This is a genomic window from Paenibacillus sp. sgz302191 (assembly GCF_057749925.1).
The window spans coordinates 1-104,499 of sequence record NZ_JBYLHY010000030.1; the positions used below are offsets into that span (position 1 = coordinate 1).

At 53.5% G+C, this 104,499-nt stretch carries 110 protein-coding genes; 16 read left to right on the forward strand and 94 right to left on the reverse strand.

Going from position 1 to position 104,499, the window contains the following annotated elements:
• Positions 1-215: 215 nt before the first annotated feature.
• The 11 genes from rnc to AC3G2T_RS30835 all read right to left on the reverse strand — a co-directional run bounded on the left by rnc (position 216) and on the right by AC3G2T_RS30835 (position 9,056).
• Positions 216-917, reverse strand: coding sequence for a ribonuclease III (gene rnc, locus AC3G2T_RS30785; RefSeq protein ID WP_488437900.1), 702 nt, complete (start codon positions 915-917; stop codon positions 216-218).
• Between the two features lie 61 nt (positions 918-978).
• Positions 979-2,214, reverse strand: coding sequence for a beta-ketoacyl-ACP synthase II (gene fabF / locus AC3G2T_RS30790; protein WP_474686633.1), 1,236 nt, complete (start codon positions 2,212-2,214; stop codon positions 979-981).
• Positions 2,215-2,304: 90 nt separating this feature from the next.
• Positions 2,305-2,538 carry an acyl carrier protein gene (acpP, locus tag AC3G2T_RS30795; RefSeq protein ID WP_235121879.1) on the reverse strand — a complete coding sequence of 78 codons (234 nt, stop codon included), beginning with the start codon at positions 2,536-2,538 and terminating at the stop codon, positions 2,305-2,307.
• An 84-nt stretch (positions 2,539-2,622) separates the two neighbouring features.
• Positions 2,623-3,363 carry a 3-oxoacyl-[acyl-carrier-protein] reductase gene (fabG, locus tag AC3G2T_RS30800; protein ID WP_474686632.1) on the reverse strand — a complete coding sequence of 247 codons (741 nt, stop codon included), beginning with the start codon at positions 3,361-3,363 and terminating at the stop codon, positions 2,623-2,625.
• A 48-nt stretch (positions 3,364-3,411) separates the two neighbouring features.
• Positions 3,412-4,350: an ACP S-malonyltransferase gene (fabD, locus tag AC3G2T_RS30805; protein WP_488437901.1), complete on the reverse strand. Its 939-nt coding sequence runs from the start codon at positions 4,348-4,350 to the stop codon at positions 3,412-3,414.
• 49 nt (positions 4,351-4,399) lie between these two features.
• Positions 4,400-5,386 carry a beta-ketoacyl-ACP synthase III gene (locus tag AC3G2T_RS30810; protein WP_474686630.1) on the reverse strand — a complete coding sequence of 329 codons (987 nt, stop codon included), beginning with the start codon at positions 5,384-5,386 and terminating at the stop codon, positions 4,400-4,402.
• 10 nt (positions 5,387-5,396) lie between these two features.
• Positions 5,397-6,386 carry a phosphate acyltransferase PlsX gene (plsX, locus tag AC3G2T_RS30815; protein ID WP_474686629.1) on the reverse strand — a complete coding sequence of 330 codons (990 nt, stop codon included), beginning with the start codon at positions 6,384-6,386 and terminating at the stop codon, positions 5,397-5,399.
• On the reverse strand, positions 6,370-7,017 hold the full coding sequence (fapR, locus tag AC3G2T_RS30820; RefSeq protein ID WP_474686628.1) for a transcription factor FapR: 648 nt from the start codon (positions 7,015-7,017) through the stop codon (positions 6,370-6,372). Before fapR ends, plsX begins: the two co-directional genes overlap by 17 nt.
• Positions 7,018-7,129: 112 nt before the next feature.
• Entirely contained in the window at positions 7,130-7,303 is a 174-nt protein-coding gene (gene rpmF / locus AC3G2T_RS30825; RefSeq protein WP_235121874.1) for a 50S ribosomal protein L32, read from the reverse strand.
• Between the two features lie 31 nt (positions 7,304-7,334).
• Positions 7,335-7,841, reverse strand: coding sequence for a YceD family protein (locus AC3G2T_RS30830; RefSeq protein ID WP_474686627.1), 507 nt, complete (start codon positions 7,839-7,841; stop codon positions 7,335-7,337).
• A gap of 90 nt (positions 7,842-7,931) precedes the next feature.
• Positions 7,932-9,056 carry a SepM family pheromone-processing serine protease gene (locus AC3G2T_RS30835; RefSeq protein ID WP_474686626.1) on the reverse strand — a complete coding sequence of 375 codons (1,125 nt, stop codon included), beginning with the start codon at positions 9,054-9,056 and terminating at the stop codon, positions 7,932-7,934.
• Positions 9,057-9,181: 125 nt separating this feature from the next.
• On the opposite strand from AC3G2T_RS30835, the gene AC3G2T_RS30840 reads away from it, so the two are divergent.
• A complete protein-coding gene (locus AC3G2T_RS30840; RefSeq protein WP_474686625.1) occupies positions 9,182-10,474 on the forward strand; it encodes a nucleoside recognition domain-containing protein in 1,293 nt (430 codons plus the stop codon).
• 17 nt (positions 10,475-10,491) lie between these two features.
• On the opposite strand, the gene coaD is transcribed toward AC3G2T_RS30840, so the two are convergent.
• The 4 genes from coaD to AC3G2T_RS30860 all read right to left on the reverse strand — a co-directional run bounded on the left by coaD (position 10,492) and on the right by AC3G2T_RS30860 (position 13,026).
• Positions 10,492-10,995, reverse strand: coding sequence for a pantetheine-phosphate adenylyltransferase (gene coaD / locus AC3G2T_RS30845; protein WP_474686624.1), 504 nt, complete (start codon positions 10,993-10,995; stop codon positions 10,492-10,494).
• 24 nt (positions 10,996-11,019) lie between these two features.
• A complete protein-coding gene (rsmD, locus tag AC3G2T_RS30850; RefSeq protein WP_474686623.1) occupies positions 11,020-11,574 on the reverse strand; it encodes a 16S rRNA (guanine(966)-N(2))-methyltransferase RsmD in 555 nt (184 codons plus the stop codon).
• Between the two features lie 362 nt (positions 11,575-11,936).
• On the reverse strand, positions 11,937-12,038 hold the full coding sequence (locus AC3G2T_RS30855) for a YjcZ family sporulation protein (protein ID WP_488437902.1): 102 nt from the start codon (positions 12,036-12,038) through the stop codon (positions 11,937-11,939).
• A 238-nt stretch (positions 12,039-12,276) separates the two neighbouring features.
• Positions 12,277-13,026 carry a DUF1906 domain-containing protein gene (locus AC3G2T_RS30860; RefSeq protein ID WP_474686621.1) on the reverse strand — a complete coding sequence of 250 codons (750 nt, stop codon included), beginning with the start codon at positions 13,024-13,026 and terminating at the stop codon, positions 12,277-12,279.
• A 237-nt stretch (positions 13,027-13,263) separates the two neighbouring features.
• On the opposite strand from AC3G2T_RS30860, the gene AC3G2T_RS30865 reads away from it, so the two are divergent.
• Positions 13,264-13,437, forward strand: coding sequence for a hypothetical protein (locus AC3G2T_RS30865; RefSeq protein WP_474686620.1), 174 nt, complete (start codon positions 13,264-13,266; stop codon positions 13,435-13,437).
• A gap of 48 nt (positions 13,438-13,485) precedes the next feature.
• On the opposite strand, the gene AC3G2T_RS30870 is transcribed toward AC3G2T_RS30865, so the two are convergent.
• The 8 genes from AC3G2T_RS30870 to AC3G2T_RS30905 all read right to left on the reverse strand — a co-directional run bounded on the left by AC3G2T_RS30870 (position 13,486) and on the right by AC3G2T_RS30905 (position 20,865).
• Complete coding sequence (locus AC3G2T_RS30870) at positions 13,486-14,583, reverse strand: GerAB/ArcD/ProY family transporter (RefSeq protein ID WP_488437903.1); 1,098 nt, start codon at positions 14,581-14,583, stop codon at positions 13,486-13,488.
• A gap of 32 nt (positions 14,584-14,615) precedes the next feature.
• On the reverse strand, positions 14,616-15,785 hold the full coding sequence (locus tag AC3G2T_RS30875) for a Ger(x)C family spore germination protein (protein WP_474686618.1): 1,170 nt from the start codon (positions 15,783-15,785) through the stop codon (positions 14,616-14,618).
• Positions 15,782-17,320 (reverse strand): spore germination protein, encoded by a 1,539-nt coding sequence (locus AC3G2T_RS30880; RefSeq protein ID WP_474686617.1) that lies wholly within the window; start codon positions 17,318-17,320, stop codon positions 15,782-15,784. Before AC3G2T_RS30880 ends, AC3G2T_RS30875 begins: the two co-directional genes overlap by 4 nt.
• 292 nt (positions 17,321-17,612) lie before the next feature.
• A complete protein-coding gene (locus AC3G2T_RS30885; protein WP_488437904.1) occupies positions 17,613-19,319 on the reverse strand; it encodes a GMC family oxidoreductase N-terminal domain-containing protein in 1,707 nt (568 codons plus the stop codon).
• Positions 19,312-19,962 (reverse strand): gluconate 2-dehydrogenase subunit 3 family protein, encoded by a 651-nt coding sequence (locus AC3G2T_RS30890; protein WP_474686615.1) that lies wholly within the window; start codon positions 19,960-19,962, stop codon positions 19,312-19,314. The genes AC3G2T_RS30885 and AC3G2T_RS30890 overlap by 8 nt, the downstream gene beginning before the upstream one ends.
• A 119-nt stretch (positions 19,963-20,081) precedes the next feature.
• A complete protein-coding gene (locus AC3G2T_RS30895; protein WP_474686614.1) occupies positions 20,082-20,366 on the reverse strand; it encodes a hypothetical protein in 285 nt (94 codons plus the stop codon).
• Positions 20,363-20,731 (reverse strand): PfkB family carbohydrate kinase, encoded by a 369-nt coding sequence (locus tag AC3G2T_RS30900; protein WP_488437905.1) that lies wholly within the window; start codon positions 20,729-20,731, stop codon positions 20,363-20,365. Before AC3G2T_RS30900 ends, AC3G2T_RS30895 begins: the two co-directional genes overlap by 4 nt.
• Positions 20,728-20,865: a hypothetical protein gene (locus AC3G2T_RS30905; RefSeq protein ID WP_488437906.1), complete on the reverse strand. Its 138-nt coding sequence runs from the start codon at positions 20,863-20,865 to the stop codon at positions 20,728-20,730. The genes AC3G2T_RS30900 and AC3G2T_RS30905 overlap by 4 nt, the downstream gene beginning before the upstream one ends.
• A 434-nt stretch (positions 20,866-21,299) precedes the next feature.
• On the opposite strand from AC3G2T_RS30905, the gene AC3G2T_RS30910 reads away from it, so the two are divergent.
• On the forward strand, positions 21,300-21,797 hold the full coding sequence (locus AC3G2T_RS30910; protein WP_488437907.1) for a GNAT family N-acetyltransferase: 498 nt from the start codon (positions 21,300-21,302) through the stop codon (positions 21,795-21,797).
• Between the two features lie 2 nt (positions 21,798-21,799).
• On the opposite strand, the gene AC3G2T_RS30915 is transcribed toward AC3G2T_RS30910, so the two are convergent.
• Entirely contained in the window at positions 21,800-22,837 is a 1,038-nt protein-coding gene (locus AC3G2T_RS30915; RefSeq protein WP_488437908.1) for a WD40/YVTN/BNR-like repeat-containing protein, read from the reverse strand.
• Positions 22,838-23,033: 196 nt separating this feature from the next.
• Here AC3G2T_RS30915 and AC3G2T_RS30920 point away from each other — a divergent pair, with 196 nt between their 5' ends.
• Positions 23,034-24,104 (forward strand): polysaccharide deacetylase family protein, encoded by a 1,071-nt coding sequence (locus AC3G2T_RS30920; protein ID WP_488437909.1) that lies wholly within the window; start codon positions 23,034-23,036, stop codon positions 24,102-24,104.
• A gap of 43 nt (positions 24,105-24,147) precedes the next feature.
• Here AC3G2T_RS30920 and abc-f read toward each other — a convergent pair whose 3' ends face one another.
• From abc-f to AC3G2T_RS30990, 14 genes are all read right to left on the reverse strand, one after another.
• A complete protein-coding gene (abc-f, locus tag AC3G2T_RS30925) occupies positions 24,148-25,992 on the reverse strand; it encodes a ribosomal protection-like ABC-F family protein (RefSeq protein ID WP_488437910.1) in 1,845 nt (614 codons plus the stop codon).
• Positions 25,993-26,302: 310 nt separating this feature from the next.
• A complete protein-coding gene (locus AC3G2T_RS30930; RefSeq protein ID WP_474686607.1) occupies positions 26,303-26,761 on the reverse strand; it encodes a Fur family transcriptional regulator in 459 nt (152 codons plus the stop codon).
• 28 nt (positions 26,762-26,789) lie between these two features.
• Complete coding sequence (locus tag AC3G2T_RS30935) at positions 26,790-26,990, reverse strand: hypothetical protein (RefSeq protein ID WP_474686606.1); 201 nt, start codon at positions 26,988-26,990, stop codon at positions 26,790-26,792.
• Positions 26,991-28,083: 1,093 nt separating this feature from the next.
• Positions 28,084-29,079: a CobW family GTP-binding protein gene (locus tag AC3G2T_RS30940; RefSeq protein ID WP_488437911.1), complete on the reverse strand. Its 996-nt coding sequence runs from the start codon at positions 29,077-29,079 to the stop codon at positions 28,084-28,086.
• A gap of 31 nt (positions 29,080-29,110) precedes the next feature.
• A complete protein-coding gene (locus AC3G2T_RS30945; RefSeq protein ID WP_488437912.1) occupies positions 29,111-29,665 on the reverse strand; it encodes a hypothetical protein in 555 nt (184 codons plus the stop codon).
• A gap of 5 nt (positions 29,666-29,670) precedes the next feature.
• Positions 29,671-30,834, reverse strand: coding sequence for a metallophosphoesterase (locus AC3G2T_RS30950; RefSeq protein ID WP_474686603.1), 1,164 nt, complete (start codon positions 30,832-30,834; stop codon positions 29,671-29,673).
• 102 nt (positions 30,835-30,936) lie between these two features.
• Entirely contained in the window at positions 30,937-31,617 is a 681-nt protein-coding gene (locus tag AC3G2T_RS30955) for an SOS response-associated peptidase (protein WP_474686602.1), read from the reverse strand.
• Positions 31,618-31,829: 212 nt separating this feature from the next.
• Positions 31,830-32,096: a DUF1294 domain-containing protein gene (locus AC3G2T_RS30960; protein ID WP_474686601.1), complete on the reverse strand. Its 267-nt coding sequence runs from the start codon at positions 32,094-32,096 to the stop codon at positions 31,830-31,832.
• 86 nt (positions 32,097-32,182) lie between these two features.
• Positions 32,183-32,995 carry a hypothetical protein gene (locus AC3G2T_RS30965; RefSeq protein WP_474686600.1) on the reverse strand — a complete coding sequence of 271 codons (813 nt, stop codon included), beginning with the start codon at positions 32,993-32,995 and terminating at the stop codon, positions 32,183-32,185.
• Between the two features lie 330 nt (positions 32,996-33,325).
• Complete coding sequence (locus tag AC3G2T_RS30970; RefSeq protein ID WP_488437913.1) at positions 33,326-33,472, reverse strand: hypothetical protein; 147 nt, start codon at positions 33,470-33,472, stop codon at positions 33,326-33,328.
• Positions 33,473-33,615: 143 nt separating this feature from the next.
• On the reverse strand, positions 33,616-35,661 hold the full coding sequence (gene recG / locus AC3G2T_RS30975) for an ATP-dependent DNA helicase RecG (RefSeq protein ID WP_488437914.1): 2,046 nt from the start codon (positions 35,659-35,661) through the stop codon (positions 33,616-33,618).
• Positions 35,662-35,664: 3 nt separating this feature from the next.
• Positions 35,665-36,525, reverse strand: coding sequence for a DegV family protein (locus AC3G2T_RS30980; protein WP_488437915.1), 861 nt, complete (start codon positions 36,523-36,525; stop codon positions 35,665-35,667).
• Between the two features lie 25 nt (positions 36,526-36,550).
• Positions 36,551-38,293: a DAK2 domain-containing protein gene (locus AC3G2T_RS30985; protein WP_488437916.1), complete on the reverse strand. Its 1,743-nt coding sequence runs from the start codon at positions 38,291-38,293 to the stop codon at positions 36,551-36,553.
• 28 nt (positions 38,294-38,321) lie between these two features.
• A complete protein-coding gene (locus AC3G2T_RS30990; protein WP_474686595.1) occupies positions 38,322-38,681 on the reverse strand; it encodes an Asp23/Gls24 family envelope stress response protein in 360 nt (119 codons plus the stop codon).
• 294 nt (positions 38,682-38,975) lie between these two features.
• Here AC3G2T_RS30990 and rpmB point away from each other — a divergent pair, with 294 nt between their 5' ends.
• Positions 38,976-39,164 (forward strand): 50S ribosomal protein L28, encoded by a 189-nt coding sequence (gene rpmB / locus AC3G2T_RS30995; RefSeq protein WP_474686594.1) that lies wholly within the window; start codon positions 38,976-38,978, stop codon positions 39,162-39,164.
• A gap of 72 nt (positions 39,165-39,236) precedes the next feature.
• Here rpmB and spoVM read toward each other — a convergent pair whose 3' ends face one another.
• The 19 genes from spoVM to AC3G2T_RS31090 all read right to left on the reverse strand — a co-directional run bounded on the left by spoVM (position 39,237) and on the right by AC3G2T_RS31090 (position 60,513).
• On the reverse strand, positions 39,237-39,317 hold the full coding sequence (gene spoVM / locus AC3G2T_RS31000) for a stage V sporulation protein SpoVM (protein ID WP_474686636.1): 81 nt from the start codon (positions 39,315-39,317) through the stop codon (positions 39,237-39,239).
• 193 nt (positions 39,318-39,510) lie between these two features.
• A complete protein-coding gene (locus tag AC3G2T_RS31005; protein ID WP_474686593.1) occupies positions 39,511-39,756 on the reverse strand; it encodes a hypothetical protein in 246 nt (81 codons plus the stop codon).
• Between the two features lie 17 nt (positions 39,757-39,773).
• Positions 39,774-40,424: a ribulose-phosphate 3-epimerase gene (gene rpe / locus AC3G2T_RS31010; protein WP_488437917.1), complete on the reverse strand. Its 651-nt coding sequence runs from the start codon at positions 40,422-40,424 to the stop codon at positions 39,774-39,776.
• 4 nt (positions 40,425-40,428) lie between these two features.
• Entirely contained in the window at positions 40,429-41,355 is a 927-nt protein-coding gene (rsgA, locus tag AC3G2T_RS31015; protein ID WP_474686591.1) for a ribosome small subunit-dependent GTPase A, read from the reverse strand.
• Positions 41,355-43,472: a Stk1 family PASTA domain-containing Ser/Thr kinase gene (pknB, locus tag AC3G2T_RS31020; RefSeq protein ID WP_488437918.1), complete on the reverse strand. Its 2,118-nt coding sequence runs from the start codon at positions 43,470-43,472 to the stop codon at positions 41,355-41,357. Before pknB ends, rsgA begins: the two co-directional genes overlap by 1 nt.
• Before the next feature lie 3 nt (positions 43,473-43,475).
• Complete coding sequence (locus AC3G2T_RS31025; protein WP_474686590.1) at positions 43,476-44,234, reverse strand: Stp1/IreP family PP2C-type Ser/Thr phosphatase; 759 nt, start codon at positions 44,232-44,234, stop codon at positions 43,476-43,478.
• Positions 44,235-44,249: 15 nt separating this feature from the next.
• Positions 44,250-45,293 (reverse strand): dual-specificity RNA methyltransferase RlmN, encoded by a 1,044-nt coding sequence (gene rlmN, locus AC3G2T_RS31030; RefSeq protein WP_488437919.1) that lies wholly within the window; start codon positions 45,291-45,293, stop codon positions 44,250-44,252.
• 88 nt (positions 45,294-45,381) lie between these two features.
• Entirely contained in the window at positions 45,382-46,989 is a 1,608-nt protein-coding gene (gene rsmB, locus AC3G2T_RS31035) for a 16S rRNA (cytosine(967)-C(5))-methyltransferase RsmB (RefSeq protein ID WP_488437920.1), read from the reverse strand.
• Positions 46,931-47,905: a methionyl-tRNA formyltransferase gene (gene fmt / locus AC3G2T_RS31040; protein WP_488437921.1), complete on the reverse strand. Its 975-nt coding sequence runs from the start codon at positions 47,903-47,905 to the stop codon at positions 46,931-46,933. Before fmt ends, rsmB begins: the two co-directional genes overlap by 59 nt.
• Complete coding sequence (gene def, locus AC3G2T_RS31045) at positions 47,902-48,384, reverse strand: peptide deformylase (RefSeq protein ID WP_474686586.1); 483 nt, start codon at positions 48,382-48,384, stop codon at positions 47,902-47,904. The genes fmt and def overlap by 4 nt, the downstream gene beginning before the upstream one ends.
• Before the next feature lie 33 nt (positions 48,385-48,417).
• The gene (priA, locus tag AC3G2T_RS31050) at positions 48,418-50,937 is read right to left on the reverse strand and encodes a primosomal protein N' (protein ID WP_488437922.1); all 2,520 of its coding nucleotides are present in this window, start codon (positions 50,935-50,937) and stop codon (positions 48,418-48,420) included.
• 12 nt (positions 50,938-50,949) lie between these two features.
• Positions 50,950-52,167, reverse strand: coding sequence for a bifunctional phosphopantothenoylcysteine decarboxylase/phosphopantothenate--cysteine ligase CoaBC (gene coaBC, locus AC3G2T_RS31055; RefSeq protein ID WP_488437957.1), 1,218 nt, complete (start codon positions 52,165-52,167; stop codon positions 50,950-50,952).
• A gap of 64 nt (positions 52,168-52,231) precedes the next feature.
• Positions 52,232-52,447 (reverse strand): DNA-directed RNA polymerase subunit omega, encoded by a 216-nt coding sequence (gene rpoZ / locus AC3G2T_RS31060; RefSeq protein WP_474686584.1) that lies wholly within the window; start codon positions 52,445-52,447, stop codon positions 52,232-52,234.
• A 3-nt stretch (positions 52,448-52,450) separates the two neighbouring features.
• Positions 52,451-53,089 (reverse strand): guanylate kinase, encoded by a 639-nt coding sequence (gene gmk, locus AC3G2T_RS31065; protein ID WP_488437923.1) that lies wholly within the window; start codon positions 53,087-53,089, stop codon positions 52,451-52,453.
• Positions 53,079-53,339: an extracellular matrix/biofilm regulator RemA gene (gene remA / locus AC3G2T_RS31070; RefSeq protein WP_009672664.1), complete on the reverse strand. Its 261-nt coding sequence runs from the start codon at positions 53,337-53,339 to the stop codon at positions 53,079-53,081. Before remA ends, gmk begins: the two co-directional genes overlap by 11 nt.
• A 32-nt stretch (positions 53,340-53,371) precedes the next feature.
• On the reverse strand, positions 53,372-54,256 hold the full coding sequence (locus AC3G2T_RS31075; RefSeq protein ID WP_488437924.1) for a YicC/YloC family endoribonuclease: 885 nt from the start codon (positions 54,254-54,256) through the stop codon (positions 53,372-53,374).
• A gap of 29 nt (positions 54,257-54,285) precedes the next feature.
• Positions 54,286-56,154, reverse strand: coding sequence for a bifunctional homocysteine S-methyltransferase/methylenetetrahydrofolate reductase (locus AC3G2T_RS31080; RefSeq protein ID WP_488437925.1), 1,869 nt, complete (start codon positions 56,152-56,154; stop codon positions 54,286-54,288).
• A gap of 19 nt (positions 56,155-56,173) precedes the next feature.
• Positions 56,174-57,022, reverse strand: coding sequence for a diaminopimelate epimerase (gene dapF / locus AC3G2T_RS31085; protein ID WP_474684978.1), 849 nt, complete (start codon positions 57,020-57,022; stop codon positions 56,174-56,176).
• 701 nt (positions 57,023-57,723) lie between these two features.
• On the reverse strand, positions 57,724-60,513 hold the full coding sequence (locus AC3G2T_RS31090) for a calcium-translocating P-type ATPase, SERCA-type (RefSeq protein ID WP_488437926.1): 2,790 nt from the start codon (positions 60,511-60,513) through the stop codon (positions 57,724-57,726).
• A 248-nt stretch (positions 60,514-60,761) separates the two neighbouring features.
• On the opposite strand from AC3G2T_RS31090, the gene AC3G2T_RS31095 reads away from it, so the two are divergent.
• Positions 60,762-62,510 (forward strand): Rqc2 family fibronectin-binding protein, encoded by a 1,749-nt coding sequence (locus tag AC3G2T_RS31095; RefSeq protein WP_488437927.1) that lies wholly within the window; start codon positions 60,762-60,764, stop codon positions 62,508-62,510.
• Positions 62,511-63,031: 521 nt separating this feature from the next.
• The gene (locus AC3G2T_RS31100; RefSeq protein ID WP_488437928.1) at positions 63,032-63,190 is read left to right on the forward strand and encodes a hypothetical protein; all 159 of its coding nucleotides are present in this window, start codon (positions 63,032-63,034) and stop codon (positions 63,188-63,190) included.
• Between the two features lie 184 nt (positions 63,191-63,374).
• On the opposite strand, the gene AC3G2T_RS31105 is transcribed toward AC3G2T_RS31100, so the two are convergent.
• The 7 genes from AC3G2T_RS31105 to AC3G2T_RS31135 form a co-directional block, all read right to left on the reverse strand.
• Positions 63,375-63,596, reverse strand: a complete 222-nt coding sequence (locus AC3G2T_RS31105) for a hypothetical protein (protein ID WP_488437929.1) — start codon at positions 63,594-63,596, stop codon at positions 63,375-63,377.
• A 219-nt stretch (positions 63,597-63,815) separates the two neighbouring features.
• Positions 63,816-65,117 carry a UDP-glucose dehydrogenase family protein gene (locus AC3G2T_RS31110; protein WP_488437930.1) on the reverse strand — a complete coding sequence of 434 codons (1,302 nt, stop codon included), beginning with the start codon at positions 65,115-65,117 and terminating at the stop codon, positions 63,816-63,818.
• Between the two features lie 33 nt (positions 65,118-65,150).
• A complete protein-coding gene (gene galU / locus AC3G2T_RS31115) occupies positions 65,151-66,032 on the reverse strand; it encodes a UTP--glucose-1-phosphate uridylyltransferase GalU (RefSeq protein WP_488437931.1) in 882 nt (293 codons plus the stop codon).
• Positions 66,029-66,886 carry a PHP domain-containing protein gene (locus tag AC3G2T_RS31120; RefSeq protein ID WP_488437932.1) on the reverse strand — a complete coding sequence of 286 codons (858 nt, stop codon included), beginning with the start codon at positions 66,884-66,886 and terminating at the stop codon, positions 66,029-66,031. Before AC3G2T_RS31120 ends, galU begins: the two co-directional genes overlap by 4 nt.
• Positions 66,887-66,962: 76 nt before the next feature.
• Positions 66,963-67,874: a selenium metabolism-associated LysR family transcriptional regulator gene (locus AC3G2T_RS31125; RefSeq protein ID WP_488437933.1), complete on the reverse strand. Its 912-nt coding sequence runs from the start codon at positions 67,872-67,874 to the stop codon at positions 66,963-66,965.
• A 122-nt stretch (positions 67,875-67,996) separates the two neighbouring features.
• A complete protein-coding gene (locus AC3G2T_RS31130) occupies positions 67,997-68,434 on the reverse strand; it encodes a hypothetical protein (protein ID WP_474684970.1) in 438 nt (145 codons plus the stop codon).
• A gap of 210 nt (positions 68,435-68,644) precedes the next feature.
• Positions 68,645-68,908, reverse strand: coding sequence for a YlbG family protein (locus AC3G2T_RS31135; protein WP_474684969.1), 264 nt, complete (start codon positions 68,906-68,908; stop codon positions 68,645-68,647).
• Positions 68,909-68,957: 49 nt separating this feature from the next.
• Between AC3G2T_RS31135 and AC3G2T_RS31140 the strand changes: the two genes are divergently transcribed.
• Positions 68,958-69,962 (forward strand): asparaginase, encoded by a 1,005-nt coding sequence (locus AC3G2T_RS31140; RefSeq protein ID WP_488437934.1) that lies wholly within the window; start codon positions 68,958-68,960, stop codon positions 69,960-69,962.
• On the opposite strand, the gene AC3G2T_RS31145 is transcribed toward AC3G2T_RS31140, so the two are convergent.
• The 9 genes from AC3G2T_RS31145 to rfbH form a co-directional block, all read right to left on the reverse strand.
• Positions 69,959-70,405 carry a YlbF/YmcA family competence regulator gene (locus AC3G2T_RS31145; protein WP_474684967.1) on the reverse strand — a complete coding sequence of 149 codons (447 nt, stop codon included), beginning with the start codon at positions 70,403-70,405 and terminating at the stop codon, positions 69,959-69,961. The genes AC3G2T_RS31140 and AC3G2T_RS31145 overlap by 4 nt on opposite strands.
• A gap of 66 nt (positions 70,406-70,471) precedes the next feature.
• A complete protein-coding gene (locus AC3G2T_RS31150) occupies positions 70,472-72,490 on the reverse strand; it encodes a helicase-associated domain-containing protein (protein ID WP_488437935.1) in 2,019 nt (672 codons plus the stop codon).
• Complete coding sequence (locus tag AC3G2T_RS31155; protein ID WP_474684965.1) at positions 72,468-74,222, reverse strand: DNA repair helicase XPB; 1,755 nt, start codon at positions 74,220-74,222, stop codon at positions 72,468-72,470. Before AC3G2T_RS31155 ends, AC3G2T_RS31150 begins: the two co-directional genes overlap by 23 nt.
• 459 nt (positions 74,223-74,681) lie before the next feature.
• A complete protein-coding gene (locus AC3G2T_RS31160; protein WP_488437936.1) occupies positions 74,682-75,941 on the reverse strand; it encodes a glycosyltransferase family 2 protein in 1,260 nt (419 codons plus the stop codon).
• Between the two features lie 18 nt (positions 75,942-75,959).
• Positions 75,960-77,066 (reverse strand): glycosyltransferase family 2 protein, encoded by a 1,107-nt coding sequence (locus tag AC3G2T_RS31165; protein ID WP_488437937.1) that lies wholly within the window; start codon positions 77,064-77,066, stop codon positions 75,960-75,962.
• A gap of 48 nt (positions 77,067-77,114) precedes the next feature.
• The gene (locus AC3G2T_RS31170; RefSeq protein WP_488437938.1) at positions 77,115-78,878 is read right to left on the reverse strand and encodes a thiamine pyrophosphate-binding protein; all 1,764 of its coding nucleotides are present in this window, start codon (positions 78,876-78,878) and stop codon (positions 77,115-77,117) included.
• Between the two features lie 3 nt (positions 78,879-78,881).
• Positions 78,882-80,000, reverse strand: a complete 1,119-nt coding sequence (gene rfbG, locus AC3G2T_RS31175) for a CDP-glucose 4,6-dehydratase (protein ID WP_488437939.1) — start codon at positions 79,998-80,000, stop codon at positions 78,882-78,884.
• Between the two features lie 13 nt (positions 80,001-80,013).
• Entirely contained in the window at positions 80,014-80,784 is a 771-nt protein-coding gene (rfbF, locus tag AC3G2T_RS31180) for a glucose-1-phosphate cytidylyltransferase (RefSeq protein WP_488437958.1), read from the reverse strand.
• Positions 80,781-82,106 carry a lipopolysaccharide biosynthesis protein RfbH gene (rfbH, locus tag AC3G2T_RS31185; RefSeq protein WP_488437940.1) on the reverse strand — a complete coding sequence of 442 codons (1,326 nt, stop codon included), beginning with the start codon at positions 82,104-82,106 and terminating at the stop codon, positions 80,781-80,783. Before rfbH ends, rfbF begins: the two co-directional genes overlap by 4 nt.
• A 133-nt stretch (positions 82,107-82,239) precedes the next feature.
• On the opposite strand from rfbH, the gene AC3G2T_RS31190 reads away from it, so the two are divergent.
• The gene (locus AC3G2T_RS31190) at positions 82,240-83,712 is read left to right on the forward strand and encodes a glycosyltransferase (RefSeq protein ID WP_488437941.1); all 1,473 of its coding nucleotides are present in this window, start codon (positions 82,240-82,242) and stop codon (positions 83,710-83,712) included.
• Between the two features lie 200 nt (positions 83,713-83,912).
• Entirely contained in the window at positions 83,913-84,437 is a 525-nt protein-coding gene (locus AC3G2T_RS31195; RefSeq protein WP_474684958.1) for a thermonuclease family protein, read from the forward strand.
• Positions 84,438-84,467: 30 nt separating this feature from the next.
• Here AC3G2T_RS31195 and AC3G2T_RS31200 read toward each other — a convergent pair whose 3' ends face one another.
• Complete coding sequence (locus AC3G2T_RS31200; RefSeq protein ID WP_474684957.1) at positions 84,468-84,656, reverse strand: hypothetical protein; 189 nt, start codon at positions 84,654-84,656, stop codon at positions 84,468-84,470.
• A gap of 117 nt (positions 84,657-84,773) precedes the next feature.
• Here AC3G2T_RS31200 and AC3G2T_RS31205 point away from each other — a divergent pair, with 117 nt between their 5' ends.
• Positions 84,774-85,685: a LysR family transcriptional regulator gene (locus tag AC3G2T_RS31205; RefSeq protein ID WP_488437942.1), complete on the forward strand. Its 912-nt coding sequence runs from the start codon at positions 84,774-84,776 to the stop codon at positions 85,683-85,685.
• Here the strand turns inward: AC3G2T_RS31205 and AC3G2T_RS31210 are convergent.
• The 4 genes from AC3G2T_RS31210 to AC3G2T_RS31225 all read right to left on the reverse strand — a co-directional run bounded on the left by AC3G2T_RS31210 (position 85,645) and on the right by AC3G2T_RS31225 (position 89,783).
• A complete protein-coding gene (locus AC3G2T_RS31210; RefSeq protein WP_488437943.1) occupies positions 85,645-86,718 on the reverse strand; it encodes a Gfo/Idh/MocA family protein in 1,074 nt (357 codons plus the stop codon). The two genes, AC3G2T_RS31205 and AC3G2T_RS31210, sit on opposite strands and share 41 nt — an antisense overlap.
• Before the next feature lie 33 nt (positions 86,719-86,751).
• A complete protein-coding gene (locus AC3G2T_RS31215) occupies positions 86,752-87,900 on the reverse strand; it encodes a Gfo/Idh/MocA family protein (protein ID WP_474684954.1) in 1,149 nt (382 codons plus the stop codon).
• Positions 87,901-88,083: 183 nt separating this feature from the next.
• The gene (locus tag AC3G2T_RS31220; RefSeq protein ID WP_474684953.1) at positions 88,084-88,521 is read right to left on the reverse strand and encodes a CBS domain-containing protein; all 438 of its coding nucleotides are present in this window, start codon (positions 88,519-88,521) and stop codon (positions 88,084-88,086) included.
• 92 nt (positions 88,522-88,613) lie between these two features.
• Positions 88,614-89,783 carry a M20 family metallopeptidase gene (locus AC3G2T_RS31225; protein ID WP_488437944.1) on the reverse strand — a complete coding sequence of 390 codons (1,170 nt, stop codon included), beginning with the start codon at positions 89,781-89,783 and terminating at the stop codon, positions 88,614-88,616.
• Positions 89,784-89,996: 213 nt separating this feature from the next.
• Here AC3G2T_RS31225 and AC3G2T_RS31230 point away from each other — a divergent pair, with 213 nt between their 5' ends.
• The gene (locus AC3G2T_RS31230; RefSeq protein ID WP_474684951.1) at positions 89,997-90,344 is read left to right on the forward strand and encodes a YugN family protein; all 348 of its coding nucleotides are present in this window, start codon (positions 89,997-89,999) and stop codon (positions 90,342-90,344) included.
• Positions 90,345-90,357: 13 nt separating this feature from the next.
• Complete coding sequence (gene ftsW / locus AC3G2T_RS31235) at positions 90,358-91,515, forward strand: putative lipid II flippase FtsW (protein WP_474684950.1); 1,158 nt, start codon at positions 90,358-90,360, stop codon at positions 91,513-91,515.
• Positions 91,516-91,547: 32 nt separating this feature from the next.
• Here ftsW and AC3G2T_RS31240 read toward each other — a convergent pair whose 3' ends face one another.
• Positions 91,548-91,931 carry an Asp23/Gls24 family envelope stress response protein gene (locus AC3G2T_RS31240; protein ID WP_474684949.1) on the reverse strand — a complete coding sequence of 128 codons (384 nt, stop codon included), beginning with the start codon at positions 91,929-91,931 and terminating at the stop codon, positions 91,548-91,550.
• Positions 91,932-92,098: 167 nt separating this feature from the next.
• Here AC3G2T_RS31240 and cax point away from each other — a divergent pair, with 167 nt between their 5' ends.
• Positions 92,099-93,145 (forward strand): calcium/proton exchanger, encoded by a 1,047-nt coding sequence (gene cax, locus AC3G2T_RS31245; RefSeq protein ID WP_474684948.1) that lies wholly within the window; start codon positions 92,099-92,101, stop codon positions 93,143-93,145.
• 26 nt (positions 93,146-93,171) lie between these two features.
• Here cax and AC3G2T_RS31250 read toward each other — a convergent pair whose 3' ends face one another.
• The 4 genes from AC3G2T_RS31250 to AC3G2T_RS31265 form a co-directional block, all read right to left on the reverse strand.
• Positions 93,172-93,459 carry an Fpa/YlaN family protein gene (locus tag AC3G2T_RS31250; RefSeq protein WP_474684947.1) on the reverse strand — a complete coding sequence of 96 codons (288 nt, stop codon included), beginning with the start codon at positions 93,457-93,459 and terminating at the stop codon, positions 93,172-93,174.
• 121 nt (positions 93,460-93,580) lie between these two features.
• On the reverse strand, positions 93,581-93,829 hold the full coding sequence (locus AC3G2T_RS31255; protein ID WP_474684946.1) for an HPr family phosphocarrier protein: 249 nt from the start codon (positions 93,827-93,829) through the stop codon (positions 93,581-93,583).
• A gap of 110 nt (positions 93,830-93,939) precedes the next feature.
• A complete protein-coding gene (locus AC3G2T_RS31260) occupies positions 93,940-94,623 on the reverse strand; it encodes a TVP38/TMEM64 family protein (RefSeq protein WP_474684945.1) in 684 nt (227 codons plus the stop codon).
• Between the two features lie 223 nt (positions 94,624-94,846).
• Positions 94,847-96,832 (reverse strand): sensor domain-containing diguanylate cyclase, encoded by a 1,986-nt coding sequence (locus tag AC3G2T_RS31265; RefSeq protein WP_474684944.1) that lies wholly within the window; start codon positions 96,830-96,832, stop codon positions 94,847-94,849.
• A gap of 365 nt (positions 96,833-97,197) precedes the next feature.
• On the opposite strand from AC3G2T_RS31265, the gene rpsD reads away from it, so the two are divergent.
• Positions 97,198-97,797: a 30S ribosomal protein S4 gene (rpsD, locus tag AC3G2T_RS31270; RefSeq protein ID WP_474684943.1), complete on the forward strand. Its 600-nt coding sequence runs from the start codon at positions 97,198-97,200 to the stop codon at positions 97,795-97,797.
• Positions 97,798-98,186: 389 nt separating this feature from the next.
• The gene (locus AC3G2T_RS31275; protein ID WP_488437945.1) at positions 98,187-98,555 is read left to right on the forward strand and encodes an SAM domain-containing protein; all 369 of its coding nucleotides are present in this window, start codon (positions 98,187-98,189) and stop codon (positions 98,553-98,555) included.
• Between the two features lie 470 nt (positions 98,556-99,025).
• Here the strand turns inward: AC3G2T_RS31275 and AC3G2T_RS31280 are convergent, their stop codons facing one another.
• From AC3G2T_RS31280 to AC3G2T_RS31330, 11 genes are all read right to left on the reverse strand, one after another.
• Positions 99,026-99,667 (reverse strand): glycoside hydrolase family 73 protein, encoded by a 642-nt coding sequence (locus tag AC3G2T_RS31280; RefSeq protein WP_488437946.1) that lies wholly within the window; start codon positions 99,665-99,667, stop codon positions 99,026-99,028.
• Positions 99,664-100,122, reverse strand: a complete 459-nt coding sequence (locus AC3G2T_RS31285; RefSeq protein WP_488437947.1) for a phage holin family protein — start codon at positions 100,120-100,122, stop codon at positions 99,664-99,666. Before AC3G2T_RS31285 ends, AC3G2T_RS31280 begins: the two co-directional genes overlap by 4 nt.
• Positions 100,119-100,397, reverse strand: a complete 279-nt coding sequence (locus AC3G2T_RS31290; protein ID WP_488437948.1) for a hypothetical protein — start codon at positions 100,395-100,397, stop codon at positions 100,119-100,121. The genes AC3G2T_RS31285 and AC3G2T_RS31290 overlap by 4 nt, the downstream gene beginning before the upstream one ends.
• A 1-nt stretch (position 100,398) precedes the next feature.
• Positions 100,399-100,608: a hypothetical protein gene (locus AC3G2T_RS31295; RefSeq protein ID WP_488437949.1), complete on the reverse strand. Its 210-nt coding sequence runs from the start codon at positions 100,606-100,608 to the stop codon at positions 100,399-100,401.
• Positions 100,605-101,834 carry a hypothetical protein gene (locus AC3G2T_RS31300; RefSeq protein ID WP_488437950.1) on the reverse strand — a complete coding sequence of 410 codons (1,230 nt, stop codon included), beginning with the start codon at positions 101,832-101,834 and terminating at the stop codon, positions 100,605-100,607. The genes AC3G2T_RS31295 and AC3G2T_RS31300 overlap by 4 nt, the downstream gene beginning before the upstream one ends.
• Complete coding sequence (locus AC3G2T_RS31305; protein ID WP_488437951.1) at positions 101,827-102,120, reverse strand: hypothetical protein; 294 nt, start codon at positions 102,118-102,120, stop codon at positions 101,827-101,829. Before AC3G2T_RS31305 ends, AC3G2T_RS31300 begins: the two co-directional genes overlap by 8 nt.
• 35 nt (positions 102,121-102,155) lie before the next feature.
• Positions 102,156-102,431 (reverse strand): hypothetical protein, encoded by a 276-nt coding sequence (locus AC3G2T_RS31310; RefSeq protein ID WP_488437952.1) that lies wholly within the window; start codon positions 102,429-102,431, stop codon positions 102,156-102,158.
• A gap of 15 nt (positions 102,432-102,446) precedes the next feature.
• Positions 102,447-103,235: a hypothetical protein gene (locus AC3G2T_RS31315; protein WP_488437953.1), complete on the reverse strand. Its 789-nt coding sequence runs from the start codon at positions 103,233-103,235 to the stop codon at positions 102,447-102,449.
• 2 nt (positions 103,236-103,237) lie between these two features.
• Positions 103,238-103,795 carry a hypothetical protein gene (locus AC3G2T_RS31320; protein ID WP_488437954.1) on the reverse strand — a complete coding sequence of 186 codons (558 nt, stop codon included), beginning with the start codon at positions 103,793-103,795 and terminating at the stop codon, positions 103,238-103,240.
• A gap of 4 nt (positions 103,796-103,799) precedes the next feature.
• On the reverse strand, positions 103,800-104,084 hold the full coding sequence (locus AC3G2T_RS31325; protein WP_488437955.1) for a ketopantoate hydroxymethyltransferase: 285 nt from the start codon (positions 104,082-104,084) through the stop codon (positions 103,800-103,802).
• Positions 104,081-104,499: putative phage tail protein (locus AC3G2T_RS31330; protein WP_488437956.1), on the reverse strand; the 419-nt coding region annotated here is incomplete at its 5' end. The genes AC3G2T_RS31330 and AC3G2T_RS31325, both read right to left, overlap by 4 nt.

The window sequence follows — 104,499 nt, forward strand, 5'->3', positions numbered from 1 at the left end:
AGCTTCAGCGCAACATCGTCCCCATAGTGAAGGATCGCTCTTTCAAACGGAACAAACAGACAAAAGCTAACAAATTCACGAAGACCAAGCGGCGGGGGCTATAACCGCTTAACCTGACAACATTGGGGGTCTCCCCCCGATCACCCCAAAAAGTTCTTTTTCATAAATAAAAGGCAGCCGCAGCCGCCTCTTTTTCCTTGATCATTCGATTATCGTTACCGCTCAACCGCTACGTTCAGCTTGGACAGCGCACCGGAAGCGGCTTGCTGTTCGGCCTCTTTCTTGGAACGGCCGGCTCCCGTGCCGAGCAGTTCCTCGTCCATATACACCTCTGCGATGAATTCCCGCTCGTGCGCTGGTCCGCGCTCATCTACGATCCGGTATTCCAGAGAGCCCAGGTTATGGTGCTGGGTATGCTCTTGAAGCTGCGTTTTGTAGTCGATGACCAGCAATTTGCCGACATTCGATATTTTGGCAAAAACGTGCTTCTTGAGGAAGTTTTTCACGCTGTCAAGCCCTTGATCCAGGTACAAAGCCCCGATGAAAGACTCGAACACGTCGGCGAGCAGCGCCGGGCGGGATCGGCCGCCGGTCAGCTCCTCCCCTTTGCCCAGCAGGACGAAGGCGCCGAAGTCGAGATTCTCGGCAAACGTGACGAGCGAAGGCTCGCATACGATCGAAGCCCGCAGCTTCGTCAACTCGCCTTCCGAACGTCCCGGATATGTATCGTATAAAAATTCCGAAACAGTTAGTTCCAGAACGGCATCTCCCAAAAACTCCAGGCGCTCGTTATCCTTATGTCCGGCGATCCGGTGCTCGTTGACGTACGAAGAATGCGTGAAAGCCTGCCTCAGCAGCTCCGGCCTCCGAAACGTGATGCCGATTCGATTTTGCAGTTCTTTAACATCCCGGTTCATTGCTTTGTTCACCGCCCAGAGAGAATGATATGTGCATTATCTTTCTTCGCAGGAAGGCAATTTATGCTTCAAACCTTTTCAGAATGATCGTCGCATTGTGTCCCCCGAAGCCAAACGAATTCGACATCGCGATGTCCACTTTCGTTGTCCGGGCTACGTTCGGCACATAGTCAAGGTCGCATTCCGGGTCTTGATTGTCGATATTGATCGTCGGCGCAATCGTGTTATTCGCGATCGTCAAGCCGCATATAACGGCTTCTACGCCGCCCGCTGCCCCAAGCAGATGGCCTGTCATCGATTTGGTCGAGCTGACGGCCACTTTGTATGCGTGCTCGCCGAGCGCTTTTTTAATTGCGGTCGTTTCGGATTTGTCGCCTACCGGCGTCGAAGTTCCGTGCGCATTGATGTAGGAGATCGCTTCCGGCGCGATGCCCGCATCTTTGATCGCTTTGGCCATGCAGCGGGCGGCTCCGTCCGGATCCGGATCGGTCATATGGTAAGCGTCCCCGCTCATGCCGTATCCGATCACTTCCGCATAGATGCGCGCTCCGCGCTTTTGCGCGTGCTCCAGCGATTCGATGATAAGAACGCCTGCGCCTTCGCCCATCACGAACCCGTCACGATCCGTATCGAACGGACGGCTCGCCTTTTGCGGCTCCTCGTTGCGTGTCGACATGGCGCGCAGCGCGCAGAAACCGGCTACGCCGATCGGCGTAATGGTCGCTTCGGCGCCGCCGCAGATCATCACGTCCGCGTCGCCGCGCTGAATCATTTTAAAGGAGTCGCCGATCGAGTGCGTGCCCGTTGCACAAGCCGTAACGGCCGTGCTGTTCGGTCCTTTGGCGCCGGTGATCATCGAGATTTGGCCGGAGGCCATATTCGCGATCATCATCGGAATAAAGAACGGGCTGACGCGTTTCGGACCTTTTTCAAGCAAAGTGCGGTGCTGCTCTTCCCAAGTGTTCAAACCGCCGATTCCCGAGCCTACGGAGACTCCCACGCGTTCGGGGTCGGTATCTTCTTTCACGTTCAGGTTAGCGTCTTTAAGCGCGTTGATCGAACCCGCAACGGCAAACTGCACGAAACGGTCCATGCGGCGGGCTTCTTTGCGATCCACATACTGCTCGATATCAAAGTCTTTGACCTCGGCAGCGATGCGGGTAGAGTATTCGCTTACATCGAAATTTTCGATCATGCTCACTCCGGACTTGCCCGACGTCAAATTCGCCCAAAACGTTTCCAAATCTTGACCAAGGGCCGTAACTACGCCCATACCAGTAATAACGACTCTGTTCATTGCACTACCACCTCTATATAAGAAAGCATTGTTTGTTAGTGAAGATGGAGAGAAGTCCCGTCTTGCTAAGAAAACGGGACTTGTAAGATTTTACGTATGAGATTTTATGTAATTCACAACTTCTCCTACAGTAGTAATCTTCTCGGCATCTTCGTCGGAAATTTCCAAATCGAATTCATCTTCTAGTTCCATTACCAATTCTACTACATCGAGAGAATCAGCACCTAAATCTTCTTTGAAAGATGCTTCGAGGGTGACTTCAGCCTCATCTACCCCTAGACGATCGACTACAATTCGTTTCACACGATCCAATACGTCGGACATCCGGTTCACCTCCTCCTTGGTATTATACGAGAAACTTGGACAGATTGCCAGTAGGCAATTTTGCAGTTCCCGTGGGGGCCTGTTTTACATGTACATGCCGCCGTCCACATGCAGGGTTTGGCCCGTCATGTAGGAAGCGTCGTCGGAAGCCAGGAAGCGCACGGCTTTGGCGATTTCTTCCGGCTGCCCCAGACGCGCCAGCGGGATTTGCGCGAGCATGCTCTCGCGCAGCTCGGCGGACAGCTTGTCGGTCATATCGGTCTCGATAAAGCCCGGCGCCACCGCGTTGACGGTAATGCCGCGGGAGGAAAGCTCTCTCGCCGTCGCTTTGGTGAGGCCGATGACTCCCGCTTTGGCCGCCACATAGTTAGCTTGCCCCGGATTGCCGAGCACGCCAACTACGGAAGATATATTGATGATCCGACCGGAACGCTGCTTCATCATCGGGCGCGTCACTGCCTTGATGCAGTTGAAGACGCCTTTGAGATTGGTAGCGATAACCTGATCGAATTCTTCTTCCTTCATTCTCATGATTAAATTGTCTCTCGTTATCCCGGCATTATTCACCAGGATGTCGATTTTGCCAAAAGCCTCCAGCGTTTGCTTGATCAAATCCTCGGCTTCCTGGCTGCCGCTCACATCGGCGCGAAGCTTGACGGCTTTGCGCCCCATCGCTTCGATCAAGGCAACGACTTCCTGCGCCGCCTGCTCGCTGCCGGCATAATTGACGGCCACATCTGCGCCCGATTCGGCCAAATGCAGAGCGATCGCACGGCCGATCCCTCTTGAAGCGCCCGTAACAAGCGCAACTTTACCCGTTAGCATATGTAATGCTGACCTCCTTCGTTCTGACGCATGAACTTGACTTTCCGCTTACACGTGAACTTCCTGCACATATTTCTCCAGCGCTTCCAGGCTGCCGATCGATACGGCTTTCACGCTGCGGTCCACCTTCTTGATCAGTCCGGCGAGCACTGTCCCCGAGCCGAGCTCAATGAACGTATCGACGCCTTGGCCGATCAGATATTGGACCGTATCCTCCCATAGAACCGGGGAGTATACCTGCTCTGCGAGCAGCCCGCGGATTTCATCGGGCTGCACGACCGGCCGCGCCGTGACGTTGGCCACGACAGGCACGGCCGCTTTGCTCATCGGCACGCGCGCGAGCACCTCGGCGAGGCGCTCGGACGCCGGCTTCATGAGCGAAGAGTGGAAGGGCCCGCTCACCTCGAGCGGTATGACGCGCTTCGCACCAGCTTCCTTGCCGCGCTCCGCGACCGCGGCGACGCCTTCCCTGCTGCCCGAGACGACGATCTGTCCCGGGCAGTTCACATTGGCGAGCTCCACGACGGAGCCGCCGCCGCTGATGGCCGTGCACAGCTCCGCCAGCGCTTCGCGCTCGGCTCCCAGCACGGCCGCCATTGCGCCCAGGCCGCCGGGGACGGCCTGCTCCATGAACTCGCCGCGGGCCCGCACGGTGCGGACCGCGTCTTCGAAAGCGAGCACGCCTGCGGCGACGAGCGCGCTGTATTCGCCGAGACTATGTCCTGCGACATAGTCGGGGTTCACGCCCGCAGCCTTGAACGCTTCCAGACAAGCGATGCTTGTTGTCAGCAGCGCAGGCTGCGTGTGGTACGTGATCTTCAGTTCCTGCTCCGGCCCTTGAAAAATCAGGTCCGATAGCTTGAAGCCAAGCGCTTCGTCCGCCCGGTCAAAATATGTCTTCGCGGCCGCATGGTTCTGATACAAATCGCTGCCCATGCCCACGGCTTGAGAGCCTTGTCCCGGAAAAACAAACGCTATTTTACCCATATAAAAAGGTTCCTCGCTCTCAATCAATATCGGCCCAATGCCAAACCTTCTACCAGACCAGCGCGGATGCGCCCCAGGTCAAACCTCCGCCGAAGCCGACGAGGATCAGGCGGTCTCCTTCTTTTGCTCTGCCCTGCTCCGCGGCTTCCGCGAGCGCCACCGGAATGGAGGCTGCCGACATATTGCCGTATTTGTCCAGGTTGATCATACATTTGTCTTCGCTGAGTTCAAGCTTGCTCAGCGAAGACTGGATGATGCGCATGTTCGCCTGATGCGGCACGAGCAGATCGATGTCGCTCTTGTCCCATCCGGCTTTGCGCAGCGCCTCGTCGGCGGCGTTGCCCATAATCCGCACGGCAAATTTAAACACTTCCGCGCCGGCCATATAAATGTAATGCAGACGCTCGTCCAGCGACTCCTTGGAAGCCGGGCGCCGCGATCCGCCTCCGGCGATTTTCAGAAGCTCGCCTCCGGAACCGTCGGCTCCCAATTCGAACGATTTGAAGCCTCTTCCCTCCGGCACTTCGCCGATCACGACCGCCCCGGCTCCGTCGCCGAACAAGATGCACGTATTGCGGTCCGTATAATCCGTAATTCTCGACAGGCAGTCCGCTCCGATGATGAGCGCATATTTGTACGCGCCTGTGGCGATGAAATTGGACGCATTCGCCAATCCGTATATAAAGCCCGAACATGCGGCGGACAGATCGAATGCCGCCGCTTTTTTAGCGCGGAGCCGTTCCTGCAGCACGCAGGCGGTCGAAGGAAACGCCATGTCCGGCGTAATCGTCGCCACGATAATTAAATCGAGCTGGTCGGGGGTAATGCCCGCATTGTTCAGGGCGATGAGCGAAGCCTCGTACGCCAGATCGGACGTAGCTTGTGCGGCATCGGCGATTCTTCTCTCGCGGATTCCCGTTCTGGTGACAATCCATTCATCGTTCGTTTCGACCATCGTCTCCAGCTCTTGATTCGTCAATATCCGATCCGGCACATATTTCCCCGCGCCGAGCACTCCAACCGGTATTAAATTCATGTCGTTCCTCTCACTTCCCGTGACTGATTTCCGTTGATATGGCCCCTACCAGATCGTTTTGCAGCGCCACTCTCGCCTGGCGGACCGCATTTTTGATCGCATTGGCGTCGGACGAGCCGTGGCATTTGAGCACCAAGCCCTGGATGCCGAGCAGCGGGCCGGCGCCGTGCTCTTTATAATCGAATTGCTTTCTGAATTTCATAATGCCGGGTTTTAAAATAGCCGCCGCCAGCTTGGAATACCACGTCCGCGTAAATTCCGTCCTCAGCACCGAGAAAAATACCGATGCGGCGCCTTCCAGCGACTTCAGCATAATATTGCCGGCGAAGCCGTCGCAGACCAGCACGTCGCATTCGGCCCTGAGCACGTCGCGCGACTCCACGTTGCCGACAAAATGAATCGGGGCCTGCTCCAGCAGCGGATAGGCCGCTTTCGTCAACTCGTTGCCTTTCATCGCTTCCGTGCCGACATTGAGCAGCCCGACCCGCGGTTTCGCAATGCCATGGACCTTGTTGCGGTAAATGCTGCCCATGATGGCGTATTGGGACAAATGCTCGGCCGTAGCGTCCATATTGGCGCCGAGATCGAGTGCCAGCAGGCCTTTGCCGTTAATGGTCGGAATCATCGGGGCAAGCGCCGGGCGCTCGATTCCGGCAATTCTGCCGATGATGAGCAGCCCTGTCGTCATGAGCGCCCCTGTATTGCCTGCGGATATCATCGCATCCGCTTCTTTTTCCCGGACCATCCGTCCGGCTACGACCATGGAGGAATCCTTTTTCCGCCGCACCGCCTTTACGGGCTCGTCGTCCGCTTCGATGATTTCCTCCGCGTGCCTGATCGTTACGTTGGCCGGCTTCTCTTGCAAAAACGCTTCTATGGCTGCGGTATTGCCGACCAGAATGATTTCTGCGTCACTCCATTCTTTTGCCGCTTCCAGCGCACCTTCCACTACGTCCTTGGGGGCATTGTCGCCGCCCATGGCGTCAATCGCTATCCGCATGCAGCTTGTCCTCCTCTTGAGATGCTTGATTGTTAGGCTGTTCTTTTTTCGAATGAAAGATGACAAAATTGCCCTGAAATACGGCCTCTTCCCCTACGTAGGAAATGACTTCGACCCGGGCCTTCCCTCTGGAAACCGATCTGACATACGCTTTCGCGATACATTTCTCTCCAAGTTTAACCGGACGGAGAAACCGGATGTCCGCCGATGCGGTCAGCGCGATCGGATCGTTGATGACGGCAACCGCAAGCGAGTTGGCTTGGGAAAAAATGTGATGCCCCCTGGCAATTTTCGTTCTGGAAAAAATGTGTTCCTCTTTAATTTCAAATATCGAGATACCGCTTTGATCCAGCTGAATATCGATAACTTCGCCAATGACTTCGTCCAGAGATAGCGAACGCACCTGATCGTACGTCTTTACGGCCATGTGCTTCATCCGTTCCCGCAGTTCGGGAATGCCCAGCTCCAACCGGTCCAATCGGACGGTCTGAATGCTGACCTGAAATTTGCGCATCAGCTCTTCGTCGGTCATAAAAGGGTTCGCTTCGATCTCTTGCAGCAGCTGTTGCTGCCTTTGCCGTTTAGGAAGGCGTTCGATGACGAGCACCACCTTATCATTTGAGAGTTGCATTATAGCTCATCTTATTACCAGATACTAAATTGTAGTATATTAAATTTAAGAACAAAAAGAAAGCAAAAAAAAATAGCACCTCACACGAAGATGAAGTACTATATTGGCTTGCTTATGCTTTTACGATCTCTCTTCCTTTGTAAGAACCACAAGTTTTGCAAACGCGGTGCGCCAGCTTGAGCTCTCCGCATTGGTCGCATTTTACCATTCCTGGAACTTCCAATTTAAAGTGAGTACGGCGCTTATCGCGACGAGTTTTGGACGTTCTTCTTTGAGGTACTGCCATATTCCCACCTCCTTAAGAGAATTTCATTCCGCTATTCTTTGTTGAAAAAGTCCGCGAGACCTGCAAGCCTTGGATCTGTTGTGTCCTGCTTGCAGCCGCAATCGTGCAGATTGCGGTTCCCTCCGCACACGGGGCAGAGACCTTTACACGCTTCGTCACAAAGTGGTATGTAAGGTAAACCGACCACTACATTTTCGACCACGTAAGGCTCCAAATCGATTTTATCTTCAGTTACCAGATGAATATCCTCGTTATCGTCGGCGTCTTCATCCAGCTTCTGCGTGAAAACTTCCCGGAAAGGAAGCTCGATTGTTTGCTTGACGTGCGATAAGCATCGTGAACAGCTTAACTCCAAATCCATCGTTAACGTACCGTTAACTTTAGCCGCCCCTCCTTCATGCACTGCATGAAGATCGACATGCACGGGACTGTAGCGAAGGATATCTTGCCGGCCTTGAAAAGCCGCGGCCAGATTCATATCTTCCGTTAAATGAACCGGTTGTCCTTTGAGAGCAAGATCTTTCAAGTAAATCTGCATGATTATCACCCCAAACAAACAAAGATTATTATATCCAGTATATTCGTCATTTGTCAACCAATCGGCGCACAATTTCTTTGCGGGCCGATGTTATTTGGCCGGCAAGTCGTTCAAAAACTTCAAGGCATCGTCCATCGTGGCAATTTCGACTACCTTCATTTTGGAATGAATTTGTTTGGCTCTTTCCACCGCATCGGTATAGTTTTGAATCTTGGTGCCGTCCTTAAAGGTCACGTCTTTCGGCGCGAAAAAATATTCCGCCCCCTGCTTGTCGGCAGCAATAATTTTGTGCTGAATGCCGCCGATCGGCCCCACAGTGCCGTCGGCATCGATCGTCCCCGTCCCGGCGATGCGGTGGCCCTTGGTAATGTCGCCTTGGACAAGCTGGTTATAAATTTCGAGCGAGAACATCAGACCGGCGGAGGGACCGCCGATTTCCCCGGCTTTAATCGTAACCTGCTGCTGTGCGTTGTCCGCTTTTACGGACTGCATATCGGCCGGCACTACGCCGATGCCGGCCCGCTGCTCTTGGCCTGACCCTTCCTGCTTGGGCAGCAGTCCGAGCGCGAGCGTCTGCTTCTGTTCGACCTGGTTTCTTTTAAATGTGATGTCGATTGTCTCGCCGGCTTTTTTTCCCTTCAGCGTGTCCAGTAAATCCTGAGCCGCCTTGATGTCCGTATCGCCTGCTTTCAGCAGCACATCGCCCGCTTTCAGCACTTTTTCACCGGACAAGCCGGGAAGCGTCTGAAGCACCATCACGCCTTCGTGGCTGATATGATAAGGGACGCCCGCTTTCATGTAAGCCGCTTGCATGGCGCTGGCCTGCGAGGTCAGCATGACGTATTCCTGCCGCTGCGTGTATTCCTGCTCGGACTCCCCATTGCGGTAAACGCTCGATTTGGGCTGAATCTCTTCATAACGATTGAGCAATGCGACCACATAATTCACTACGTTGGCGTCCGCGACCCGCACGGTCGTCAGCATGAGCGTCCCTTTCTCGGGATCCGCGCCCTTTGCGACGGTCACCATCGGTCTGATATTCTCAGCCGTTCCGGGCATAAAAATAAAATACGGCAGCGAAACGAAGAAAAGAAGATAAATAATCACAACACCCACCAGAATGGAAACCAGGTAACGTCTGATTCCCCCGCTTCCCGGGTGACGGTAAGAATTGTTAGACCATGTACGGATGCCGTTTTCTTCCTTGTCGTCCATACTGCTTTCCCTCCGTTTGATGATGTCGTTCAGGCCTTCCGTTGCGGACGGCATTCGCAATGCTTGGTCTAAAGCTGCCGCTTGGCGCGTACACATGTAGCATATTTAAAGGACGAGGTGATTCCATGCAGCGTTTGAACAGACGAACCGGCAGCAGGCTTACCACGGCGCTGCTCGGAGCCTTGGCTGCGGTCGTCGTCATATCGATCATTTTATTCCCGGATCAGGCTTTTCAATCCTCGCTCGCCGGGCTTTCCATTTGGTGGAAGCTGGTATTTCCGGCGCTTATGCCCTTTTTTATTATGACGGAACTGCTGATCGGGTTCGGCGTCATTCAAGGAATCGGCACCTTGCTCACCCCGCTGATGCGGCTGCTCTTTCGCCTTCCCGGAGTGAGCGGCTGGGCGCTGGCATCGGGTCTCATAGTAGGTTTTCCTGCCGGTGCCAAAATTACCGCAGCGCTGCGAGAAAAAAATTTGCTTTCCCGTTCCGAAGCGGAGCGTCTGAACGCCTTGTCCCACCTCTGCAGCCCGCTTTTTCTAATAACGGTCGTCGGCGTCGGCTTCCTTCACAGCGCCAGACTAGGGTTCCTTCTCGCTGTCATCCATTACTTGTCGGCAATCCTTGCAGGGCTGCTGTGGCGAAACCGCGGCGGACACAAGCAGACGCAGGAGAGCCCGCCCCTCTCCGAAGAGCACAAGCAGCCCTCGATGCATAACGGGGCTTCCATCTGGAAACGTTCGGCGCAGAGCATGCGCGAAGCCTATTTGCACGATGGGCGCGCCTTCGGCAAGCTGCTCGGCGATTCGGTCACTTCCTCCGTCCAGGCGCTCATGCTGATCGGCGGGTACATGATGATTTTCTCCGTATTGATCAACGTCATCACCATTACGCACCTAATAGAAGGCGTGCGCTTCGTTATTGGCGCCGCCGCGGCTATCGCCAAGCTCGATACGGATATTGCTCCGCAATGGATCAAAGCCTTGTTTGAAATTCATCTTGGCGCTTACGCCTTCAGCCAGACGCAACCGCTAGCGCTCCCGTGGCAAATGGCCTTGCTCAGCGCGTTTTTGGGCTGGGGAGGATTGTCGGCCCATGCGCAGGCAGCCGGATTTCATCAGAAAACCGACGTGCGCTACTTCCCCTTTTTCCTGGCCCGCTCCTTGCACGGCACACTTGCGTTCGTACTGACGTTTGCGCTGTGGAAGCCGCTTCAGCCGCTGCTGGAACAAGCCGAGCCCAGCTTTCTATGGCTGAATGCAGCCCCGGCCGCCAGCTTTGCAAGCCCTTTCCCTTTCGCAGGCGAACGGATATGGGCGCTGTGGGCAGCGGTGTCCGCGCAGCTGATTGTCCTGCTGGGGGCGATGTTGCTGCTTTCGCTGTCCATCCGCACATGGCAAAACATGAATTCCCGCTGACATACGGCGGGTTTCGTTCATATCGCCGGAAATTTAATCTTCAACGCTTCTTCCACCTCCGGCGGAACCAAATCTCCGACCGGACCGTTGAATCTGGCGATCTCTTTGACGATACTGGAGCTTAAATACGAATATTTCGGCTTGGACGTCATGAAAAACGTTTCGACATCTTCATTTAATTTGTGGTTGGTCGAAGCCATTTGCAGCTCGTATTCAAAATCGGATACCGCTCTGAGCCCTCTGACGATGAGGTTCACATCTTTTTGTTTCATATAATTGATCAAAAGATCGCGGAAGCCGTCCACTTCCACATTCGGCAAATCTCTCGTTACCGTTTTGATAAGGTCCATCCGTTCTTCGATCGGAAACAGCGGATTTTTGGACGTGTTATTCAGCACCGCTACGATCAGTTTGTCGAACACTTTCGCCGCTCTATGTATAATATCAAGATGACCGTAAGTAACGGGATCGAAACTGCCCGGATACACCGCTACCGTAATGCCGTGTTCTTGCCTCTTCATGATGCTCATCTCTCCTTCATTTGTCTACGAGGTCCGGCTGTATATCGTCACAGCCGTATCGCCGTATTCCGCCCGGCGCTGCTGCTCCATGCCGCCTATCGTCTCGGCCAGCACATCCTCCGCATCATGTTCGACCACGATAGCCGCCTGCGATGCCAGCAGCCCCTGATCTTCCATCGCCGTGATCAGTTCGGCAATCGCCTTCATTTTGTAAGGCGGATCGAGAAAAACCAATTCAAACTGCCGTTCTCTTTTCGCCAGCGCCTTCAGCGCGCGGACCGCATCGTTGCGGAATACTTCCGCCTGCTCCTTCAGTCCGGCCGCCTGCAAATTGTGAAGCACCGTATCGACGCTTTTTTTCTCCACATCAATAAAAACCGCTCTGCTCATGCCGCGGCTTAAAGCTTCGATTCCCAAACCTCCCGTACCTGCAAACAGATCGAGCACCTGCCCGCCGTCAAAGTAAGGCCCGATCATGCTGAAGATCGCTTCCTTCACCTTGTCCGTCGTGGGCCTCGTGCTCATACCCGGTACGGCCTTTAGCGCCCTGCCTTTGGCGCTGCCTGAAATGACTCTCATGCTCTCGTAGTTCCCCTTCTTGCCGGTTCATTTATGTTGCTATCGTACCACAACCTTCGGGCGGAAACAAAAAATTTGTCTGCATCATGTATAAATTTTCTTGAAAACGGTCATCCTTGAATTATCGACATCTGAGAATGTCGTAGACAACCGCGGAGAAGACTTACGTTTCCCCATAAGCTCTTCGTCCGGTTTCTCCTCTCCCATGAGGCGGTCATGCAAATGACCGCCGTTTATATTTTTCCGGATACGAAAAAACGCCTCCTCCACTTGCAAGAAGTGGGTTCGGAGGCGTTTTTCGATATCGGCTCGCCGCCGATACCTGGTGTTGAGGAGCTTAAACTGCTACGCTGCCGAAAACCTTACCAACAAAATGCTGTAGTAATAATAACCAACAGGATGAAGAGCACCAAAATTTCTACCGCTCTGTTTCTACGAATTCCATCTCCAACTGCAACTGCCATATTCAAGCACTCCTTTCATGATAAATTCTTGTATTACACTGTTATTCTATGTAAATCGCGTTTTTTTGCTTGGACAAGAGCGTGAATTGTCATATAAAAAAATACCCGCCTTTTGGCGGGAAAAAACATATATTTAAAGGGGGGTCTGAGACTAAATATACGCTCTGAATCTTAAAATAAGCTGAATCTATTTTTAACATTTTATAAATATTCGGCAGTTTCAATAGAAATGCCCGCGTCATTCCTGCGGCAGCCCGGACGCGATTCGAAGCTGATTGGCCAGCCAATGCAGGTAATCTTTTTGCTGCTGGTCGCTCGTTGCATGCCAAGCCGGAGAAATCCAGGTATTAATGACAGTCTGAGCTACGCCGGCATCCAGCGAAGCCGTTTGTTGAATAGCCATGCCTACTTTCCACCCCCCTGCATTTCCGTTGGATTCGTTCAAATCGACTGCAACTCCGTTGACGGTAACGTCATTTTGATATTGATAAATGCTGATTGAATCGAACTTCTGGCTGTAGCTCCATGCATAAGTTTGCATAAGCTTCGCTGTGACTCCGCGATCGCTCATCGCTTTAACGACCGAGTAAGAGCCGTATACCCCCAGTTCATAGCCGGTAATTCGCGCATCTGCCGCCCTCATATACGCCTCGATAGCGTCGAAGTCGGTGGAAGGAGCATCGTAATCGACCGCAAAATAGATCGTTGACCCGGTCGGCTGCTTGGCTTCCTGCGCGTACTGCAAGGCGAGCTTTCCATCCTCGGTGCCTGCCGCCGCTCCTTCGCGGGCCCGATTCCCGTAACGCTCGAAAAAAGAAACGATATAAAGGCCCGCATTCGTAATTTGCTGCGCCTCTTCCGGAGACAGCCGTTTCCATGAACCGGATTCCGCCAAATAACGGCCTGCGAACGTATAGCCCTGGCCGGCAAACATCGGAGCCGTAGTCGAAGTCAAAGGCGTTGCACAATCAAATCCTTTTCCCATCATTTTCACCTCCCCTTCATTCACATTATTCAGCGTTGGACAAACCCGAAGCGGACGGTTGCCCGGCAAGCGCAAAGCCGCCTATTCGCCGAAAACGCCCCATGAAATGGAAAATACCCATTCCCTAACGCTTCTCATTGTGATATTATGGGTCACAGAACATACGTTTGCCAAAATCCGGAGTTCTATCATGAAGGCGTTCGCCTGTTAAGCAGTCAGTCAGAAAAGGAAGGCGATCATTTGCGGGATCATAACATTTTCGAACAATTAAGAAACAAATATGCAGACGAAGACCGGGCTAAACTTCTGATGCTGCAATTGCGGACCATTATGGAGCAAAAGAAGAAAAGAAAATGGTACCATAAATTTACAACCCAAGCAAAAACCAGACCGAAGAGCTGGCACGATGACTAGGAGGCTTTAAATGCGGCCATGCAAAAAAGCCCCGCCACTTGATTCCAGCTATTGCGGCTTTGCGGCGTTTCTCTGCTTGATCGTTCCGACGATCAGCAGAAGCAGAGGCAGACCGAGCATATTGACGGGCAGCACGAACGGAACCCAATAATTGTTCAAATAATTGCCGGTCGCTTCGGAAATATTTTGGGGAAATAACGAAAAGATCATGACAACCGGGGCAATAAACCAAATCATCATCTTCCAATTTTTCACCTGTAAAAATTGTGCCGTTCCGTAGCTGGTTACAAACATATAAATGGACAATTTAATGAATACGCTCGCTATCCAAATGATCACTGCTATCGCGTCCAAATTTTCTATAAATCCAAAAATAGATATTTTTTTGGTCATTTCGAAAAAAGGATACCACATTTTGGATGTGAGATTGACGCCTACCGTCATAATGACCATGATCATCGATAACAGCGTACAGAGCCATGCTACTACCACACCCCAAATGACGTAGGGCGCTCCCTTGTGCGGAGAAAAGAGAAACGTTGAGAGCATAACGAATTCAACCGCATGTCCAAGATAAGATGCAGGCGGCAGCGCCCCCTTGAAGATGGCCATAAGCCCGCTGTCTGCATAAAACGGCCTCAGATTCTTGAAATAAATGTTGGGAATGCTTGTAGCGAGAACCAGCAATACCATGATAATAATCAGGGGACCTAAAATTTCACTGCAGCGTCCGATCCCGTCGATCCCCCCGGAATAGGTCACATACACGGTAAGCAGGATCATAATGATAACAATGATTATTGTCGGCGTTTCATGAAAGAGCAAAATCCGCAGCAGATCGCTGAATTGGCGCAGGACGATGGGAATGATGGTATACCACTGGACAAGATAAATAACGATGACGATCTTGCCGATCCATTTTCCCATAGTCGTTTGACTGAATTGTACGAAGGTCTGATCCGGATGAAGACGCACAAGCTTGGTTGTAATTACTGCAGCCAATAATGCGATGCTTCCGGCGATAAGAACAGACAGCCATGCATCTTGCTTCGCTGCTTGCTGACTGGGCGTAAACGTCATCAATAAAGTCATTCCCAACTCCATGATAGTGATCATCCAGAAAACTTGAAGGCCGGTTACTTTCATCCTTGACAACCCTCTTCTCACGATTCATTATTCTATTTCTTCAGGTTCGCAGGCGCCTGAGTTCTGCCGACGCGCTCAATTGCGACCTGAACCTCGATGTGAACCGGAACCTGCGGATAGATTTCGTTCCAGCGGCTCTTGTTGTTTTTCCAATAAGCGGCATGACGGATATGGATTTCTTCGCCTAAACCGAAAATATCCGATTTCAATTGTTTCTGTACGCGATTGAATGTGCTGACGATTTGTTTTTTCAGATCATCGGATATTTTGCTTTCGATACGTTTTAAATTTTCGGCCTTGCTCAAATCCAGCCTGGTATCGTTCTCCAATACTCTTCCTTTCACCTTAAAAATAGCCGTTACTTCCGGCATGTTGTCTTTAACCTTCGTGCTTATAGCCGTACGGCCCTTCAAGACAATCATGTCGGCTGTTCCCTTAAAATCTTTGTCCGGCGGCTCAACCTGTGCGGTTATATTGACGTTCTTAAGCTCTCCTCTCCACCACTGCAATGCCCTTACTTCTTCTTCCGTCAAAAATCCGGCCAACTGATTATCGCGGTACACGGCCGCTTCGTTAATCACGAATGGAGCATCCGCATTCTTACTGTCACTCAGCCGGATCGCTCCTGTAACCGGTGATCTCCCAAATGAAGACATGGCGTTCAGAAACTCGTCTACTTTCAGGGACAGGCTGATGCGGCTGGATTGCATTTTTCTGATGGCGGTACCGGGGATGGTTTCCAGCAAATATGGAGCCTTCAAAATGTCCTTGGCGGACGTTCCATGCGCGGTCAATAAATAAACGGAATACCGGCTGTCGGGCGAACGCAAAAATATATCCATGATCTGGTCCAGCCTGTGTCTGGCGTATTTTTCACCTATAATCGTAACCGACCTGTGGCCTAAAGAGATTTTCCGGGACAATCGCTGCTGCAGCTTGGCAAGCACATCCGAACCGTCCTTCCCCATCTCCGAGACGACCAGAACAGACTTTTTGTTTTTCCCCCCGCTCCCCATCAAGCCGGTCGGAGCTGAAGGCACGGCAATCTGAAAAGTAAACTCTACTTGCCCGTTCTCGACAAGATCCATGCCGCTGGCTACGACAAGCGCAAGATCATTAAGTTCGGTCCTGTCCCAACAGCCTGTAAATAAAGTGAGACAAAGGAAAAGGACCGCCGCTTGACACCATTTCATTCGAATCATTGTTTCTCCAACTCCTGTTTTGGTCGAACGCGATGCTGGCGCTTGTGCAGAACCCACCAAGGGGCTCTGCCCATAACATCCCATATTCCGGATGGATGGAATGGAGCAACCGGGGTCATATAGGGAACCCCGAAGGAACGCAGATTCACAAGATGAATCAGCAGCGCAATCATGACTGCCATAAAACCGTACAAGCCGAACATGCCAGCAAACAGCATAAGGGGAAAACGTAAAATGCGAATCGCTTGACTCATATTCGTGTTGGGAATCAAAAATGAAGCTATTCCCGTCAAAGACACGATCATGACGATCGGAGTGGACACGATTCCTGCCTGAACGGCAGCTTGTCCAATGACGAGCACGCCCACAATACTAATGGTCTGGCCGACAGGACGAGGAAGGCGTATTCCCGCCTCGCGGATGGCCTCGAAAGTTATTTCCATCAGCAGCGTTTCCATGAACGTCGGAAAAGGGACAGGTTCTCTTGCGGCAGCAAGACTTAAAGCCAGGCTTGTCGGAATCATTTCCTGATGAAAGGTCATAACGGCAATAAAAAGCGATGGCAAGGTCAAGGATAAAAAACCAAAGAGGTACCGCAGCCATCGAACAAATGTAGAAAAAATGAAGCTTGTATAATAATCTTCAGCCGATTGAAATCCATGCCAAAAAGTAACCGGCACGATCAAAGACATCGGAGTTCCGTTAATTAATATCGCCACCTTCCCTTCCAGAAGGGAAGCTGATACCGTATCCGGCCGTTCGGTCATATGCATGACCGGAAAAGGCGAATAGGGCGCATCCCGGATCATTTCTTCCACGTAGCCCGATTCCAGAACGCTGTCCATATCGATTCGCGAGATGCGCTTCTTCACTTCGCAGACAATTTCCGGTGAAGCGATATGTTCCATGTATAAAATAACCAGATCCGTTTGCGTAACTGCTCCTACCGACATATTCTCTATCTTCAGCTGCGGGGTGCGGATTTGCTGGCGAATTAATGCCGTATTCGAATGGATGTTCTCAATAAAGCCGACCCGCGGACCGCGAATGACCGACTCCGTTTCAGGTTCCTTCAGTGCACGATGAAGTTGACCTTCTTTCATATGTATCGTGATGGCCTGCTTGGCGGATTCCAACAACAGAACGGTTTCTCCTCTGGAAATGCGCTGCACCGTCTCACTCTTCGTTGAAACCATTATCGCGCTTGCAACGGGAACCAGTTCGCTCTCCATGATTTCCAGTATCTGAGAGGCTGCGCCGCAATTCAGCGATCGATTTTGCAACAGGGGTTTTAATAACTCCTCGTCCAACCGCACGGTATCAACCAGTCCTTGAAAAAAGACCAACAGGCACGGAGTCGAACCGAATGCTTGGACTCTTCTCATTTTCAGATCCATGCATTGACTAAATGTTTGTTTCAACCATTGTTCGTTGTCGTCCAAATTGTCGAACAGGTCCCCTTCGATCGCATATTCAGTTTTGAACCTCTCTGTCTGTTCTCTCGCTCGCCAAGACAGCAGCCTTTTAAAAAACATGGCTATTCTCACCTTTTCTTTATTCATTAAAATTTCCAACTAGGAATAGACTCATTCAGAAAATGAATCATTATCCATGGTATATAATCCCTCCATTCGCGGAATTCTGAAAACAAAGCAAACGATAAAAAAATGAAGGCAGCCGAAAAAAATGAAAAATGGAGTCATATGGAAAATCGTCGGTTTTTTGTTTATTATCGCTTTATCGGGGCTTGTGCTTTACTACTCCGTCACCAAGGGCTGAACGGCAAAAAGGCAGGCAGGAGATTTACTCCCGGCCTGCCTGCTTGATTTAACTGAAATATGTATCCGCCAGCTTCTCTGCCGTGCGCGTCGCCAGCGCCTGCGTCGTAAGCGTCGGATTAGGGCCTCCGATACCGTTGAAATGTACGCTGTTGTCGGCAATATATAGCCGCTTGACCTGCTGCGCCTCACAGTTGGTATCCGTCACATATCCCATGCGCATCGTACTTTCGATATGGAGAAAAAATCCGGCGGGCAAATCCGATCGAATGATTTTTTTGGCCCCGGCGTGCTGAAGAATCTCTGCTGAATATTTGACCAGTTGATCGCGCCTTTGTATGCTTTTTTTGCCGGGGGTATAGTGAATGACCGGAACCGGCCCGTGCTCGTCTTTCAGAAGCGGATCGACCGTCACCCTGTTGTGGTACAGAGTCTCGTCGTCCGTGAGAATCAGCATGCTCATCGTTCTGCGGTAGTTGTACATCAGCTCCTTCAATTCAGGGCCGACGGCTCTGCCGCGAATATCCCATGGCGCCCCCGGTTCCGGCGGGTTCAGTGAATTGAAGCCACCTTCGCTGAAGCCGTAGGTCATAAAGGCGGACAATCCGGGACTCAGACCGGAAACTTGCGTAGAACCGAGCCCCGGAATATCGACTCTGCCTCCCGAGGTGTTGCCTACGAACGGATCGGCCACCGGAATGCCCAATATGCTGTTCAACACTTTTTCATCGAATATGCCCGAAACCCAATCAAAATAATGGTTGGTTAAACCTCTCCCCACCCATTCGTTGTAGGGCAGCCCGGAGTTCAGCCAAAGGCGCGGCGACTCGATGCAGCCGGCTGCCATCACGACAACTTTCGCCGAAAGCTCGCCGATTTCCCCGGTCCACGTATCGCGAAACTGTACTCCGCTTGCGCACAGACCGTCTTTTGGATCATGCTTAGTCAAAATTTTGATCGTGAAGGCATTAGGCCGGATCGTAACATTTCCGGTCTTGAGCGCAAGCGGGACATAGCTGACCAAAGTGCTTCGTTTGGCGATTTTGTCGACCGTGGGACCCGTCGTGCACCCGTTGACACAATGTCCTCTAAGGCTGCACCCTTCCATTTCGGATAACTGCTCCATCGTATAGCCCGGGTCCATCAGATGCTCGTTCGGGCGAAGAATCGCGTTGGGATGCGGGCGATAGCCCGGGGTTACGACATCAAGCGTCGGAATCAAAGACCACCCTGCCTTTTTAGCCCCGTAGAAAAAAAGTTCCTCTTTCGGAGCCGCCGCCGCAAACTGAACGGGCAATGTAGCTTCAGCTTTTTCGTAATACGGAATGAGCTCCCGGTAACTGATTGGCCAGACGTTATCGACGGCAATAGGAAAAGCGCGCGGCGACTGCGCCCAGTAATGCTGCGTCGTTCCTCCGACACCGGCTAGCTGCCAAATATCGCCTTTCTGAGGCAAAACCCGGTGCCAGGGCGAACGGCGGCGGTCGGCCGGTCCGAAGCGGAATACGCCTGATATTCCGTCGTTTATGTTGTTTTCATACGAGTTATAAATCTGTTTATACAGCTTCACATCCAGATCGGCGTAACTGGAGCTCGACTCCGCGCCGCGTTCGGCATTGGGGTTCGGCCATTTGCCGTTGCCATACCAGGGCCCCGCTTCCAGAACCAACACCTTCAGTCCTTTTTCTCCAAGCTCCTTGGCCGCGACGGCGCCTCCGCCTCCGGATCCGATTACGATCACATCGGCATCAAGCATTCGGGCTCCCTCCTTCTCCGCGTACGATTGTCAATAAATAACCGCGAAGGGCGCGATAGCCTTTGGATACGCCCGGATACCCGACCTGCCTCCAACTGATCGGAAAATACTCCAGCCTCCGCTGAGTCGGCGTATTCAAACGTGTCGAACCGTAAGCGGACCATTCCGAATAATAACCGAACATCGTCATCCGAACCAAAAAATCCACGATGTATTTGACGAATCCTCCGTCGTCTTTGTACGGGGGCGGCAAGCTTCCCAGATCGACATCGAGCTGCTCCAGCATCGCCAATACCCGAATGCGGTCGCGGGGCGAGAGACCGGCGAAAGATCCGTCCTCCCAGACTGCAAAATGGAGAGGATCTTGCGCTTGGCCGGACGCAATAAACTGGGCTGCTCCGGCATTCAGCAGTTCGGCGGTGGACGAAGCTAAGGGAACTCCGGTTAAATGAGTTCCCAAAAAAAGTGAAAGATTATGGTTCAATTCCCAAACCATATACCCTTGAATATCCAATTCCGCCGCACCTGCCGCCTGTTCCGCTCCAAACATGGGAGTATACGGAACGATCGCTTCAACCAGCGCTTTAAACGTTGAAATCGTGAGTAAATCTGCGTATGAATCATATGCATGAACCGGATTCATTGGAGTCCTCCTCGTCACAACCGGGATTTCCCTGATCATATCCAGTTTATTTTAAGGATTCATACATTATTCGTTATTTTTGTTGTTCCGGAGGCAGCTTACGGATTTGGCTTTGCCGCTTACCCGGACTGCCGTTTCGAATAGTAGCGGACACCCAAATAATGCGCGCCCGTAAACAAGGTCAACAAACCGAAAAACACCAGAAATCCCATGTCCTCCTTGCGAAAAAACAATTGGATCAAAAAAAGCGCCAAAGAAATTTCCGTCCAAAGCAGCGTTCTTTTTTTCAGCATCGTCAGATCGGCCTTCGTGCGGCTCATTTTCCGGAAATTCATCAAGGTCAGAACAGCCAGAACGATGATGCCGACTGCGATGGCCAAAATATAGCTCATATTCCCTGTCATGCCAATCCCCCCATCTTGCTTCTATATGCCGGCTGTTCGAACGTCCATCCGCAGCATAATCCGTAGGAAAGCGCCGCGTTGAACGCATCTCCCGCGCCCGTAGTATCGACAACGTCAACCGCCGGCGCGGGAAGCGTGACCAGCTTGCCGTCCTGCACAAACGAGCAGCCTGCTTTTCCGCGTGTCAGGCATACCCGATGCCCGTGCTTGCGTTCCCAGGCAAGCAGCAGCCCGGCGAGCTCCTCTTCATTAATATGCTCAATGGAGTGCCCGGACAACTGCTCGAACTCCGTTTCGTTAGGCGTCAAAACATCGATCGATTGAAGCAGCGAATCGGAAAGCTCCCGGGCCGGCGCAGGATTCAATATGACCGGAATCCGCCGGGCACATACCGGATGTACTGTCCGGTAATCGTCTCTCCGATACGCGGCATCCGCTCGGCGCTGACGACCATATCCATATTAAAGCTGCCGACCACAACGATTGTAGGTTGTTTCAAAACGTTTCGCTCCCCCTTGCAAACTCGCATGCCGGCAGCCCATCTGCCCGCATAAACCTACACGCCCGGTCCGAGTGCACAATCTGCCTGGCTGCACACGAAGAAAACCTGCAAAAGTGCAGTTTTTGCTCGATGGATACAGCAAGCCGCGACATATTCCTGCAATTGTACAGGCTTTTCGCCACGATCATGGGCTAAGACTCATTTTCGCGGAAAATTCCTGCACAATCGCAGGCTTTTCCGTCAAACGGGCCGCAGCCTTAGCAAAAACCTGCACTTTCGCAGGCTTTTCTGCTGCCCTAACAACAGTGATACACTCCTAGTGCCTATTATATCCGAGCTGCCCGGTTTGTGGCTACACGACAAAGCAAAAAGGGATTCTCTTTCCTGCGGAGAATATGTTTTAAAATGAAGTTCAAAAGGAGAAGAACAACATGAACAAGGTCATTTTCAAGCAGCTGGAAGAGGAAGATATTCCGGTTCTAATGGATATTTATAATTATTACGCGATAAATACGACGGTATCTTTCCATACGGAGCCCGTGACATTGGACGAGTTTACGGAATCCGTCGTTTTTGCCAGCGAGCGGTATCGGACTTACGTGATCTTTCAGGATGGCAGCAGGCAGGGCTATGTGCAAGTGACGCAGCATAAGAAAAAACAAGCTTATGATTCCACCGGCGAAGTGACGATTTATTTGCATCACGAATGCGTCGGCAAGGGCGTGGGCAGCGCCGCGCTTCAGTTTATTGAGCAAGTGGCCGCGCAAAACGGCTTCCATTCGCTTGTAGCTACGATTTGCACGGAGAACAACCGCAGCATCCGCTCATTCGCAAAGCACGGTTACTCGCAGTGCGCGCATTTTAAAGAAGTAGGCTTCAAATGGGGCAAATTCCTCGATATCGTAACTTATCAAAAAATAATCGGCTGAATTCACGAAGCGAGCCGGTTCCAGTTCAAGCCGCCGTTCAAGGAGCGCCACAGCCCGTTCGTGCTCATAATCCAGCAGCGGTCGGTTTGCACAGCCGTCATATACACATTTTTCGGAGCAGGATCGAACGACGCGGGAAAATAGTGCTGTACCCACGTTTGCCCCTCGTCCGTCGTACGCAGCAAAGACCATCCTTGCGTTCCCGAGCCGGATTGGTTGCCGAGAAGCAGCCATCCGGTCTGTGCGTCCGAAAACGCGATAGCCGCCGGCTCCTGATCTCCCCTCAGCTTCCCCGTTTCGATCCAGTTTTCTCCGTCGTTGGTATGGTACAGTACCGTAGCCTTTGCTTTTTTAGTCGCCGCGGCATACCATCCATTCGTCGGCGATACGAAGGTGAACACCCCGCGCCCGTCTTTGGGCAGCTGCTGAATGCCCGACAACGTCCAGGTCAGCCCCCCGTCCTGCGACCGCAAAAGCTGAAACCCCTTGGCTCCATTAACGGCAATCAATCCGTTCTGCCTGTCAAAAAACCGAAAAAACGGCTTTTCGATCGCGCTGCCAAGCTCCTGCACATTTCCTGCAATCACTTCCCAAGTCTCGCCCCCGTCTGAAGTCAGCAGCAATTCATTAGTTCCCGAACCGCCGGTGCTTGCCAGCACCCAGCCTGTTTTTTTATTCAAAAAAGACATCCCGTAAACGGCCGTTTCCCGATGAAAAGTATATTTGGCCGTCCACGTTTCTCCCCCGTTATCGGTCTGCATAAACACGTAGGCGTCACCGTCGCGCATCATTCCAAAACCATTAAGGCTATCCGCAAATACGATACTATCCGCAGGTTTCATTTGGGAGCGGAGATCAGACGATGATTGACCTTGTACGGAAAGTGCGGGCCCCGGTGCGGCAAAAGACGGTTCTGCTGAAACTGGCTCTGCCGAAATCGCCTTCGCAGCTGCCGAGCTGGAAGGTTCGTAGACGGAACAACCTGCGCTTACAAGAAAAAGCAGGAAAAAAATGATACTTTTCATGTACAGAACAGCCATGCTTTTCAACCTCCCATTTCGCCAAAGAAGCTGCTTGGCTTGGCTTGGTACTTGTAAAGACGAAGCGTCCGGCGAAATGGTTCACCGCAGGAGCCGGCTCCGGCCCTTGCATATGGCGCATGGGGCATATTGCATGGGATAAGATGCGGCGTCGCAACAAACTCTAAAGGGGATTAATCACTCTGGAGGGATTGCCATGACCAAGCCGCTGCAGTCGACTGCCATTGCTTGCCTGCTGATACTGCTCGCGACAGGCTGCGGAGCGTCGAAAAACAAAACGTATCATGGCGAGAGCTACCCGCACGAAACTTACGGCCTGAACGAAAACAACCTTTTTAACGCCAGCCAGGGAGCAGGCGATTATGCCAAGCCTTCTCCGGCTGCGGCAGGATCGGCAGCGCCAAGCATGTTTCCTGCTGCTTCGCCTCTACCCGCTTCACCGCAAGCGCAGCCGGGTTCATCGGCCGTACCGACTCCGACTCCGACTCCGATCCCGGCGCCGACGAAAACACCGAAACCGAAAAAGACTTCGCCAAAAACCGAAGCCGCGAAAAAGCCTGCGGTTCCCGTCCACCAAACCGAGTCGAAAGCAAAAAGCATGGCAAGAAGACTTTCTTTGTCCGAACTTATCGTCAAGTATCCGAATACGTTCAAAATTCGCGGTTCCGCTAATGAAAAGAAAGCAGCTCTGACGTTCGATGATGGCCCGGATACCCGGTTTACCCCGCAGGTGCTGGATGCGCTGAAAGAAAAACATGTCAAAGCAACCTTTTTTCTGGTCGGTTCCAAGGCCAAGGCCCACCCTGACATCGTTCGGCGCATCGTCAGAGAAGGGCATATTATCGGCAATCACTCCTACAACCACGCCTATTTGCCCAAGCTGTCCGTAGACGGCTTTCAAAGCCAGATCGAAACGACGGAGCGTGTTTTGCGAAGTCTAACCGGGTATACCCCCAAGCTGATCCGCCCTCCTTATGGCGCCATCAATGAAGAACAGGTCAAGTGGGTTGCCGATCACCAGTACCTAATCGTTAACTGGAACGTCGATTCTTTGGACTGGAAGTCTTTAACAACCAATCAGGTGCTGAACAACATTATGCGCCAAATGAAGCCGGGCTCCATCATCCTGCAGCATTCCGGAGGAGCTGACAGCCAAAATTTAAACGGAACCGTCCAGGCGATCGGCCCGATGATCAGCAAGCTCAAAGCGGACGGCTATACCTTTGTGACTGTGCCCGAGCTGCTGCACGTTTCCAAAAGCAAATAAAAAGCCGGGGTGCATCGCTAAAGTGCACACCCGGCTTTTTGCTTTAATCCAGCTCGGCCAGTCTCGATTTGATGCTGCGAATTTGCCGCAGCTGTTCGTCAGCAGCCTCGGGACTTCCCGCTTCCTCTCCAATCAGACGCGTTAAAGCCAGTTCCAACCGCCTCCGTTCATTGTCGCGCTCAAGCAATTCCGGAGAACGTTCGCGTTCGCTCCGCGACTCCATGTATTCGTCGTAAGTGCCGGCGAACGAGACCGGGGGCGACTCCGGGCCAAGCCAAAGCAGCTTCGTCGCCAATTTGCGGATCAGGTAGCGGTCGTGCGAAACGAAAACCATAGTGCCTGGAAAATTGAGCAGCGCCTGCTCAATCCGCTCCCGCGTGTCGATATCCAAATAATTCGTCGGTTCGTCAAGCACCAGAAGATTCGCCCCGCTGAAGTACAATTTCAAAAATGCGGCGCGGCACCGCTCCCCCATGCTCAGATCGCCGATTTTTTTGCGGGCGTCTTCGCCGGAAAACAGGAAGCAGCCGAGAATAGTCCGGGCTTGCGTCTGGGTCATCGCAGGCAATGCCAGCAGACTGTCCAGCAAAGTGTTCTGATCGTCCAAATTGTCGAGCTCCTGCGAAAAATAGCCGAGAACCGTTCGCGGGTGCTGGTACACGCGGCCAGCCGCAGGCTCAAGCTGCTGCATGAGCAGCTTGAGCAGCGTCGATTTGCCGGCGCCGTTAGGACCGAGCACGGCCAGTCTGTCGCCTCTGTCCACGCTAAGGCTGAGCCCGGCGAACAGCTCGCGTCCGCCATAGCCGAACGCGGCCTGCTCCAGCCGCACGAGCGTGTGCGAAGCAAACTCGCCTGCGCCGAGCTTCAGCTTCAGCTGCGCCGCTTCGCGCGGCTTCTCGACCCGCTCCGCCTCCAGGCGCTCCAGGTCCTTCATCTTCGCGTTCATCCGCGCGGCATGCGCGCCGGCCCGCGCCTGGAAATACCCGCGCTGTATCGGCACCTCGGCCACCCGGGCGTTTTTCTCGCCCTGATGAAACCACTGCCGATACGTGCGGATGCTTTCCTCCAGCTGCTCCCGCAGCTGATGCTGCTTGCGGTAGAGCACCTCCTGCGTGCGATGCTCCAGCTCTTTTTGGCGGGTGTAGTCGGAATACCCGCCATTGTATCTTTTGCAGCCTGAAGGCGAAAGCTCATACAGGCCGGTTGCCGTGCGATCGATGAAATAGCGATCGTGAGAGACGAAGACGACGGTGCCGGGATAAGCACGAAGCCATGCTTCGAGCCCATCGAGCGACTCCGCGTCGAGATGGTTGGTCGGCTCGTCGAGCAGCAGCAGCTGCGGCTCGCGCACCAGCAGACGCGCCAGCTGCGCGCGCGTCTTTTGCCCGCCGCTCAGCCGGCCGAGCGGCATCGTCCACAGCTCGCGCCCGAGCCCGAGCTGCTGCAGCTTTCGCTCCACTTGGGTTTCCCAGTGGTAGCCGTCCAACTGCGCGTATCGCTCTGCCGCCTCCTGGTACTCGGCGAGCAAACGCTCCATGGCGCCAGCGGGCGCGTCCTTCATTCGCTCTTCGAGCTCATTCAGCTCGCGCTTCGCTGCGCAGTACGCCGGGCTGCCCGACTCGGCGTAGGCCAGCAGCGGCATCGCCTCGTCAGCCTCGGCAAGCTGCTCCATCCAGCCCCACTCTTCTACGCCCAGCCTGCGCTCGACTTTCCCCCGATCCGGCTGCACGGTCCCGGCCAGTATGCGGAGCAGCGTCGTTTTGCCAAAGCCGTTGCGCCCGTATATCGCAATCCGTTCCCCTGCATAAATGTCCAGCTCGACGTGTTCAAAAACAGGCTTCCCGGCAAATTCCTTCGTAACATCTTTAGCTTTTATAAGCAAAGTCATCGACTCGCCGCCTCCTTAAATTCAAATGCAAAAAAACCGCAGGCAGCCGCCCGCGGTCAGAAAGAACGAATGTTTCATTGCATATGAAAAAGAAGCGCAGTCGCCCCTTTAGACATACGAATCCCATTCGCTCTACTGTACTACGCAGAGTCTGCCGCTTCCATCGAATCATCGATTAGCAGAAAATGAATGGGGGGTCATTAATTCATCGGTCTAAAGGTACCTCCGAGTTCTACAAGTTGGCTCCATTATATATTCCCGGCAAGCCAAAAAGCAAGGGAACAAATCGTTATAATCATCTTGCCCGATCTCAGTGCTCCACCGGAGCCCCTGCCGCAGCCGGTTTGCAATCCGAGCAATAGCCGAATATTTCAAAACGGTGGCTTTGCACGTCAAAATTGTCCGGCAAATCCGTCAAATGCTTCATCGGGCAAAATTCAAATGTGACCGTCTTCTCGCAGCTGACACAAATCATATGATGGTGGTGGTGCGAAAGGCAGCTTGCTTTAAATTTGAGCCCGTCGGCCAAATGAAATTGTTCCAAAACGCCCATTTCGCTTAACAGACGCAAATTCCGATACACCGTATCGAAGCTGACGCCCGGATATTTTTGCTTCATATATTCATAAACATCTTTAGGAGACAAATAACTCCCCGATTCCGCAAACAACGTTGCCAAACTTTTGCGCTGCTCCGTTATTCTCCAGCCATGCTGAGACATAGCTTGCAGCATCTGATCCATGGTATGCGCATGTGTGCCCACTTGCATTGCTCCTCTATCAATGGAATATTAACTTCTATAGTGCCGCAAATGCCCCATTGGAGTCAAGCGAGAAACCGATTTTGCCTTCGCTGCTTCCCCCTTTTGCCGTGAAAAATCCGGTTTTTACTCCCGAGAACGGGTCATCCTTGTCTCTCCCCATTCCCGCTTTTGCAATGCTGATGCTGTCCGCATTTCTTCGCAAATACAACCGGGAAATGATGGAGTACGTAGACACCCTTATTTCGTGGTAAACCGTCCGTTTGAACGATCGGTGAGCCGCATAAAGACGCTCAGGTTCGTTACAACACAGCCACGAAGAAATAAGGACGAATAACGCTAAACCGGTTCGTTAGCGCCGGGAAACCTACGGACCATAAAGCAGACTAACCGATCGTCCTGTATGAACGTTTATTTGCGGAGCAATCTCCTCGTTACTTTTCGTAAGTATTATTATCTCAAGTGTCTCCATACGTAAATATAACATTTTAAATAAAATTTCAACAAACCGTACCGATTGCCCAGGTGCCGGGGCAGCCGGAATGAACTTTATTCATGCATAAGGAGAGAAACTAATGGGTCTGCTCTGAACAAAACGATTTTTGTGCCGGGAGCTACCGGACAGCAGGGCGGCGCGGCAGCGGCACATCTGCTTGCAGACGGCTGGCTAGTGCATTTTTTTACTCGCAACAAGCAAATCCGGGCTCCAAGGCCCGGATTTTGATTTTGTTTACGAACCCCCCCTCGGTTCGACTAGGGTTCAGGAAAGCTTATAGCCAGGAGTAGACATCCCCTGGACTCGAATGATAAGTGGGGAGCCGGTCTGCCAACCGCTACCACTTGCGAATCGTGGAAATCTGCTCGAAATTTCATACAGAAATTGTGCTGATTTCGTAAAATCGAAAAATAAATGTGAAAAATCGAACAGAATCGATGCCTACAGCGGTAAAGATGACTTTTGTATGCGAAAAATCATACAGAATGCGCAAAAGGGACTGTAATAGGCCGTCTCATGGCAACCAGCTGACAGCATCCACCCGACGCAGCCGATTGGAGATCGAGCACGCCAGCCTGCATGTGCCGAACATCCCCATCCTGTCTGTCGCTAGGCGGACGACGAACCCAAATGATTCGCGAACCTGTTTACAGGTAAGCCCCTGAAAAAGGGCGGTAAAGAGGCCCCTTTTCAGGGGCTTACCCGTGGTAACGAGGCAGCACGCGGTTGGCAGACTTTCAGTGCGCCTTAGCGGCGCTTGCATGTAACATGCCCTTATAGGGCTGATGGATGCCACCGGCTAAGCCGGTGATTTTGATCGCGCTATTTATGTTTTTCAAACCTCGCCGGCCCGTTCAAGTTCCAGCAGCGCCGATCTTACCGCTTCTTTGGAGAAATTTTCGCCGATGAATACGGCTACGTCAGGCACTTCGCCCTTCGGCGTTATTTTGACGAAATCCATTTCCCGGTAGGCAAATTGAAACATGAACCGGCTCGCCGTATCCGAGAAGCTGAGAATTCCTTTGGCGCGGTACACTTCCGCCGGCAGCTTGCTGACGAACTGCTCAAAAGCGCCGCTATCTACCGCATGCTCGAAAAAATGCGTGTACGCCATCACATGATCATGCGAATGGTGATGATGATGGTGGTGATGGCTGCCGCTATGGCTGGATTCGCCGGCGTTCATCTGCGGCTCCGGTGCCGGCTTTTCAGCACTGTCCGCTTCCATAGCTTCGAGCAGCCCCATATCGATGTGGCTGAATACCGTGTACACTTTTGCCGCATACGGGTTCCACTCGTTCACCAGCGCTTCCGCCTCCTGCAGCTCTTGCGGCGGCAAAAGGTCGGTTTTATTCAACAGCAGCATATTCGCGCACCGTATTTGCTCCTGCATGAGGCGGAACGTTTTGCCTCTGCTGGTACGGCTTAGCTGCAGCAGCTGCGGCGCGTCGACGACGGTGATGACGGCTTTCAGCTCCACCGGGAGGACCATGGACGCATCCGTAACCTCGTCCAATATTTCCATCGGATTGGCGATGCCCGTAGACTCGATGAAAATCAAGTCAGGCTTCTCCCCGGCGATGAGATCCTGAAGCGAAACGGCCAGATCGCCGCGGCTCGAGCAGCAAATACAGCCCCCTAGCAGCTCGGCCATCGGAACTTCGGCATCCATGAACTGGCCGTCCAAATTTACCTCGCCGATCTCGTTCATAACGACTGCGGGCTTGCGGCCCGATTCTTGAAAATAATGAATGGCTTGCTTCAATAATGTCGTCTTGCCGCTTCCCAGAAATCCCGACAAAACGAATACGCTGGCTCTTTTCCTTGTCATGTCAGCCGCTTCCCCCTCGGTGCATTTATGCTTACAGCCCGTCCGGGCTCGTCTCAATAGCAAATTTATTCAGCAAAATCGGCCATTTGCCGACGAGCTGAATCAAAAATGGCAGCAGTTTCACCCACAGCAGGCTCTGCTCCCTGTTCAAAGGCTTAAGCGGCAGTTCCAGGCGATCGTACAAAATCCGGGCTGCTTCTTCCACAAGCGAGAGCGCATGATCGGCAGGCAGTGTGCCGCTGACTTGTTCGAATTGCGGAAGGTACAGCGCGCTTAACGGTTCCGATAAATGATGGGCGGCAAAATGTTCGGATGCCATAATTTCCCCGATCCCTGCACCGATTAATCGGGCTGTTTCGGGCTCAAACGCATGAGGAATGCAATAAATTTCCAGCGCTAAAGCCGCTATATAAATTTCTTTGATCAACTCGTCTTCTTTGGCTTCCGAGAGACTCGGCTCCGTCAAATAGGCGGCTATGGCCGGTCTGATGTGTTCCCAGCCGTTTTCAATGCTTTTCATAGTCAACTGCATCATGGCCGCAGCAGCCTCAACAGGCGTGATTAGTTTTTTGTCCGTTTCCTGCATGTCGTCTAGTCCTCTTTTCCTTCTTCCGGATGAAAATGGATCGTCAATTCAATGATCTCGGAGCGGCTGCCCAGCCGAACCGGCGGTCCCCATGTGCCGAATCCCGAAGATACGACGGCGTGAAGATCGCCTTTGCGCAAAAATCCCCAGTCGAGCTCGAACAAACGTCCCGTAATCCAATGATTCGGGGCTATTTGGCCCCTGTGCGTGTGGCCGGACAGCATGACGTCCGCCCCCGCGTCCGCCGCTCTATCCAGATGATACGGCTGGTGATCCATCACAATAATCGGCTCGCTCCGGTCAACGCCTTCGAACAGAGTATCGAGGGTTTTTCTTCCTTCCGGCGTATGTTCGGCGGCTTTATCTTTTCGGCCGATGACGAACAGGCGATCCGCAATGTGCACCGTCTCATCCAAAAGCACGCGAATGCCGATCTTTTCCATTTGCTCCACAAAAGCCGGAATGTGGCCGCCGATGTATTCATGATTGCCGAGCACCGCATAGACGCCCAATGGGGCCCGCAGGTGACGCATGACGCTTCCCATATCTTTGCGAATAAAAGGCTGTATGTCATCGTCGATCACATCGCCCGGCAAAAGAATCAAATCCGGCTGCAACTCGCCAACTTTGTCTACAAGCCGCTGCAGATGGCGTCTTCCGACGATCGTGCCCAGATGAATGTCCGATGCGACAGCGATGCGGAGCTGTTTCCAGTCCCCTGCTTGTTTCGAAATGACCGCTTCGTATTTGCGGACGATCGGACTTCGCGCGTTGTAGGAGCCCCACGCAAGCAAAATGGCGAAAATAAGCGCAACCAGGCTTCCGAGAAGTTTGACAATTGCATCCGGCGGAACCGAAGCTAGATAGAGCAGCCAAGCGGCCAAATCCGCGACAGGCAGCAAAATGACTCCAAACTGCATGAACGCGAACCAGTATGAACCGGTGATTTTCAACGCGTTCTTAAGCCGCTCGGGAAGCACCCGTCTGCCAACCGCGGAGATCAAATAAGATAACGCGATGATCCAAAAGCAGATCCAGTATACTACCGGGTAGTGCAGAGGACCCAATAAATGAGACAAAAAGATGTGCCCGTGCCATCCGATATAACCGTTGACAACAATAACTAACATCAATACAAGGGCAATGATTGCTGCGACGCGTGGTTTCATATAGCCGCTCTCCCGTTTTCTCCGAAGTTGCTCGTTTAATTTGTGTACTTATCCTTTCTGTACTGTTCGCCGGGCGCTCTACACAGTTCGTCGGACAGACTTCTAGAACAGCAGGTTCACTTCCTCAATGCAGGACGCATCGTCATTGCGCACATTGCCGACCCGTGTCGAAACCGGATATGCCGTCATCTCGTCCGCCGGATACGGCTTCAGCAATGGCCGCAGCACTTCCGGCTGCGTGATGCGGCGGTCCAGCCATACCGCCTCTTCTTCCGGCCGCAGAATGACAGGCATGCGATCGTGTATGTCTGCAACGAGTTCATTTGGCGTCGTAGTAACGATGGTACAGGTTGAAATGCGCTTTCCTTCCGGCGACATCCACGTGTCGTACAGCCCGGCGAAGCTGAACAGCTCCCTGCTTTTGAACAAAATGCGCATCGGCTGCTTGTTTTTGCCCGTCCCCTTCCACTCATAAAAAGAGTCTGCGGGAATGATGCAGCGCTTGCGCTGGAACGGAGTTCTGAAAGCAGGCTTGTCCGCAAGCGTCTCCGCCCGGGCGTTAAGCGTCTGGTACGCGATTTTATCGTCTTTGGCCCATTCCGGAATGAGCCCCCAGCGCAATTCGCCGAGCCTGTTCTTTTCCCCGTCATTGACGATAGCCATCACCGACTGCCCCGGCGCCACATTGTATTTGGGCAAATGATAGGAAAAAACAGGCGCATCAATATGATAGCGGAGAATAAGCTCCTCCAGCGTTATGGTGATCGTATAGCGTCCGCACATCCGGCACCCCTCCTCAGCATCCGCTTCCTCCATTATGAGAAAAACAACGGGCTGCGTCAATTCGCTCGCAAAGCTTCGGCAGGCAAAAAGACGGAAAAGCACGAAAGACGCCCCCGCGGGCTTATCCCCAAAGCGGCGCAAGCACAACATAGCCGAACATGAAAAAAGCCGCCTGTCGGCAGCTGTTCTCCCATCGCTCGGCTGCAAGCCATTTATTTCTGCATGGCAATAATGATGACACAGATCGCGTTCAAAGCAATCAGCAGCGGCATGCCGATGACAAACGAGCGATGCTTCGTTTTGTGGCGCCATACGCGCATGCCGAGCCATCCGCCAATCGCCCCTCCGAGGGCGGCAAAAGCAAACAGCCGCTTTTCGGGAACCCGGCGCCCGCCTTTTTTCGCTTGGCCCTTGTCATAGCCCATTTCGATAAAAGCAATAACGTTCATAGCAATCAAAAAAACGATGAAATAGGTCAATGTCCATACCCCTTCAACCTCAAAATAGCAGCCACGCATACTATCATCTTAAGATCGAATGCAGGTATGGTCAAATGTTTCTTGCCTTATCGCTCCATCGTTTGAATACCTTGAAACAAAGTCGCCATATACAAACTGTCGCTGCTGCAGTCGATATCCGTCACCGGGTAACCGAGTCTAACCGAAAGAAGCGTAATCCGGTTTCTGATGTAACCGATGCGGAACAAGCCGCGATCCGAACATACATAAACTTCCGGGCCTTTGGTCACGATCGAAAACAGAAACAGGTTGGCGAAGCGGATTTGCTCGAACTTCCCCTGCTTGTTCCCGTGCAAAAGCGCCCCGTCCTCGGTAACGCCCAAAATGTGCCCTTGATAAAGACCAAGACCCGTCACGGCCTGACCAACGGAAAATTCCGCCCAGGAACCGACCAAACGATCGTAAATGGCGAGACCAAAGTCGACGGCCAAAACGACAAATTCGGGAAAAAATTGAAAGTCGTACACCATCGCATGGGAATAAGCCATCTTATGCCAGGAGGCCGACTGCTTGCTCCACAAACCGTAAGGTGTGGCCGCCCATGCTCTGCCGCCAATTTCTTTGTACTGGTAGCATCCGACAGCCAGCTCCGAATCCTGCCACAGCCCGTTGCCGTGTTCGTATTCAAAAAGCCCTTTATTCGTGCAAGCGAAAAGACGGGCGTCCTGAACGATGAGGCGGTTCACATGCGCCCCTTCCGGCAAACCGGCGCGAAGTCCTTCCCACTCGCCTTCTTTGCGCTTCATAAACACGCCCTTGCCCATCGGTGCGGCGACAAGCACATCGTCGCTAACTATTTTTATCGATGAAAAATGGAAAAGAAAATCGTGCGGCTCTTCATTATGTGAACGCTCGACCACCCAATCAACTCCTTTTATTTCAAAAGCAGACGGCGCTTTCCTTGTCATGTATCCAAAAAATTGAACCAAGCATATAATCATTTTAAATGATAATGATTCTCACTGTCAAATAAAAAAAGAGATAACCTCCCGGCTACCTCAAAATTACCTCAAAACTTGTACCTCAACGCTCGGATCCGGGCAGACATCCTCAAAGAGCTCGCTTGCTGGAGCCGGCGCATCATTAGCCGCTTCACCGACAGCGGCAGCGTGCAAAAAAACTGCAAAAGTACATCCTTTTGCCCACAGCCGGCCCTTGGCTCGACAAGTTCCTGCAAATGTGCAGGTTTTTCAGCTAAAACTCAAGGTACGCGCCACCGTGGCCGGAAATTCCTGCACAATCGCAGGCTTTTCGCCAAAATAACCCATTTCGAAGGAAAAACCTGCACTTTCGCAGTTTTTTTCCCTGCCACGGTGCTCTCTGCCCATTTTGTTCAATTCCGCGACCTCACGAGGAGAGATGCACACCCAGAAAAAGCGGCTGTCCCTCAAATTAGGGCCTCACTGTTTTAGCCCTGGCCGCCCAGCCCCGCGCCGGAATTTCGCTACCTCAGGCCGTCATCCCCGCCGCCGGTTCAAAATCAATCCAGCACCTCGCTGTCAAACACCTGCTCGCGCTGCAAATACGCCCGCAGCGGCATGTGCGCCGCCCCTGTCCAAAAGGACGAGTCGCCAACGAGCTCCGCCGCGTCGTCGCGGGCCTGCTCCATGATCTCGAAGTCGACCATCATGTCGGCGATGCGAAAATCCGGCAGCCCGCTCTGCTTCGTGCCGAAAAAATCGCCCGGCCCGCGCAGCTCAAGGTCGCGCCGGGCAATCTCGAAGCCGTCGGACGTGTCCGTCATCGCCTTCATGCGCTCCTTGCCGACCTCCGTCTTCGGATCGGCGATGAGCACGCAGTAGGACTGGTGCTCGCCGCGGCCGACCCGCCCGCGCAGCTGGTGCAGCTGCGACAGGCCGAAGCGGTCGGCGTCGTAGACGACCATCAGCGTAGCGTTCGGCACGTCTACGCCAACCTCGATCACCGTGGTCGACACGAGCGTCTTCACGGTGCCTTCTTTAAATTCCTGCATGACCGCTTCCTTCTCCTGCGCGCTCATCCGGCCGTGCAGCAGGCCGATCCGCATGCGCGGAAAATGCTGCTGCAGCTGGATGTGGACGTCGATGGCGTTCTGCACGTCAAGCTTGTCCGACTCTTCGATGAGCGGACAAATGACGTACGCCTGCCGGCCTGCCGCGACCTCGCGGTCGATAAAACCGAGCACGCGCTCCAGCATGGCGTGCTGTACCGCGTACGTCTTGATCGGCTTGCGGCCCTTCGGCAGCTCGCGCAGCGTTGAGACGTCCATATCGCCGAACGCCGTGATGGCGAGAGTGCGCGGAATCGGCGTCGCCGTCATCGTCAGCACGTCGGGGTTCATGCCCTTGCGCCGCAAAATGCTGCGCTGGTTCACCCCGAAGCGGTGCTGCTCGTCCGTTACGACGAGCCCCAGTTGGCGGAAGTAGACGTCCTCCTGGATGAGGGCATGCGTGCCTACGAGCACGTCGATCATGCCCATCTGCAGCGAGGCCAGCAAGTCGCGCCGCTGGCGGTCGGTCGAGCTCCCGGTCAGCAGCGCGACCTGCAGCCCGTAGGGCTCGAACAGCTTGTCGAGCGAGCGCTTGTGCTGCTCGGCAAGAATTTCCGTCGGCACCATCAGCGCCCCCTGGTAGCCGGCCCCTGCCGTCGCGTACAGCGCGATCGCCGCGACGACGGTTTTGCCCGCGCCTACGTCGCCCTGCAGCAGGCGGTTCATGCAGTACGGCTCCTGCATATCGTGCAGGATCTCGCCCACGACCTTCTTCTGCGACTCCGTCAGCTGGAAGGGCAGAGCGCGCACGAAGGCGCGCACGGCAGGCAGGTCGACCTGCTGCCGGACCCCGTCCGCACGGCTGCGCGTGACCGCGCGGTAAGCCTGGAGCTTGAGCTGGAACAGGAACAGCTCCTCGTACACCATGCGCCGCCGCGCCTGCTTCCCTTCCTCCACGCCTCCCGGCGTGTGGATGACGGACAGCGCCTTGCCGCGCGACATAAACCCGTACCTGCCGATCAGCGACTGCGGCAGCATCTCCCCCACCATGGCGCTGTACTGCGTCAGCGCCTGCTGGACCGTTTTGCGCATCCATTTCTGCGTAATGGAGCCTGCAATCGAGTAGACCGGCTGAACGGTGCCGGTCTTGGAACCCGCTTGTCCGGGAAATTCCGAATCGGACACGCTCATCTGCCTGCGCTTGCCGTCCCACTTGCCGGTCAGGACAATGTCCTGCTGCGGCCGCAGGCGGTCCTTCAGGAAATGGCGGTTGAACCAAACCGCCGTCAGCATGAATTGGTCGACCATCACCTTGCACGACAGCCGCGACTTTCCGCCGTACCGCTGCAGCACCGGCTCGCCGATAATGGTGCCCTGCACCGTTATGCGGTCCCCGTCTTTCACACTGGATAGCTCGCGAACCGTATAATCCTCGTACCGGTACGGCACATATTCGAGCAAATCCATAACCGTAAAAATGCCCATGGAGTTCAGCTCAACCGCTTTTTGAGCGCCGACTCCATGGACTTCGCGGATTGATATCACATTCAAATCCATTTGCTACACCGTGCTGACGAAAGCAGCGATCGTCCCCGGACCGGCATGTGCGCCAATGGTAGGTCCGAGCGTAATAAATTCGCCCCCGGCGACCCTGAAGCGCTCCGTAATGGCTTCGTTCAGCTGCTCCGCCCCTTCCCTGTTGTTGGCATGCGCGATATACAGCCGGCGGATGCCACGCCCTGCCAAATCCGCATCCAGCAGATCCAGAATGCGGGCTATCGCTTTTTTGTGGCCGCGGACTTTATCTACGGCCGCAACCTCTCCTTCCGCATCGATCGAAAGAATCGGCTTGATGTTAAGCAGAGAACCGAACAAAGCCGAAGCTTTGCCGATTCTCCCGCCCTTATGCAAAAATTCCAGCGAATCCACCAAAAAATAAATATAAAAGTTCTCTCTCATCGTGCGGATCAGCTGTAAAATTTGCTCCACGCTTTGGCCGGCTTGCGCCGCCTCCGCGGCAGCGATGACAAGCGCCCCGGTTCCGTAGGAAGCCGATCGCGAATCGACAACGTGCACCTTGAATCCGGTTTCCTCCTCCAGCATCGCGCTTGCGATCATAGCCGACTGGTACGTGCCGCTGAGCGCGGACGACAGATTTATGGAGATGACCTCCGTGTCCGGTTCTCCGCTCAGCTTTCGGTAAACGGACAAAAACTGTTCCGTAGACGGCTGCGACGTTTTGGGAAAATGTCCGGACGTTCTCAATTTGTCGTAAAACTGTTCTGTATGAAGCGTCACCGTGTCCAAATACTCCTGGTCACCGAAATTAATTTTGATCGGAACGAACTCGATGTTCAGCGCCTCCCGGACCGCCACGGGAATGTCCGCCGAGCTGTCCGTAACGATACGAATGTTGGTCAACAGAGTTCACCCCTTTTACACGAATCTATTCTACCGAGAAAATGTAGGCGTATAGCGGTTGCCCTCCCGGATGAAGCTCGATCTCCATTTCCGGATATTTCTCGCGGATGAAAGCTTCCAGTTCATCCGTGTTCTCGGACGTCGCATCTTCCCCGGATAAAATCGTAACAATTTCGCTGCCTTCCCCGACCATTTCCTGCAGCAGCTTTTTGCAGGCGTCCATCAGGCTCGGCTGCGAGCTGACAATGCGTCCGTCCTCAATGCCGATAAAATCACCCTGTTTGATCTCGATGCCGTCCATATTTGTATCGCGGACGGCGTAAGTGACTTGTCCCGACTTGATCCTTTTCAAAGCTTCCGTCATAGCTTCGGTATTGGCCGCCGCGTCCGCTTTGTCCTGGAAGGCGAGAATGGCCGCCAGCCCTTGCGGAATCGATTTCGTCGGAATGACGACAACCGTCTTGCGCTCGACCCACTCAGCCGCCTGCTGCGCCGCCAAAATGATATTGGAATTGTTCGGCAGCACAAAAATAGTGCCGGCATCAATCCGGTTTACCGCATTGACGATATCCTCCGTGCTCGGGTTCATCGTCTGACCGCCGGACAGCACGACGTCCACGCCTACGCTGGAGAAAATCTCGGTTATTCCGCCGCCAAGTGCGACGGCTACGAAACCGTAAGGCTTGCTTGGCGCTGCCGGTTCCGCTTCGCCGGGCAAACCGCTTGCGGAAGCCTCGCCGTTTTGTTCAAACCCTTCAATAATATGAGTATGCTGTTCGCGCATATTTTCTATTTTGATACGGCTTAAGGAGCCGTATTTCATCACCTGGTTCATGACTTCCCCTGGATATTCCGCATGAATATGCACCTTCACCAGCTCATCGTCGGCCACGACAAGCAGCGAATCTCCGAGCCGGCCGAGCTGCTCGCGAAACCGGGTTTCATCGAACACGAGCCCCTTGACTTTGCCCGGAGCAATCGTCAGCATGAATTCGGTGCAATAACCGAACTCGATGTCTTCGGTCGCCAGGCGGGCTTGCGCGGGAAGATGCGCATGCGCTTCTTTGGCCAAATTCAGAGAAGTCAGGGCCGAAACGGCGAGCATCGGTGAATCCAACGAAGCGTATTCATAGCTGGGCACGGCAAGATCTCCTCCGAGCGATGCCACAAAGCCTTCGTAGATGCATACAAGGCCTTGTCCGCCCGCATCCACGACCCCAACTTCTTTCAATACGGGCAGCTGCTCCGGCGTCTTGGCCAAAGCTTCCTTCGCCTTCTGCAGCACATCCTGCATCAGGCTGAGCATGTCGCCGCCCCGTCTGTGCTGGATAGCCTGCTTGGCGGCTTCCTTGGATACCGTCAAAATGGTCCCTTCCACAGGCTTGACAACAGCTTTATAAGCGGTCTCCACGCCCTGCTGCAGCGCAGCCGCAAATTGCTCGGGATTTACCGTCTCCATGTCATGGACATGTTTGGCAAAGCCGCGGAACAACTGGGACAAAATGACGCCGGAGTTTCCCCTGGCCCCCATCATCAATCCTTTGGACAACGCATCGGCCGCTTTACCAATATGGGAAGATGGCTTCTTCTTCAGCTCCTCGCTACCGGCGGCGATCGTCATATTCATGTTGGTGCCTGTATCTCCGTCGGGAACGGGGAACACGTTCAATCCGTTAACCTTGTCGATATTTTGACGCAGGTTATCCGCTCCCGCTAAGATCATGGCAGTGAAGTCATTTCCATTTATTGAGATAAAGCGCTTACTCAAAGCGATTCTCCTTCCCGGTTATGGGGGTTTATTTGGCCACTCGGACGCCTTGCACAAAAATATTCACATCGTCAACGTCCAGACCGACGACATCATTCAGCACGTATTTCACTTTCGTTTGGACGTTGCCGGCCACTACGGATATTTTGGTGCCGTAGCTGACAATGATATAAAGGTCGATCTCAAGGCGTCCGTTTTCCCGGCGCACTTCGACGCCGCGGCTCAAATTATCGCGGCCCAGCAGTTCGGCAATGCCGTCTTTCAGCTGCTTTCTCGTCGCCATGCCGACAAGTCCGTAGCAATCCAAAGCCGCGGAGCCTGCCAGTATGGATATAACTTCGTCCGTAACCGTTACTTTTCCGAATTCGGTAGAGAGTTCGATAGACATTTGTAAACAACTCCTTAAGGTTTTCACTTTAGAAAACCGGGTTCATCGGCATTCCTTATGTATGAGATTATGGGCTAATCTTCATTGTACTATAACAAAGACAATAAATAAACGTCAAAAATAAAGGTAATTCGTTGACTAGGTTTGATGGGCTATGCTATTATATTTAAGTGTGTTTTCGCTGGCTATAAGATGTAAGTTAAAAAGCCAAGTCTAAATTTGAGGAAAGCTGTCATGTCAAGCTTAGGCTTGCCACCCAGGCTGCTTTGTATACTGCCGAAGGAGGTGTCAAACATGTCCCGCAAATGCTTTATTACAGGTAAAGGACCAGGCACTGGAAATCATGTGTCCCACGCTAACAATAAAAACAAGCGTACTTGGGGCGTTAACGTTCAAAAGGTTCGCATCCTCGTTAACGGTAAACCTAAACGTGTCTACGTAAGCGCTCGTGCGCTGAAGTCCGGAAAAGTGACTCGCGTTTAAATAGCGGCATGATAGACAAAAAGCACCTTACAGGTGCTTTTTTTGCTTTTTCTGGGTTAAGTATGTCCGCGCTTAGTTTTTGCTGAACGTATTAAGTAAAGCCTTCACGAAACCACCCAAAAATTTCGGTAGCTTGATTGTGTAGAACTTCATACTCTACCCCTCCTTCACAGGTTGCATGACTGCTCCTCGCATCGTCACAACAGTATACGCCCGGACCTTAAAAACGTGCCTTGTTTTATAGGTACCCAAGTAAATTAAAATTATTGCTCCCGTAAGATTCGCCTCCAGAAAGCAAAAAAAGCTACAAGAGCGTTTCACTCTTGTAACTATATGTATGCGGATTTTATCCGGTTATGCCGTTCATGTGGGTATAAAGTACAAATGCAAAGCTAAATATGAAGTAGAGAATGACCGACAGTACAATAAACCAGATTCGAAGTCCCTTTTGCTCAAAGCGGCGGAAAAAGCGGATGCCCGCATAAAGCGCTCCGAGCGAGAATATGAATTTGGACATGTCGTGTATGTTCGTATATAGCGTAAGCAATACCCCGCACAGTATACTGTAGATGAACAGCCAGAAGATTTTCATCGTCTCCCGCTTCCTTTCTACCCGCGAATTCTCCGTATCGCATCCGCGCGGTTTGGCTGGCCGAATACGGCGTTGCCGGCTACTAGCACATCCGCGCCCGCTTCGACCACTTGCCGCGCAGTCGCTTCGTTGATGCCCCCGTCTACTTCGATATGCAGCCCGTGAAGCCCTTTTGCATTCGCTTGTTCCCGCAAAGCGCGGATTTTGCCGAGCATGCCCGGAATAAACGCTTGCCCGCCGAAGCCCGGGTTCACCGTCATAATAAGAACGAGATCAAGCCGCTCGTCCAATACGTGTTCGATCATGGAAATCGGCGTCGCCGGATTCAACACGACACCCGCCCGAACGCCGCTCTCTTTAATGAGATGCAGCGTCCGGTGCAAATGCGTGCAAGCCTCCACATGAACGGAGATCAAATCGCTGCCCGCTTTCACAAAATCGGGAATAAAGCGGTCCGGCTCTTCAATCATCAAATGCACATCGAGCGGAAGCTTCGTCATGGGACGAATCGAATCGACCACAAGCGGCCCGATCGTAATGTTCGGCACAAAATGCCCATCCATCACGTCTACATGAATCCAGTCTGCTCCGCCGAGTTCGGCCTCTTTAATCTCTTCCCCAAGCTTGGCAAAATTTGCCGATAAAATCGAAGGCGCTACATACACCATCCGGTTAATACCTCCTCTTGCGATCTTTCATTTCAGCCAAAAACAATAAATAGTGGTCGTAACGCGATGCCGCAATCGTCCCCTCGGCGACAGCCTCCCGCACTTTGCAGTTCGGCTCGTGAAGATGCAGGCAGCCGCGGAACTTGCAGCCTTCCGCATGCGCTGCAAACTCCTTGAAGCAGCCGCCGAGCTGCTCGGCTTCCAGCTCCATGAAGTCAAGCTGGCTGAACCCGGGTGTATCCGCCACGTACCCGCCCGCATCCAGCGGAAGCAGCTCGACGTGGCGGGTCGTATGCTTACCCCGGCCCAGCCGCTGGCTGATCGCGTTCGTCTCCAGTTCGGCGCCGCTGATCAGCTCATTGAGCAAAGAAGATTTGCCGACGCCCGACTGCCCGGCAAACACGCTGATCCGGTTTTGCAAATGGCGCTGAACGTCTTCCACGCCTTCATGTCGCCTGGAGCTTGTCGTCACGATCGGATAGCCGATTTGCTCGTAGAGCTCGCGCATCCGCGCAAACTCCGCCACCGTCAGCGTCCCTTCCCCTTCCGAACCGCTTGCTTCCAGCAGGTCGTATTTCGTAAAGCACAGAAGCACATCCAGCCCGGTGCTCTCGATATGAACGAGAAACTTGTCAAGCAGCTGCAGATTGAGCACAGGCTCCGTGACGGCGAATACAAGCACGACCAGGTCGACGTTTGCAATCGGCGGTCTGATCAGCTCCGACGAGCGGGGAAGCACTTCGGTTACCGTGCCTTCCCCGTTCTCCGTCAGCTCGTATTTCACTTGATCCCCGACGAGCGGGGAAATATTTTTTTTCTTGAACACGCCTCTTGCACGGCAGGTTACGCAATCCGCCTCGCGGATGTTCGCCCCTTCGGGCAGGACGTAGTAATAACCGCTTAATGCCTTAACGATGGATCCTTGTGGCATTAATTCGCGCCTCCAGTTCCGGGTTTGGCCGAAGCGCCGCCCGGCTGCCCTTGGCCGGTATTCCCGCTGCCGCTGGCCGGAACAGCGGGACCGGTGCTTTGCTGTTTCGGCGATGCGCTGGGAGCTGTCGGGGCCGACGGGCTGGGCGTAGCGTTCTTGCCATTTTTTTGATCCAAATAATCCTGATACGTCCGGGTAATCGAATTCACCAGATTGTCGCCTTCTTTGATCAAAATAACGGCTTTCTTTTCGGGCGATACGATGACTTTGACATCGATATTTTGCGGTTTGCTCACTTTTTCCGTCATGTATTCGAAGTTGTCGTACTGCGCGTCGCTCACGACGATCTTGAACACCGTATCCTTGCCTTCCTCCGTAGGTTTGACCGGGATGCTGACGTTGAGCTGGCCGGCGTCTTCGGGCAGTCCGTCGCTGACGACGAGGTTGATCTCGGCGCCCGCCGCTACATCCACATTTTTATCGTAAGGAAACTGCCTGGTAACTTTGCCCTTCGGATATTTGTAGCTTTTCTCGCGGGTAACGCCGTTTGCCGCCAGTTTCAAATTAAGCTTGGCGATCTGATCCTTGGCGTCCTTCTCCGTCATGCCGACGAGATCGGGCATTTTGAACGTTTCCTTCGCTCTGGTGACCGTAAGCGTAATCGCTGCTTTGTCGAGCTCGAACTCCTCGCCGGGCGCCGGGGTTTGCTGCTGAATCATGTCCGGCTTATCGTCGATGGCTCCCGGCTTGACCGTGATTTGATCGTCTCTAATGCCGAGCGACTGGAGCTTGAGCTTGGCGTCCGTCAAAGACTGGCCGACGTAATTGTCCATCTTTATTTTGGCGATGCCCTCGCTCACGTACAGCGTGACTTTGGTTCCGACGTTCAGCTTCAGGCCGGACGGGTCCTGGCGCAGGACGAGGTCTTTGTCTTCCTTGCTTTTTTCGTAGATGACCGTTGAGCCAAGCTTCACCGCTGTCAATTCGGCCTGCGCCTGAACAAGCGGCTTATGCGCGACATTCGGCACTTCCACGGTTTCGACCGTGAACATGCCTTTTACATACCCGACCAAATACCACATCGCGCCCAGCACGATAAGCAGGATGACGATCCAGACCACCGGCTTGACCCAGCCCTTTTTCTTCACCGGAGCGGATTCCTCCCGCCAGCCGGGCTTGTCAAACTCTTCGTCCTTGAACTCGCCGATCTGGTTCGGGCGAATAGCCGGCATGACCAGCGTACGCTCCTCGTCCATCCCGTCGGCATCCCAAAAAGTAACCTTGGCCTCGTTGCGGCGGTCCAAATTCAGGCACGAATCGAGATCTTCCATCATCTGCTTTGCGGATTGATAGCGCTCCTCGGGCTTTTTGCGCATCGCTTTTAAAATAATGTTCTCCACGCTTTGCGGGATGAGCGGATTCACCTTGCGCGGTTCCTCCACATCCTCCTGCAAATGCTTGAGCGCGACGCTGATCGGGCTTTCCCCGAGAAAAGGCAGCCTGGCCGTCAGCATCTGGTACATGACGATGCCGAGCGAGTACAAATCCGATTTTTCTCCCGTATTCGTTCCTTTAGCGTGCTCCGGCGAAAAATAGTGTACCGATCCAACGACCGAGCCCGTCTGCGTGATCGTCGAAGACGTCGCAGCCCGGGCGATGCCGAAATCAGTCACTTTGATCCGGCCGTTTCTGCCGATCAAAATATTATGAGGCTTAATATCGCGGTGAATGATCTCATTGTGGTGGGCATGATCCAGCGCATCGGCGATTTGGCTGGCGTAATGAACAGCCTCCTCCACCTGCAGGGGCGCTTTTTCCTTGATCAAGTCGTTCAAGGTCGTGCCCTCGATATATTCCATGACGATATAATGAATTTCGCCTTCCTGCCCGACATCGTAAATACTGACGACATTGGGATGAGAAAGGGAAGCGGCCGCTTGGGCCTCTCTGCGAAAGCGCCGTATGAACTCCTCGTCGTGAACGTACTGCTGGCGCAGCACTTTAACGGCCACTTTGCGATTCAGCAGCAGATCCTGCCCTTTATATACCAAAGCCATGCCGCCGCCGCCGATTCTCTCCAAAATTTCATAGCGGCCTCCAAGCTTTTTACCGATCAATTCTCATCCCCCCTTTTCTTCCTCGGAAATTTGTTCGTGAGCGATCAGAACGACCGTCACATTGTCGTCCCCGCCCGCATCCAGCGCGCTTTGGATCAACTCGTCGGCGGCTTCTTCGAGATCGGAGTGGGTCCTGACCGTTTGTTTGATCGCTTCGGCTTCCACCAATCCGCTCAGTCCGTCGGAACAAATGAGAATAATATCCCCCGGTTTCCAGGAAAACTCGTACAGGTCGACGTCTACTCCCGGCTCCGTACCGAGCGCGCGCGTTACGACATTGCGTCTCGGATGATGAACCGCTTCCTCCAGCGTAATTTGTCCGTGCTTGACCAGTTCATTGACGAGCGAATGATCTTCCGTCAGTTGGGTAATCGAGTCGTGATCGATTTTGTAAGCCCGGCTGTCGCCGATATGTCCGATTAGCAGCAGCTCCTGGGACGCGATCACGGTGACGACCGTCGTGCCCATGCCGTTGTAGTTTTCTTTTTGCGAGGCAAATTCGAATATCGTCTCATTCGCCGTTTCAATCGCTTGACGGAGCGCCTGCTTGCACTCGTCGACCGGCATTCCCCAATGAATCGTCTGCAGCTTCGCCTGAACGATTTCGATGGCCATTTGGCTGGCAACGTCGCCGGCCTGATGCCCTCCCATGCCGTCGGCAACGATCGCCAGAGACAACCCGTTCAGCCCGTCCTGTATGGCGGCGCGGTCCTCGTTCACGATGCGGACCTTGCCGATATCCGTACGGCTTACCATCTTCATCCCGATCTCACCTCATTACTTGCGCTCCATATGCTTGGCCCGAAGCTGCCCGCAGGCCGCAGCGATGTCGCTGCCCTGCTCGCGGCGTATGGTCGCATTGATTTTGCTCTTCTCGAGAATACGCTGGAACGTGAAAATATCGTCCCGGGGAGTCCGTTTGAAATCCCGCTCCGCAACGAAGTTGACGGGAATCAGATTCACATGGCTGAGCGGCATTTCTTTCAGCACGGCGGCCAGTTCCTCGGCATGCTCCGGCTGGTCGTTCACCTCGCCCATCAGCGCATATTCAAACGTGATTCTGCGGCCCGTTTTGGCAATGTAATATTTGCAAGCTTCAATTAAGTCGGCGAACGGAAATCTCCGGTTCACCGGCATCAGCTTGGAACGCAGCTTGTCGTTGGGGGCATGAATCGAAATCGCCAGATTCACCTGCAGGTTCTCGTCGGCGAATTTGTAAATGTTCGGCACGATGCCGCTCGTCGAGACGGTAATGTGCCGCTGCCCGATGTTCAGCCCTTTCGGATGAATCATGTTGCGTAAAAAATTCATCGTCGCCTCATAGTTCTCAAACGGTTCGCCGATTCCCATAATGACGATCGAACTGATGCGCTCCTCTGTTGCGTCCAGCATTTTTTGCGCCTTGACGACCTGCGCCACAATCTCGCCCGGTTTCAAATCCCGCTTCAAACCGCCCAGCGTCGAGGCGCAAAACGTACAGCCTACGCGGCATCCAACCTGCGTCGTGACGCAAATGCTGTTGCCGTAGTTATGCTTCATGACGACCGTCTCGATCGCGTTTTTATCCTCCAGCTCGAACAGGAACTTGACCGTACCGTCCTGCGACTCATATTTGGCGATTTCCGTCAGTGTGACGAACTCGAACTGATCTTTCAGCTTATCGCGGAGCGCCTTCGGCAAATTCGTCATTTCATCGAAGCTGAGCACGCGTTTCACATAGAGCCAGTCAAAAATTTGCCCGGCACGGAACGAGGATTCGCCGTGTTCTTTTACCCAGCTTTGCCACTCATCCCAATTTAAATCATACACAAATGGTTTCATTGTCCTCACAACCTGCTATTTAATTGAATATCCTATCTATTTTAACACAAACATGCTGCGAACACACATCCCCATGCCGGAAGCGGGGCTATCCGCGCTTGTGCAGTCTTGCGATAAAAAATCCGTCGGAATGATACTGCTGCGGATAAATTTGCGCCATTCCCGCCGCCAGCGCGGAAGGCTCCAATGCCGCAAAAGCGCGCTCGGGAAAAGGCGCCGTCGAGAAATCGCCGTGCTCCGCCAAAAACCGGGCAATCCTGTCTTCGTTTTCCGACTTTTCAATCGTGCATGTGCTGTATACCAAAATGCCTCCAGGCTTCAGCAAACGATGGACTTTGTTCAAAATCGCGCCCTGCAGCGCGCAGATGTCGGCGATTTCGGACTCCTGCTTGGCCCACTTTAGGTCGGGCTTGCGGCGGATGACGCCAAAGCCGGAGCAAGGAGCGTCGAGCAAAATGCGGTCGAACGACTCGGCCGGAAAATGGTCCGCCAGCTCCAGAGCGTCCATCACCAGCGTCTTGATGGACGACAGTCCGAGCCGCTGCGCCTGATCCTCGATCAGCTTGCGCTTATGCTCGTGCAAATCGCACGCCCAGATCTCGCCCCGGTCGCGCATGATTTCCGCGATGTGCGCGGTCTTGCCCCCGGGCGCTGCGCAGCAGTCCAGCACGCGCATGCCCGGCTGCGGGTCCAAAGCTTCGGCGACGAGCATCGAGCTCTCGTCCTGGATCGAGAAGTCCCCCCTCGCGAAGCGGGGGTCCAAAGCCATGTTGCCCGCCGCGTGCACGAGAATGCCGGCGGGGGCGAGCGGCGACGCTTCCGCGCGGATGCCGCTCTCCTGCAGCTCGCGCAGCAGCTGCTCACGTCCGGCATGCATCGCGTTCGCGCGGATGCTGACGTGCGGCGGCTCATTGTTCGCCGCACAGACCGCTTCCGTCAGCTCGGGGCCGAGCTGGCGGATCCATCTGCGCACGAGCCATTCCGGATGGGAATGTTCGAGCGCTATGCGCTTCGCGTCGCCGAGCCCGGCCGGCAGCGCAAGCTGCTCTTTGCTGCGGAGGACGCTCCGCAGCACGCCGTTGACCATCCCCGAGATGCCTGAATGGCCCCGGCGCTTCGCGATATTGACCGCTTCGCTGACGGCCGCGTGATCGGGAATGCGGTCCAAATACCGCAGCTGATAAAAACTGAGCCGCAGTAAGCATCTTACCCACGGCTCCAGCTTCCCGAGCCCTTTGCTGACAAAGCGCTCCAGGAAAAAATCGATTGTATTTTGCCGTCCGATCGTCCCGTACACAAGCTCTGTCGCCAGCGCCGCGTCCGCACGCTCCAAATGATGCTTCTGCAGCGTCTGATTGAGCAGAAGGTTGCTGTAGGACCGATCTTCTTCGACTCTCGTCAGCACGTCCAGCGCCGCATCGCGGGCGGAATGCCGAACAGCGCTGCTTGAGGCAGCGCTTTGGTTCCGGTGCTTTGAAGTTGACCCTTTGGATGAAACCCGTCCGGAAGAGCCCGACTGCTTGCCGGCAGCCGGCCCGTCCTGCGGGCGGTTATGTTTATCTGTAGACAAATTGGTTACCTCTTTTTGTATATGATACAGTTCCGATGCGAACCGGACTGCGCCGTGTCCGGGCGGATCAACCGCCAAAGACGGTGCCGTCCGCGAGTTTGACGCCCCGGATGAACTGCGCAACATCCATCGGTTTTTTCCCCGACGGCTGAATTTCCGTCAGCCACAACGTGCCGCTGCCGGTCATCACTTCAAGACCGAGCTCGCTGCTTTGCAGCACAGTGCCCGGCCGAGGTGCAGCGCCGCCGACTAACACGGAGCTGCGGCTTGCCGGTACCGGGCCGGTCCCATTCGGATTGGCGCAAGCCCATACTTTCAAGACTTCCCCGTTCCACAGCGTATAAGCGCCCGGGAACGGATTCAGCCCGCGAATCTGGTTGAAAATGTCCGCTGCGGAGCGCGACCAGTCGATCAGCTCGTCCTCCCTGCGGATGTTCGGCGAGTAAACGGCATCCGCCTCGTTTTGCGGAACCGCTTCGATGCGACCTGCCAGCAAATCCGGCAGCGTGCGCTTCAGCAGCTCGGCTCCGGCCGCACTCAGCTTCTCGAACATCGTTCCCGTCGTGTCGGTATCCTCGATCGGCACCTCCACTTTGCTGATCATATCGCCCGTGTCGAGACCTTCGGCCATATACATGATCGTGACGCCGGTCACCCGCTCGCCCCCCAGGATCGCATGATGAATCGGCGCTCCGCCGCGGTATTTGGGCAGCAGCGAAGCATGGATGTTGATGCACCCGTGCTTCGGCAGCTGCAAAACGGATTTCGGCAAAATTTGCCCGTATGCCGCCGTCACGATCAAGTCCGGCGCCAATTGGCGCAGCGCCTCCACCGAATCGGCCTGGCGCAGCTTTTCAAATTGAAGCACCGGAATGCCGCGCTTTTCCGCCTCCACCTTTACGGGCGGCGGTGTCAGCACGCGCTTGCGCCCTTTCGGACGGTCAGGCTGCGTCACGACCGCCGTCACGCCGTAGCCTTCGTCCAGCAGCGCTTGCAGAGACGGCACGGCAAAGTCGGGCGTACCCATGAAAATGATGTTCACTTGGAATCTTCCTCTTCTTCGCTCGTATACGTTTTGATCGCGAGATCGGTAAACAGCACGCCGTTCAAATGGTCGATTTCATGCATAATGCAGCGCGCCAGCAGCTCGGTGCCTTCCACGACGATTTCGTTGCCGTTGCGGTCCTGGCCCTTCGCCTTAACGTTCAAAGGCCGGCTTACATCGCCGCGCAGGCCGGGTATGCTGAGGCAGCCTTCGGGACCGGTTTGCTCGCCGCTCGAATCGATGACCTCGGGATTGACCATCTCGATCAATCCGCCGTGCTCTTCGCCGCAGTCCATTACGATAACGCGTTTCAAAATGCCGATTTGCGGCGCAGCCAGGCCGACGCCTTCCGCTTCGTACATCGTATCGGCCATATCGTCGAGCAATTTATGCAGATTGGAATTGAATTTCGTAACGGTAACGGCTTTCTCCCGCAGTACCGGATCCGGATCTTTTACAATAATTTTAATAGCCATTAAGTCCACCCACCTCTGAAGTCTTCGATCTCATTACATCAAATATTGCGGATCCACGTCGACGCTGATCTGCAGCTTTTCCTTCGCGGACCGCTCCTCAAACCAGGCGACCGCCCGGCCTACCAGCTCGGAAGCCTGAGCGTCCCCCCGATATTTTACCACGCATTGGAACCGATATCTATCCTTGATTCGGGAAATAGGCGAGGCGACAGGCCCTAACACGTCCATGGCAAAAGGTTCCCCGTCTGCTGCCGCCGCTGCCGTAAACAAATCCGCGGGCTGCACGGAGTGCTCCGCTACAAGCTCTTTCAGGCGCGTGACAAAAGCTTCGGCCGACTTCACCAGCAGCGGCAGCTCCTCATGGGAAAACGTGACCAGAATAAGCCGTTGGAACGGCGGATAGCCCAAATTCGCGCGGATGTCCAGCTCATGGCCGGCAAATCCGGCAAAATCGTGCCTGCTCGCGCACTGCACGCTGTAATGCTCCGGTGTATACGTTTGGACAAACACTTCGCCCAGCTTTTCGTGCCTTCCGGCCCGTCCGGCCACCTGCGTCAGCAGTTGAAACGTCCGTTCCGCCGAGCGGAAATCAGGCAAATTCAGCACCGTATCCGCCGCAATGACGCCGACCAGCGTCACGTCGGGAAAATCAAGCCCTTTCGCCACCATCTGCGTGCCGAGCAGCACATCGGCCTGCTTCTCGCCGAACAAGGTCAGCCACTTTTCGTGCGAACCTTTTTCCGTCGTCGTGTCTACGTCCATCCGGATCACCCGGATGCCGGGAAACAGCTTTCCGAGCTCCTCTTCGACGCGCTGCGTGCCTGTGCCGAAATGCCGGATGTGCTCCGAATTGCAGCTCGGACACTGCGAAACTTCCCGCTCCGCATAGCCGCAGTAATGACAGCGCAGCATCCGGGAGCTTTGATGATACGTTAGCGATATATCGCAGTGCGGGCACGTCGAGACGAAGCCGCAGGTGCGGCACATCACAAACGTTGCGTACCCCCGGCGGTTCAACAGCAAAACCGTCTGTTCTTTCTTGTGTAACCGTTCTTCTAACGCTTTATACAACGATTTGCTGAACATGGAGCGATTTCCGCCCTTCAGTTCCTCGCGCATGTCAACGATATGCACTTTGGGCATCGGCCTGCCCGCGACTCGTTCCTGCATCAGAAGCAGCTTGTAAGCAGACTTCTCCTCGGCCTCGCGGGAGCCTCTCGTTCTTTGAACGCTTTCCAGCGACGGCGTAGCCGAACCGAGGACGACGGCCGCCTGATGCTGCAGCGCTCTCTGCACGGCAATTTCCCGGGCATGATACCGCGGGCTCTCTTCCTGCTTGTACGAAGATTCGTGTTCCTCATCTATAATAATAAGTCCGATACGGGTAAAAGGAGCGAAAATCGCCGAGCGCGCCCCGATCACCACTTTGACCTGCTTGCGCGTAATTTTGCGCCATTCGTCGTAGCGCTCTCCATCCGACAAGCGGCTGTGCAGAACGGCCACCAGATCGCCGAACCGGCCCTTGAAACGCTCTACCATTTGCGGGGTCAGCGAAATCTCGGGAACGAGCACGATCGCTTCGCGGCCCTGATCGAGGCATTCCTGAATGGACTGCAAATAAACTTCCGTCTTTCCGCTGCCGGTGACGCCTTGCAGCAGGAACACTTCATGCCTGCTATCCGCGACGCTGCTCCGGATTTCGGCAAAAACGCGGCTCTGCTCCGCGGTCAGCGGGAGCGGCTTCGTCCGCGCAAAATGGCGGCCCGCATACGGGTCCCGCAGCACTTCCACTTCCCGAAGCTCAAAAAGCCCTTTGTCGGCCAAGCTTTTTACCGTTCCGGCGCCGACCTGCAGCGTCTCCATCAGCACCGCAAGCCGAACCGGATCCGGGTGATCGATCAAAAAGCGCAGCACTTCTTTTTGCTTGCCCGCCCTTGCCGGCAGTCCGGTTAAAGCGGCTTCCATACCGGATACGTCAGCCGGAGGAAAAACCGTCAGCGCTTTTTTCGCGGACATGCGGTCTTTGACGATTTGTACCTCCGACAGCACGCCGGCGGCCAGCAGCTGCTTGACAAGCAGACCGTCGTTCGGAAAACGCTCCATCAGCGATTCCATCGCAACGGTTTCTTTGGATTTGACAAAATGAACGATTTCCTGCAAATCCGGCAAGTCCAGCAGCATCTGCTCCGCCGCTTTCTCCCCGAGCCGAATTCCGCGTTCATATTTCGCTTTTAAAGCGCCGGGCAGCATCGCCTGCAGCGCCGTAATCTCGTGGCACAAGTACGTGCGGCTGATCCATCTGCCAAGTCCGACAAGCTCTTCCGTCAACGGCGGGACGACATCCAGCACGGTCTGAATCGGCTTCAGCCGCTTCGCTTCCAGCTTGGTTTCCTCCTGCATCTCGACGACGAATCCTTGCAGCACCCGCGGTCCGAACGGCACGCCGACCCGGCTTCCTACTTCTACCCATTTGCGCAATGGTTCCGGCACTTCATAGTCGAATGTCCGGTTCGTCTGCTTGGCCGGAACATCAACGATGACTTTTGCGTACATCCAAACTCCCCTTTACGGCCTCGGGCTGTCAGGCGCTTGCGGCAGACGGGCCGCCGCAAGCTCCAGCAGCCTGCGCGCAACCTCAGCCTTGCTAAGTAGCGGCAGTGCCTCGACGAGCCCGTTCCGATCAAATATACGTACCACATTGGTATCGGAGCCAAATCCCGCCCCGTCCTGCGAAACGTCGTTGCCAACGATCAGGTCGCAGTTTTTGCGGATCAACTTGTCCATCGCATGCTCGTCCAGACGCTCTGTTTCCGCAGCAAAGCCGACCACGACCTGACCTCGCTTAAGCTCGCCGATCTCCTGCAAAATGTCGGGATTTTTGACCATTTCCAACGTGAACGTATCCGCTTTTTTCTTGATCTTCTGCGCGGCAACCTCGGCCGGACGGTAATCGGCGACGGCCGCCGCCTTAATCACGAGCTCCTGCCGGTCCAAACGCGACATCACCGCTTCCCTCATATCCAGCGCGGATTGAGTCCGGATCGCCGTCACGCCTTGCGGCTCCGGCAGTGCGGTCGGACCTGTGACAAGCGTCACAACCGCTCCCATACGCGCCGCTTCCTCGGCGATGGCGTACCCCATTTTGCCTGACGAATCATTCGTAATGTAGCGCACAGGATCGATGCGTTCCACCGTGCCTCCCGCGGTGACCAGCACATGCTTTCCTTGCAGCAGGCCTCTGCCGGCAAAATGCCGTTCAACCGCGGCGACAATTTCCTCCGGCTCCGCGAGCCGCCCTTTGCCGACGTAGCCGCAGGCCAGCTGCCCTTCTCCCGGCTCGATGAAGCGTACGCCGCGGCGGCGCAGCGTATCCATATTGTGCTGTACCGCAGCATTGGCGTACATGTGCACATTCATCGCCGGCGCCACCCAGATCGGGGCCATGGTCGCCAGCAGCGTCGTGCTCAGCATATCGTCCCCAAGGCCAAGCGCCAGCTTGCCGATCATGTTCGCCGTAGCGGGGGCGATCAGAAACAGGTCCGCGCTGTCCGCCAAATCGATGTGCGAAACGACGGACGCGTCCTTCTCGTCAAACGTATCGGCAAACACATGATGCCGCGACAGCGTCTGGAACGTAAGCGGCGCTACGAAACGGGTTGCGGATTCCGTCATAATGACGCGCACTTTGGCGCCCGCCTGCGTCAGTTTGCTCGTTAAAGCAGCGGCTTTGTAAGCGGCGATCCCCCCGCATACCCCCAGCACGATTGTTTTACCCTGCAGCACGCTCATGGAGCATCCTCCTTCGGTGAGAAAAAAATAACAACCGCGAGGGTTGTCGGATGAAGCATTATTTCACGATTTCTTTGGTCTGGATTTTCTCGTAAGAGATGTAATCCCCGTACAATTCTTCCAAAGCAAGCCCGACATTTTTGTGAGATTTTTGCGATCTCAAATCGGTTTTTGCGCCGTCGCGCAGCAATCTGGCTCTTTTGGCCGCTGCCACAACCAGCGAATATTTGCTGTCCACTTTATCAAGAAGCTTATCGATTGAAGGATATAACATATGCTAATTCACCTCGCCGATCCATTGAATGATTTTCGGAAACATCCGGTCCTTTTTGCAATGTTCCGCCAAAAGAATCGATTGAATCTTGGAGCATGCCGTTTCCACGCGGTCGTTGACGATGGCATAGTCATAATGCTCCATCAAACGAATTTCATCCACGGCGACGGACATCCGGTTGCGAATGACTTCATCGGTCTCCGTGCCGCGCGTGACGATGCGGTTTTGCAGCTCATCCAGCGACGGCGGAAGCAAGAAAATAAACACGCCCTCGGGAAACTTCTGCTTGACCTGCAGCGCGCCCTGGACTTCAATCTCCAGAATGACGTCCTGGCCCGAACGCAGCGTATCCTCCACGAAACGTCTTGGAGTTCCGTAAAAGTTGCCTACGTATTCGGCCCATTCCAGCACTTCGTCTGTATCTATAAGCTGCTGGAATTGTTCCCTCGTCTTGAAAAAATAATTCACGCCCTCGACCTCTCCCTGACGGGGAGCCCGGGTCGTTGCGGAAACCGAATATACAATTTCCGGCGACAGCTTGCGCAGCGAAGCGCAAACCGTCCCTTTGCCGACGCCGGAAGGGCCGGACAACACGATCAAAATACCTCTCTCGCGTTCGAGCGTATTCGTATTACTCGTCATGATCATCGTCCTTGTTGGAAAGTCGATGCGCTACCGTTTCAGGTTGTACCGCCGACAAGATGACATGGTCGCTGTCGGTGATAATAACGGCACGGGTTCTTCGGCCATATGTGGCGTCAATCAGCATGTGGCGGTCGCGCGCCTCCTGAATGATCCTCTTGATCGGCGCCGACTCGGGGCTGACGATCGAGATGATACGGTTCGCTGATACGATGTTCCCGAACCCGATATTGATTAATTTGATAGCCATTCAACTTCCTCCTCGCGAAGCGCATGAACGCTTCACTCGATATTCTGTGCTTGTTCCCGCATTTTTTCCAATTCGGCTTTCATCTCGATCACCCGGGCCGTCAGCTCGGAATGATTCGCCTTGGAACCGATCGTATTCACTTCGCGATTCATTTCCTGAATCAAAAAGTCGAACTTGCGGCCTACCGGCTCCTCGGAACTCAGCAGTCCGTCAACCTGGACGAAATGGCTTTGCAGCCTCGTCAGTTCTTCATCCACATTGGAACGGTCAGCAAACATGGCGATTTCCGTCGCCAGGCGCTGCTCGTCAACGTGCGGAAGATCTTGCATAAGCGATTGAATCCGACCGCTCAGCCGGGCCGCGTAATCCTGCACGACCCGCGGAGCGAACGCCTGAAGCTCCGAGTGAAGCTTCCGCAGCTCGGACAGCCGCTCGCCAATGTCCCGCGCCAGCATCGCGCCTTCCTGCCGGCGCATGTCGGACAGCCGGGCTGCCGCCTCCTGCAAGCAGGTGCACAGCTCCTGTTCGAACGATTCGTCAGGCTCGGCGCGCTCTTCTTTCATCTGCACGAGATCGGGAAGCCGCAGCAAATCTTGCAGCGAAACCTGATCTGCGTAGCCGAAGCGCTGCTTCAATTGTTCGGCGGCCTGCAAATAAGCGTCCGCCAAAGCGAAATCCACAGTCACATGTTTCGTAAAAACAGTTTCTTTCTCTGCAGTTACAAAGACGTCAACCCGTCCCCGTTTGATCGTTTGCAGCACGGTTTTCTTAAGCGAATCTTCAAAGCAGACCCATTCTTTGGGCATTCGGATCGCGACTTCGCAGTACCGGTGGTTGACCGACTTGATATCGATAAACACCTTGTAGCCGGCAAAAGAGCGGTTCGCTTGTCCGAACCCGGTCATGCTGCAAATCATCCTGATCACATCCATTACCCTATTTTAATTCATTTTGAAAGTGGGTACAAGTGGAAATCACGGCGATTCGACTTTTCCCAAACATAGTTCGTCAGCTGGACGCTCATTTCGTAAAGGAGGAAAGGCGTCATGAGATAAATGCCGTTAAAATGCTGCATGGCCGCGTCAAGCAGTTCCTTGGCGATTTCGACGCCCATCGTTCTCCCTGCTTCGCCCTCCAGTCCGGACATCCGCGCGCGCACGGATTCGGAAAGCTGGATGCCTGGCACTTCATTATGCAAATACTCCGCATTGCGCCCGCTCGCCAGCGGCATCACGCCGATGAAGATCGGAACCTGCAAATGCTTCGTAGCGTCATAAATTTGCTCAATCAGCTTGGCGTCGTAGACGGGCTGCGTCATAATGTAGTCTGCCCCCGCCTCTATCTTGCGCTCCAGCCGTTTGACCGCCTTGTCCAAATGCTTCACATTCGGATTGAATGCCGCGCCGATCACGAAATTCGCCTTTTTCTTCAGCGGCTTGCCGGAGAAGGCGATGCCTTCGTTGAGCTGCTTGATCATGCGGATGATCTCAAACGAAGTGAGATCGTACACCGAGCTGGACCCGGGCAGATCGCCGAATTTGGCGGGATCGCCGGTCACGGCCAGCACATGGTCGATGCCGAGCGCGTGCAGGCCCATGAGATGGGACTGCGTCCCGATCATGTTGCGGTCGCGGCACGCGATATGGATGAGCGGACGCGCACCCAGCTTGTCCTGCACGAGATAGCCGAGCGCGAGGTTGCTCATGCGCGTCACGGCCAGCGAATTGTCGGCCATCGTAATGGCGTCGACGTGAGCGTCCTGCAGGGCCTTTGAGCCCTGCAGGAATTTATCGATGTCGAGATCCCGCGGGGGATCCAGCTCGACGATGACGGTTTTGCGCTGCCTGACGTTGTCCAGCAGCGTCGGCTTTGCCGCCGGCGGCGCAGCGGCCGGCTCTTGAACGCGCACGGCCGGAGCGTGCGCGTGGGCGGCGCCGGGCGCCGCCGGGACGTAGCCGCTGAGCGCCTTGGCGACAGCGGCGATATGCTCCGGCGTCGTGCCGCAGCAGCCGCCGATCAGGCGCGCGCCGAGATCGGCGAAGCGCAGCGCGCTCTCGGCGAAGTACTCGGGCGTCGCCGCAAACGAGTACTTCCCGTCGACGTAGTCGGGAAGCCCCGCGTTCGGGAACGCGGAGAACGGCACGCCGGCCAGCGGCGTCAGCTTCTCCATCGTGCGGAGAATGCCGTTCGGGCCGACGCGGCAGTTGAAGCCGATGCAATCGGCGCCGGCGTCGCGCAGCCGCTCGAACGCCTCCTGCAGCGGAACGCCGTCAGCCGTGCTGCCGGTACCTTCGGTCGCGAACTGGCAGATGACCGGCAGCTCGCTCATGCTGCGGATAATGCCGAGCGCCAGCTGCAGCTCTTCCAGGTCGAAAAACGTCTCCAGCAGGAGTCCGTCTACGGGCGAATCGAGGAGCACGCCGATCTGCTCGCGGAGCGACGCTTCCATATCGGCCGTGCGGACGTTTTTCTTTTTGCCAGCGCGGATCGAGCCGATCGCTCCGACTACGTAGGCATCGCTGCCGACCGCTTGCCGGGCAAGCGCAACGCCGGCGCGGTTGATCGCTTCCACTTCGCCTTCCAGGCCGTATTTGGACAGCTTTTCACGATTGGCGGAAAACGTATTCGTCTCGATAAGCCGGGCACCGGCCTCAAAATAGCGTCGGTGCACGCCTTCAATCGTTTCCGGCCGCAGCAAATTCAATTCCTCGTAAGAAATGCCGACAGGAAACCCCATCTGATATAAATAAGTCCCCATAGCGCCGTCGCCGGTAATAATATCCCGCTGCAGCGCCGTACGAAGATCCGTTTTCATCGCAACTCCCCATTTACTATCAAAATGTAACCGACAAAGTCCCTTCGTATACCTCTTCGGCAGGCCCCGTCATATAAACGTGATTATCCGCTTCGTTCCATTCGATGAACAGTTCTCCGCCTTTCAAAGAAACGGTCCCCTGACGGTCCGTCAAACCGTTCAAAACGGAGGAAACGAGCACCGCGCAAGCTCCCGTGCCGCATGCGAGCGTCGGGCCCGCGCCGCGTTCCCAGACACGCATGTCCGCGTAATCGCGGGTTTTGACCGTTGTGAATTCCACATTGATTTTGCGCGGGAACATCGGATGCACTTCCAGCTTCGGCCCCCAGACGGCCAGATCGAAGTTGACCGCGTCATCCACGTAGATGACACAGTGCGGGTTGCCCATCGAAACGGCGGTAAAACGGAACTCGCGTCCGTCAACCTCAATCGGGAAGTCGATAACCTCCGCCTGATCCACCGTCGTCGGCACCTGAAGGCCGTTCAAAATCGGCTGGCCCATGTCCACGCGGACGGAAACAACCTTGCCGTCGTTCACGTTAAGCTGCACTTTTTGCACGCCCGCGCCCAAAGTTTCCACCGTGATTTCTTCGCTATCGGCCATGCCGTGATCGTACACATATTTGGATACGCAGCGGATCGCGTTGCCGCACTGCTCGGCTTCGGAACCGTCGGCGTTGATGATGCGCATTTGAAAATCGGCTTTATCCGACGGCAGGATATACACCAGACCGTCTGCGCCGATGCCGAAAAAACGATTGCACTGCTTGATCGCAAGCTGGCTGGCGTTATCGGGAAGCTTTTGCTCGCCAGCTATAATGATAAAATCGTTGCCCAAACCATGCATTTTCGTAAAATTTGTTGTCATTTGGCGCTCCTGTACCTCTTTTAGCCAATATCATAGCGCAAATCCGCAAAAATGCATAGTGCAAGCTGAAAAACCTGCGCCCTGGACTAAGAAACGGATGCACGGATGGGCCGACCGTTCCTCCTCAGCCCGAATGCCGAACGGTACGTGTCCGCGCTTCAAGGCACCTTCGTTTTCTGATATAGGCCGGTTGACCCAAAAAACCTGCAAAAGTACAGGCTTTTGCCAAGAAAATGACTCATTTTGGCGAAAAGCCTGCGATTGTGCAGGAATTTTTGATGAATATGAGTCTAAGCCCATGTATTCGCGGAAAAGCCTGCATTTTTGCAGGTTTTCTTCACGAGGTCAAGCGTGGACGCTGTTGTCAGGCAGAGGTGCTGCTACAAAGTAGAAGTGTTGATACCAGGCAATGGTACTGCTGTAAGGCAGAAGTGTTGATACAGGTGGAGGTGCTGCTGACAGACAGAAATGTGCTACTACCAGACAAAGGTCTTGACTCCAGACAAAGTTGCCGCCGGTTCAAGTGCTGCTTTTCAACAGTACTCGCCGTCTTCGATCGATGGATGGTTCATCCCAAAAACATAAAAAAAGCCGCACGAGGCGGCTTTAAAGCTTTTACGACGCGGCATGTGGCCGACCGGCCGCCGTCATCCAGCGCAACACCGCGCGCTGGGAGCTGCGCGCGGTGCGAAAAGAGCAGCTTAGCGAAAGCTCGGTTTGGAGCTGTAGGATGCACCGCGCGGGCGCTTTTTCCTTTTTGGCGACAACACGCTGCCGATGCCCATAAGGAACGTCGGAATGCCGGCGGCGATCAGCACAAGAATCCATTCTTTCCAGTCGAGCGGTACGGTTTTGAAAATCGGCTGCAGCTCGTCGATGTACATAACGGCCAGCATCAGTACTAGAGAAGACAGAACGGCTAGTACCAGGAAGCGGTTTTGCAGCGGGTTGCGGTGGAAAATGGAGCGCGAGCTGCGGCAGTCGAACACATGGATGAGCTGCGCCATCACGAGTGTGGCGAATGCGACGCTTTGCGCCCTGACCAGCGTCTGGGCGTCGTCCGGGTTCGTGCGAAGCACGAGCCAAAACGCCCCGAGCGTGCAGACGCCGATCAAAATGCCGCGACTAATAATTTTCCAGCCCAGACGTCTGGCAAAAATGTTTTCTTTCGCGGTGCGCGGCTTTTGCTGCATCAAGTCTTTTTCGGCCTGGTCGACGCCCAAAGCCATAGCCGGGAGCCCGTCGGTAACCAGGTTGACCCACAGAATTTGAATGGGCACGAGAGGCAGCGGCAGCCCCGCCATCATCGCGATGAACATGGTCATAATTTCGCCCACGTTCGATGCGAGCAAATAGCGGATGAATTTGCGGATATTTTCATAGATGCCCCGCCCTTCTTCAATCGCTGCGACTATCGTCGAAAAGTTATCGTCACTGAGAACCAGGGACGACGCTTCCTTCGATACGTCCGTGCCCGTAACTCCCATAGAAATGCCGATATCCGCCGCTTTGATCGCTGGGGCGTCGTTCACGCCGTCGCCGGTCATGGCCACGACATGTTCCTTGCGTTGCAGCGCTTTGACGATGCGAAGCTTATGTTCGGGCGATACGCGGGCGAACACGTAAACATCGTCTATTTTCGCGTCCAGCTCATCGTCGGATAAAAGCCCGAGCTGCTGTCCGCTCATGCTGACGCCGCCGGCCGGAACCATCCCGAGCTGCTTGGCGATCGCTTCGGCCGTCGTCTGATGGTCGCCGGTGATCATGACCGTGCGGATGCCCGCTTTGCGGCATCTGGCGATCGAATCGCGCACTTCTTTGCGCGGCGGATCGATCATGCCTGTCAAGCCGATAAAAATCAAGCCGTGTTCCACATCGTCCATTTCCCCGTAACGGTCCGTGCTTCTCAGTTCCCGATAAGCAAGTCCGAGAACGCGAAGCGCCGATTTGGCCATGCCTTCATTGGCCGACATCACTTTTTGCTTCAAACTTGAAGTGAAAGGAATGACCTTGCCGTCCCAAAGCACGTAGCTGCAATGCTGCAGGAGCACATCGGGCGCGCCCTTGGTACACACCATGCGCCCTCCTTCATACGAGACAACTACGGACATCCGCTTGCGCTCCGAATCGAAAGGAAACTCCGCGATCCGCTTGAACTGGTTGTCCAGCAGCTCATGCGTCACGCCGCCTTTTGCGCTTAAAACGACGAGCGCCCCTTCGGTAGGGTCCCCTTTGATGCCCCAGACCGAGTTGTTCTCTTCGTCCGCGTCCTTGCCTTTCTTGCGCTTTTGCTCCTGCTTTTCTTCATGCAAGGAAGCATTGTTGCACATCAGCGACACTTGAAGCAGCTTGTGCAGCATCGGGTGCCTTTGCAGATCGACACTCTGGCCCTCCGACTGGATGTCGCCGTCCGGGGAGTAACCGTCGCCGGTTACTTCCATCACGTCGCCGCCGACCCAGAGATGGGTGACGGTCATTTTGTTTTGCGTCAGCGTCCCTGTTTTGTCCGAGCAAATGACCGATGCGCAGCCGAGCGTTTCGACTGAGGGAAGCTTCCTGACGATCGCCCTGCGTTTGATCATCCGCTGCACCCCCAGCGCGAGCGCAATCGTTACGATGGCCGGCAAGCCTTCGGGAATGGCCGCTACCGCCAAGCTGACGCCGGCCAGGAACATCGCGTAAGGCTGTTGGCCGTGCATGATGCCGGCTACGACTACGAGTACGGTTAGCGCGATGGCGACGATAATCAAAATTTTGCCGAGCTGCTCCAGCCTGTGCTGCAAAGGCGTTTCCATCGATTCCGTGTTTTGAATCAAGTCGGCGATTTTGCCCATTTCGGTTTCCATGCCTGTGCGAACGACGATGGCTTTGGCCGTGCCTCTGGACATCATCGTGCCCATGAAACCGAGGTTCCGCTGGTCGCCAAGCGGCACGTCCATGCCTGAAAGCGGCTCCGTCAGCTTGCTGACAGGCACCGATTCGCCGGTAAGTGCGGATTCCTCGATGTAAACGCCGTTCGTTTCGATAAATCGGACGTCCGCCGGAACCCGGTCCCCGCTTTCCAACATCACAATGTCTCCGGGCACAAGGTCGCGGGCCGGTATTTGATGAACTGCGTTCTCCCTGACGACTTTGGTATGCGGGGCCGACAGTTCTTTAAGTGCGCGAAGCGAGCGCTCTGCTCGAAATTCCTGCAAAAAACCTAAAATGCCGTTCATCAAAATAATGATGACGATCGTTATGGCGTCCAAATATTCGCCCAACAAGCCGGATATGAGGGTTGCCCCGAGCAATACCAGCACCATAAAGTCTTTAAATTGGTTCAAAAACAGCGTAAGCGGAGATACGCGCTGCCCTTCCGAAAGTTCATTACGGCCCGTTTCGGCCTGCCGTTTCCACGCTTCTTCCCAGGGCAATCCTTGCTGCATGCTCACCTGCTGAGACTGCAAGACTTCCTCCGTCGTCATCTGGTGCCAATTGTTCCGACTCATCCGCCCTTCTCCCTCCCAATTCCTACATGTACTTGCCTGTCAAAATGAGTACGAGTTATACCACTCTGATACGTAAATGTATTCAGACAAGCCGGAAAATATCCCTGAAATCGTTTATGCCGGGAAAAGTCGCTTAAGTTTTTGCCGAAAATATGGCATGATAGAGAATAGCGTCAGGGATGCGCCGGTTGTAGCAGCCGGCTTGTCGGCATCTCGGCGTTTCAACATAGAATGGAGTTGTTTCTATCATGGCATTGGACGGACTCGTTCTTCACGCGGTCGTGCACGAACTTCAGACTTGCGTAGGAGGACGAATCAGCAAGATTCACCAACCCAGCGAAAACGACGTGCTGCTGCACATCAGAGCGCAAGGGCACAACATAAAGCTTTTGCTTTCGGCTAATCCCACCTATCCAAGGCTGCATATCACCGAGCAGCAGTTCATGAACCCGCAGGAAGCGCCCATGTTTTGCATGCTGCTGCGCAAGCACTGCGAGGGCGGCATTATAGAAGCCATCGAACAAGTGGGCATGGAGCGCATCGTGCGCCTGCAAATTCGCCAGCGGGATGAATTGGGAGATATCAGCACCAAAGCGCTGCTCGTGGAAATTATGGGACGCCACAGCAACATTATTTTGCTCGACCCTTCCACAGATACGATTGTGGACGGCATTCATCATGTGACGCCGGCGATCAGCTCGCATCGGATCGTCATGCCCGGTAGCAAATACACGGCGCCGCCCGCCCAGGACAAATTGAACCCGCTTCAGGCGGACAAAGCTTCTTTGGCACAGGCTTGCGCGGCCGACGGCTCCGATAAGCCGGAGCAGCGGCTGGTTGCGGCGTTCAGCGGCTTGAGCCCCCTTATCGCCAAAGAGATCGTCCACCGCAGCGGCCATCGTTCGGACGCCACGGCCGGTGAGGCGGATATTTCCGCGCTGTGGAACGCTTTTTGCGGAGTTATGGAACAAATTCGCGACCATCGGTACGATCCGGTCATCGTCCGGCAGGCAGAGACCGGCAAGCTTTATTTTGCGATGACGAAGCTGACGCATATCGATGGCCAGACGACGCCGTTTGCGTCTGCCAGCGCTTGCTTGGAAGGCTTTTACGGCGACAAGGCGGAGCGGGATACCGTCAAGCAGCGCGCCAACGACCTTTTCCGCTTTTTGCAAAATGAAAACAATAAAAATGTAAAAAAGCTGGAAAAACTGCACGAAACCATAGAAGAATCCAAAGACGCCGATAAATACCGGATCACTGGCGAACTGCTGACCGCATCACTCCATCTGATCAAAAAAGGCGACAAAGATCTGGAAACGGTCAATTACTACGACGAAAATCAGGCCTCCGTCCGCATTCCGCTCGACCCGCTTCTCACGCCGTCGGAAAATGCACAGCGCTATTTTAAAAAATATTCGAAAATGAAAAACAGTACGGCTTTCGTGGAAGAACAAATCCGACAGACCCATCAGGAAATCGAATACATCGGCTCGCTGCTGCAGCAGCTTAGCGTTGCATCGATGCAGGACATTGAAGAAATCCGCGACGAGCTGATGGAGCAGGGCTATTTGCGCGACCGCAACAAAAAGCAGCGCAAAAAGAAAAAGCAGGTTAAGCCTGCTCTCGCCTGCTACACGTCCAGCGACGGTATTCCGATCTATGTGGGCAAAAACAACACGCAAAACGAGTACTTGACAAGCCGCTTGGCCAATCAAAGCGACACGTGGCTGCACACGAAAGATATTCCCGGCTCCCACGTCGTCATTCGCAGCGATAGCTTTCCGGACACGACGCTCCTCGAAGCCGCCGAACTCGCCGCGTATTTCAGCCAGGGCAAGCAATCGAGCCAGGTGCCGGTCGACTATACGCTGATCAGGCACGTGCACAAACCGAACGGCTCCAAGCCCGGTTTCGTCATTTACGTAAACCAGAAAACGCTGTTCGTCACTCCCGAGGAAAACAAAATCAAACAGCTGAAAGTTAGCGTAAAGTAAGATGTTTTTGATCATCGGCCGTGCGTGCGATGCGTCCAAACTTGCGGGCTGTGGTGTCGAGGCCTGCACGATCGCCGGGACAATAGGCAGCATCGCCGGCGGAGCTCTGCGGGTTTTTCTCTAGGCGGCTGGCCGATGAACTCAGTAAAAGTAAGTTGATGCGAAGTGTCGGATGCTTTGCAGCGTTAACGGCGCATATGCAGGCATGATTCATTGAGTCTGCACAAAGTATCTCCGTCGGATAGCTTCCTAGTGAGCAGCAATGTTTCCGCTACCGTTGAAAAACTTGCTCGCCAAAATCATCGGTAACGTGCAAAAAGCCTGCAAAAAAACTTGCGGAAGTTGAGCCGTTGAGCAAACGTACAGCTGTTGAACAAACGTACATTGGAGAACCACATCTCTATTAACGGGGAGATAACTTGCGAAAATTTGATTGTTAATCAAGTGACAGGCTAGTGGAACCGGGGAGGGCACGGCCTCTCCTGCACGGGTTGCGGCGCTGAAGTGGGGGCAACGGTGGCTTGGCGGGGAGAAAACCTGCAAAAGTGCAGGAATTTCCCGGAAAAGCGGATCGTTTTGGTGAAAAGCCTGCGATAGTGCAGGAATTTTCGATGAAAATGATTCTAAACCTACTTTCGCGGCAAAATTCCTGCACAATTGCAGGAATTTTTCACGGCTAGCGTATCAACCGTGCAAAAACTGTACTTTTGCAGGTTTTTTCGCTCAAACAGGCAAATTGTGTGATCGGCTCTGGCGTGTGGGTTTCTGGGCAACCTGAAAAGTACAAGTATATGCTCCTAGGAGTCTATCCGCCGGAGTTACTTTTGTGCATACCGGGTGAGTAATGACTGCATATATTGCCGCTTACGCTGCATAATTACTGTCATTTTGCTTATATATACCTTCTACGTGGTTGATCGGACAGACTCCTAGATGGCCTTGTTTCGAACTATTCCTACAAATCGGCAGTTTTGCCCGCTCAAAAGCGGGCTCAAACGCGTCATGACCGGGAGTTCTTGCATTTTGCAGGTTTTCCCCAGTGGCCCCGCCTTCTTCTGCAACGATGTTCTGCATCACTGGTGACATGTCCAGCGGCTCCTCCACCTTATGCAACGTTGCCCCGCATCGCCAGCGACATGCCCAGCGGCTCCTTTCCAGCTTTCACATCGTACGGAATGTGCTAAGAGCCTAGCCGGGCACAGAGGCCTGAAATGATGTCTCCGCAACGCAAAAGACGCCCCCATCCCACGCACATCGTGGTTTCGGGGCGTCTTTTGTGTTGCTCGAGCCGGTTTCGCACGGTTCTTAGGACCTTCCGATGGAAACATAGCGGAAGCCCTGCCTCCTCATCTCGTCAGGCTCGAACATGTTCCGGCCGTCGACGATGATCGGCTGTTTCAGCAAAGTGCGCACGATCTCATAGTCCAATGTGCGCAGGGAATCCCATTCGGTGGCGATGATCATTGCATCAGCGCCGATCAAGGCTTCGTAAGGGTCGGTGAACAGCCCGACCCCGGATAGCAGCCTGGCCGCAGGCACCGCGGCAGCCGGATCGTAAGCGGCGACATCGGCGCCCTGCCGCTGCAGCGCGACGATGATATCCAGCGCCGGCGCATCCCGCAAATCGTCCGTGTTCGGCTTGAAGGCGAGCCCCATGACGGCCAGGCGTTTGCCTTCCACGGTGCCGCCCATTGTCCTGCGGATTTTGCGGACGAACCGTTCCCGCTGCAGCTGGTTCACTTCAATAACCGAGCGCAATATTTTGAAATCGTAGTCGACGTTTTCGGCAATTTTCAGCTGCGCTTTCGTGTCCTTCGGAAAGCACGAGCCGCCGTAGCCGATACCGGCGTTCAAAAAATGGGGACCGATCCTGCGATCCAGTCCCATGCCGCGGGCTACGATGTTGATGTTGGCCCCGACTTTTTCGCACACGTGCGCCATTTCGTTAATAAAGGAAATTTTGGCGGCCAAAAAAGCGTTCGATGCATACTTGATCAACTCTGCGCTCTCGCGGTCCGTCATCAGCATCTCCACGTTCAAAGGTGCGTGAAGGGCGGCGATCCGCAGGCCTGCTTCGGCATGGTCCGAGCCGATAACGACCCGGTCCGGATGGAACGTATCGTAAATCGCCGATCCCTCCCGCAAAAATTCGGGATTCGATACGACGTGCGCCGATATGGCGCCTGGCAGCAGTTCCTTGAGCTGGTTTTCGATCAACCGGCCCGTTCCGACCGGAACCGTGCTTTTGATAACGATCGTTTTGGAATCGTTCATATGAGCTGCAATGCTGGCGACTGCGCTGCGGACTTGCGTCATGTCCACGTCGCCGTTGTCAAACGCCGGCGTGCCTACGGCAATGATGATCACTTCGGAATTCAGAACAGCCTCGGCGATAGAGGTTGTAAAGGAGATTCGTCCCGCTTCCAGGTTGGATGCGACAAGCTCTTGCAGCCCCGTTTCGTATATCGGGATATCCGCCTGCTGCAAACGGGCGATTTTGACTTCGTCCCGGTCGACGCAAATGACCCGATTACCGAGTTCGGCCAAACAAGCCCCTGAAACCAACCCCACATACCCTGTTCCGATGACTGCGATCCGCTCTGTCATTGCCGCTCTACCTCCCAGGCTTGGCTGAAGTCTCTATTCCATGTCCCACTGCCGGCTCAGCGCTTGCAAATATGCTTTCACTTCGCTTCCAAGGTCCGGCCGCTGCAGCGCCAGTTCGATCGTCGCTTCAATATAGCCCAGCTTGTCGCCGACGTCGTACCGCTTCGCCTGCATCAAATAAGCGACCATCTGCTGCCGCTTGTTCAGCGTGCGCAGCGCGTCGGTCAGCTGGATTTCTCCGCCTCTTCCAGGCTCCTGCTCCTCCAAAATATGAAAAATGTCCGGCTCGATAATATACCTACCGATCACCGCCATATTGGATGGAGCGGATTCCCGGTCCGGCTTCTCCACCAGATCTTCGATCAAGCTGTAGCCGCCCAAGTTTTTGGCCGGAGAAACGATCCCGTATTTGCTGACATCTTCCCACGGCACTTCCTTTACGGCGATAACCGAAGTCTCGGTCTGCTCGTAAATATCGATCATCTGTTTCAGCCCGGGCGTCTCCGCTTGCAAAATATCGTCGCCGAGCAATACGGCGAACGGCTCGTCGCCGATAAATTTCCGTGCGCACAGGATCGCATGACCGAGTCCCAGCGGTTCCTTTTGCCTAATGTAGTGCACATCAGCCAAATTGGAGACGGATTGCACCGTTTCAAGCAGCGCCAAATTTCCTTTTCCCTCCAAAATCGACTCCAATTCGACAGATTTGTCAAAATGGTCTTCGATGGCCCGCTTGTTGCGGCCCGTAACGATAATAATATCTTCAATGCCGGAAGCCATCGCTTCTTCGACAATATATTGAATGGCAGGTTTGTCTACAATCGGCAGCATTTCTTTGGGCTGCGCTTTGGTCGCCGGCAAAAATCTCGTGCCCAGGCCGGCTGCCGGTATAATCGCTTTGCGAATGTGCCTCATCGCTGATGTCCCTTCTTTCTGCGCAGATCGTCAAGTACGCCGACGCCGATTCTTCTGGCTCCGATCGGAGCATGGAAGACGACGCCTCCCCGTTCGCCGTGAAAATCCGAGCCTGCGGTAATAAGCAGCCCGCTTCGCTGTGCCAGCTGCAAATACTTGGCTTCCTCTTCGGGCGTATGGTCGGAATGAAACGCCTCAATGCCGTCCAGGCCTTGGGCGATAATCTGTTCGACCAGCTCATCGTCGTGGTAGATGCCTGGATGGGCAAGCACGGCCGCTCCTCCCGCTTCATGAATCCACCGGATCGCCTCAGCCGGCTCGATTCTCGGCGGATTGGCGTATGCCGCGGCGCCTTTGCCCAAATATCGGTCAAAAGCTTCGCTGACCGATGCGACGGCTCCCTTTTTCAAAAGCACGGCCGCAATGTGCGGCCTGCCGACCGTGTCGCCTTTCGTTTTCACATTCGCGACTTCGTGCAGCACTTCCTCCATCGTGATGTCGATCCCCAACTGCTGCAGCCGCTCAATAATCATTTCGTTGCGGCGATCTCTCGTTTCACGCAGCGTTTCGAGCCTTTGCTGAAGCTGCGGATTGTTAATATCGATATAATAACCGAGCACATGAATGTCCTGATTGCGGGCAACTGTGCTGATCTCTACTCCGGGAACGACTTCAATGCCGAGCTTGCGGCCTTCCTGAACGGCTTCCGCAACGCCTGACACCGTATCGTGATCGGTAATGGCAATAGCTGCAAGTCCCGCTTCGTAAGCCATTTGAACGTTCGCCGCGGGCCGCTGCGTACCGTCAGAAGCTGTCGTATGCGTGTGCAGATCCGCTTCCGTGCGTGTGGTCATGGCGATTTCCTCTTTCCTCATTTTAATTGATTTGTATGAACGGACGGTAAAGCAAGCTGCATAGTTGTGTTAAAATTTACAGCCATTGGCTCAAATTTTCCTGACGGAGAAACGTCATGAAGCTGACCGCCGAAATCGGCAGCAGCGTCGAGCTCAAATAAATGGCGTAAAAGCTGCGCTCGAAGCTGATGTTCTCGATCTGCTTGATGTGCAGCAAGCCGAGCGTGACCTCGTGCTTGACGGAAGACTGCGACAAAATGGAGATGCCGAGCCCCGCCTCCACCGCCGATTTGATCGCCCCTGTGCTGCCGAGCTCCATCACGATGTTCATCGAGCTGTAATCGATGCTCCGCCGGGCCAGCTCCTCTTCCATTACCCTTCTCGTGCCCGATCCTTGCTCGCGAAGGACGAACGGATATTTCAGTACCTCGTCAAAGGAAACGGTTTCGAGATCAGCCAGCGGATGGTTCGCCGGCACGATCAGCTTCAGCTCGTCGCTCAAAATCGGTTCCGTATGTACGTCCGGGTGCCGGATCGGCGCTTCGACAAGCCCGAAATTCAGCTGATGCCCGAGCACCTCGTCCAAAATCTGGGTCGTATTCATGACCTTCATCGATACCGAAATGTTCGGGTACTCCTTGCTGAAAGGCCCGAGCAGCCGCGGCAATATGTATTCTCCCATCGTCAAGCTGGCCCCGAGCTGAAGCCTGCCTTCGATCATTCGCGTAAATTTGGACATCGCAACGTCGGTCTCGCGAATCAGTTCTATGCTGCGCTTGGCAAACGGCAGCAGGGCTCGTCCCGCTTCGGACAGCTCGATTCTCTTGGTGCTGCGGTGGAACAGCTTTACGCCGAAATAATCCTCCAGCGCCTGAACCTGCATCGTCACGGCCGGCTGTGTCATATGCAGCGCTCCGGCGGCATGGGAAAAGCTGCCCTTTTCCGCCACGGTAAAAAATATGTGCAATTGATGAAAATTAAGTGCCATCGCGTACCGCCTCTCTTTGCTCCATTATATGAAAAACGCCAACCGGAGTCCATTCGCCGCAGACAAACACAAAAAGAGCATGCCGAAAAGTTCCGCATACTCTGCATCCAAGTTTTATTCGGTTACCTGCGTTTACGGCTGTTTTTGATCAAAGTCATTCGGCGCGAATGGCGGAGCCAAGAGTAATAAGATTTTAAATCCCGAAGCTCTATCGTCTCCGACATTTTTCCGAGGAATGTGACAATAATCATCTTGTGCAGCGGATTGCCGGCAATGTCGGTTTCCTGTTCCAGTTCCGTAAACTCGGCGACAACGACAAGATCTTCATCGATCAAATACACATCCTGCTCGTTGCGGTAATAGGAAACGATCTTGCCTGTTTTCAGCTTTTCCCATAGAAAAGCGCAAATCTCTTCCAAAGAACCGTTGTCTTCAGATACCCGATCTGTCCATCTCAGCTTTGCGTGATTGGTGATCACGACATCCGCTACTTTTTTGTCGCCTAGTTGAACGAAGAATGGTTCGTAAGTACTCCATCGTCCCATTGCCTTATCTTTCATGATCACAACCCCTCTCCTACCGAAAATGAGACCGATTACCTATTGTTAGAGATAAGTATGTTTTATTTTACTTTAACTCATTCTGTTTTTCCATGTCAAATTCTATGAAATGATACATACATATTTACGAATTCTCAAAAAAATACCTCTATTCGGAAAATTCACACAAAAAGAAAAAGCTTCTTTCGAAGCTTCTTTTGCACTGTCGCCTCAAAGGGTGTAAAATCTAGTTTTGTCCGGCATATTACTATTGTATTCCGTTTTAATTTCGTTGCGGTAAGAGCGCTCTACCTTTTTGACGTACGGCAGCTTTTGGAGACTTTTTATCGTTTCGTCCAGCTTGCTTGTATGAATGTAGAGTACCGCGTAGCTCATCTTTTTGGATATGTAATGGAGAGAACCGAACCGTTCCAAATTTCTGGCCGCTTTCGTGTCGCTCACCCAGACAATTAATCCGCTTCGCTCAATGATCATCTTTCTTGTCCCTCTTTTCGAAAAAACCTGTTATGGAGTGAAAACAGCTATGAAAATGAGCCATTCAATCGTCCGCGTCGGCCGCGGAACGATTACGGAAAGCATCCACCGCGTACATTTCGCGGCGGTGAATACACAGGGGACGCTGCTGCATGAAGCAGGCGACCCGCACCTGCTCACCTTCGCCCGTTCCACGGCGAAGCTGATTCAAGCGCTGCCGGTCATCGAATCCGGCGCGGCGGACCGTTTCGGCCTGACCGAGGCCGAAATCGCCTTATGCTGCGCTTCCCACAACGGGGAAGCGGAACATGTCGGCGTCGCCCAGTCGATTCTGGGCAAGCTCGGTTTGACGCATGCGCACCTGCAATGCGGCGCGCATGAGCCTTACCACGCGCCGACTGCGCAGCGGATGCGCGAGCGGGGCACGGCCCCGACCACTTTGCACAACAATTGCTCGGGCAAGCATTCCGGGATGCTCACGCTTACGATGCATCTGCAGGCGCCGACGGAGTCGTATATGAGCATCGACCATCCGGTTCAGCAGCTCATGCTCGAAGCCGTCTGCGCGATGTCCGGCGTAGCCAAAGAACGTATGTATTTGGGCATAGACGGCTGCGGCGTGCCCGTATTCGGCATGGAGATCGACCGCTTGGCGCTCGCTTTTGCCCGGTTAGGACAGCCTGACGGGCTAGACCTGGCGCGTGCAAGCGCTTGCCGTCGGATCGTCGACGCAGTCCGAAAATACCCCGCCAACCTCGCCGGGCAAGATCGTTTCGATACACAGCTTATTGAAGCTACGAACGGGCGAATTGTCGGCAAAATGGGGGCGGAGGGCATGTTTGCGCTCTCGATTCCCGATCAGGGCTTGGGCTTCGTACTCAAAGTCGAAGACGGCAACCAACGGGCGCTGTACCCGGCCGTCGTCGAAGCTTTGAAACAGCTCGGCCTGATCAGCGAATCCGAGACGAACGCCCTGGCCGCCTTCCATTCACCGGCGATTCACAACTGGCAAGGAACCGAAGTCGGGCAAATACGCCCGGATTTCCGGGTTTAACCGCAGTTGCCGCTGCAGCTTCCGCCTGAGCCGCAGCCTTTGCCTACGGGCAGAGGATTGTTGCTCGGCACTTTGATCGATTCGGAAACGGCATGAGCGATCGTCGTGGACACCTTATACAACAAGTCGTCCAACCGGTCCTCAGCCTCCTTGAATCGGCGTACGGCCTCCACCGCGTCGAGCTGCTTTTGGACTTCGCCAACCGCCTCCAGCGCTTCGTGGTAACTGGGGTGATAGTGTCCGAACCGCTCGCATTCCTCGAAAGCGTCTTTTTTTCTCGCGAACACGGCTTTCAACTGCTTGACTTCGGAGCTGTTCTCCATAGCGGACTTCCAATATAAATAATCTGCCACTTCGGCAGAGGAATTAATCATATCGCCCATGTCGTATGCCTGCATAAGAATCGCGGACATATCAAGCGTTTCGGTCTCCGTCATACTCATCGTTTCATCCCAGCCTTCCTCTCTCTTTGTCTGATAGCAGCTTGCCTCTTCATCATATCACAGTTCTTATAGACTTTCTTCCTTTTCTTCATCATTAATGCCCGGCAAAATAATTTTCATTTGCTCCCAGCCGTCGCCGGAGAGCTGAATTTCGCGCTGCTCCTCAACGCCGACAAGCGTCCAGCCCGAACGGTCCTCATGGAGAGCTTGCGGCACGATGATCCTGTCGCGCCCTTCCTGGCGCAGCTTGACGAAGCTTTTCCACCCGATCGCTTTGCGGATCATTTCTTTGCGGGTCGACCCGTGGTACGTGCCGAACTCCTTCAGCCATCTCGCAGGAACGTCCTGCAAGTCCGGATAAAGCTCCTCCCAATCCGGCAATGACGAATCGATTTCGTACAGCCGGATACTATCCCGCGAATAAAAAATGCCCTCCGGCTTCGGCGCCTCCACAGTCGGCCCTGCCGCGTCGGGCTCCATATCCTCGAATGCCGCGCGCTGCGCGGGTGCAGGCTGCATTTTTTTCGGATTGTAGCCGATCTGTTCGATAGTTTTGCGAATCAACGGCAGGTGCTCGCGCCCCACGATAAAATCGCGCGCCCCGATTTGCTCCAGCAAATACGGCTTGCATTTTTCATTGCTGCCGATGGATTCGGCAATTTCCGCAGACTGGCACCGCAGCAGCAGCGCCTCCTCAAAATACAGCTTGCCGACCTGCTGTCCCCACTGCGTCAAAGTAACCGCTACATGTTCCGGCACTTCAAAATAGGCGTGCTGCCGTAAAAAGCCGATGATCCGCTCTGCGCTCCCGCCTTTTTCGGAAGCCCGGTGAAAGCTTTCTTTGGTCACTTTGTAGACACGAACCGTGTCCGAGCTTTGCAGATCGGCGAAAGCCGCGACTTCCCACTCGGTCAAAAGCGGCACGTCGGGAGGAAGCAGCAGCTCAAAATCCGGCTGTACGTAAAATTGAGCTTTCCGCTGCTCGCCGCTCCCGTTTCCCGTAGCGTTGCTAGTTCCTGTCGATGCATGCAGATGAATCAACGGGCGGAACCAGAGCATGCCTATCGCATCCGCGGCCAGCTCCAGCCAGCCGAACAAGCGCAGCGGCTCGACCCACTGCTCCAGCAGCGCCGAGCGAATTTGTTCCTTATTCGCGGAATGCTGCGGTCCCGAACATCGACCGATTTCGGCCGCGATGTCATCCAGCGAACGCCAATGAAAGTTGTCCGCTCTGTCCATGAGAGCGATCCCGTGCTGAAGCCATGCCGTGGCAGGGACGTACAGCTCGCGCCAATGCGAATAAAGGATCGACTCCTGAGTCTCGTACGGAAGCGCAAGCCAATCCGCCAAAGCTTTGTGCCGGACCGCCATTCCGCCCGGCGCCGTACCGAGCACGTCAAGCCGGATGGCGAGTTCCAGCATCACGGCCGTGAACGGGTCGTACACATCTTTGTACGCATACGCAAGCCCGGTCCCCCGCAAAATCGCGCCGCCCAAATCCGGGTGTCCGATCAGCTTTTGCAGTTGTTTTTTATGCAGTGTCCCTTTCGATGTGAGCGGAAGCCCGTCTTGTCTCGAACAGTTCGCCATAAAATGGAAAAACTGCTGAGCCAGCCCTCTTGGGCAAGCTGCGGCAGGTGCAAGCACCTCCAGTTCGGCCTCCCGCTCTTCCGGCAGCGTGCGAATCCGGATGTCGGGAAAAAGCAGCGTTTGCCAAGCTGCAAAGCCGTCCTCCGGCAGTACAAAAAGCTTTTCTCCCCAAGCTTTGCGAAAGGCGGCAATGACGCCGTGCTTGCGCAAACCGGCAAGACCCGCATGGATTTCCGCTCCGGACATCCGCTTGCCGGCTTCTTTTTCCAACGCTTGTCCTGTAAAAGGCTCGCATCCGAATGCCCCCAGAATGAGCCTGAGCGTATTCGTCTCGGCTCTGGTCATCGACTGAAGCAGCCGTTCCAGAAATTTCGCCTCCGTCAACAGGACGTGCACCGTCACGCCTTCGCGGACAAAGTCCTGCACCCATGACTGCCGCTCCATCGACTGTTTGAAAGCAGGGGGCAGTTTGCTATGTATATGCTCGTATTTCATCGTATCCGCCTTTCTGATCGTCCTGTATCCGTTCCCAATCGATCGAACTGTATTGATACCCCTGCTCGACAAGGAAAAGCTGCCTTTTCAGCGCAAAATCCTGCTCCTTCGTATCCCCGCTGATCACGGAATAAAACACCGCTTTATTGGCAGCTCCGCTTTTCGGCCGCAAAATACGCCCGAGTCTCTGGGCTTCTTCCTGCCTCGAACCGAAACTTCCCGACACCTGGATCGCCACCGCGGCGTCCGGCAGATCGACTGCGAAATTCGCCACTTTGGAGACGATTAATACGGGAATGCTGCGCTCCTTGAACTGCCGGTACAGCTGTTCCCGCCGCTCATAAGGCATTTCTCCGTTGATGACCGGGGCTCCCGTCAAAGCGGATATTTGCTCGAGCTGCGCCAAATACTGGCCGATGATAAGCGTCGGTTCATTCGCGTGAAGCTTGAGCAGGCGGGCAATGACCGCAAGCTTGGCTTGATTTTCCCCGGCAATCCGAAACTGGCTCCTGGCGCCGGATGCTCCGTACCGCTCGCGATCGGCGGTTTGCAGCGGCACACGGACCTCCTTGCATTCGACCGCAGCGATCCAGCCTTGGGACTCCAGTTCCTTCCAGGCCATTTCAAACCGCTTCGGACCTACGAGCGAAAATACGTCTTCCTCCCTGCCGTCCTCCCGAATGAGCGTGGCGGTAAGCCCCAGCCGGCGCGTCGCCTGAATATCGGCCGTAGCCCGGAATACGGGGGCCGGAAGCAAATGCACTTCGTCGTAGATGATCAGCCCCCAATCCCTGTCGTTTAAAAGATGCATATGGGAAAAAGCGTCTTGCTTGGAAGCCCTGTGCGTCAAAATTTGATAGGTGGCGATGGTGACGGGGCGAACTTCCTTGCGGGCTCCGTTATATTCGCCCACCTGCTCTTCGGTCAGCGTCGTTTTCGTTAATATTTCGCTCTTCCACTGCCGTACCGAAGTTACGTTCGTTGTCAGAATAAGCGTCGCGCAATTGAATCTGGTCATGGCGGCGATGCCGATGACGGTTTTTCCCGCTCCGCATGGGAGCACGAGCACTCCGCTGCCTCCGTTGCCGCTCCCGCTTCGGTTTCGGCCTGCCGGTCCGGTGCCCCCGAATGCGTCTACAGCGCTTTTTTGATAGTCGCGAAGTTGAAATGGCTCCGCCGCCGCGGATTCGACATAATCGCGAAAACGGATAGGCACATGCTCGCCGTCCCGGTAAGCCGCCAAATCTTCGATCGGATACCCCAGCTTGATCAGCTCCTGCTTCAGCACGCCTCTGCTTTCCGGGGTTATGGCAATCGCTCTGTCGCCGCGCGAGTCGACAATATAATTTTTCACGGATTCGCAGGCCGTAATTTCTTTGAGCACAACCGTATCCTCGCTGACCAGGTACAGCTCGTTCCCGACATTTTCCATCCGCAGCAATCCGTATCGTTGGGTGTATTTGCGAATGCCGCTTAGTACGGCGGTCGGCAAGCCAAACTTCGCATGAAGCTGCAAAAATGCCGTCATTTCCTCCACTTTCACGCCGGCCGCTGCGGCATTCCAGAGCGACAACGGGGTGATCCGGTACGTGTGCAGATGGTCCGGGCTTTTTACCAGGTCTGCAAACCGGGACAGCATGCTGCGCGCGGCCTCGAAATCGTCGTGATGCGTTTCGAGCAGAACGGTGAAATCATTTTGCACAATGAGAGGCCGGGCCGGGTCGAATTTCAAAATAGCGCACCTCCTTCAAAACTGCTTTTTTATAGTATGAAAGTAAACATTATGATTTAAACAGGCCGGGCATAATTTTTGGCGCAGCCATTTATTAAACGGCTAGGCCGGGCAGTGCGAAAAACCTGCGAAAATCCCCATGACGTCGTGAATGTCACCCCACAGAATGAAAATAATCAGGTCTGCTGGCTTTTGAGAGACCCGTCCGCCAGATCCGGCCTGACTGGCCTCACGCGAAGAAAGCCTGCAAAAGTGCAGGCTTTTTCCGGGAATGGGGTCCGTTTTGGCGAAAAGCCTGCGATTGTGCAGGAATTTTCGACTAAAACGAGTCTGAGCCTATGTTTGCGGCGAAAAGCCTGCACATTTGCAGGAATATTTCGTTGCCAGCGTTTCAACGAGCAAAAAAACTGCACTTTTGCAGGTTTTCTCCGCAATGCTGGGCAAATGTACCGCTTGCGCTCATTGCTGCTCCACGCTTCTCACCTGAATGCCGCTGTCTATCCGATATCTCCCACTGTCCGGATTGTCGGCCAATTCCTTTAAACGCTGGAATCCGCTTTTTTTCCGGGTCATGAATCGGTAACGCGTTTGTTCTTCATGATCCTGAATTTCGGCAGTTTCTTTAAAGTTTATGTGGCGGATCAGCGTAATGGTTTCAACTTCATCGTCAATAGACAGTTTCAATCCGGTAAACTTTCTCTGTTCTTCAGCAGCCAGCGTGTCGCCGGCCTCCAGCCAAAGCACGAAATCCTGAGTCGCCATATCGAAAGCGAACCGATAGGCGGCAGCATCGTCGTCGTCCCCGAAAAATTCGTAAATGTCCGACGTATACGGGTCTGCAAGGCCGATCGTTTGATCGGTCGAACCGCAATCGACAACGATAATTTCATCGACGATGTCCGCCACCGAAGCCAGGGAAGATTGGATCAGGTGCCCCGCATTTTTCACAATCATGCAAAGGCTGACCGTCATCGGCTGCTTATAAATTAAATGATGAATGTTGTCCCCCCATTTGTCAGATGCCTTTTGCCTGTTTTCCGCAAGCAGCGTACCCAAATTTACGTCTTTCAAAATGTTCATAGTCGCATGTCCGAAATGATGGATATACGAATCCTGCGCAACCAGCAGCGAATAGCCTTGCCGTATAGCTCTCAGGCAAAGATCGTCATCTTCGTAATTTCCCAGGCCGAATCGTTCGTCAAATCCACCGATCTCATCCAGCATGCTGCGCTTCGCAAGCAGACAAAAGCCGATCAAGCGCCGTACTTCCATCCGCCTGCCCTTATTTTCACGGCAATACCGCTCCGAAAATGAATCCAATTCCGTTAAATTGGTATAGGATACGGCAATCTTTTGATGACCGCTCGAATTGTTGGTTACAGGACCTGTCATGCCTACTCGATCACTGCTGTACAAAGCCTGGAGCATATTCTCGAGCCAGTGCTCCGTTACGATCGTATCGTTGTTCAAGAACAGAATTTGATCCCCTGACGATAGTTCCACTCCCTGATTGCAGCCTTTGGCAAAGCCGAGATTTTCGCTGTTTTCGTGAAGAATGATATCCGGCTGGGTTTTTAAATACCCGGTCGTGCCGTCCGTCGATCCGTTATCGACGACAATAATTTCATAATCCTGCGGCGTATGCTTCCGTATGCTCTCCAGACAACAAACCGTCATGGCAAGTTGATTATGCGTCAAGATCACGATGCTCGTTTTCACAGTGTCACCCGTCTTTCCTTATTTCTTTTTGGTACGGTTGATTTCCACGTATTTCTCGCCCAGCAAGTTTTTAAAATAGTTCCGGTTATAGATCATGCTCGGATGGGACGGGTAATATTGGATCGCCAGTTCGTTATGGTAATTGGCCTTTTGATGCTGCCCGAGCCTGTCGTAGCACAAGCAAAGCTGAAGATGCGGCAGCCATGTCGTGGAAGCTGCGTTCGTCATGCTCATGGACTCTTTGGGAACCGGGAGTTGAACGGCCTGCTCGAACCAATGGATCGCCGTTTGATATTGCCCTTTCTCAACCAGCCATGCGCCCAGACGGCAGCACATCTCGGCTCTCGGCTTATCGTACTGCAGCGTTTTGCAAAGGCTTTGAAATTCTTTTTCCTTGTCTCCGAGCTTGCCGCAGCATTCCGCCATTTTCAGACAGGCCCATATGTTGTCTTCGATCCAGCCTTGGCCCGTAGCCAAAAACTTATCATAATAGTCGACAGCCTCTTGATGAAAAGCATGGTCGCGCAGCTCGTTGGCAAAATAATACAGGTCGCGGGGCGAGAACTGCTCGCCTTGCTCCGCCCTCCTGCGGTATATGCGCAAATTGCGGTCCGTATATTGTTTATCTTTTTTATGTGTGATGCAGATGTCGCAGGTGAATATCTGGCCTCCGACCGCCAAATATTCGTGAACCGGGCCGATCCACTGGAATTGGCAATCCCGCCTGACCAGCCTGTTGCGGCGCAAGCTTGATGTTACGTTTCCTTCTTTGTCGAAAGAAAGATTGTAGGGCATCGTTACGCTGTGGTAATCCGCCGGGAGCGTCTTTTTCAGCTCTTTGAAAAGCTCGCGGTCCTTCTCTTCGATCGTATCGTCGGCATCGAGCCATAAAATATACGCTTTCGTCGCTTTGCTGAATGAATAATTGCGCGCTGCGGCAAAATCGTCAATCCATTCGAAGTCGTATATGTTAGCGCCGAATTGCTCGGCCACTTCCTTGGTCCGATCCGTCGATCCCGTATCGACAATGACAATTTCGTCGGCAATCCCCTCCACCGAAGACAGACATTGGTGCAGACTGTTTTCTTCGTTCCGCACAATCATGCACAAGCTGATCGTAATCATCGATAACCTCCCGAAAGTTTTGCGAAACGCAACTTGTCTGAAATGCGCTCAATCGACGGTGTCGATGAGCATGGCCGCCTCCAGCTCTTTCCTGTCGAGCAGAGGCGACATATCTTCGATAGGCCTGTGGACGGCAAGCTTGGGATTGACGGTCGTGGCTATCTCCAGCTTTACCTCTACGAAAACCGGGCCTTCGGCTTCCAACGCGGCTGTGATGACGGACTGCGCATCTTCCATCGTCCGGATCGTCAAAGCCGGAATTCCGTAGGCGTCCGCAATTTTCACCAGATCAGGACAACTGTAGCTGTCAACGGTAGACTGGCGTCGGCCGTCGAAGTACATATCCTGGAACTGCCGAACCATGCCCAGATTGTTGTTGTTCATGACAAACATTTTGACCGGCAGCTTATGTCTGGCGACCGTATCCAGTTCCTGGATGTTGACTTGAGTGCCGCCATCCCCTGCGATCACGACAACCCGGCTGCCCGGAGAAGCTTTGGCCGCGCCGATCGCTGCAGGCAGTGCAAAGCCCATCGCGCCCATGCCGCCGGCGTTCAGCAGCCGCTGGCCTTCCCGCAGCCGGAACGACTGGCTGGCCCACATTTGATGCTGTCCGACATCCAGAACGACGATGTCGCCTTCGCCGCTGCAGGAAGCCAGCAGCTCCATAAAGCGGTTCGGTGCAACCGCTCCTGCCTGCACCGGCGGATCTCCGCTCGGATACTTCGCTCTGTAGCCGGCGATCACGCGGTACCACGGGGCATAGTCGCGCTTCGGCTGCCCTTCCAGCGCTTTGTTCATCCCCGCAAAGAAGCAGCTCACGTCGGCGTGAATGGCCAAATCCGCAGGCACTTTCGCATTCAATTCAGGCGCTTCGATGTCGACATGAATTTTGACGGCAGCGCGCGCAAACGTATCGGGCCGCGTTCCGGTCTGCCGCGTATCCAGCCTGGACCCGAGAATGAGCAGACAATCACAGTTGGCTAAGGCGAGATTGCTGAACCGGTTCCCGTAGGAACCGATCAGCCCGCAGCTTGACGGGTGGGTCCCGGGGAGCGCGTCAAGCCCCATTAACGAATGAACGACGGGAATTCCGGTTCTGTCGACGAACTCGCGGAATTGCGGCACAGCGAGAGACGCTCTGATGCCGCCACCGGCGAGAATGACCGGGCGGCTCGCCCGCTCCAGCAGACGAACCGCCTCCGCTATCGCTTCGCTCCCGCAGGGCTGAACGGAAGCGCTGTACTGTCGGTACTCTTCGCTGTCGAAAAAACTTTCCTGCCGGTCCGGCTCGATTTCCGCGCGCTGGATATTCATCGGCAGGTCCAGCAGCACGGGCCCCGGACGGCCGTGGCCCGCCAAAAATACAGCTTTCTCCAGGTGATAGCGGATGCGCTCAGGGTCAACGACCATTTCCGCATATTTCACGATCGGCTTCACAATGCTGACGATGTCGGTTTCCTGAAAACCGACCTGCCGCAAAGGCTTATCGAACTTGTACTCGTACGTATTGACTTGACCTGTCACAAACAGAGCCGGGACGGAATCGAAATAGCAGCTGCCGATCCCGGTCAGCATATTCAGCGCGCCCGGCCCGCTCGTCGCCATCGCGACGCCGAGCTTTCCGTTCATCCGGGCATAGCCTTCCGCCGCAAAAGCGGCGGCCTGCTCGTGGTGCATCGACACGCAGCATATATCTTTTCTGCCGTACGTCGAATCCAAAAGATGGGCGATCGCTCCGCCGATCATTTCAAATATATGGGCGACTCCTTGCTTGCTAATATGTTCAATGACATAATCGGACAGCTTCACGGCTCACTCCCCTTTCGGAAACGGAATACAGTTCCCGGTTTCCCCGTTCGTATAATCGCGAATTTGCTTCAGACATATGTCCGCTATGTCTCCTTGTTCCCGGTAAACGCGAAACCATTCGACCGTTTTTTCCAGCGCCTGCTCCACGCTCCATATGGGCCGCCAGCCCAACTCATGCCGCGCTTTGGAGCTGTCAAGCTGCAAATTCGCCGCCTCATGGGGATGCTCGCCCTGATCCCATTCATAGAACGACCCAGTTCCCCAAAGCGCTCCAAGCTTCGCTACGACCCATTCCACCGTTTTTACGCTGTCCTCCGCCGGTCCGAAATTCCATGCTCCCGCATATTTCGGTCCCTCTTGTACCATGCGCTGCGCAAGCAGCAAATACCCTTGCAGCGGTTCGAGCACGTGCTGCCACGGGCGTGTGGCAAGCGGGCTCCGCAATTGCAGCCGGTTGTCCGAGAGCAAGGCGCGCATGCAATCGGGGATCAGCCTGTCCTCAGAACCGTCGCCGCCGCCGATGACGTTGCCCGCTCTCGCGGTAGACAGACTGACCCCGTGCGATAAATATCGGTCAGGATGAAAATAGCTGCTGCGGAAGGCGGAAGTCACAAGCTCCGAGCAGGCTTTGCTGTTGGAATACGGGTCAAAGCCCCCTAGCGGGTCGGTTTCCCTGTATCCCCAGTGCCATTCTTTGTTCTCGTAACATTTGTCCGTCGTTACGTTGACCACCGCTTTGATGTCCGTGCCGTCTTCCACTGCGGCTCTGACCGCTTCCAGCAAATAGACGGTTCCGAGGACGTTCGTCTCATACGTTTCCGCCGGCTGCCGGTAAGAGCGCCGGACAAGCGGCTGGGCCGCCATATGAATAACGACCTGAGGCTGCGCCTCCCTGACCGTTCGTTCCAACGCATCGCGGTCGCGAATGTCGGCGATGACCGAGCGCATCCTTTTGTCCAGACCGCTCAAGGCGAACAAATCCGGCGCTCCGCCCGGCTGCAGGGCATATCCGGTTACGTTCGCTCCCCATGCGCTGAGCCATAGGCATAGCCAGCTTCCCTTGAATCCGGTGTGGCCTGTAACGAGCACGTTTTTCCCTTGCCAAAACGCTTCCTGCCGCATGATTTCACCTTTTTCATTTCTTCCAGTATGCTTTTCCCGACTGCCACAATTGCTCCAAATAATGGCGGTCCCGGAGCGTATCCATCGGATGCCAAAACCCCGAATGCTTGTAAGCCATAAGCTGGTTCTCCCGGGCAAGCCGGCGGAGCGGCTCCTGCTCCCACACGGCGGAATCCCCTTCGATCAAGTCGAAAACTTCCGGCTGGAGCACGAAAAAGCCTCCGTTCACCCATCCGCCGTCCCCTTTCGGCTTTTCGTCAAAGCCCGCTACCTCTTGGTCGGCCGCAAGCCGAAGCGCCCCGAAGCGGCCTGTCGGCTGGACGGCCGTCACGGTCGCCCATTTGCCGTGTGCCTGATGGAACTGTACGAGCGAGCCGATATCGATATCGGACAGTCCATCCCCATAGGTCAACATGAACGGCTCCTCGCCGACATATTTCCGGATCCGCCGGATTCTTCCCCCGGTCATTGTATTCAATCCCGTCTCTACCAGCGTGACCTTCCAGGGAGCGAGATACTCGCTGTGGACGATAATGTCGTTGTTGTTCCCGAAATCGAAAGTAACGTCCGTGCCGTGCAAATAATAATGGGCAAAATATTCCTTGATGACGTGCCCTTTATAACCTAGGCAGACGATAAATTCATGGAAACCGTAAGCCGAAAAAATGTTCATGATGTGCCACAGAATCGGCTTATCCCCAATTTCGATCATCGGCTTCGGTTTCAGATGCGTTTCCTCGCTGATTCTTGTGCCGTAGCCTCCCGCCAAAATCACGATTTTTATAAGGAATCCCTCCTCCCGAGCAGCTTGTGGAACACATCCGCAACGTATTGGAGCATTTCCTGAGTCAACCCCGGATAGACGCCGATCCAAAAAGTTCGCTTCATAATGATGTCCGTATTCGCAAGCTCGCCGACGACTCTGTGCGCAATGTGGCGGTACGCCGGCTGGCGCAGCAAATTACCGGCAAACAGCAGCCTCGTGCCGATCCGGTGTTGTTCCAGCGCCTGCACGAGCTGATTGCGCGAAAGCGGAGCGTCCTCCCTTACGGTAATCGGAAAACCGAACCAGCTCGGCTCGCTTCCCGGCGTCGCTTCGGGCAAAATGAGCGCGCTGTCCAGCGGCTTAAGCGCCTCCTGCAAAAAAGCGAAGTTTTGCTTGCGCTTTGCGACAAATTCGGGCAGCTTTTGCAGCTGCGCAGCGCCGATGGCGGCCTGCATATCGGTCACTTTCAGGTTGTAGCCGATATGGCTGTAAGTGTATTTATGGTCGTAGCCTTGCGGCAGATCTCCAAGCTGCCAGCCGAATCTTTTGCCGCAAGTGTTATCCGTACCTGGCTCGCACCAGCAGTCTCGCCCCCAGTCGCGGAAGGACTCGATAATTTTTTTCAGCTTGGGCTGCGACGTCAGCACGGCTCCCCCTTCCCCCATCGTGATATGATGCGCGGGAAAAAAGCTGACTGTCGCCATATCCCCGAACGATCCGGCTTCCCGCCCCTCATAAAGCGAGCCTACCGCATCGCAAGTATCCTCGATCAGCCACAGGCGGTACTTGTCGGCAATCCGTTTCACCTCGTCGATCCGAAACGGATTGCCGAGCGTATGAGCGATCATGATCGCCCTTGTCTTCTCGCTGACGGCGGCCTCCAGCAGACTCGTGTCCACATTGTAGGTGGGAATGTCGACATCCAAAAAAACCGGAACAAGGCCATGCTGGATAACCGGGTTCACCGTCGTCGGGAAACCGGCTGCGACCGTAATGACCTCATCGCCGGGATGAAGCTGTCTTTCGCCGAGCTGGGGGGAAGTGAGCGCGGAAACGGCCAGTAAGTTGGCGCTGGAGCCGGAATTGGTCAGAATCGAGTACCGCCGGTTCATATATGCGGCAAATTCGCGCTCGAACCGTCCGGCATAGCGGCCGGTAGTCAGCCAAAAATCCAACGAGGAGTCGATTAAATACGACAATTCCTGATGATCGAACACTTTTCCGCTGACGGGGATGTAGTCCACTCCGGGTCTGAAGGCTCGCTGCGGCCATTTTTGCGCGAAATAGGCGGCAGAAAGCTGCAGGATTTGATCCCGCAAGTCTTGCTCGGAAGCATTCATGAATCACAAATCCTCCTACCGGCCATATTTTCAATAAAAAGGAATGAAAGAAATGCAGAGGAATACATATTTTACTGTATGTATATGTGATTGGGTGAGAAATAGCTCCGGCTTTTTTCGCGAGGAGGAAAAAATGGCGTTTATCAGTGAAGCATTAGCCTCACGCTTTTACCACTACGGCTCGAACACCTATGTTCAAGAAGGCGGCCAATTCGTATACCCGGAGGATATTTCCATCGGCAATCAAGTGTTCATCCGGTCTCATTACTGGTTCAACATTATTGCCCCGGGCACCCTCCCTTCGCCGAAAATCGTTATCGGCGACGGCTGCCAATGCAATCTCGGACTTATCGTATCCGCCGTTCACCGCATTGAGCTGGAAGACAACGTATTGGTCGGGCCGAACGTCTACATTTCCGATACGGATCATCAATACAGGGAGGTCGGCATTCCGATTCATTCCCAGGGCATCACGTCGACCGAGAATATGGTTGTCATCGGGGAAGGCGCCTGGCTCGGGGCCAATGCCGTCATTGTCGGGAATGTGAGAATCGGCAAAGGCAGCGTCGTTGCGGCGGGCAGTGTCGTCACGTTCGATGTGCCCGATTATTGCGTAGTCGGCGGTGCGCCGGCGCAAATTCTCAAAGTTTACGACCCCGGCTCCGGAGAGTGGGTCCGCGCAAAGACGAAAAAAAAGGCGCAAGAGCTTCTCGACAAACGCCGGAAACTGCCCCTTCTCTCGATCTGCATACCTACCTACAACCGTGCCGGGGATTTGGAAAAGTGTCTGGAATCGATCTATTCACAGATCGGAAATACCGATCTGATCGAGGTCCGCGTCTCCGATAACGCCTCCGATGACGCTACGCCGGAAGTGGCGGCGCGATTCCGCTCCCGGTACGACAATTTTTTCTACGGGCGAAATGCGGATAACATCGGGTCGGACCGCAACATTCTCCATGTGCTGGAACAAGGAACGGGAAAATTTCTGAAAATCCAGGGCGACGACGACTTTTACCAGCCGAAGACGATCATTCCGCTGCTCCATGTGCTTCACACTTACAAGGACTGCTCCGTCATTCATATCGATTTGCTGCGGCCGACCGACCAGGTCGAAGCCGGCAGCGGGCTTTCCGCGTATCTCGCCGCTTCATCCATTTACTCCTCCTTCATTTCCGCTACGATTTTGCGCCGGGAGGATTGGGAAAAAATTGCGGACCGCACGCTGTTTATCGAGTCCTCGTTTAACCAGATTTACTGGCAGTACGCCATGCTGGAGCACAACCCCCGATTTTGCGTCCTTCACCGCAGCATGTTCTCCTACGCAGGCAATGAGCCTGCAGGCTACAACTTTGGCCGTGTGTTCATCGACAGCTACCAGCGCATTTTGCAAAGCTTTGTAGGACGCGGTCTGACCGAGGACGATATTCGCATGGATAAACTACGCGTGCTGCATGCTTTTATTTTGCCCTGGTACCAGCGGTTTGCGGCCAGCGGTGCGCACGACGCGATCGAAGGGTTCGAGCACTACTTCACGGAGCATTACCGGAATGAAAGCTATTTTGAAAATATGTTGAACCAAATACGAATGATCAAAAGCTTGTGATGCAAGCGTGTCGACGGCGAAAGGGACACTATGCAAAAAAACGCTAAACTTCCTTGAATTATCAAGGATGCTTGGCGTTTTTTCATAACGGAATGCGGCCTTGTGAAATCGTGCGCCGCTTATTTCCTCCTTGATAAAATCGCTGTCCCGTGCTAACTTCGAATTATTCGTCAATTTTTGGAGGTGCTTTACTAAGCTTTATGAAAAAAATCGTCATTATGCTGCTCGTTTTCCTGCTAACAGGATGCTCGCAACAAGCTGCCAAGCCCGGCTCAAGCGAAATCCAGTCCATTATCGGGCAGTATCCCGAACTTAAAGATCATGCCTACGTGGCCACAGAAGTGAAGCGTGTCGTTGACGGGGATACGTTTGAAACCAAATCCGGCGAAAAAGTGCGGCTGATCGGAGTCAATACCCCGGAAACCGTGAAACCGAACAGTCCGGTGGAAAAATACGGCAAAGAGGCAAGCGATTTTACGAAGCAAAAATTGTCCGGCAAAACCGTCTATCTCTTTACCGATGCCGGCGATACCGATAAATACGGAAGACTGCTCAGGTACGTATTTATTAAGGGCGAGAAAGAAATGTTCAACGAGACTTTAGTCAAAGAGGGCTATGCGAATGTGATGACGGTGCCGCCGAACGTGCTCTTCTCCAAAAAATTCGTCGGTTTGGAGCGAACGGCGAGGCAAAATAAGAAGGGGCTGTGGCAGGATGAGAAGTAAACTCCCGCTTCTTCCCCTCCTTCTGTTCCGTTAAGCCGTGGAAAAATAGCCTGCCCCGAGGACGGCCAGTACGACGGCCAGCACCGCCGTTCCCGCCGCGATCCCTATCCATGCCCGCCGGCCCGGCGGTTTTTCATACCAATAGGCATAGCGCGCGCGCTTCTCTAATTCTTTCATATGCCGCTCGTAATTTTTCTCTACTTCGTATGGATTCCACATCGCTAATCCCCCTATCCGTTGATTGCGATTGATTTTACCATAGTCATAACTTCCATAGTTATCTATAATAATTGATAGTTTCCATCGAAATTTTTGATCGATAGGAGGGGTTGAAGGATGGATTTAACGGTTTACAAAACCGCGCTTGAAGTAGCCAAATGGCAAAACTTTACGAAAGCCGCCGATATGCTGGGATACGCCCAATCCAGCGTCACCTCGCAAATTCAAAGACTCGAAGCCGATTACGGCATCGAAATGTTTGAGCGGATCGGAAAAAAGATGAAGCCGACTCCCGCCGGCGAGGAACTGCTGCGCTATGCGGCCATGCTGATCAAGCTGTATGAGGAATCCAAAGTTTCTGTTGCGGGCCAAACCTCGGGAAGCTTCGTGATCGGCACGCATGAAACGACCATGTCGTCCTACATATTCCCTCCTTACTTGGGCGCTTTCAAAAAGCTGTATCCGCAAATCAACATTGTCATCAGCGAAGTTGCGGAGAACGACATCTACCGCTCGTTAAAAGCCGGCGAATGCGACCTGGGATTCGTCGTGGACCAGGAGCGCTGCGATCCCGACCTGCACTTTGAATTCGTCAAGGAGGAGGAATTCGTCCTGATCGCGAGCAGCGACCATCCTTTGGCCGGGCGCACCTCGATCCTCCCCCAAGACCTGAACGGCAGCGAGATTCTTATGTCCTACCAGCAGGGCCGGTGCCGGTTGCTGCTTGAAACGATGCTTCGTACGCATCAAGTCAGCTATACGCTGGCCTACGAAATCAACAACTACGAAACCGTGAAAAAATGCGTCATACACGGGCTCGGAATTTCCATCGTGCCGAAGACTACGGTATTGACCGAAATGCAAAACGGGCAGCTGGCGGTATTACCGCTCCACTACCCGAATTTCAAGCTGAACGTACAGCTATGCTATCATGTGAAAAAACAGCTCTCCAAACCGATGAGGGCTTTTATACAATCCATGTGCAGCACTACTCTACCCGGAGAGCCTGCTGCTGGGCCAGCATGCTAAGCTCTGCCGCTTTGAAGGCGTGCTCCTGCGTCATCGCATGTTCAGTGCGATGAATGCAGTCCAGGATCAGCTGTCCGAAATAAGGATAGCCGACCTGGCCCTGCAAGCTGTAATGCTTCTCGCCCTGCCCGTTGACCAAATACAATTGGTCGCCCTTCGGATCGCGGGCTATATCGATATATTTGCGAAGCTCTATATAACCTTCCGTGCCTAAAATAACGGTCCGTCCGTCCCCCCATGTGCCGAGCCCTTGCGGCGTCAGCCAGTCCACGCGAAAATAATGGGTCGCTCCGTTATCCCCGACAAGCGTTGCATCACCGAAGTCTTCCAGCTCAGGATAATCCTTGTTGTTATAATTCCCCACTTTGCTGCTCAGCACCTTGGCATCCTTGCAGCCTGTGAACGATAAAAACTGTTCGACCTGATGGCTGCCGATATCGCAAAGAATGCCGCCGTATTTCTCTCTTTTGAAAAACCAATCCGGCCTGGAAGGGGCATTGAGCCTGTGCGGCCCCAGACCGAGCACTTGGACAACCCGGCCGATGGCGCCTTCCTCGATCAGCTGTCCGGCAAATACCGCGCTTTCCACATGCAGCCGCTCGCTGTAATATACGGCATACTTGAGACCTGTTGCCGCTGTTTTCGCTTTTGCGGCCGCAAGCTGCTCAAGGGTCGTGAACGGAGATTTATCCGTGAAATAATCTTTTCCATGATCCATAACTCTCAGTCCGAGCGCGCACCGTTCCGAAGGCACGGCCGCCCCGGCTACGAGCCTGACTTCCGCATCCTGCAAAATCTCCTGCTCGGAAACGGCGACCCGCACATGCGGATACGTTTTGCAGAAAGCTTGAACTTTCAGCGGATCGGGATCGTAAACCCATTTCAGCTCCGCACCCGCTTCCTGCAGTCCGTTGCTCATCCCGTAAATATGCCCGTGATCGAGACCGATCGCCGCAAACGCGAACTCGCCTTGACCTACGACCGGGCTTGGCTTTCCTTTTGGCGCATAATTCATTCCGTCACTTTTTTGCATCTGTTTTTGCTCCTCCCCGGCTCTCCGGCTAATTTATACGTCAAACGTACGCTGTTCGCCTGTTTGTTTTGCTTTGGATTGCTTGATTTTTTCCTGCAAATGGTGGTAGAACAAATCTTCGTCGATCGGCAGGTCGACCCAGCCGTCGGTCCAGGTGGAGAGCAACATCGCGTTGGACAGCATCAGCCCTTTGATGCCTTCCTCTCCCGGAGCGACAAGCGGTTCGCCGTGCAAAATCGCGTTTACCCAGTTCTGGGTAATCCCTTTGTGTCCGCTTTCCTTGCCCTCGATCGGAATGTCGCACTTCCAGCATTCCGGCTGCCCGAAGCCGCCGCGGTACGTCGCATTGAACTCCCGCTCGGATACGCGGAGCCGCCAGAAAGTGAGCTTGCCCTCTTCGATCACGATTTTGCCGCGGTCCCCCGAAAGCTCGAAGCGGTTCGTTCCAGGAGCTTCGCCCGTCGTCGTGACGAACAGGCCAGTGGCCCCGTTTTCGTATTCCACAAATGCGGTAACGTCGTCTTCGACTTCAATGTCGCGGTGCTTGCCGAAGTAGCAAAAAGCGCGCACCCGCTTCGGCATCATATCGATGGTCCACTGCCACAAATCGAGCTGATGCGGGTCCTGGTTGATCAATACCCCGCCGCCTTCTCCGGCCCAGGTCGCGCGCCAGCCGCCCGAATCGTAATAGCTTTGGGAGCGGTACCAATTCGTAATAATCCAGTTCGTTCTGCGAATCTCGCCGAGCTCGCCGGAGGAAACGAGATCCTTCAGCTTCGTATACAGCGGATTCGTTCTTTGGTTGTACATCATGCTGAATATTTTACCGGAAGACGCAGCCGCTTCATTCATCGCGCGAACTTGTTTCGTGTACACGCCTGCCGGTTTTTCGCAGAGCACGTGAAGCCCTTTTTGAAAAGCGCGGATAGCCACATCCGGGTGATCGAAGTGAGGAGTGGCGATCAACACCCCATCCATAGCGCCCGAAGACAAAAATTCGTCCAGGTTGTCGAACAGCCGAACACCGGCGCCGAGATTTTCCTTGGCCCACTCCAGGCGATCAGGTCTTGTCTCGCAAATAGCCGTAAGCTCAGCGCCCTTTACTTCCTTATTTGCCAAATACTTGGCATGTCCGGTTCCCATGTTGCCAAGACCGATGATGCCGATACGTACTTGTTCCATTCTTCTTTCACCTTCTCATCATAATGGTCACCTAATGAATACGTTATCAATGTAGCATATTTACAGCGGGGCATCTTGTCGCCGATTGACCACCTTATTGCATTCTTTGACAGACCTTGCGAAAGAGGGCAAAAAACAATCCGCACTCCCGAAGGAATGCGGACTGATTGTGCCGGATTACTTTTACTTGGCCCCGACCGGCTGGCGGTTCGAAGAAATGTGGCTCAGCGCCTCGCCAGCCTCATTCTCGAAAATATCGCGGACGGCGAGGTCGCCGATCGCCACGACTCCCACAAGCTCACCGTTCTCTACGACGGGCAGGCGGCGCACCTGTTCTTTCGCCATCAGCTTGGCGGCTTCATCGACTGTCGTGTTCGCATCGATCGTTGCGATACCGTTGGACATCACTTCCTCGACTGCCGCCGAACCCGATCTTTTCTCGGCATAGCCGCGGATAACGAGATCCCGGTCTGTCACAACGCCGATCAGCTTCTTCCCTTCGACAACAGGGATGAAGCCTATATCGTGCTGTTTCATTTTCGTTGCGATCTCAAATACGTTATCCTGCAAAGTAACGGTGACGCAATCTTTCGCCATCAGTTCTTTGATTGTTTTTGCCATAACCGTTATTCCTCCTTCGTAATGTGGACGCAAATCCGCCGCACGGGCGAGCCTGCTTCCATAATATCGTTTGTCGAAAGAGGAAAAACGATTCATTCCATATAATCCAAAGCCATCGACAGCAAAAGCTTCGCGGAAAATAGCATCGACCGTTCATCGATGTCGAATTTCGGATGATGGTGCGGATATACGATTCCGGACTCCGCATTCCCGGCGCCGACAAACATGTAACAGCCAGGCCTGTGCTGCAAATAATAGGAGAAGTCCTCCCCGGCCATAATAAGGGGGGATTCGTGAACCGCCGACTCGCCGTACAAGCCGGTTGCGACTTTGAAAAACCGCTCCGCCTCACGGCTGTCGTTAATGACGGGCGGGTAGCCCATTTTATATTCAAGCTCATACGAAGCTTGGTACATATCGCAAGTGGCGGCTACCGTACGCTCGAAACGGCTTTTCACATCGGCCCGCAGCTCGGCGTTAAACGTCCGCACCGTGCCCTTGAGAGTGCTCGTCTCGGCGATGATATTGAAGCTGCTGCCGCCTTGAAAAGAGCCTATCGTGACGACGCACGGTTCGACCGGGTCTACCTGCCTGCTGACGATCGATTGCAGATTGACGACCAGCTGCGCCCCTGCATGGATGCTGTCAACCGCCTGATGAGGCAAACCGCCGTGCCCGCCCTTGCCTTGAATGCGAAGGACGAATTCGTCCGGCGCAGCCATCATCGGGCCCGCTTTGGCGTACACCTGTCCGACCGGAAACGGGGTCCACAGGTGGACGCCGAATACGGCATCGACGCCTTCCAGCGCACCGTCTTCGATCATCGAGGCAGCCCCGCCCGGAGTCGTTTCTTCCGCATGCTGAAAAAGAAACACCAGATTGCCTTTAAGCTTCTCCCGATAGCGGCTCGCAGCCTTGGCGATCCCGAGCAGTGTCGAAGTATGCGCATCATGGCCGCAGGCATGCATTACACCGTCCACCTTGGAAGCGTACGAGCAGCTTTTTTCATCCTGGATCGGCAGGGCGTCCATATCGGCCCGCAGTGCCACGGTCGGCCCCTGTTGTCCGCCGCGGAGCAGACCGACTACGCCATTGCCGCCAACCTGCGTACGCACTTCGATTCCCCAGCTGTTCAAATGCTGGGCTACAAATTCGGCCGTACGATATTCTTGAAACGAAAGCTCGGGGTTTTGATGCAAATACCGTCTCCACCCTACCATTTCTTCATAACCTTCCTGTAACCCGGCAAACATTTCTTTCATATGGGAATCCTCCGCTCATCCTAAGGCATCTGTTTGTTAAGTTATCCGTCTCTTTGTCCCTTATTCTATCAAATATAGCTCTGCGTTTCATCTGCAAACTGACAAGTTCGTTCAGATCAAGCCGGCCGCCCTGCACACTGTTCACTTGCAGAACTTTTGGAAACATACTATCATGAATAAAGAGTGCATACATACAATTTGGAGGCGTTAACCGTGATTATTGAAGCAACCGGCCTAAAAGGCTTGAAGAGCGATCTGGCTCATCTCGATGAAGTAACGGCCAAACTCGGATTTGTTCGTTGGCAGTGGGAATATACCCGCGCGACCTATGATCTTAAAATTGAAGATAAACCTGGAAACGCCGTTTATTTCCTGCGCGTGAACGCACGGGTGGAATCCGGCAAACTTGAATCCCCTTACGCGGTGCTGTATTTGGAAGATGCCTATGCAGGACGGGAAACGTTCCCTCACGGCCTGGATTACAATTCACCTATTCCGGACGCTGTGAATAAAGTGATCAAGCAAAAATTAGAGCAGTTGAAGCAGCTGTTGGCCGACTAAGCGGGGAGACCGTATGAATTCCCCGCGCAGAGGAACGCCGGACTTTCTGCTGCTTTTTTTAACGCTGGCTCTCGTCTGCTTCGGACTTGCCATGGTATTCAGCGCCAGTTCCGCAACAAGCGCTTTTAAATGGGGCGATCCGTGGGCCATTACGAAAAAACAGCTGCTCGCCGCAGCCTTGGGCGGCGGAGCCATGCTGATGTGCATGAACATCCACTATTCCAAATTCAAGAAGCTCGTCATTCCTGCATTTTTCATCGTTGTCGTAGCGCTGATTTTCGTTATTTTCACACCCAATGCCAACGGCGCCAGCAGTTGGTACAATATCGGCAATTACGGCATCCAGCCTACGGAGTTCGCCAAATTGACCGTCATTCTTTATTTGGCTACCCTGATCAGCAATAAGGAAGAGAAATTTCGCGATTTCAAAAGAGGGCTGCTTCCCGCCCTGCTCATTGTCGGATTCGTGAGCTTTCTCATTATGCGCCAGCCCGACCTGGGCTCCTGCATGATTCTTCTGGCTTGCTCGGCCATCGTCATCTTCGTAGGCGGGTCTAATCTCAAGCATGTTTTTGCGCTGGGGACAGGTCTCGTTGCGATCGCCGCGATGGTCATCGGCCTTTCCGTCATGAACAAATCGGCGGCTGCCGGCGGCGAAGGATATCGGATAAGCCGTCTGAAATCTTTTCTCGATCCTTGGGCGGATCATTCCGATACCGGGTATCAGGTGATTCAATCCTTATACGCCTTTGGCCACGGCGGGCTGGCAGGCGCAGGATTCGGTCAAGGCATCCAGAAGCTGCACTATTTGCCGGAAGCCCACAACGACTTTATTTTCGCTATTATCGGAGAAGAGCTTGGTTTCATCGGCAGCGCCATGTATATTCTCGTCTTCCTGCTGTTTATATGGAGAGGCATCCTCGTTGCCGTTCGCAGTCCGGATTTGTTTGGCATGCTGGCCGGAGTCGGCATTATGGGCATGTTCGCATTCCAGGCCGCTATCAACATAGGCGGGGTGACAAGCACGATTCCGCTGACCGGGGTGACGCTGCCCTTCATTTCTGCCGGCGGCTCCTCCCTGATCGTTTGTCTCATCAGCATGGGCATCCTGCTCAGCATATCGCGAGAACAAGCGCGCAAGCCCGATGCACCGGCAAAAAAAAGACCCTGACCGAAACTCGATTCGGTGGGGTCTTCCTTTTTTTATTTGACGCGATGAGGATCATCGATTTCTTTCTCTTCTTCTTTGAAGGCAACGCCTTCCACTTTTACATTCACTTCCACGACAGAAAGTCCCGTCATATTCTCAACCGCTTCTCTCACATTTTCCTGAAGATCCCGGCATACATCCTGAATGCGGGAGCCATAATTCACAATCACTCTGAGATCGATGGCGGCTTCTACTTGTCCGACCTCGACGGAAACGCCCTTTTGCACGTTTTTACCGCTCAAGCGTTTTGCCAATCCTTCCGAAATGCCCCCTGACATGCCTGCAATTCCTGGTGTTTCCAGAGCGGCAAGTCCTGCAATTGTCGATACTACGTCATCGGAAATACGAATTAAGCCAGTTTGGTTGTCTTCGGACATACGGATCACTCCCCTTGCTTGATATAAATCTATTGTAATAAGTTCAAAAGACGAAAGCAAGAACAGCACAACTCTGTAAAACTGAATTTACTTTGCATTCAAAAATCGGTATAGTAAAATAAGTTCAAATATAGATTTGTCATTTTTTCACAGTCGGAGGGTTCGTATTGAAAGGGAAACTGTTTTATGGCGGTCTCATCGCAACTTTCGCCTTAAGCGCGGCAGCCCACTTTTTGCATGTTAACCAAACCGTGCAATTTGTCATTTCCGCCATTGCGGTTATTTTTGTGGCCGGATTTTTGGGTAAAGCGACAGAGAGCGTAGCGCACTACGCCGGCGAAAGGATGGGCGGATTTTTAAACGCGACATTCGGCAATGCAGCCGAACTGATCATTGCCATCTTTTTGGTCAAAGACGGGCTGTTCGATGTCGTAAAAGCCAGTTTGACCGGCTCCATTATCGGCAATCTGCTGCTCGTGCTCGGGCTGAGCGTCTTTGCCGGGGGGCTTAAATTCAAAGAGCAGTCATTCAACGTGAAGCTCGCGTCGCACAACTCGTCCCTGATGCTGCTTGGGGTTATCGCCTTGTTCATTCCGGCGGTATTTGCCGGCAGCCTTACTACCAAAGAGACGTCTTCGATGAGCATGATCGTCGCTATTTTGCTGGTGGCCGCCTATCTGCTGTGGCTTCTGTTCTCCATGGTTACGCACAAGAACATACTGTCCGATGAAGCCGTCGAACATGGCGAGCCCGCCTGGTCGAAAAACACATCGATCGTCTTTCTGATTTTGGCGACCGCCATGGTGGCGTTTACAAGCGAATGGCTGGTCGGCACGCTCGAAGAGGTGACCCATAAGTTCGGATTATCCGAACTGTTTGTCGGCGCCTTCCTTATTGCCATTATCGGCAATGCGGCGGAGCACAGCGCTGCGGTAATGATGGCGTTGAAAAACAAAATGGGCGCAGCTGTTGAAATAGCGATCGGCAGCTCCCTGCAAATCGCTTTGTTCGTAGCTCCCGTCCTCGTGCTCGTCAGCTTCTTTATTGGCGGCACGCCTATGAACATCGTATTCTCCAATTACGAGCTTGCGGCGATTGCAGTAGCCGTCTTTATTACGAAGTCGATTTCGCAGGACGGCTCCACCAACTGGTATGAAGGGCTGCTGCTGCTCGTCGTCTACATCATCCTTGGTGTCGTCTTCTACCTTGTTTAGAACAAAAAAAGTAACCCTTTATCGGGTTACTTTTTGGCATTTAGCGCTTCATATAGCTGTGCAAGATTGCGTTCGAGCTTGCTGAGAATATCTTTGCCCGCAGCTTCGGAAATAAGTCCGGCCCGAATGGCAAAGTCCACTTCTCTGGACAGTCCGTACATCTGCGTATCCAGCACCTCTTCGTACAACGGGCATTGACGTGTCGTCAAATTTTCCATCTGTACTTCGATCAGCTTTTCGATTTTATTGGCATCTTCTTGCAGAAGACTGAGCGCTTTTTGATTCAAATTAACCAGTAGATCAGATGAAGACATCTCACTTCCCCCTCGTACGCAAAGTCATCCGTCCTTATATGATTATGATAAGCGATATCGCTTCAATATACAAGAGAAGGTACCCTCAGAGATTCTGAGAATACCTTCTTGCGCTCGCTTATTAGTCTTCAATAATGTTGACGCCCAGGTTATGTTTGGAGAAAACGTCAGCCATAGCCTTCTTCGCTTCATCCGCATCCGGACCGTGCACGTGGAGATCATAATTGCTGGAGCTAAGCAGAGTTGTAAACAATCCCAGAATGCTTTTCACATCGATATACTTATTATCGTACTGCAGAACGATAGACGATCTGAATTTGTTGGCGGTTTGGGAAATTTCAACGATAGCGGCATTATTTGCACTTGGCATGTTACATTCCTCCATTTTTCACTAAAAATCGGTCGCTTGCTTCCTCTATGATAACTTGGAAAGGCGTGAAAGCGCAACAAAAAATTTTCCTGCTTTATCCTTGACCGGCTTTACTTTCGATTCGATGTAAGCATTTTCTTGACCCAGTTTCCGGCGAGCATCAGCAATATGAAAACGACGACAAGCAGCATCAGTCTGCCTTTATATTTGCGGAAGTGAAACAGATCGTGGGCAATCATCGATTCCAAAAACACGATGGGCAATTTGCCCAGCAAAGTTCCGTAAAAGAACTGCGAGAACGGCATCCGCGTAAGCCCTGCGGCGAAATTGATCGCCGATGAAGGCACAACCGGAATCAGCCTTCCGATCAACACATAAAAAAAGCCCTGCTTCTCCATGCGCCGGCTGAACTGCATGGCTGCCGGAAAACGCTGCAAGCGCTTTTCCACCCACTCATGGCCGTAATACCTGGCGAAATAAAATGAAACCACCGCCCCGATACACGACATCACATAATTGACGACAAAGCCCCATTTGATTCCGAAAATGACGACATTCGCGCCGGCCACGAGCACAAAAGGAACAAAGGGAAAAAACGTTTGAACGAGTACAAGCAGCATGCCGAGCAGTTGGCCGTAGATGCCAAGCGATCTTAAGTGCTCGGAAAGCTCCTGCATGTTGCTGTGCAGCAATTTGCCTCCGGTATGCGTAAAAAAGAAAAAGTAGACCAGACCTGCGACCAATGCCAGTCCGATTCCGATTTGCAAAAGCCGTTTTCTCTTTAATATCGGCAAATTTCGACCACCCTCTCCTCAGTTCCAACTATTGTATCATGTTCGCACGGGATCAGAAAGCGGGAACCGGGATGACGGTTCGGCCTGTTCGCGAACACCGCTCCCTGCCATCCGAAGCCGTTATCGTCCTAATTGAAGTTTTCCCCAACAAAGCCAAACTATGACAAACGGATGCAGCAATTGAAAAAACACCCGTCCTATTCCAGGACAAGTGCTTCTGCCGCTAGCCTATCTGAATCTGGTTGCGTCCGTTATGTTTGGCCTGGTACAACGCCATATCCGCCCGGTAAAAGAGCGACTCGACGCTGATTTTGTCCTCTTCCCAGTTCCAATCCGATACGCCGCAGGATACGGTTACGCCCGGACTTGTTTCCTGCGAAACCCTGACGCGAATGCGTTCCGCAATGCGCACGGTCTGTTCCTTGGCCACTTGAGGCAAGTATACGGCCAACTCCTCGCCGCCCCATCTGGCGGCAATATCGCTGTCACGGATGCTGCTTTTGATAATATGGCTGACCTGGATCAAAATTTTATCTCCGACCTGGTGCCCGTATGTATCGTTGACTTTTTTGAAATTGTCGATATCGACAACGATCAGAGAGCCGCAAAAATCTTTCTTTTGCATCAAATTGGCCTGCTCGTCCAAATAATGGCGCACATACAGTCCGGTTAAATTGTCCGTGATCACCATCCGCCTCACTTCGGCGTGCAAAGAAGCGTTGCTCATCGCCAGTCCGATATGGCCGGAAAGCACCTGCAACAGCTTGTAATTTTCGTACGAGAAAAAGTTCGGCTTGCGGTGAACGACAAGAATGACGCCGACGACCTCCCCGTTTACGAGAATCGGCGAACCGATGAGAGACCGCGAGCGGCTCATCTCCATCAGCTTGGATTCCACTTTCGAATTCATCCAGTAATCGGAAATGATGACCGGCTCTTTCGTCGTGCAGATGAGGCCGGAAAAGCCTTGATCCAGCGAAAACGTTTCGTGGAAAATCGACGGCAGGTTGCTGGCCTGCACGACCAATTTTCCCGCTTCCTTGTCCGTCTGCAAAATACAGCTGTAATCGGCGTTAAATATCGTCAGCAGCTCGCTTGAAGCGAAGCTGAAAATTTCGCTCAGACGCAAGCTCTGGTTCAGCCGCTTCGTAATTTCATTAATTAACCGAAGTTCATTTATGAGCACGTTGGACTGCTCGTACAGCTTCGCATTCTCAAATGCGGAACCGGCCGTATCGGCCAGCACGGAAATAAACCGCAGGTCGGAGGAATGAATCAAGTCGTGCTCGGAGTGCAGGTGCAGCACGCCGTACACGCCCTGTTTGCCTGACAGCGGGACGGCAATATCGCCGCAGCTCGGCCCTTCGTCTCCGGAAACCGGCTCGAAAATGATGTGCCCTTCCATAAAAGCCTTGGTGTTGATATCGTCGTCCAGATTTTGAAAATTGAGCGGCTTCACCGGCAATCCCGTATTATGGCTGTCCTGGGAAAGCAGCAGATCCACTTCGATGTTGGGATACACGCTGTGCAGACTCGCGATGACTTCCGCTAAAACGGAGTCGACATCGATCTTGGCATGCAGTTTCTTGGAAGCTTCGAACAAAACTTGCTGCTTCTTCGATTCCCGTTCATTGTGCTGATTGTGGCGCTGCAGCAGCTCGTACTTGCGCCGCTCAATCAGCAACTGGGCGCTGCTTTTCAAAGATACGACGATCATATAAAGCAGCTGCACCAGATCCTGCGCCTCGCTCACAGCGGCGGAAAACAACCCGAGGTAGCCGAGCGGATGGCCCTGCTCATTCACAATCGGCAAGGAAACGCCGGCCACCGGTTGCAGAGCGCGGGATTCCATTTCTCCTCCGTTCATCCTGCACAGCGTCCGCAGCGCGGCGCTTCTGGCGAACGGGTTATCCCCCTGCTCGGCTACGGTCCACGACTTGGCGGAACGGATCCGGCCCATTTCCCCGGCCGTCTTGCCGGAGCAGGAATCGAGCGCGCCCAAAAGCGAATCCGTTAAAATCAACAGCGTCTCCGGAGGCAGCATCTCCGGCGCGTTCTGGCTTTTCCAGCCGGCAAAAGCCTGCTGCATGAACGGCATGTCTTGCGCCATATTTGAAGCATCATTGGAGAGAAGCAGCCCTTGACGAAGCAACTCTTCGAAGTGACCGGCAATCATATATTGACTCTGACTACGAAGTAGTTCACTCATAGGCTTCTCCTTTGACGACTGATTATGTCTTACTCTGCAGCGATATGTTTACTTCATTTATCATACTATGTTTCTATGTGTATTGCACGAGTTTTTCAATCGGCTTCGATAGCGTGCGGTAGAATTCAGCTTGACACTCGGTCATGTTTTTTATAAAATTAGAAGTCGAGTACAAACATGATTGCGGTGAATGCCATTTGTGATCACCCTCACTGATTTTGCTCCTGTCAAGACAGCGGCTGAACTATTCTTGCCAGGGAGTCCCCTTATTTTACGACTCGTAAGCAAAACCAGGCACGTGTCTTCACCCGGACATCTAAGACGCATCTACTAACTATATGTGAAAAGAAGGAGTTTTTCCTAACATGGCACGTTATACAGGCCCTAAATTTAAATTAAGCCGCCGCCTTGGCATTTCCCTGAGCGGTACAGGCAAAGAATTGAAACGCCCTTTCCCTCCGGGCCAACACGGTCCAGGACAACGTAAAAAGCTGAGCGGCTACGGCGTTCAACTTCAAGAGAAACAAAAACTTCGCCATATGTACGGCTTGAACGAAAAACAATTCCGCAACCTGTTCGACAAAGCTTCCAAGCTGCAAGGTATCGCGGGTGAAAACTTCATGATCCTGCTGGAAAGCCGTCTGGACAACCTGGTATATCGCCTTGGCCTGTCCAACTCCCGCGCGGGCGCTCGTCAATTGGTCGCTCACGGACACGTAACTGTGAACGGCAAAAAAGTAGATATTCCTTCTTACATCGTATCTACTGGCGACGTAATCGGCCTTCGCGAAAGAAGCAGAAACCTTTCCGCAGTGAAAGAAGCTCTTGCTAACCGCAACTACCTGCCTACTTATCTCGAATTCAGCGAGAACGCTATGGAAGGCAAGTACATCCGTTTGCCTGAGCGCTCCGAGCTTCCGCAAGAAATTGACGAGAAACAAATCGTCGAGTTCTACAGCCGTTAATAAAATTGACGCGCAAGATACTACGATAAAAAGCCCGAATACCCCTGTTTATCAGCGGTTCCGGGCTTTTTTCATTTAATCAATAATGCAAGTTAATGCACTAAAATGCACCCATTTGGGGCTAAATGGGGCTTGGTTTGGGGCTAAAACTAATGTGGGTAGACGCTCTTATATTTCCAAGCACCTGTTAAAATGAAGACGCCTGACGAGTCCGCCGCGGAGCGGACGAAACTCTCCGCCTACCTGACGGAGAGTCGCGGATATCCGCTACGAGGGAGCGCGCAACTCCCCTTTACATAGATTGTTCTTTGAAAACGAAATAAATGAGTTGCACAAGAATAGTTTATTTTGCAAAATGGATTTAAACGGCATATGAGGTGAAAGCATCTATGACAATGATTGATGACAAGAAAACACCGTTAAGACAACTATATTCAATTCCGGAATCAATTTTAAAGTACCCTATTTTTTGCTTACTAGATGCGAAAAATGATTCGGAACATTTACAGAATGTATTTATGGCTATTAATGTACTTCATAGAGCTGGTTATGAAACCCTGGAAAGTATAATGAATGAAACGTGGGAAGATTTGAAGGGAGTCAGGCGCATCGGGAAAAAGCGCCAACTCATTCTGTTTCAGTTGCTTCAAAGAATAGAAGAAAATCCGAACTTAATACGAGCGTATTCCGCGGCTGTAAAGTCCGAAAAGCTAGAAGATATCAAAAAGAAATTGCGCCATATGGGTTTGATTACATAGGGGTGGTTGTTATTTTCGTGTTTTTTTAGTGAATTGGTTGTAATGATGATTTCATCGAAGAGAGGCGCCCACACATGAATATCTTCCGATTTGATATTAGCGCAAATGGGTTTCATCTTAAAACTTTTTTCAGCACAACCGAAGAAGCTGGTTTGAATCGATGCAAACGATACATGGGTGAGTTTCAACGTCAAGTTGCGAATGTACAATTGAAGGTTTCAATTTCGCAAAGGGAGAAGAAAAAACACAACTGGGAATATCACGGTACACCATACATATACAAAAGAACATTAGTAAAGAAACCGCTATCCAAAAGAGAGGGTTCTAAGGAGTAGTATCGATAAGGAAAATTTTCCTGATCACAAGCAAAAAAAAGCCCAAGGGATGCTTTCCCTGGGCTTTTTTGACCGATGCTTTCGGATTTAGTTTTATTATATCATGTCATTACATATTTTGTAAACAACCTCCTGCTATACCTCTACGCCCTGCTGCCGCGCAACGATAACCGTGTTCAGGAAAGTAAGCTCAGACAGCGTTAGTTTTCGCGTGTAGGCTTTTTCCGCCCAGGTATAGTCCGAAATGATCCCCTTCTTGTATAAACCATCCAGCGCGTCCCCGAGTTGTTTCCACTGCCAATCGTTTTCGAATTTCATCGTCTCCTCATACTCCTCCATATCGTATTTTTGCAGCTCGCTTGCCTCTATAATCTGAATCAACTTTGCCGCATACTGCGGATCGGTCGCATACCCCGCGCTCTGCAACGCCCGCGCAGCTCCTGCGTAATCACGTGCTGCGCATCGGTCGAAGAAGCCGGCTTTCGAATATCTGCCGTTTTCGATCAGGAACTTCGAGTGATCCGATATACTGCCGTACCAATCCTCATACACGCGAAACCCATCTACGACCTGCACCCACTTGCCATTTATATATTCTTGGGTTGTCTGCTGCTGTCCGCTGCCCTTGATACCGAACAAATTATTGCCGGGTGCTGACTGCCCCCAGGCACTCTCCAATGCGGCCTGTGCTATCGTGATGCTGGCAAGCACACCAGTTTCGGCCATACCTTGCACCGCGGCCACGGCGATTTGTTCGATGAATGATTGCTTGTTCATTTTTGCCCCTCGCCTTTCTGTCTCAGTTGCTCTAACAAATTTTTGATAGCTGGCGGCCACCAGAAGCCCAGAATGCTGGAATTTTCTATTAGCGATAGTCCTTCTCGTCCAATATAGAAATAGATCGCAAGCGTGCGAAAGACAGGGGCTTGACCACCAATAAATTCGTCCAATAGCACGGCCAAGGATATGACAAGCAAAACCATGCCCTTTCTGATCCCGCCCCAGAACATCACGTCGCTGTTCAGGCTTTTTGTTTTCACAGCCCCAAACACGCCGGAAAGATAGTCCCCGATCATCGCGTATACGAGAATCTTTATTGAGATGTCCCAGCCGCCCAGCCCAGCCGCGATGAACGTTCCCACCGCTGCTACAATGCCCGCGAACCCCGCTTCTTTCCCGGTTTCTCCCGCCGCCGCGGTAAGTAAATTGTTTAACAGAAATTTTGTACTCATAGTACCTCTCCCTCAGTAGCAGATTTTGCAGCTACATTTCTGTATTGTGGGTCTTCCGGCCCTTTTAGAGCGAGTGTGTCGGCGTGCTCCTGGGCCGTAATCCATCCTTGGGTTAGCGCATTGTCGATATCATTTACATAGTAATTCTCGGCAGCATATTGCATGACCGGAGCGACATATTCCGGTCGTTGAGCCGCGATATTTGCCAAGCTGTTTTTTCCTGTCAAATAAACATTTGTTGCATATGACCTAACTAATAGTGGGTTAACGGCCATCCTAAATCACTCCCTTATCAATGAGTAATTCCAGCAATTGTTGCTGGGTAATGCTATTGTCGGAAGCAGCTTGTTCAGCTACAGCAAGCCGCGCCTTGAGCACCGTTATTTGTTCTTCTGGAGAGGGTGTGCGCTCAGGTATGGCGATATCCTCAACCTTTTCTATTTCCATTGACTGCTGCGTCTTTGCATCGTAGATAATTTCTTTCATAGCTGCCAGACCTCCAAAGTGGCATCCCCGTTGAACATTCCGTTCCCGGCCTGGATAGCGATACTTGTTAGGCTACTAAATTTTGATGAATCTACCGTTGTAAATCCAATACTGGTTATCAAAACGTTGTTTGCAATGGTCGCACTTGAACTTGACGTTCCTTCATAAGTAGTCGCGCCGGTAAAGGTAATCTGATTGTTTTTGCATATCAAATCAATCGTTGTCAGTATGCGGATCGGATTGTTACTTCCGAAATCGGCAAGGAGCGCGTTGTTTGCAAGCCCGCTGCCGCTCTGCTGCATGTAATAAATATCACTGGTCGAAACTCCATTGATTTTTAGCATCCATCCAGCATAGCTCCCGGTCATGCCGCCATTCCGAAAAACAACCCTCAGCGGGCCAGTAACATTAAGGCCGCTGATCGTGATTGTTTGGACGCCAGTTGTTTTTTCAATACGCCATGTTCCAGGCGTCCCTGTATTCGTCAAGTCAATTAGTCCGGTATCGGTGTTTACAGTAGAAAGCTTGAAGGAGTTACCAGAGACGGCCCGCACATAATAGATTTTCCCGGGAATGATCCCCGTGGGCACCGAAGATGTAGTGCGCCCTTTTTGGAACGTGACCATGACCTGATCGTTTGCAATCAACGTATGCCCAGGGATTGTCAACGTATCCGCGGCGGCGTCTACCGTAATCGATGTGCTATCCCAATACGTAGGCGCTAAGGTATAGCTGCCCAGCAGAGTCGCTGCGCTACCCCCTCCAGAAGGGGTTGACCACTGCGCATCATAATTAGCCCCGCTGACTTTGGTTAGAACTTGTCCCGCCGTGCCGCCAGTAGGCACACCTTGTCCATTTGCGCCCGCGGATCCGGTTGCCCCGGCCGGGCCTTGCAGTCCGGTTGCACCGGTAGGGCCTGCCGGACCTTGCGGTCCTGCGGCTCCCGTTTCTCCCGTATCTCCTTTTGGCCCTTGCAAGCCCTGCGTACCTGCTGGGCCTGTTTCTCCTTTGGATCCATCGGCACCCGCGGGCCCTTGTGGGCCAGCATCCCCTTTGTCACCTTTTGGCCCAATTGGACCCTGCGGACCCATTGGGCCAGTATCCCCTTTATCTCCCTTATCGCCTTTGTCACCTTTTGGCCCTGGCGTTCCTGATCCACCGCCGCCGGCTGAAATGACAATCGGCACAGGGGCGGGACCGGGTGTCACGTTTATAGGATTAGTCATGGGTCACGTCCTTTATTACTGTGATATTCATCGTTTCGGAGGTTGTAATAACGCCCCCGCTTTTTCGCCTAATATCGGTTACAAGCACGCCAAGCGGCCAACCTGTGGTATCCGTAACACTGAAACGAAACGTAAATGGCGTTTCAGTTTCTTCAATGACGGCATTCGCAACAAGCCTATCGTATGGAACACGTATTTGAGAGCGTAACTCTTCCAGTCTCGCACCTTCCCAAGTTGCCAGATATTGAAACGTATCGCCACGTTTTATAGTCGGTAGTGTAACCATAGCAATCCACTCCTCGCATAAAAATAGCACCGACATTAAGCCGGTGCTTCACTGGTATTTGGGTAGCTAAATTCAAGTTGCTTTTCTTCGTTGATCCTGAACCCGATACATTTCATGAATTCTTCGGCATGCTGGCCGTATTCCAATTGAATGCATCCAATCGTTTCGGAGTCGCGGTCGGCCAGTGCTGGATATGCAGCGAAATCCTGCTCTATTGTCGTTTCAACTACGTCCCCGGAGCGCTCTCCGGTATCAAGGATAACGGCCTCCGTTGTTTTTTCGAAATATATTCTTCTTCCAATTTGTAACATGATTTGCCCTGCCTCCTAATACCCAAGTAGGGTAACTGTTGTACTTGCGGAAATTGGATATACCCCGCTTGGACCAACGTAAAAAGTAAGCGTGCACCCGCCATACCCTAGGTTTGTTACGCCCATACTTGTGCCGTACATGCCCCCGGTCGCCCCGGATCCCAACTGAAAATACTGAGAAACCCCGGTCATAGAACCGAAATCCGTTGTATTCGTAGTATACATGTAGGTGGCGCTAACATTGGACCGGTATCCTGTTCCATTTGAATTTGTATCGTAGCTTCCCCCGTGATTCGCAAGAATCAAAACAGGAGTGAATGTCAGACCAGTGATATTGAATAAAAACCCCGAAATGGTGACTTTGGCCGTTTTCATTGGTTTCAACGTGCCGGTTTGATCCATCCCATTTGCCGAAGAAAACGTATAACCGCTCACAACTTTGTCGGGTGTAGCCGTTCCTCCAACTGCTGCAACAACACTGCCTGAGTGATATCCTGTTGCAATTGACACATTGACTGTGTTAGGAAAATATAACGAAGCTCCATTGTTCACCATCGTCCCTGGTGTTCCCGCAATTGTTGTACCCGCGAGTACGTTCGCGGCAGGAACTGGAACGGCCAGTACGGTTCCGCTTCCGTTATGATATCCGGCCGGAATAGACTGCGCCGCAGCGCCCGGCGTGATCGTCACCGTGCCATTATTCGGCATCGACCCATTGGCTCCGTATAGAGCACCCGCCGAGAAAGTTGATCCTACTAATACCTTGTCGGCAGTAGCTGTGCCTGAAACTACTAATTGTGCCATGTTCACACCCCCACTATAGACACTGATGCGTATACTCTATTTGCAACTCCAGCTGTAAAACTAACAGAGATAGGAGAAAAGATAACTCCTATTGCATTTATAGTGACTGGAACCAAGCTATAACTACCCACCCCAAACGCTTGCGTACTCAGCCACAGATTTGTTTGATTGCCCGACCCATCGGCATAGGTAATTGTTGCTGATACATTCGTTGTAGCGGTTGTGACTCTGAACGATCCCGTTATCATGAAGTTGTTTTTTGTCGTTGGCATGAATGAAGCTATCGTTACCGCGCTTGTTGACATAATGAGTGCATCATTTGCTTTGTCCTTCGCTGCTACTCCATCGGCTACAGCAGCTTTCACAAAACCCGTCGAAGCTGCCGTAGTATCATTCGTTCCCGGTGCAGCAGTTGGCACTTTCGGCGTACCAGTGAATACTGGGGAATCCAAAGGAGCCTTTTGGCTATCAATATCCATTATGCCCTGCTCAATTCTATTCATGTCAGCTTCCGTGACAATCTGGCCGTATTGCCAGTTTGTATTTCCATTATAAGGCATCGCCTCATGCCTCCTTTATCGAAATGGTTTGTTTCATAATTGTGTCGCTCACGATTGGAATGATCACGGCATTTGAGGAAATAACCGACCCGCTGCTGCTCAAAACCTCGATCAATTGCACCCAGGCTTGCCCAGCGAAAAGAGGAATAGTATACTCCAGCTCTACGGTGCTCGCCGTGACCTGCCGCGTAGTAAATGTCGTGATCTCATACGATCCGTTTATTACGACTTTCGATATTTTATCTTTCGTGTATATGGCAAGTTCGTTGAGATATGCGTTAGGAATCACTTGATCTTTTCCTCCTCCCCAGCCGATGCAAACGGCGTAATGCCGACGCGCCAGGTCCCTAAAGATGTTTTCCTGAACAAGTATGTTCGCCAGATATGTTCCTCTAATGCAATACCGTCCGCCAAGGAGGATGCCTGCTGATAGGCCATATTCGCAGGCTTGATGACCTCAATCGTCCGCTGGATCTCCCGAAAGTATGCCGCGTCTGGAATACTGATCGTCACTTTCATGATGAAGTTTTGAACATCAACGCTAACGATTGCTTTTCCTTCTCCAACAAGAGAATCAAGCCTATTTTGCAAATACCGGATGGAAAACGGCGGCTTCGTGGAGTAGCGATTTACGAGCCGTCTGCGGCGGAAGTCCAACGTTTCAGTCGAAGGGTCCGCCCGGATACCGAGTTGCAGCTCGCGCC

What these genes read in the sequence shown, in the direction of transcription:
- rnc (WP_488437900.1), bottom strand. Translation starts at nt 917, where the DNA reads ATGAACCGGGATGTTAAAGAACTGCAAAATCGAATCGGCATCACGTTT.
- fabF (WP_474686633.1), bottom strand. Translation starts at nt 2,214, where the DNA reads ATGAACAGAGTCGTTATTACTGGTATGGGCGTAGTTACGGCCCTTGGT.
- acpP (WP_235121879.1), bottom strand. Translation starts at nt 2,538, where the DNA reads ATGTCCGACGTATTGGATCGTGTGAAACGAATTGTAGTCGATCGTCTA.
- fabG (WP_474686632.1), bottom strand. Translation starts at nt 3,363, where the DNA reads ATGCTAACGGGTAAAGTTGCGCTTGTTACGGGCGCTTCAAGAGGGATC.
- fabD (WP_488437901.1), bottom strand. Translation starts at nt 4,350, where the DNA reads ATGGGTAAAATAGCGTTTGTTTTTCCGGGACAAGGCTCTCAAGCCGTG.
- AC3G2T_RS30810 (WP_474686630.1), bottom strand. Translation starts at nt 5,386, where the DNA reads ATGAATTTAATACCGGTTGGAGTGCTCGGCGCGGGGAAATATGTGCCG.
- plsX (WP_474686629.1), bottom strand. Translation starts at nt 6,386, where the DNA reads ATGCGGATAGCGATTGACGCCATGGGCGGCGACAATGCCCCCAAGGAC.
- fapR (WP_474686628.1), bottom strand. Translation starts at nt 7,017, where the DNA reads ATGCAACTCTCAAATGATAAGGTGGTGCTCGTCATCGAACGCCTTCCT.
- rpmF (WP_235121874.1), bottom strand. Translation starts at nt 7,303, where the DNA reads ATGGCAGTACCTCAAAGAAGAACGTCCAAAACTCGTCGCGATAAGCGC.
- AC3G2T_RS30830 (WP_474686627.1), bottom strand. Translation starts at nt 7,841, where the DNA reads ATGCAGATTTACTTGAAAGATCTTGCTCTCAAAGGACAACCGGTTCAT.
- AC3G2T_RS30835 (WP_474686626.1), bottom strand. Translation starts at nt 9,056, where the DNA reads ATGGACGACAAGGAAGAAAACGGCATCCGTACATGGTCTAACAATTCT.
- AC3G2T_RS30840 (WP_474686625.1), top strand. Translation starts at nt 9,182, where the DNA reads ATGCAGCGTTTGAACAGACGAACCGGCAGCAGGCTTACCACGGCGCTG.
- coaD (WP_474686624.1), bottom strand. Translation starts at nt 10,995, where the DNA reads ATGAAGAGGCAAGAACACGGCATTACGGTAGCGGTGTATCCGGGCAGT.
- rsmD (WP_474686623.1), bottom strand. Translation starts at nt 11,574, where the DNA reads ATGAGAGTCATTTCAGGCAGCGCCAAAGGCAGGGCGCTAAAGGCCGTA.
- AC3G2T_RS30855 (WP_488437902.1), bottom strand. Translation starts at nt 12,038, where the DNA reads ATGGCAGTTGCAGTTGGAGATGGAATTCGTAGAAACAGAGCGGTAGAA.
- AC3G2T_RS30860 (WP_474686621.1), bottom strand. Translation starts at nt 13,026, where the DNA reads ATGATGGGAAAAGGATTTGATTGTGCAACGCCTTTGACTTCGACTACG.
- AC3G2T_RS30870 (WP_488437903.1), bottom strand. Translation starts at nt 14,583, where the DNA reads ATGAAAGTAACCGGCCTTCAAGTTTTCTGGATGATCACTATCATGGAG.
- AC3G2T_RS30875 (WP_474686618.1), bottom strand. Translation starts at nt 15,785, where the DNA reads ATGATTCGAATGAAATGGTGTCAAGCGGCGGTCCTTTTCCTTTGTCTC.
- AC3G2T_RS30880 (WP_474686617.1), bottom strand. Translation starts at nt 17,320, where the DNA reads ATGTTTTTTAAAAGGCTGCTGTCTTGGCGAGCGAGAGAACAGACAGAG.
- AC3G2T_RS30885 (WP_488437904.1), bottom strand. Translation starts at nt 19,319, where the DNA reads ATGCTTGATGCCGATGTGATCGTAATCGGATCCGGAGGCGGAGGCGCC.
- AC3G2T_RS30890 (WP_474686615.1), bottom strand. Translation starts at nt 19,962, where the DNA reads ATGAATCCGGTTCATGCATATGATTCATACGCAGATTTACTCACGATT.
- AC3G2T_RS30895 (WP_474686614.1), bottom strand. Translation starts at nt 20,366, where the DNA reads ATGACAGGGAATATGAGCTATATTTTGGCCATCGCAGTCGGCATCATC.
- AC3G2T_RS30910 (WP_488437907.1), top strand. Translation starts at nt 21,300, where the DNA reads ATGAACAAGGTCATTTTCAAGCAGCTGGAAGAGGAAGATATTCCGGTT.
- AC3G2T_RS30915 (WP_488437908.1), bottom strand. Translation starts at nt 22,837, where the DNA reads ATGGCTGTTCTGTACATGAAAAGTATCATTTTTTTCCTGCTTTTTCTT.
- AC3G2T_RS30920 (WP_488437909.1), top strand. Translation starts at nt 23,034, where the DNA reads ATGACCAAGCCGCTGCAGTCGACTGCCATTGCTTGCCTGCTGATACTG.
- abc-f (WP_488437910.1), bottom strand. Translation starts at nt 25,992, where the DNA reads ATGACTTTGCTTATAAAAGCTAAAGATGTTACGAAGGAATTTGCCGGG.
- AC3G2T_RS30930 (WP_474686607.1), bottom strand. Translation starts at nt 26,761, where the DNA reads ATGCAAGTGGGCACACATGCGCATACCATGGATCAGATGCTGCAAGCT.
- AC3G2T_RS30940 (WP_488437911.1), bottom strand. Translation starts at nt 29,079, where the DNA reads ATGACAAGGAAAAGAGCCAGCGTATTCGTTTTGTCGGGATTTCTGGGA.
- AC3G2T_RS30945 (WP_488437912.1), bottom strand. Translation starts at nt 29,665, where the DNA reads ATGCAGGAAACGGACAAAAAACTAATCACGCCTGTTGAGGCTGCTGCG.
- AC3G2T_RS30950 (WP_474686603.1), bottom strand. Translation starts at nt 30,834, where the DNA reads ATGAAACCACGCGTCGCAGCAATCATTGCCCTTGTATTGATGTTAGTT.
- AC3G2T_RS30955 (WP_474686602.1), bottom strand. Translation starts at nt 31,617, where the DNA reads ATGTGCGGACGCTATACGATCACCATAACGCTGGAGGAGCTTATTCTC.
- recG (WP_488437914.1), bottom strand. Translation starts at nt 35,661, where the DNA reads ATGGATTTGAATGTGATATCAATCCGCGAAGTCCATGGAGTCGGCGCT.
- AC3G2T_RS30990 (WP_474686595.1), bottom strand. Translation starts at nt 38,681, where the DNA reads ATGTCTATCGAACTCTCTACCGAATTCGGAAAAGTAACGGTTACGGAC.
- rpmB (WP_474686594.1), top strand. Translation starts at nt 38,976, where the DNA reads ATGTCCCGCAAATGCTTTATTACAGGTAAAGGACCAGGCACTGGAAAT.
- spoVM (WP_474686636.1), bottom strand. Translation starts at nt 39,317, where the DNA reads ATGAAGTTCTACACAATCAAGCTACCGAAATTTTTGGGTGGTTTCGTG.
- AC3G2T_RS31005 (WP_474686593.1), bottom strand. Translation starts at nt 39,756, where the DNA reads ATGAAAATCTTCTGGCTGTTCATCTACAGTATACTGTGCGGGGTATTG.
- rpe (WP_488437917.1), bottom strand. Translation starts at nt 40,424, where the DNA reads ATGGTGTATGTAGCGCCTTCGATTTTATCGGCAAATTTTGCCAAGCTT.
- rsgA (WP_474686591.1), bottom strand. Translation starts at nt 41,355, where the DNA reads ATGCCACAAGGATCCATCGTTAAGGCATTAAGCGGTTATTACTACGTC.
- AC3G2T_RS31025 (WP_474686590.1), bottom strand. Translation starts at nt 44,234, where the DNA reads ATGAAGATGGTAAGCCGTACGGATATCGGCAAGGTCCGCATCGTGAAC.
- rlmN (WP_488437919.1), bottom strand. Translation starts at nt 45,293, where the DNA reads ATGAAACCATTTGTGTATGATTTAAATTGGGATGAGTGGCAAAGCTGG.
- rsmB (WP_488437920.1), bottom strand. Translation starts at nt 46,989, where the DNA reads ATGTTGCGCAGTTCATCCGGGGCGTCAAACTCGCGGACGGCACCGTCT.
- def (WP_474686586.1), bottom strand. Translation starts at nt 48,384, where the DNA reads ATGGCTATTAAAATTATTGTAAAAGATCCGGATCCGGTACTGCGGGAG.
- priA (WP_488437922.1), bottom strand. Translation starts at nt 50,937, where the DNA reads ATGTACGCAAAAGTCATCGTTGATGTTCCGGCCAAGCAGACGAACCGG.
- rpoZ (WP_474686584.1), bottom strand. Translation starts at nt 52,447, where the DNA reads ATGTTATATCCTTCAATCGATAAGCTTCTTGATAAAGTGGACAGCAAA.
- gmk (WP_488437923.1), bottom strand. Translation starts at nt 53,089, where the DNA reads ATGACGAGTAATACGAATACGCTCGAACGCGAGAGAGGTATTTTGATC.
- remA (WP_009672664.1), bottom strand. Translation starts at nt 53,339, where the DNA reads ATGGCTATCAAATTAATCAATATCGGGTTCGGGAACATCGTATCAGCG.
- AC3G2T_RS31075 (WP_488437924.1), bottom strand. Translation starts at nt 54,256, where the DNA reads ATGATTTGCAGCATGACCGGGTTCGGACAAGCGAACCGCTCTTTTGCC.
- AC3G2T_RS31080 (WP_488437925.1), bottom strand. Translation starts at nt 56,154, where the DNA reads ATGAAAACGGATCTTCGTACGGCGCTGCAGCGGGATATTATTACCGGC.
- dapF (WP_474684978.1), bottom strand. Translation starts at nt 57,022, where the DNA reads ATGACAACAAATTTTACGAAAATGCATGGTTTGGGCAACGATTTTATC.
- AC3G2T_RS31090 (WP_488437926.1), bottom strand. Translation starts at nt 60,513, where the DNA reads ATGAGTCGGAACAATTGGCACCAGATGACGACGGAGGAAGTCTTGCAG.
- AC3G2T_RS31095 (WP_488437927.1), top strand. Translation starts at nt 60,762, where the DNA reads ATGGCATTGGACGGACTCGTTCTTCACGCGGTCGTGCACGAACTTCAG.
- AC3G2T_RS31105 (WP_488437929.1), bottom strand. Translation starts at nt 63,596, where the DNA reads ATGTCACCAGTGATGCAGAACATCGTTGCAGAAGAAGGCGGGGCCACT.
- AC3G2T_RS31110 (WP_488437930.1), bottom strand. Translation starts at nt 65,117, where the DNA reads ATGACAGAGCGGATCGCAGTCATCGGAACAGGGTATGTGGGGTTGGTT.
- galU (WP_488437931.1), bottom strand. Translation starts at nt 66,032, where the DNA reads ATGAGGCACATTCGCAAAGCGATTATACCGGCAGCCGGCCTGGGCACG.
- AC3G2T_RS31120 (WP_488437932.1), bottom strand. Translation starts at nt 66,886, where the DNA reads ATGACCACACGCACGGAAGCGGATCTGCACACGCATACGACAGCTTCT.
- AC3G2T_RS31125 (WP_488437933.1), bottom strand. Translation starts at nt 67,874, where the DNA reads ATGGCACTTAATTTTCATCAATTGCACATATTTTTTACCGTGGCGGAA.
- AC3G2T_RS31130 (WP_474684970.1), bottom strand. Translation starts at nt 68,434, where the DNA reads ATGAAAGATAAGGCAATGGGACGATGGAGTACTTACGAACCATTCTTC.
- AC3G2T_RS31135 (WP_474684969.1), bottom strand. Translation starts at nt 68,908, where the DNA reads ATGATCATTGAGCGAAGCGGATTAATTGTCTGGGTGAGCGACACGAAA.
- AC3G2T_RS31140 (WP_488437934.1), top strand. Translation starts at nt 68,958, where the DNA reads ATGAAAATGAGCCATTCAATCGTCCGCGTCGGCCGCGGAACGATTACG.
- AC3G2T_RS31145 (WP_474684967.1), bottom strand. Translation starts at nt 70,405, where the DNA reads ATGAGTATGACGGAGACCGAAACGCTTGATATGTCCGCGATTCTTATG.
- AC3G2T_RS31150 (WP_488437935.1), bottom strand. Translation starts at nt 72,490, where the DNA reads ATGAAATACGAGCATATACATAGCAAACTGCCCCCTGCTTTCAAACAG.
- AC3G2T_RS31165 (WP_488437937.1), bottom strand. Translation starts at nt 77,066, where the DNA reads ATGATTACGATCAGCTTGTGCATGATTGTGCGGAACGAAGAAAACAGT.
- rfbG (WP_488437939.1), bottom strand. Translation starts at nt 80,000, where the DNA reads ATGCGGCAGGAAGCGTTTTGGCAAGGGAAAAACGTGCTCGTTACAGGC.
- rfbH (WP_488437940.1), bottom strand. Translation starts at nt 82,106, where the DNA reads ATGAATGCTTCCGAGCAAGACTTGCGGGATCAAATCCTGCAGCTTTCT.
- AC3G2T_RS31190 (WP_488437941.1), top strand. Translation starts at nt 82,240, where the DNA reads ATGGCGTTTATCAGTGAAGCATTAGCCTCACGCTTTTACCACTACGGC.
- AC3G2T_RS31195 (WP_474684958.1), top strand. Translation starts at nt 83,913, where the DNA reads ATGAAAAAAATCGTCATTATGCTGCTCGTTTTCCTGCTAACAGGATGC.
- AC3G2T_RS31200 (WP_474684957.1), bottom strand. Translation starts at nt 84,656, where the DNA reads ATGTGGAATCCATACGAAGTAGAGAAAAATTACGAGCGGCATATGAAA.
- AC3G2T_RS31205 (WP_488437942.1), top strand. Translation starts at nt 84,774, where the DNA reads ATGGATTTAACGGTTTACAAAACCGCGCTTGAAGTAGCCAAATGGCAA.
- AC3G2T_RS31210 (WP_488437943.1), bottom strand. Translation starts at nt 86,718, where the DNA reads ATGCAAAAAAGTGACGGAATGAATTATGCGCCAAAAGGAAAGCCAAGC.
- AC3G2T_RS31215 (WP_474684954.1), bottom strand. Translation starts at nt 87,900, where the DNA reads ATGGAACAAGTACGTATCGGCATCATCGGTCTTGGCAACATGGGAACC.
- AC3G2T_RS31220 (WP_474684953.1), bottom strand. Translation starts at nt 88,521, where the DNA reads ATGGCAAAAACAATCAAAGAACTGATGGCGAAAGATTGCGTCACCGTT.
- AC3G2T_RS31225 (WP_488437944.1), bottom strand. Translation starts at nt 89,783, where the DNA reads ATGAAAGAAATGTTTGCCGGGTTACAGGAAGGTTATGAAGAAATGGTA.
- ftsW (WP_474684950.1), top strand. Translation starts at nt 90,358, where the DNA reads ATGAATTCCCCGCGCAGAGGAACGCCGGACTTTCTGCTGCTTTTTTTA.
- AC3G2T_RS31240 (WP_474684949.1), bottom strand. Translation starts at nt 91,931, where the DNA reads ATGTCCGAAGACAACCAAACTGGCTTAATTCGTATTTCCGATGACGTA.
- AC3G2T_RS31250 (WP_474684947.1), bottom strand. Translation starts at nt 93,459, where the DNA reads ATGTCTTCATCTGATCTACTGGTTAATTTGAATCAAAAAGCGCTCAGT.
- AC3G2T_RS31255 (WP_474684946.1), bottom strand. Translation starts at nt 93,829, where the DNA reads ATGCCAAGTGCAAATAATGCCGCTATCGTTGAAATTTCCCAAACCGCC.
- AC3G2T_RS31265 (WP_474684944.1), bottom strand. Translation starts at nt 96,832, where the DNA reads ATGAGTGAACTACTTCGTAGTCAGAGTCAATATATGATTGCCGGTCAC.
- rpsD (WP_474684943.1), top strand. Translation starts at nt 97,198, where the DNA reads ATGGCACGTTATACAGGCCCTAAATTTAAATTAAGCCGCCGCCTTGGC.
- AC3G2T_RS31275 (WP_488437945.1), top strand. Translation starts at nt 98,187, where the DNA reads ATGACAATGATTGATGACAAGAAAACACCGTTAAGACAACTATATTCA.
- AC3G2T_RS31280 (WP_488437946.1), bottom strand. Translation starts at nt 99,667, where the DNA reads ATGAACAAGCAATCATTCATCGAACAAATCGCCGTGGCCGCGGTGCAA.
- AC3G2T_RS31285 (WP_488437947.1), bottom strand. Translation starts at nt 100,122, where the DNA reads ATGAGTACAAAATTTCTGTTAAACAATTTACTTACCGCGGCGGCGGGA.
- AC3G2T_RS31290 (WP_488437948.1), bottom strand. Translation starts at nt 100,397, where the DNA reads ATGGCCGTTAACCCACTATTAGTTAGGTCATATGCAACAAATGTTTAT.
- AC3G2T_RS31295 (WP_488437949.1), bottom strand. Translation starts at nt 100,608, where the DNA reads ATGAAAGAAATTATCTACGATGCAAAGACGCAGCAGTCAATGGAAATA.
- AC3G2T_RS31300 (WP_488437950.1), bottom strand. Translation starts at nt 101,834, where the DNA reads ATGACTAATCCTATAAACGTGACACCCGGTCCCGCCCCTGTGCCGATT.
- AC3G2T_RS31305 (WP_488437951.1), bottom strand. Translation starts at nt 102,120, where the DNA reads ATGGTTACACTACCGACTATAAAACGTGGCGATACGTTTCAATATCTG.
- AC3G2T_RS31310 (WP_488437952.1), bottom strand. Translation starts at nt 102,431, where the DNA reads ATGTTACAAATTGGAAGAAGAATATATTTCGAAAAAACAACGGAGGCC.
- AC3G2T_RS31315 (WP_488437953.1), bottom strand. Translation starts at nt 103,235, where the DNA reads ATGGCACAATTAGTAGTTTCAGGCACAGCTACTGCCGACAAGGTATTA.
- AC3G2T_RS31320 (WP_488437954.1), bottom strand. Translation starts at nt 103,795, where the DNA reads ATGCCTTATAATGGAAATACAAACTGGCAATACGGCCAGATTGTCACG.